The organism is Ferruginibacter sp. (genome assembly GCF_028288465.1).
Lineage (GTDB): Bacteria > Bacteroidota > Bacteroidia > Chitinophagales > Chitinophagaceae > Ferruginibacter.
This window is the reverse complement of record NZ_JAQBNR010000064.1, coordinates 1-103,033: the sequence shown is the minus strand read 5'-3', so window position 1 is coordinate 103,033 and position 103,033 is coordinate 1. Positions and strand designations below refer to the sequence as shown.

At 40.5% G+C, this 103,033-nt stretch carries 90 protein-coding genes and 1 riboswitch; of the genes, 38 read left to right on the top strand and 52 right to left on the bottom strand.

Translation table 11 applies throughout. The annotated features are described in order from the left end of the window. Nucleotides 1–458 (top strand): outer membrane lipoprotein carrier protein LolA (locus JWR61_RS24700; RefSeq protein ID WP_301930339.1); only part of this gene is annotated, 458 nt, incomplete at its 5' end. 69 nt (nt 459–527) lie between these two features. Here JWR61_RS24700 and JWR61_RS24695 read toward each other — a convergent pair. After that, complete coding sequence (locus JWR61_RS24695) at nt 528–1,100, bottom strand: UbiX family flavin prenyltransferase (RefSeq protein WP_301930338.1); 573 nt, start codon at nt 1,098–1,100, stop codon at nt 528–530. A 44-nt stretch (nt 1,101–1,144) separates the two neighbouring features. Between JWR61_RS24695 and JWR61_RS24690 the strand changes: the two genes are divergently transcribed. Then, the gene (locus JWR61_RS24690; protein ID WP_290335822.1) at nt 1,145–1,672 is read left to right on the top strand and encodes a DUF255 domain-containing protein; all 528 of its coding nucleotides are present in this window, start codon (nt 1,145–1,147) and stop codon (nt 1,670–1,672) included. Nucleotides 1,673–1,875: 203 nt separating this feature from the next. After that, nucleotides 1,876–3,231 carry an APC family permease gene (locus JWR61_RS24685; RefSeq protein ID WP_301930337.1) on the top strand — a complete coding sequence of 452 codons (1,356 nt, stop codon included), beginning with the start codon at nt 1,876–1,878 and terminating at the stop codon, nt 3,229–3,231. Between the two features lie 176 nt (nt 3,232–3,407). On the opposite strand, the gene JWR61_RS24680 is transcribed toward JWR61_RS24685, so the two are convergent. Next, a complete protein-coding gene (locus JWR61_RS24680; RefSeq protein WP_290335824.1) occupies nt 3,408–3,605 on the bottom strand; it encodes a cold-shock protein in 198 nt (65 codons plus the stop codon). 300 nt (nt 3,606–3,905) lie between these two features. Between JWR61_RS24680 and JWR61_RS24675 the strand changes: the two genes are divergently transcribed. Then, nucleotides 3,906–4,466: a 1-acyl-sn-glycerol-3-phosphate acyltransferase gene (locus tag JWR61_RS24675; RefSeq protein WP_301930336.1), complete on the top strand. Its 561-nt coding sequence runs from the start codon at nt 3,906–3,908 to the stop codon at nt 4,464–4,466. 110 nt (nt 4,467–4,576) lie between these two features. Next, entirely contained in the window at nt 4,577–4,846 is a 270-nt protein-coding gene (locus JWR61_RS24670; protein WP_290335826.1) for a short-chain dehydrogenase, read from the top strand. A 128-nt stretch (nt 4,847–4,974) separates the two neighbouring features. Here JWR61_RS24670 and gcvP read toward each other — a convergent pair whose 3' ends face one another. Then, a complete protein-coding gene (gene gcvP / locus JWR61_RS24665; protein WP_301930335.1) occupies nt 4,975–7,851 on the bottom strand; it encodes an aminomethyl-transferring glycine dehydrogenase in 2,877 nt (958 codons plus the stop codon). Between the two features lie 456 nt (nt 7,852–8,307). On the opposite strand from gcvP, the gene JWR61_RS24660 reads away from it, so the two are divergent. Continuing rightward, nucleotides 8,308–8,793, top strand: coding sequence for a YkgJ family cysteine cluster protein (locus JWR61_RS24660; protein ID WP_290335828.1), 486 nt, complete (start codon nt 8,308–8,310; stop codon nt 8,791–8,793). Between the two features lie 20 nt (nt 8,794–8,813). On the opposite strand, the gene JWR61_RS24655 is transcribed toward JWR61_RS24660, so the two are convergent. From JWR61_RS24655 to JWR61_RS24625, 7 genes are all read right to left on the bottom strand, one after another. Beyond that, nucleotides 8,814–9,713 carry an MBL fold metallo-hydrolase gene (locus JWR61_RS24655; RefSeq protein ID WP_301930334.1) on the bottom strand — a complete coding sequence of 300 codons (900 nt, stop codon included), beginning with the start codon at nt 9,711–9,713 and terminating at the stop codon, nt 8,814–8,816. Nucleotides 9,714–9,749: 36 nt separating this feature from the next. Further along, nucleotides 9,750–10,613, bottom strand: coding sequence for an NAD(P)-dependent oxidoreductase (locus JWR61_RS24650; RefSeq protein ID WP_301930333.1), 864 nt, complete (start codon nt 10,611–10,613; stop codon nt 9,750–9,752). A gap of 147 nt (nt 10,614–10,760) precedes the next feature. Continuing rightward, a complete protein-coding gene (locus JWR61_RS24645; protein ID WP_301930332.1) occupies nt 10,761–11,990 on the bottom strand; it encodes an MFS transporter in 1,230 nt (409 codons plus the stop codon). Between the two features lie 65 nt (nt 11,991–12,055). Then, nucleotides 12,056–12,688, bottom strand: a complete 633-nt coding sequence (locus JWR61_RS24640) for a deoxynucleoside kinase (protein WP_301930331.1) — start codon at nt 12,686–12,688, stop codon at nt 12,056–12,058. Between the two features lie 41 nt (nt 12,689–12,729). Then, complete coding sequence (gene folK, locus JWR61_RS24635) at nt 12,730–13,209, bottom strand: 2-amino-4-hydroxy-6-hydroxymethyldihydropteridine diphosphokinase (protein ID WP_301930330.1); 480 nt, start codon at nt 13,207–13,209, stop codon at nt 12,730–12,732. After that, entirely contained in the window at nt 13,202–13,663 is a 462-nt protein-coding gene (locus tag JWR61_RS24630) for an RES family NAD+ phosphorylase (RefSeq protein ID WP_301930329.1), read from the bottom strand. The genes folK and JWR61_RS24630 overlap by 8 nt, the downstream gene beginning before the upstream one ends. After that, the gene (locus JWR61_RS24625) at nt 13,660–14,118 is read right to left on the bottom strand and encodes an antitoxin Xre-like helix-turn-helix domain-containing protein (RefSeq protein WP_301930328.1); all 459 of its coding nucleotides are present in this window, start codon (nt 14,116–14,118) and stop codon (nt 13,660–13,662) included. Before JWR61_RS24625 ends, JWR61_RS24630 begins: the two co-directional genes overlap by 4 nt. Nucleotides 14,119–14,222: 104 nt before the next feature. On the opposite strand from JWR61_RS24625, the gene JWR61_RS24620 reads away from it, so the two are divergent. From JWR61_RS24620 to JWR61_RS24600, 5 genes are all read left to right on the top strand, one after another. Beyond that, nucleotides 14,223–15,335 (top strand): ABC transporter permease, encoded by a 1,113-nt coding sequence (locus JWR61_RS24620; RefSeq protein ID WP_301930327.1) that lies wholly within the window; start codon nt 14,223–14,225, stop codon nt 15,333–15,335. Beyond that, a complete protein-coding gene (locus tag JWR61_RS24615; protein WP_301930326.1) occupies nt 15,326–15,874 on the top strand; it encodes a hypothetical protein in 549 nt (182 codons plus the stop codon). The genes JWR61_RS24620 and JWR61_RS24615 overlap by 10 nt, the downstream gene beginning before the upstream one ends. Nucleotides 15,875–16,016: 142 nt before the next feature. Further along, on the top strand, nt 16,017–16,580 hold the full coding sequence (locus tag JWR61_RS24610; RefSeq protein ID WP_301930325.1) for an RNA polymerase sigma factor: 564 nt from the start codon (nt 16,017–16,019) through the stop codon (nt 16,578–16,580). Next, on the top strand, nt 16,567–18,195 hold the full coding sequence (locus JWR61_RS24605) for an outer membrane beta-barrel protein (protein ID WP_301930324.1): 1,629 nt from the start codon (nt 16,567–16,569) through the stop codon (nt 18,193–18,195). The genes JWR61_RS24610 and JWR61_RS24605 overlap by 14 nt, the downstream gene beginning before the upstream one ends. Before the next feature lie 164 nt (nt 18,196–18,359). After that, nucleotides 18,360–18,947, top strand: coding sequence for a hypothetical protein (locus JWR61_RS24600; RefSeq protein WP_301930323.1), 588 nt, complete (start codon nt 18,360–18,362; stop codon nt 18,945–18,947). On the opposite strand, the gene queG is transcribed toward JWR61_RS24600, so the two are convergent. Both queG and JWR61_RS24590 read right to left on the bottom strand, forming a co-directional pair. Then, a complete protein-coding gene (gene queG / locus JWR61_RS24595; protein WP_301930322.1) occupies nt 18,928–19,866 on the bottom strand; it encodes a tRNA epoxyqueuosine(34) reductase QueG in 939 nt (312 codons plus the stop codon). The genes JWR61_RS24600 and queG overlap by 20 nt on opposite strands. Nucleotides 19,867–19,884: 18 nt before the next feature. Further along, entirely contained in the window at nt 19,885–20,934 is a 1,050-nt protein-coding gene (locus tag JWR61_RS24590; protein ID WP_301930321.1) for a serine hydrolase, read from the bottom strand. A gap of 192 nt (nt 20,935–21,126) precedes the next feature. On the opposite strand from JWR61_RS24590, the gene clpB reads away from it, so the two are divergent. After that, the gene (gene clpB, locus JWR61_RS24585) at nt 21,127–23,763 is read left to right on the top strand and encodes an ATP-dependent chaperone ClpB (RefSeq protein WP_301930320.1); all 2,637 of its coding nucleotides are present in this window, start codon (nt 21,127–21,129) and stop codon (nt 23,761–23,763) included. A gap of 254 nt (nt 23,764–24,017) precedes the next feature. Next, entirely contained in the window at nt 24,018–24,587 is a 570-nt protein-coding gene (locus tag JWR61_RS24580) for a thioredoxin domain-containing protein (protein WP_290335845.1), read from the top strand. A 52-nt stretch (nt 24,588–24,639) separates the two neighbouring features. Here JWR61_RS24580 and JWR61_RS24575 read toward each other — a convergent pair whose 3' ends face one another. From JWR61_RS24575 to JWR61_RS24555, 5 genes are all read right to left on the bottom strand, one after another. Then, nucleotides 24,640–25,632, bottom strand: a complete 993-nt coding sequence (locus JWR61_RS24575; protein WP_301930319.1) for a hypothetical protein — start codon at nt 25,630–25,632, stop codon at nt 24,640–24,642. Nucleotides 25,633–25,694: 62 nt separating this feature from the next. After that, nucleotides 25,695–26,885: a hypothetical protein gene (locus tag JWR61_RS24570; protein WP_301930318.1), complete on the bottom strand. Its 1,191-nt coding sequence runs from the start codon at nt 26,883–26,885 to the stop codon at nt 25,695–25,697. Between the two features lie 75 nt (nt 26,886–26,960). Then, entirely contained in the window at nt 26,961–27,806 is an 846-nt protein-coding gene (locus JWR61_RS24565; protein ID WP_301930317.1) for a type 1 glutamine amidotransferase, read from the bottom strand. A 118-nt stretch (nt 27,807–27,924) separates the two neighbouring features. Beyond that, nucleotides 27,925–29,037 carry a carboxylate-amine ligase gene (locus JWR61_RS24560; protein ID WP_301930316.1) on the bottom strand — a complete coding sequence of 371 codons (1,113 nt, stop codon included), beginning with the start codon at nt 29,035–29,037 and terminating at the stop codon, nt 27,925–27,927. Between the two features lie 236 nt (nt 29,038–29,273). Continuing rightward, complete coding sequence (locus JWR61_RS24555) at nt 29,274–30,227, bottom strand: RimK family alpha-L-glutamate ligase (RefSeq protein WP_301930315.1); 954 nt, start codon at nt 30,225–30,227, stop codon at nt 29,274–29,276. A gap of 189 nt (nt 30,228–30,416) precedes the next feature. Here JWR61_RS24555 and JWR61_RS24550 point away from each other — a divergent pair, with 189 nt between their 5' ends. Continuing rightward, nucleotides 30,417–31,226, top strand: coding sequence for an esterase family protein (locus JWR61_RS24550; protein ID WP_301930314.1), 810 nt, complete (start codon nt 30,417–30,419; stop codon nt 31,224–31,226). A gap of 159 nt (nt 31,227–31,385) precedes the next feature. Here the strand turns inward: JWR61_RS24550 and JWR61_RS24545 are convergent, their stop codons facing one another. From JWR61_RS24545 to JWR61_RS24535, 3 genes are all read right to left on the bottom strand, one after another. Continuing rightward, the gene (locus tag JWR61_RS24545) at nt 31,386–32,759 is read right to left on the bottom strand and encodes a dipeptidase (RefSeq protein ID WP_301930313.1); all 1,374 of its coding nucleotides are present in this window, start codon (nt 32,757–32,759) and stop codon (nt 31,386–31,388) included. Between the two features lie 335 nt (nt 32,760–33,094). Then, on the bottom strand, nt 33,095–33,841 hold the full coding sequence (locus tag JWR61_RS24540) for a superoxide dismutase (RefSeq protein WP_301930312.1): 747 nt from the start codon (nt 33,839–33,841) through the stop codon (nt 33,095–33,097). A 30-nt stretch (nt 33,842–33,871) separates the two neighbouring features. Further along, nucleotides 33,872–35,317, bottom strand: a complete 1,446-nt coding sequence (locus tag JWR61_RS24535; protein ID WP_301930311.1) for an LptF/LptG family permease — start codon at nt 35,315–35,317, stop codon at nt 33,872–33,874. A gap of 52 nt (nt 35,318–35,369) precedes the next feature. On the opposite strand from JWR61_RS24535, the gene JWR61_RS24530 reads away from it, so the two are divergent. After that, on the top strand, nt 35,370–35,987 hold the full coding sequence (locus JWR61_RS24530; protein ID WP_301930310.1) for a hypothetical protein: 618 nt from the start codon (nt 35,370–35,372) through the stop codon (nt 35,985–35,987). Here JWR61_RS24530 and JWR61_RS24525 read toward each other — a convergent pair. Further along, on the bottom strand, nt 35,984–36,367 hold the full coding sequence (locus JWR61_RS24525) for an START-like domain-containing protein (RefSeq protein WP_290335858.1): 384 nt from the start codon (nt 36,365–36,367) through the stop codon (nt 35,984–35,986). The two genes, JWR61_RS24530 and JWR61_RS24525, sit on opposite strands and share 4 nt — an antisense overlap. Before the next feature lie 262 nt (nt 36,368–36,629). Here JWR61_RS24525 and JWR61_RS24520 point away from each other — a divergent pair, with 262 nt between their 5' ends. From JWR61_RS24520 to JWR61_RS24485, 8 genes are all read left to right on the top strand, one after another. Then, nucleotides 36,630–37,499 carry an RNA polymerase sigma factor RpoD/SigA gene (locus JWR61_RS24520; RefSeq protein ID WP_290335859.1) on the top strand — a complete coding sequence of 290 codons (870 nt, stop codon included), beginning with the start codon at nt 36,630–36,632 and terminating at the stop codon, nt 37,497–37,499. Nucleotides 37,500–37,584: 85 nt separating this feature from the next. Then, nucleotides 37,585–38,907, top strand: coding sequence for a signal recognition particle protein (gene ffh, locus JWR61_RS24515; RefSeq protein WP_301930309.1), 1,323 nt, complete (start codon nt 37,585–37,587; stop codon nt 38,905–38,907). A gap of 156 nt (nt 38,908–39,063) precedes the next feature. Then, nucleotides 39,064–39,675 carry an RNA polymerase sigma factor gene (locus tag JWR61_RS24510; RefSeq protein ID WP_367881820.1) on the top strand — a complete coding sequence of 204 codons (612 nt, stop codon included), beginning with the start codon at nt 39,064–39,066 and terminating at the stop codon, nt 39,673–39,675. Beyond that, complete coding sequence (locus JWR61_RS24505; protein ID WP_301930308.1) at nt 39,656–41,038, top strand: hypothetical protein; 1,383 nt, start codon at nt 39,656–39,658, stop codon at nt 41,036–41,038. Before JWR61_RS24510 ends, JWR61_RS24505 begins: the two co-directional genes overlap by 20 nt. A gap of 126 nt (nt 41,039–41,164) precedes the next feature. Continuing rightward, the gene (locus JWR61_RS24500; RefSeq protein ID WP_301930307.1) at nt 41,165–41,761 is read left to right on the top strand and encodes a hypothetical protein; all 597 of its coding nucleotides are present in this window, start codon (nt 41,165–41,167) and stop codon (nt 41,759–41,761) included. A gap of 27 nt (nt 41,762–41,788) precedes the next feature. Beyond that, nucleotides 41,789–42,211 carry a hypothetical protein gene (locus tag JWR61_RS24495; protein WP_290335863.1) on the top strand — a complete coding sequence of 141 codons (423 nt, stop codon included), beginning with the start codon at nt 41,789–41,791 and terminating at the stop codon, nt 42,209–42,211. Nucleotides 42,212–42,223: 12 nt separating this feature from the next. After that, nucleotides 42,224–42,784, top strand: coding sequence for a YceI family protein (locus JWR61_RS24490; protein ID WP_301930306.1), 561 nt, complete (start codon nt 42,224–42,226; stop codon nt 42,782–42,784). A 23-nt stretch (nt 42,785–42,807) separates the two neighbouring features. Next, a complete protein-coding gene (locus tag JWR61_RS24485) occupies nt 42,808–43,686 on the top strand; it encodes a DUF5777 family beta-barrel protein (RefSeq protein ID WP_301930305.1) in 879 nt (292 codons plus the stop codon). Between the two features lie 10 nt (nt 43,687–43,696). Here the strand turns inward: JWR61_RS24485 and JWR61_RS24480 are convergent, their stop codons facing one another. Then, entirely contained in the window at nt 43,697–44,839 is a 1,143-nt protein-coding gene (locus tag JWR61_RS24480) for a hypothetical protein (RefSeq protein WP_301930304.1), read from the bottom strand. A 220-nt stretch (nt 44,840–45,059) separates the two neighbouring features. Between JWR61_RS24480 and rpsP the strand changes: the two genes are divergently transcribed. The 4 genes from rpsP (at nt 45,060) to dinB (ending at nt 51,340) form a co-directional block, all read left to right on the top strand. Then, entirely contained in the window at nt 45,060–45,548 is a 489-nt protein-coding gene (gene rpsP, locus JWR61_RS24475; protein WP_290335867.1) for a 30S ribosomal protein S16, read from the top strand. 134 nt (nt 45,549–45,682) lie between these two features. Continuing rightward, nucleotides 45,683–46,201 (top strand): ribosome maturation factor RimM, encoded by a 519-nt coding sequence (gene rimM / locus JWR61_RS24470; protein WP_301930303.1) that lies wholly within the window; start codon nt 45,683–45,685, stop codon nt 46,199–46,201. A 202-nt stretch (nt 46,202–46,403) separates the two neighbouring features. Beyond that, nucleotides 46,404–50,135 carry a DUF3857 domain-containing protein gene (locus JWR61_RS24465; protein ID WP_301930302.1) on the top strand — a complete coding sequence of 1,244 codons (3,732 nt, stop codon included), beginning with the start codon at nt 46,404–46,406 and terminating at the stop codon, nt 50,133–50,135. Between the two features lie 56 nt (nt 50,136–50,191). After that, on the top strand, nt 50,192–51,340 hold the full coding sequence (gene dinB, locus JWR61_RS24460; RefSeq protein WP_301930301.1) for a DNA polymerase IV: 1,149 nt from the start codon (nt 50,192–50,194) through the stop codon (nt 51,338–51,340). A gap of 69 nt (nt 51,341–51,409) precedes the next feature. Here the strand turns inward: dinB and JWR61_RS24455 are convergent, their stop codons facing one another. After that, a complete protein-coding gene (locus JWR61_RS24455; protein ID WP_301930300.1) occupies nt 51,410–51,847 on the bottom strand; it encodes an Rrf2 family transcriptional regulator in 438 nt (145 codons plus the stop codon). A 99-nt stretch (nt 51,848–51,946) separates the two neighbouring features. Here JWR61_RS24455 and JWR61_RS24450 point away from each other — a divergent pair, with 99 nt between their 5' ends. Beyond that, the gene (locus JWR61_RS24450) at nt 51,947–52,585 is read left to right on the top strand and encodes a peroxiredoxin (protein WP_290335872.1); all 639 of its coding nucleotides are present in this window, start codon (nt 51,947–51,949) and stop codon (nt 52,583–52,585) included. Nucleotides 52,586–52,636: 51 nt separating this feature from the next. On the opposite strand, the gene JWR61_RS24445 is transcribed toward JWR61_RS24450, so the two are convergent. The 4 genes from JWR61_RS24445 to rlmN all read right to left on the bottom strand — a co-directional run bounded on the left by JWR61_RS24445 (nt 52,637) and on the right by rlmN (nt 56,665). Continuing rightward, nucleotides 52,637–53,428, bottom strand: a complete 792-nt coding sequence (locus JWR61_RS24445; RefSeq protein ID WP_301930299.1) for an RluA family pseudouridine synthase — start codon at nt 53,426–53,428, stop codon at nt 52,637–52,639. Further along, entirely contained in the window at nt 53,421–54,560 is a 1,140-nt protein-coding gene (locus tag JWR61_RS24440) for a pseudouridine synthase (protein ID WP_301930298.1), read from the bottom strand. Before JWR61_RS24440 ends, JWR61_RS24445 begins: the two co-directional genes overlap by 8 nt. 272 nt (nt 54,561–54,832) lie before the next feature. Next, on the bottom strand, nt 54,833–55,453 hold the full coding sequence (locus JWR61_RS24435; RefSeq protein ID WP_301930297.1) for a hypothetical protein: 621 nt from the start codon (nt 55,451–55,453) through the stop codon (nt 54,833–54,835). Nucleotides 55,454–55,621: 168 nt separating this feature from the next. Next, the gene (rlmN, locus tag JWR61_RS24430; protein WP_301930296.1) at nt 55,622–56,665 is read right to left on the bottom strand and encodes a 23S rRNA (adenine(2503)-C(2))-methyltransferase RlmN; all 1,044 of its coding nucleotides are present in this window, start codon (nt 56,663–56,665) and stop codon (nt 55,622–55,624) included. Between the two features lie 599 nt (nt 56,666–57,264). On the opposite strand from rlmN, the gene JWR61_RS24425 reads away from it, so the two are divergent. Next, nucleotides 57,265–57,795, top strand: coding sequence for a UpxY family transcription antiterminator (locus JWR61_RS24425; protein ID WP_301930295.1), 531 nt, complete (start codon nt 57,265–57,267; stop codon nt 57,793–57,795). Nucleotides 57,796–57,935: 140 nt separating this feature from the next. Here the strand turns inward: JWR61_RS24425 and JWR61_RS24420 are convergent, their stop codons facing one another. The 3 genes from JWR61_RS24420 to JWR61_RS24410 form a co-directional block, all read right to left on the bottom strand. Continuing rightward, nucleotides 57,936–59,906, bottom strand: coding sequence for a sialate O-acetylesterase (locus JWR61_RS24420; RefSeq protein WP_301930294.1), 1,971 nt, complete (start codon nt 59,904–59,906; stop codon nt 57,936–57,938). A 150-nt stretch (nt 59,907–60,056) separates the two neighbouring features. Continuing rightward, on the bottom strand, nt 60,057–61,154 hold the full coding sequence (locus JWR61_RS24415) for an MBL fold metallo-hydrolase (protein WP_301930293.1): 1,098 nt from the start codon (nt 61,152–61,154) through the stop codon (nt 60,057–60,059). 141 nt (nt 61,155–61,295) lie between these two features. Next, a complete protein-coding gene (locus tag JWR61_RS24410; protein ID WP_301930292.1) occupies nt 61,296–61,787 on the bottom strand; it encodes a thioredoxin-like domain-containing protein in 492 nt (163 codons plus the stop codon). A gap of 130 nt (nt 61,788–61,917) precedes the next feature. Then, nucleotides 61,918–61,989: riboswitch (Fluoride riboswitch) on the top strand. Between the two features lie 33 nt (nt 61,990–62,022). On the opposite strand from JWR61_RS24410, the gene JWR61_RS24405 reads away from it, so the two are divergent. Continuing rightward, on the top strand, nt 62,023–63,372 hold the full coding sequence (locus JWR61_RS24405; protein WP_301930291.1) for a voltage-gated chloride channel family protein: 1,350 nt from the start codon (nt 62,023–62,025) through the stop codon (nt 63,370–63,372). 109 nt (nt 63,373–63,481) lie between these two features. Here the strand turns inward: JWR61_RS24405 and JWR61_RS24400 are convergent, their stop codons facing one another. Next, nucleotides 63,482–63,610: a hypothetical protein gene (locus JWR61_RS24400; RefSeq protein ID WP_301930290.1), complete on the bottom strand. Its 129-nt coding sequence runs from the start codon at nt 63,608–63,610 to the stop codon at nt 63,482–63,484. 136 nt (nt 63,611–63,746) lie between these two features. Continuing rightward, the gene (locus JWR61_RS24395; RefSeq protein WP_301930289.1) at nt 63,747–65,009 is read right to left on the bottom strand and encodes an aminotransferase class I/II-fold pyridoxal phosphate-dependent enzyme; all 1,263 of its coding nucleotides are present in this window, start codon (nt 65,007–65,009) and stop codon (nt 63,747–63,749) included. Nucleotides 65,010–65,250: 241 nt separating this feature from the next. Here JWR61_RS24395 and pafA point away from each other — a divergent pair, with 241 nt between their 5' ends. Together pafA and JWR61_RS24385 are read left to right on the top strand one after the other, a co-directional pair. Beyond that, on the top strand, nt 65,251–66,921 hold the full coding sequence (gene pafA / locus JWR61_RS24390; RefSeq protein WP_301930288.1) for an alkaline phosphatase PafA: 1,671 nt from the start codon (nt 65,251–65,253) through the stop codon (nt 66,919–66,921). A gap of 124 nt (nt 66,922–67,045) precedes the next feature. Continuing rightward, nucleotides 67,046–67,639, top strand: a complete 594-nt coding sequence (locus tag JWR61_RS24385; RefSeq protein ID WP_301930287.1) for a 2OG-Fe(II) oxygenase — start codon at nt 67,046–67,048, stop codon at nt 67,637–67,639. A 2-nt stretch (nt 67,640–67,641) separates the two neighbouring features. Here JWR61_RS24385 and JWR61_RS24380 read toward each other — a convergent pair whose 3' ends face one another. The 14 genes from JWR61_RS24380 to deoC all read right to left on the bottom strand — a co-directional run bounded on the left by JWR61_RS24380 (nt 67,642) and on the right by deoC (nt 86,337). Continuing rightward, on the bottom strand, nt 67,642–68,184 hold the full coding sequence (locus JWR61_RS24380) for a DUF1415 domain-containing protein (protein WP_301930286.1): 543 nt from the start codon (nt 68,182–68,184) through the stop codon (nt 67,642–67,644). Between the two features lie 81 nt (nt 68,185–68,265). Continuing rightward, nucleotides 68,266–68,691, bottom strand: coding sequence for an RNA-binding protein (locus JWR61_RS24375; protein ID WP_301930285.1), 426 nt, complete (start codon nt 68,689–68,691; stop codon nt 68,266–68,268). 168 nt (nt 68,692–68,859) lie between these two features. Continuing rightward, nucleotides 68,860–70,476, bottom strand: a complete 1,617-nt coding sequence (locus tag JWR61_RS24370) for a murein L,D-transpeptidase (RefSeq protein ID WP_301930284.1) — start codon at nt 70,474–70,476, stop codon at nt 68,860–68,862. 236 nt (nt 70,477–70,712) lie between these two features. Next, a complete protein-coding gene (rplI, locus tag JWR61_RS24365) occupies nt 70,713–71,159 on the bottom strand; it encodes a 50S ribosomal protein L9 (RefSeq protein WP_301930283.1) in 447 nt (148 codons plus the stop codon). An 85-nt stretch (nt 71,160–71,244) separates the two neighbouring features. Continuing rightward, the gene (gene rpsR, locus JWR61_RS24360; protein WP_290335891.1) at nt 71,245–71,511 is read right to left on the bottom strand and encodes a 30S ribosomal protein S18; all 267 of its coding nucleotides are present in this window, start codon (nt 71,509–71,511) and stop codon (nt 71,245–71,247) included. Between the two features lie 2 nt (nt 71,512–71,513). Next, complete coding sequence (gene rpsF, locus JWR61_RS24355) at nt 71,514–71,870, bottom strand: 30S ribosomal protein S6 (protein ID WP_301930282.1); 357 nt, start codon at nt 71,868–71,870, stop codon at nt 71,514–71,516. A gap of 261 nt (nt 71,871–72,131) precedes the next feature. Continuing rightward, the gene (locus tag JWR61_RS24350; protein ID WP_301930281.1) at nt 72,132–78,269 is read right to left on the bottom strand and encodes an alpha-2-macroglobulin; all 6,138 of its coding nucleotides are present in this window, start codon (nt 78,267–78,269) and stop codon (nt 72,132–72,134) included. 310 nt (nt 78,270–78,579) lie between these two features. Beyond that, on the bottom strand, nt 78,580–79,455 hold the full coding sequence (gene sucD / locus JWR61_RS24345) for a succinate--CoA ligase subunit alpha (RefSeq protein WP_290335894.1): 876 nt from the start codon (nt 79,453–79,455) through the stop codon (nt 78,580–78,582). Nucleotides 79,456–79,591: 136 nt separating this feature from the next. After that, nucleotides 79,592–80,419, bottom strand: coding sequence for an ABC transporter ATP-binding protein (locus JWR61_RS24340; protein WP_301930280.1), 828 nt, complete (start codon nt 80,417–80,419; stop codon nt 79,592–79,594). A gap of 69 nt (nt 80,420–80,488) precedes the next feature. Then, entirely contained in the window at nt 80,489–81,232 is a 744-nt protein-coding gene (locus JWR61_RS24335; protein ID WP_290335896.1) for an ABC transporter permease, read from the bottom strand. 141 nt (nt 81,233–81,373) lie between these two features. Beyond that, entirely contained in the window at nt 81,374–83,722 is a 2,349-nt protein-coding gene (locus tag JWR61_RS24330) for an NADP-dependent malic enzyme (protein ID WP_301930279.1), read from the bottom strand. Between the two features lie 173 nt (nt 83,723–83,895). Next, on the bottom strand, nt 83,896–85,086 hold the full coding sequence (locus JWR61_RS24325) for a M20 family metallopeptidase (protein ID WP_301930278.1): 1,191 nt from the start codon (nt 85,084–85,086) through the stop codon (nt 83,896–83,898). Nucleotides 85,087–85,184: 98 nt separating this feature from the next. After that, nucleotides 85,185–85,646 (bottom strand): SPOR domain-containing protein, encoded by a 462-nt coding sequence (locus JWR61_RS24320; RefSeq protein WP_301930277.1) that lies wholly within the window; start codon nt 85,644–85,646, stop codon nt 85,185–85,187. 28 nt (nt 85,647–85,674) lie between these two features. Further along, nucleotides 85,675–86,337 carry a deoxyribose-phosphate aldolase gene (gene deoC / locus JWR61_RS24315; protein WP_301930276.1) on the bottom strand — a complete coding sequence of 221 codons (663 nt, stop codon included), beginning with the start codon at nt 86,335–86,337 and terminating at the stop codon, nt 85,675–85,677. 390 nt (nt 86,338–86,727) lie between these two features. On the opposite strand from deoC, the gene JWR61_RS24310 reads away from it, so the two are divergent. Then, nucleotides 86,728–89,754 carry an amidohydrolase family protein gene (locus tag JWR61_RS24310; RefSeq protein WP_301930275.1) on the top strand — a complete coding sequence of 1,009 codons (3,027 nt, stop codon included), beginning with the start codon at nt 86,728–86,730 and terminating at the stop codon, nt 89,752–89,754. Between the two features lie 66 nt (nt 89,755–89,820). Beyond that, on the top strand, nt 89,821–91,110 hold the full coding sequence (locus JWR61_RS24305; RefSeq protein ID WP_301930274.1) for an amidohydrolase family protein: 1,290 nt from the start codon (nt 89,821–89,823) through the stop codon (nt 91,108–91,110). 613 nt (nt 91,111–91,723) lie between these two features. On the opposite strand, the gene JWR61_RS24300 is transcribed toward JWR61_RS24305, so the two are convergent. Next, a complete protein-coding gene (locus JWR61_RS24300; protein WP_301930273.1) occupies nt 91,724–92,137 on the bottom strand; it encodes a DUF1801 domain-containing protein in 414 nt (137 codons plus the stop codon). Between the two features lie 257 nt (nt 92,138–92,394). Next, nucleotides 92,395–93,405: a homoserine O-acetyltransferase gene (gene metX, locus JWR61_RS24295; protein ID WP_301930272.1), complete on the bottom strand. Its 1,011-nt coding sequence runs from the start codon at nt 93,403–93,405 to the stop codon at nt 92,395–92,397. A gap of 75 nt (nt 93,406–93,480) precedes the next feature. On the opposite strand from metX, the gene JWR61_RS24290 reads away from it, so the two are divergent. Continuing rightward, nucleotides 93,481–93,903: an OsmC family protein gene (locus tag JWR61_RS24290; RefSeq protein ID WP_301930271.1), complete on the top strand. Its 423-nt coding sequence runs from the start codon at nt 93,481–93,483 to the stop codon at nt 93,901–93,903. 406 nt (nt 93,904–94,309) lie between these two features. After that, complete coding sequence (locus tag JWR61_RS24285; protein ID WP_301930270.1) at nt 94,310–95,467, top strand: O-succinylhomoserine sulfhydrylase; 1,158 nt, start codon at nt 94,310–94,312, stop codon at nt 95,465–95,467. Between the two features lie 98 nt (nt 95,468–95,565). Here the strand turns inward: JWR61_RS24285 and zwf are convergent, their stop codons facing one another. Together zwf and JWR61_RS24275 are read right to left on the bottom strand one after the other, a co-directional pair. Then, nucleotides 95,566–97,029, bottom strand: a complete 1,464-nt coding sequence (zwf, locus tag JWR61_RS24280; RefSeq protein ID WP_301930269.1) for a glucose-6-phosphate dehydrogenase — start codon at nt 97,027–97,029, stop codon at nt 95,566–95,568. Between the two features lie 139 nt (nt 97,030–97,168). Next, nucleotides 97,169–98,185, bottom strand: coding sequence for an acyl transferase (locus tag JWR61_RS24275; protein ID WP_301930268.1), 1,017 nt, complete (start codon nt 98,183–98,185; stop codon nt 97,169–97,171). A gap of 29 nt (nt 98,186–98,214) precedes the next feature. On the opposite strand from JWR61_RS24275, the gene JWR61_RS24270 reads away from it, so the two are divergent. Then, a complete protein-coding gene (locus JWR61_RS24270) occupies nt 98,215–98,655 on the top strand; it encodes a hypothetical protein (protein ID WP_301930267.1) in 441 nt (146 codons plus the stop codon). Nucleotides 98,656–98,796: 141 nt separating this feature from the next. Next, nucleotides 98,797–99,909: a M42 family metallopeptidase gene (locus tag JWR61_RS24265; RefSeq protein WP_301930266.1), complete on the top strand. Its 1,113-nt coding sequence runs from the start codon at nt 98,797–98,799 to the stop codon at nt 99,907–99,909. A gap of 106 nt (nt 99,910–100,015) precedes the next feature. On the opposite strand, the gene JWR61_RS24260 is transcribed toward JWR61_RS24265, so the two are convergent. After that, complete coding sequence (locus tag JWR61_RS24260; RefSeq protein ID WP_301930265.1) at nt 100,016–101,182, bottom strand: hypothetical protein; 1,167 nt, start codon at nt 101,180–101,182, stop codon at nt 100,016–100,018. Then, a partial coding sequence (locus tag JWR61_RS24255) for a TonB-dependent receptor (RefSeq protein WP_301930264.1) occupies nt 101,179–103,033 on the bottom strand: 1,855 nt, incomplete at its 5' end. The genes JWR61_RS24255 and JWR61_RS24260, both read right to left, overlap by 4 nt.

Sequence of the window (103,033 nt, the reverse complement as noted above, 5' to 3'; positions counted from 1 at the left end):
GTATTGTGTATATGAAAGGCAATAAATACCGGGTAAGTATTACAGGCCAGGAAATTTTTTGCGATGGCAGCAACATATCTACTTATGATAGAAGTGCCAACGAAGTGACTATTACAAAAGTTGATCCTTCGGCTAACAGCCTTACTCCGCAAAAGATATTTACCAATTTTTACGACAAAGATTTTTTGTATAAACTGAACCAGGAGAAGACAGTAGGGGGCAAAAAAGTACAGGAAATTGAATTAACACCCATTGATAAAAGCAAGCCATTTTTTAAGGTACTGGTGTATGTAGATAAGGCAAGTCAAATTATCAGCAGCACCAAGGTGTTTGAAAAAACAGGCAATAAATTTACCTATTCCGTTACAGGTATGAACACCACTGCCCCAGTGAATGACACTCAATTTGTATTTGATGCCAAGAAATATCCGGGCGCTGAAGTGGTAGACCTGAGATAATTATGTTACTGGAGTTTTTCAAAGAGCCGCATGTGAGTGCTGCTCTTTTTTGTATGCTTTCCGTATTGTTTATTCCGCGCTTTCATATTCTCCCCAGCGATAGGTGTTTATTGTAAGACCGGCTATATCAAGCACCCGGTCAACAACCGTTGCGGCTACTTCTTCAATTGTAGTCGGTTTGCTGTAAAACGATGGCGTAGCAGGGCAGATAATACCTCCTGCCAGGGTAAGGGTTTCCATATTGCGGATATGAACCAGGTTGTAGGGTGTATCCCTTACAACACAAATCAATTTTCTTCTTTCCTTTAAAATAACATCTGCCGCCCGGGAAATAAGGTCATTGCTGATCCCGCCGGCAATTCTTCCGAGCGTGCCCATACTGCAGGGAATAATAATCATAATATCATACTGACCGGAACCGGAAGCGAATGGCGCCATGAAATCCATCGACGTATGCATTTTTACCGGGTAATTGTTATACCCTTCATTGTCCATTTCAGTCTTCCAAACAGCTTTGGCATTTTCTGTTAAAATTACTGAGAGATCGCTCCACTGATCTTTTATGGTTAGTAATTTGTCTAATAAAACCTTCGAATAAACTGATCCGCTCGCCCCTGTAATGGCTACAACAATTTTATGCATTTTTCGTCGTTATGTGATGGTGTAAGCTACTAAACAATTATTGTATGCAAAAGGTTACCGGTTTTATAATTATCGTTGTTTTGTTTTTTATAAGTGTTTCTTTTATTCCTAAAAACAAAGAAAAAGTGCAGTGGCTTACCGTAGCCCAGCTACAGGAAGCATACAGCAAAAATCCCAAACCAATATTGGTTGATGTGTATACCAACTGGTGTGGCTGGTGTAAAGTAATGGACAGGCAAACCTACAGTAATGAAAAAGTAGTTTCTTATATTAATGAACATTATTATGCCGTGAAACTGGATGCAGAACAAAAAGACTCACTGGAATGGAATGGTAAAAAATATGGATACAGCAAGCTAAATAAAGTAAATGAGTTGGCCGTTTATTTATGTTACGGACAATTAAGTTTTCCTACAACAGTATTTGTTGCTGATATGAAGGCTCAGCCAGCGCCACTTGCGGGATATTTAAAAGCAAGCGAAATAGAAACACCGCTTAAATTTTTTGGTGAAAACGCTTACAAAACACAAAACTTTCAAGACTTCAACAAAGCATTCAGCAATAGCTGGTAAATGTTGCATAATATATTTAATATTTGTTTTCGATTATTAATGATTCCGTAAACAAGCAGGCTTCCAGAGGGGAGCTGTTTGTTTTTATAGCCTTACCGTTCGTTGTATTTTCCATTATCTGCTTTTATGTTTACCTGATTTACACAATACACGCAAATTATTTTGTCGCTGCTAAATTGTAATTTCCGTTCTTAATTATTTTAATGGCAGCAACTTCTTCACTACAGCGCCGGCTGAGGCTTTTTCATTCTACAGTTTTGAATATGATCGATATGGTGGGTATCGGCCCCTTTGTAACCTTACCGATTGTAATGGGATTAATGGGCGGCATGTTTTTATATGCCTGGATTGCCGGCGCTTTGCTTTCGCTGGTAGATGCTATGATATGGAGTGAGCTTGGTGCAGCCTATCCTTTAGCGGGCGGCAGTTATAATTTTTTGAAAGAAGCCTATGGAAAGAATGGAATGGGGAAACTAATGAGTTTTTTATACGTATGGCAGACTGTTATACAAGCGCCACTGGTAGCAGCCTCTGCGGCTATTGGATTTTCCCAGTACCTTGGATACCTGGTACATTTGGAAGACTGGAAGGCAAAAGCGGTATCAGGTGCGGTAATTGTTTTAATCACCTTTTTGTTATACCGTAAAATTGATAGTATTGGCAAAATTGGTGTGCTGCTGTGGACAGGTGTGTTACTGACTTTGGGTTGGATCATTATTGGTGGCATTGTGCATGGAAATATATTGCAACCGCTACAGCATATCAACAGTGATTTTAGCTGGGGGCAACTATTATCTTTTGGATTCGGCCAGGCTTGTGTTAAAACCATTTACAGTTACCTTGGTTATTACAACGTTTGCCATTTAGGTGGGGAGATAAAAAATCCCGGAAAGAATATTCCCCGCAGCATGTTTATTTCGGTGATTGGAATAGCAGTATTGTACCTGGCAATGAATATGAGTGTAAGCAGTGTAATATCCTGGCAGGAAATAAAAGCATGGCAGGACACAGGGCAAAACAATTTTGTAGTAAGTACATTTTTGGAAAGATTGTACGGGGCAACAGCGGCGAAGGCAGGTACAGTAATGATTTTATGGGTGGCACTCTCTTCACTTTTCGCAGTAATGCTGGGGTATTCCCGTGTGCCTTATGCGGCAGCTATTGACGGCGCTTTTTTTAAAGTTTTTGGTAGACTGCATCCAACAAAAAATTTCCCCTACATCTCATTGTTGGTGTTGGCTGGTTTAGCCTTTATATTCAGCTTGTCTTTTAAAATGAAACACATCATTGATGGAATATTGGCCATGCGGATCATGGTGCAGTTTATTGGCCAGGCTGCGGGTGTGGTGTTGTTAAGAAAAAGAAATGGAACAGCTAACCTGCCGTATAAAATGCCGCTCTATCCGCTGCCGGTTGTACTGGCGATTGCGATGTGGTTATTTATCTTTTATGCTACTGGCTTTACTATTATGTTTTCTTTTTTGCTGGTATTTGGCAGCGGGCTCACTGTATATCTTATAATGGCAAAATTGAAATCGCAATGGCCTTTTAATATGTAATTATGATAGCTGGTGTTTTCGTGTAAGCCTAATTTGCCAGATTACCTTAATTCTACTTCATAATTTTTAAGCATGGACAAGATTAATATGCAACCATTCTTTAAAACAACTCATAAAAAAAGGGCTGCTAAAATTAGCAGCCCGATACCTTTATTAACAAAGATCAATATGTTCTATTAGATCAATTTAACGTTAACGGCATTTAAACCTTTTTTACCTTCCTGCAGGTCGAATTCTACATGGTCTCCTTCTTTGATGTCATTGATTAATCCGCTAACATGTACGAAAGTTTCTTTGTTAGAATCATCATGCTTGATAAAACCGAATCCTTTTTCAGAATTGAAAAACTTAACGGTGCCTAGTGTTTTGTCCATTTTTTAAAAATTGTATTGTATTAAATTAGGATGCAAATATAACTTTTTATTTTAAATAATACAGAAATACTACAGATAGTATGTTGAACGCTGAAAACCAAGTCATTTCCTGTTGGAATAACTTGCCATTTTAAGATAATCGCCTGGCCCTGGCCCCGTTTAGAACAATTTTACGCTATTTAATCAGTAAAATGCGGCCAATAGCTTTAGAAACATGGTTGATATTATACCCGCTGGTTAATAACATCCATTTGCAACTAATAAATGAGCTTATCTTGCAGCAGTCCAATAAAAAAATAGATGCTGCATTATTTCTTTAAAATTTATCTCAAATTAACCGGGTGGAAAGCTACAGGACCGGTGCCGAAGGATTTAAAAAAGTTTATCATGGTTGTTGGGCCGCATACCAGCAGTTCGGATGTTTTTATGGGTTTTGCTTTTAGAAGCGTTTTAAAACTGAAGCATATTAAGTTTATAGCCAAACAGGAATTGTTTAAACCTCCATTTGGTTTTTTATTTCGCCAAGCCGGGGGCGTGCCCGTTGACCGCTTTAATAAAAATAATTTTGTAGACCAGGTGGCGGAAATGTTTATTCAAAATGAATCCTTTGCTATAGCATTGTCACCTGAGGGGACACGAAAAAAAGTTGACAGGCTGAGAACCGGGTTTTATCACATTGCCAAAAAAGCCAACGTGCCCATAGTAATGCTTGCGTTTGATTTTGAACATAAAGAATTTCGATTTGCTCCTCTCTTTTTTACAACGGATGATGAAGCGGCAGATTACAACAAAATACTTACTTTCTTTACAAGTGTAAAAGGGAAAAATCCTGAATTGGGTTTGGAACATCTTTTAAATTAACACTAACATAAATGCGACCTAGCTTGCTTATTGGCAGGCATGTTACATATTACATTTTAATACTTCACCAGGTCCGCCTGAAAAAGCCTACATTTGCAAAAATTTTAATTATGATAAACGATGTAATTGCAAAATTTATTGAAGGTGGCCACCTGGCTAAAAACCCGGTAAAAATTGAATTTAAGAAAAGAAATACTATCCTTGGTATTTTTGTTCAGTCGGCGGATTATGAAGATTTGAAATCTAAAAACTTTTGGCGCATTGTTTCTGAAACCAACATTAAGGAATGGAAAGAATCGCATGATAACAAACTGGCTAAGATATTCAGCGGTGCAGAATTTAACCGCATCACATTGCCAAAACAAGCTGTGGCTGTATAGTTTTTAAAAGCTTACTACTGGTTTTAAATTTATTAAGGGCATTTTTATTCAATACAATCTGACCTCAACTATATTTATAAAAAAAGTGCAACATTCAATGTTGCACTTTTTTTATGTCTGAAGTTTTTTTAGGCATATGCTTCAACCGGCTCACAGGTGCAAACCAAATTTCTGTCGCCATAAGTATTGTTCACCCTGGCGATTGATGGCCAGAATTTATTTTGCTTTACATAAGGCAACGGGAACGCTGCCGTAGTTCTTGAATAAGTTTTAGTCCATTCATCTGCACATATTACAAGCTGGGTATGGGGTGCATTCTTTAATACATTGTCTTTTTTATCAGCCTCGCCATTTTCTATTGCTTTTATTTCATGATAAATGCCAATCAGCGCATCGCAAAAACGATCGAGCTCACTTTTGTCTTCGCTTTCTGTCGGTTCAATCATAAGCGTGCCAGCAACCGGAAAAGAAAGGGTAGGAGCATGAAAACCATAATCCATTAGTCTTTTAGCTACGTCTTCAGCTTCAATGCCGGCGCTGGTTTTAAAGGGCCGCAGGTCTACAATAAATTCATGCGCCGCAGTTCCATTTTTTCCTGAGTATAAAATCTTGTAGTATTTTTCCAGTCTTGCTTTCATGTAATTGGCATTCAGTATGGCGTACTCAGTAGCACTGCGCAAACCTTTTGCACCCAGCATTTTTATGTATGCATAGCTGATCAATAAAATGCTTGCACTACCATAAGGAGCTGCACTAACAGCATGCGTATTGGAAGTTTCATTATCAAGGTTAACGTGGCCTGGCAAAAAAGGAACTAACTGTGGTGCTACACAAATTGGTCCAACACCGGGGCCTCCGCCACCATGTGGTATCGCAAACGTTTTATGCAGGTTTAAATGACAAACATCAGCGCCAATCATTCCCGGGCTTGTTAAACCCACTTGTGCATTCATGTTGGCTCCATCCATGTACACCTGTCCGCCATGTTCATGTATGGTGTTACAAATTTCAATGATGCTTTCTTCAAACACACCATGGGTAGAAGGATACGTTACCATCAATGCAGCCAGGTCATTTTTATGTTCTTCTGCTTTTGCTTTTAAATCTGTTACATCAATATTACCTGCTTCGTCGCATTTGGTAACAACTACCTTCATGCCCGCCATTACTGCACTGGCAGGATTGGTGCCATGTGCCGAAATAGGTATCAGAACAACATTGCGGTGACTTTCACCTCTTGACTCATGATAAGCACGTATGGTTAGCAGGCCAGCATATTCGCCCTGTGCACCACTGTTGGGTTGTAACGAAGTCGCAGCAAAGCCGGTAATCTTGCTTAAATAATTTTCCAGTTCAGTAATAATCTGCTGATACCCAAGTGTTTGATCGGCAGGAGCAAAAGGATGCAGCCTGCTGAAGGAAGGCCAGCTTACAGGAATCAACTCTGTAGCGGCATTCAGCTTCATGGTGCAACTGCCCAGGCTGATCATGGAAGTATTTAAACTAAGATCTTTGTTCTCTAAAAATTTAAGGTACCGCATCATTTCGCTTTCGCTGCGGTGAGTGTTGAATACCGGGTGTGTTAAAAAGTCAGAGTTTCTTGTAAGTGCAAAAGGAATATTTGAAAGGTAGGCATCTGCATCAAAACCAGCTACCGCCGTATCGATGTTAATGGATGCTGCCAGTATGTGCAATATGTCTACCACATCACTTTGTGAAGTGGTCTCATCTAATGAAATGCCGATGTGTTTATTATCAATCAGCCGGAAATTCATTTCCTGCGCCGCAGCAGATTTTATTACCGCCGTTGCATCTGCTACCGTTACTTTCAGCGTATCAAAATAATATTCGTTTTCATTGTCAAAGCCAAGTTCATTCAGTTCGTCGCTCAGTGTTTGCGCCAATATGCTGATGCGTTTTGCAATATTGGTTAACCCATCCGGACCATGATAAATAGCGTACATAGCGGCCATATTACTTAGCAGGGCTTGTGCCGTACAAATATTACTGGTAGCCTTTTCCCGGCGAATGTGCTGCTCTCTTGTTTGTAGTGCCATGCGCAGGCAACGGTTACCAAGTGCATCAACGCTAACGCCTATTATTCTTCCGGGGATGGTTCTTTTAAATTCATCTTTAGTTGCAAAAAAAGCGGCATGTGGTCCGCCAAATCCCATCGGCACACCGAAACGTTGTGAAGAACCGATGGCCACATCAGCGCCTAATTCACCCGGAGGTGTTAGTAATGTAAGTGCCAGTAAATCGGTGGCCATAACTACCTGCGCATTTACAGCATGGGCCGCAGTTATAAAGTTGCGGTAGTCTCTTACGGCTCCATCGCTGTCAGGGTATTGAACAATCGCTCCAAAATAATTTTCATCCAGCACCGCATGGTCAAAATTGCCAAATACCAGCTCAATGCCAATAGGCGCAGCTCTTGTTACCAGCACATCTTTTGTTTGAGCAAATATCTTGTCATCAACAAAAAATTGGGGTGCGGTAATATGGTCGTGGTCTTTGTTTTTATGATTGAACAGCATAGCCATCGCTTCAGCAGCTGCAGTACCTTCGTCCAGCAAACTTGCATTGGCAATTGGTAAAGCGGTCAGGTCGGCTACCATGGTTTGGTAGTTTAACAAACTTTCCAAACGCCCCTGCGAAATCTCTGCCTGGTAAGGCGTGTATTGTGTATACCAGCCCGGGTTTTCAAAAACATTCCTGAGTATAACCGACGGGGTGATGGTATCGTAATATCCCTGGCCGATGTAAGTTTTAAAGACTTTATTTTTTTCGGCTGTTTTTTTCAGTTCGTTTAAATAATCAAACTCGCTGATAGCAGCAGGTATGTCGAGATCTCCCTTGATCCGGATGCCGTCCGGGATGGTTTTGCTAATCAGTTCATCGATAGAACTTACGCCAATGGCGGATAACATCGCATCTTTTTCGGTTTCGTTTGGTCCTATATGCCTGCCTTGAAATTCACATTGTTGTTGCTCAAAAATATTCATATTGCTGTTTGAAGGTTGAAATTCTCTTTTTTTTGTCCGGGCATAGTACTGAAAGGATCATTGTTGCATCGCCCTCTTTTACTTTTTCAGCTACTGGGAACATTGCTCAGTGAGTAGGCAGGTTTCCTTTATATTTTTTCTCAACGGATTAAATATTGTGCAAACTGATTACCTGACTGATTTTGTAAGGTGCAAAATTACTGCATCATAACAATATTTGGTGTCAATATGTTCACACATTTAAAACTGTGGAAAACTGTGGAATAAACTGCTATTGTTATGTTTAAGCGAATGCTTAATAGTGAATTAGATAATATTATTCCCACCGTTTTTAGTTTCGCTTTTTTTGAGCGCATTATAAACCCAATTTCAGTTTGATGGCATTATGTTCGTTACTTTGCACGGGTGAACCAGGCAGATGTAAAAAAGAGCTGCACGATATTCACGGCAACCATTATGAGCGACGAACTTTTAAGAGCCTGGGAAAAAAAATCAGGTGACAGAAATAAATTATACAAGAATTACCTGCACCGTGCAGACAAAAACACCGTGCTGAAAGCCCTGCCGGAGCTGCATGAAGAGGCATTCAGCAAAGTCGATTGTCTTCAATGCGGTAATTGCTGCAAGGGATATTCGCCCCGCTTAAAAACACCCGATATTAAACGTATTGCCAAATATTTAAAAATGAAGGAAGGTGATCTGATCAACGATTATCTGCGGGTTGATGAAGATGGTGATTACGTAATGCGCACAGCACCCTGCCCGTTTTTAGGCGCCGACAATTATTGCAGTATCTACGAAGTGCGGCCATCCGATTGCGCCCGCTTCCCGTATACCAACGAAGATGTGTTGTTAAAAAGGCAACCCCTCACGCTGAAAAATTCCACCTTTTGCCCCATCGTTTACTATGTGCTGGAAAAGCTGATGGCAACTGCAAAATAAACCCGTCAATAAAATCAAATTTATTTGGCCATCAATTCTTCATAAGCTGCGGTCAAAGGCCTTTCAATGCCATCGCCCTTCCATTCAGGAGCACCGGGTATTTCTGTAGCTTTTAAAATTTCTTCTTTTGTTTTACCAGCTTTAATCTGTTCGCCCACAAACAATAACACTTTGCCCAGGTAATCCCTGAATGCCTTGATATCATCTTTGGTAACAATGATGTCGTAACCGTCAGCCGCATGGCCGCAGATAAAAGTTGTTTTGTTGCTGAAAGTTTTGTCAGCTTTTTCGAGCACCTGTATCCAGCTGGCAATATTGGCACCTGCAGAACGGTCCACAAATGGATGACGCCTGTTAAAAACCAAATCGCCTGTGTGAACAATGTTAGCTTTTTTAAATTGCACAAAGCTGTCGCCATTGGTATGCGCCGCACCAAAATAATGCATACAGATTTCTTCTTTGCCCACGGACTCACACCAGGTGGTTGAATAAGTGTGATCAGGATATAACTGCTGGTCTTCGTTCTTTTTTTCTTTGGCTACTCTTTCCTGGTTGCTTTTGCTGTTTTCATGTGCCAGCACATGAGGTACTAAACCTTTAAAAGATATATTGCCTGCGGTATGGTCGCCATGATGATGTGTATTAATCAATAACTGAAACGGCTGCTGGCTTCTCTTTTTCAATTCATCAATCAGGTGCTGCGATTGTTCAGGAAACTGCGAGTCAACAACAACTAAACCTTCCTTGCCAATCATAAATAAAATGGTGCCGCCTTTTTCTGTAAACACACCCATTGTGTCATTCAGCATTTTTATTTTCCACGCCGGGTCAGCTAAAAATTGCGCCAGTGTTTGATTGCTTAAAAAGGCCAAACCAGCCAAAGTAAGGCTGCTATTGCGGAGAAAGGTTCTGCGTTGCATAGTTAAGTTTTTATGATTTGAAGTTACGATTCATTTTTATTGATTGCTTTCAAGGTATTTTTTAATTGCCATTACATCTTCGTTACCAAATCCTGCCTGTTGGGCTTTGTTAAACGCATCATACAAGGGGGTAATCAACGGTGCATCCAGGCCGGCTTCTTTTGCCAGCCTTAAATCTTTTACCAAATGTTTCAGTGCAAAAGCAGCGGGATAATCATCGTTTAAAATAGAAGTGGATTTTAATTTTGTAATGCCGTTTGCACAAGCTCCTTCATTTATAATCGTAAGCATATCCTGTTTGCTGATACCATTTTTTTCTGCAAACAAAACGGTTTCAGCGAGCCCCTGCAGGTTTAAGGCCAGCAGATAATTAATGGCCAGCTTTGCTGTACTGCCCTTGCCGGATTCTCCCAGGAGCAAAGAAAGTTTACCCAACACATCAAAAACCGGTTTGGCTTTTTCGTAATTTTCAGCGCTGCCACCAACCAATATGATCAGTGTTCCATCCTGTGCAGGTTTAACGCTGCCCGATACCGGCGCTTCAATGAAACCTAATCCCAGCCTGGCGCAAATACCCGCCAGGTAACAGGATGTTTCGGGGGCAACTGTACTCATGTCGATGAAGAGCTTGCCGGGTTGCGGCTTTGATAGCAGTCCGTTTGTGCCTTCAAATATTTCTTTTACAGCAGCATCGTCTGACAACATGGTGATTATGATATCGCAATGTTGCACCAGCTGAGGCGGACTTTCAGCAGCACTTGCACCCGCTTCAACCAGTGCCTGTTCTTTACTTTTGGTACGATTGAAAACATTTACTTCAAAACCTGCTTTTAATAAATTGTTTACCATGGGTGTACCCATATTGCCCAATCCGACCCAGCCTATTTTTGGTTTACTCATAACTAAAATAACGGTGTGTTTAATTTTATTAATCGATAATGAATGCAAAATGGTTTACTACCACCTGAATTTTATCTGAAGATATTGGATAGCTGATTCCCTGTTAGCCCCAGGGTGCACAATTGAGATTGCAGCTGTTTTAGTAACTCAATACTCCAGTTTCTTTAATGATGGCGCCTTTATCCAGGTAGCGACGACTACCAAAATCGTCATGCAGCCACCGAATACTACAGAAGGAATAACGCCCATCAGCTTCGCGGCAACACCACTCTCAAACTGACCGATTTCATTGGATGAATTAATGAACATGGAGTTTACACTCAATACCCTGCCACGCAATTCGTCCGGTGTTTTTAGCTGCATAATATTGCCTCTCACCACAACACTCACCCCATCAAATATGCCACCTGCCACCAACGCTGCAAAGGAAAGCCAATACCATTTTGATAAACCAAAAAGAATAATGCACAATCCAAAACCAGTTACGGCCATAAACAATTTAATGCCTTGTTTCTTCTTCATGGGCTTTAGCGTAAGTGCTATTACCATACTGATAGAACCTATGTCAGACGCAGCATTGAGCCATCCAAAACCAATCGGGCCTACATGTAAAATATCTTTGGCATATACCGGTACCATGGCAACAGCCCCACCAAATAATACGGCAAACAAATCCAGCGTAATGGCACCCAATACTTCCTTGGTTTTAAAAACATATTTTAGTCCCTCAGCTACGGCTTCCAGTGTTTTCTTTTCCGAACTCATCCCCGGCGGTTTTGGCTTTAACCGGCTCAGTAATAAAAAGCCGGTGATGATGAGTGACGTTATGATAACGAATGTACCGGTAACATGCAGCCAGGCAATTAAAAAACCCGCGAGTGCATGCCCGCTGATGCTGGCGATTAGCCAGCTGGTAGAACTTAACTGTGATGCGGGAATCAACAAATGCTTTGGCACCAGCGATGCAATTATGGCGCCAAAACTGGGACCGGAAAAAGCCCTGATAGCACCGGTAATAAACACAATGCTGTAAATAAAAATAATGATCAGCTTGGTACCAAATTGCTGACTGAACCATTGCGTGGAGGTCCCGAGCAAAATAAACGTACACATGGCGTAAAGGGAAATCGTGATCAGCAGGAGTCGACGTTTTTCACTGCGGTCAATTACGTAGCCGGCATACAGGGCCAGGCCAATTGCGGGTATAGCTTCTGCAAGTCCTATCATGCCGATATAAAAAGCATCACCAGTTAATTCATACATCCACCAGCTTACCAGCGTGCCCATCATGCGTAACCCCATGATAAAAACAAAGCGCCCCATAATAAAATTCCGGAATTCTGTAATTTTTAAAACTGCGAGCGGATGATTTGCCAATGCTATTCTGGTTGATGTTATACAAATGTAAAAAACTAACAGGCAAGAACGTGGTATTGTTTAAATCAGGGAAGCGTAAGAAAATACTGGCCGTTTTCATATTCTTTATCCAATGCAGCAATAATAGTTTTCAGATGTTCGTCGTTACCCAAAAAATCAGCATTGGATGCATCTACAAAAATGGTTTTTATATGATGCTGTTTTATGTACTGTGTATAGGTTTCCTGTAATGAAAACAGGTATTCGTTGGCAATATTTTGTTCGTATACGCGATTACGTTTTTTAATGTGTTGCTGCAACACGTTTACCGGGCTGTGCAGGTAAATGAGAATATCCGGTTGTACAATTTGCGGATAAATGATATCAAATAATTTTTGAAACAACCTGAATTCTTCGCCCGGCAAATTTACTTTGGCAAAGAGCAGACACTTGGTAAAAAGATAATCTGCAATGGTAACATTTTGAAACATGTCCTTTGTTTGCAGCAAATCTTTTAATTGCTTATAGCGTTCGGCCATAAAAAACAATTCCAGCGGAAAGGCGTATTGCTGCTGGTTTTCATAAAACTTTGGCAAAAAAGGATTGTCAGCAAATTCTTCCAATATCAACCTCGCATTGTAATGTTTGCTTAACAAATGCGCCAGGGTAGTTTTGCCGGCGCCGATATTTCCTTCTATTGTAACAAAATTGTATTTCATATTTTCAAAGCCGAAAATAAGTGGATTATGCAGTTGAACAATTAAAACTTTTTAACATCCAACGGGTCAGCACAGGCCTGAAGCAACTGGTGCATTGTTTTATGGGATATGGGATGTTTAAAACCTGGTGACAATTCATTCAGTGGAATGAGGACGAAGCGCCTGTTTTCAATTTCCGGATGTGGTACAGTCAGTTTTTTTTCAGCAATAATTTCTTTGTTGAAAAATAAAATATCAATGTCAATAATACGGGGTGCATTCTTTGTTGTTCTTATCCTGCCCATGCTTTTTTCAATGAACAGCACAGCGTCTATAGTAGCAGCGGCTGCCAATTTCGTTTCTACCACAATCACCTGGTTTAAAAAATCGGGTTGATTGGTATTGCCCCAGGCTGCTGTAACATACAGGCTACTTTGACGCGTAACCTTACCTACTTTTTGGTTGATGTTTTTAATGGCTTTTTGTAATTGCAACCTGCTGTTACCCATATTGCTGCCGAGCAGTAAGTAAGTTTTATTCATCTTTTAAAAACAGTCTTTTATCGAACATAAACTTTTTAACGGCAACAATCTCCACTTTTTTAAAATCAGTATGCCTGGGATTCAGGATGAAATTATTTTCCTGGTCTACAACCGCAGAAGGAACTTTCAATAGCAAGGCTTTATTGGATTTTATAAATTCACCACCCATCCATTGTGTATAGCCAATATCATCTTTCCATATTGCTTTTAATTTAGCTGAAGCGATGATTAATGGTTGAATACTGTCGGGAATTTCAATGTTAATGAGGTGATAAGTTAAGGGAATGGTATAAGGATCAGCCCGTACCAATATTTCAAGCACGGCTAATGAAATATTTTCGGTTGTATAGATCACCGGTAAACCAACAGAATTCCACCTGCCGCCAAATAATTTGGCTCCGTTGCCGGAAAGGTCATTTTTATAAGTTTCGGTAGCCAGCCTGTATACAATCATGCCAGTATCCCGTGTTGGATTCTTCCTAATTGGGTTAACACCAGCTGAATGCCATAAGCGGTGGTTAAAGATTCAAAAGAAAGCGGGCCTTCCAGCATCAATGGTTTTCTTTTAAGCCAGTTGTAAAACAATTCAGTTTTGCCAAATGTTTTTTTTCCCTCATTGATGACCTGTGCAATTTGCATTGCCCGCTCTGCATTAATAGGGGCGAAACTGCCATTGTTTTTGGCATAGCGTTGCAGTGTGCGCTCGCTTATATGCAGTAAGGAAGCCCATTCCGCCTGGGTAAAGGGAGCTTTATCCGAAATTTTTTTAAATTCGCTGTAGGTAAAGTTTTTTACAGCCGGAATTATTTTTACTGACCTGTTGTAGCTTACTTCAGGTTCTTCCAGCTTGCTAACTTTGCTTTCGGCAGAAATCAAATTGTTTTTTTTTGGTTTATTTCGCTTTTCCATTATGCGTCATTTGTCATTAAAATTACGACAAGTGTCGCTAATTTTTCAAATTTTTTTTACAGCATTTTTACAAATAGCTTTACGCATTAAAATACAATTTTTTGATGCGTAAATACAGTCAGTTAACGGCCATGCTGGCGATCACCAGGGCGGGCCTTAAATCCATTTTCAGAAGTCCTTCTTCAGTAATTTTTGGTTTTGCTTTTCCTTTTGTATTTATCCTTGTGTTTGGTTTTATTGGCAATAACGCTGGAGCGCCGGTGTATAAAATCGCACTGGATAAAAGCTGCGATACCACCAATGCCTTATTTGATTCCATTAAGGCAAGCAACCGGATTAGGGTAGTGCGTTTTGATAATGATAAGGATTTGAGAGAAAGCCTGGTAAAAGGAAAAATTACGGGTATTTTTAACATTAGGAAAAACGAAACACCAATACCTGCTTACACGTATACCATTTCGACTACCAGCGCAAGCAACGATAAATGGCCACAGTTTATGCCCGTTGTAAATAATATTGTAAATACCATCAGCAATCAAAAATATGTTAACCGGCCAACTTTTGCAGTGCCCGATTTTGATTACAAGCGGGATGTGGAAGAAATTAGGGAATACAAAACAATCGATTTTATATTGCCGGGACAGTTGGGTTTTTCATTGCTGAGTTCGGGTGTATTTGGCGTGGCTTTTATGTTTTTTAATTTGAGAAATACATTGGTACTAAAGCGCTTTTTTGCAACGCCTATCAGCCGTACTTATATTATTTTGGGCGAGGGCCTGGCTAGAATAATATTTCAAATGCTGACTGCAATCGTAATCATTGTTGCCGGCCATTTTATTTTTGGATTTACATTAATTCACGGTTTGTTTACTTTACTGGAAATGCTGGTGTTGAGCTTTATAGGCCTGGTAGTTTTTATGGGTCTTGGGTTTATTGTAAGTGGATTGGCCACGAGCGATAGCACCATCCCTCCCTTTGCCAATTTATTGACGCTGCCCCAATTTTTATTGGGAGGCACTTTTTTTTCGGTGGAAGTTTTTCCCAAATGGCTACAGCCTATTTCTAATGCCTTGCCACTAACGCATTTAAATACGGCAATGCGGGCAGTTGCATTTGAAGGGCAGAATTTGTGGGATGTGAAAAATGAAATAGGTATTTTATTATTATGGGGCGTGATAGTATATGCTGTTGCTGTAAAAGTTTTTAAATGGGAGTAATTATGATGCGGTTTATAAAAGCTTTTCTTTTCGGAATCATCGGTTTGTTTATTGTAATTACGCTGTTATCGTTGTTGATATCTGGTAATGTAAGAGTATCCCGCGTTGTGATTATCAATACAGCTGATGCCGGTAAAGTATATAACCAGATTGCCAATTTTGATAACTGGAAAAACTGGCATCCAATTTTTACCATTGATTCAGCAAAAATTACCCGGCATATTCCTGCAATTGTAGGTAAAGATGCAGGTTGTATTATTTTGCATCGTGGTAAAGAGGTAGAAATCAAATCGATCACAGCCGATTCCAGCGCCGTGCGGTTTATGTTAAAATCGGAAGGCGAAAATGACATTGAAAATAATATTGTCTTCACTCAATTACCTAACCAACATGCTGTACAGGTGGAATGGCGAGCACTCACCCGTTTGAATTGGTACCCATGGGAAAAATTCTATGCTATATTTATGGATAAGATAACCGGCCCTGGTTATGAAACTGCCTTAAACGGGCTAAAGGACTATATTGAGAAAAATCCATGAGCAGCCATAATTGAAAAGCAATCTTCTAAGGAAAATTCTATATAAAATTTAAACTTCTTTCTCAAACAGTCCGGCTATTTAAATTATTTTACGTCCAATGCAACCCCTTGCTACAAATGCTTGTCAGGCTGGTGTAACACATATGATGGAGTATTCAGTATTGGTAAAAGATTGTCTTAAACAAAAACCAGTTGCCCAACAGCAATTGTATGACCATTTTGCGCCATCCATGCTGGGTGTTTGCTACCGGTACACCAAATCGCTCAGTGATGCAGAAGATGTGTTGCAGGAAGGATTTATAAAAGTATTTATGCATTTGGCCGACTATAAATTTAAGGGTGAGCTGGGGGGATGGATCCGCAGAATAATGGTTACCACGGCACTGAATTATTTAAAAAAAAATAAGCGTTACCGGCAGGAAATGGTATTTGCAGAAACCCCGTTGCACCCGGTATCAGATCAAAACCCGGCCATTGATTTAGATGCCCGCCAGTTGAGTGATTTGATCCGGCAGTTGCCGGCAGGTTTTCAAACCATTTTTAATCTGTATGCCATTGAAGGGTACACGCATGTGGAAATCGGACAAATGCTGGGCATCAGCGACGGTACTTCAAAATCACAATATGCAAGGGCAAGATATTTATTGATTGAGTGGATAGAAAAATATTCATCACTTCCAAAAAACGAACAGTATGCCGGAAAATGAATTTGAAAAAGAGGTGCAGCAAAAAATAGTTGGGTTAAAATTAAAACCCAATGATGAAGTGTGGCAAAATGTGGCCGGCGCAATAAACAAACGAAAAGGGAAGAGTAGAATTTTTGCGTTTATTTTATTATTGTTATTCTTTTCAACAGCGGGTCTTTATATTGTTTATAAAAACACGAAACAGAACGAAAAGTCAGCAATTGCAGTTCACGAAAATGTTTCCGGCAAGTCAGATACAATTCAATCTTCTGTAAAAAAAGAAGAAGCGCATTTGAAGCCGGTTGATGCCAGCAATGATAACGTACCAGCAGTTAAAGAGAAAATTGGTGATGATGAGTTGTTTTCGCAAAAGAAAGAAGAGGAGCAAACAACATCCTTAAATCAACCAGCATTGTCGAAGCTGCAGCCTGCCGGGGCAAGTATTGCGCAAAAGAAAGTAGGAGAGCTAACAACATCGTTAAAACAATTAATATTGTCGAATGAGCAGCCTGCTGCAAAAAAAATAATTACGCAAAACAAAAAAGAGACGATCATCAGAAATCAGTTCGGTATTGCTGATGTACCACAAAATGGCAGCGGAAAAATTCAATATAAAAAGAAACAAAAGTTAAAAACAAAAATCAGCAATGGATTTGTAGAAGTAGATCGAAGCGAAACAACGACGTTGGCAGGCAAGGAAAATAAAAATGTGGAGGATGATGTAATAACATCCCCGGCGGATTCAGGCCTTAAACATGTTACCGCTTTAACTGTAATAAGCTCACCCGATAAAAATATTTCATCCGAAAAAGACACTATCGCATCTTTAAAAACATCGCCTGAAAAAGCTAATGCAGTTGCAAAAAAATCAATACATATAAAGCAAACCAGCAAGTGGAAGTTGGGTGTCAATTTTTCTGCAGGCATTTCAGCAACAAATAACCAATACCTGGGAATTATTGGTTCATCAAACAGCGATGCCAATAAAGCTTACTATTCCGCTGATCAAATAAGTACGCCGGGTAACAACAGCCAGGCAGGCACGCCAGTTTATCGTCCTTCTAAAATAAGTTCAGGCGCTGGTATTATTGCAGGAATATTTGTTCAAAAAAATATTTCACCTGCAGCAATTTTATCTATTGGCTTAAATTATAAAATGTACAATACAACAATGACGGTTGGCAGCCAACTGGATAGTATTGTTCCGGCAAACAATTATTTGAACCTTAGTTCAGCTGCATATAGATTTTACAGAACAGGGGCATCATCCAACTATAAAAATCATTTTCATTTTATAGAATTACCAGTAGCTGTTAAAATCGCTCTAAATAAAAAACACAAAAGAGCCGCGTACCTAACTACAGGTATTGCCATTGCAAGGCTGATTAGTTCAAATGCATTGCAGTTTGATACAGCATCAGGCAAATATTACAGCAATAACAATCTGCTGAAAAAAACGCAGGCCAATGTTTCAGTCGGGGCTTTATTTAGTATGTCACGCATGACTAAAAACCCATTGCTGATTGGTCCTGAAATCAATTTTAGTTTAAATAAAATCGCCAGGGAGAATCTTTATGGCGGCCGGCACTACAGTTATTTTGGCCTTCGCCTTCAAAAAAACTTTGGTAAAAAATAAAGGTCTAAAAATATGGCGATCAATGCAACCTTGTAATTTATAATATTGTCAATTTTATAATTCGGCTGGCCAAAATCAATTGTTGTTTAGCGATTTGAGTTATTGTGTCAGCAATAAATAAAATATAAACCCGGTTTAATCACCCACTGTCACGCTCTAGATCCATGAAACTAAAAAGAATTTATCTGTCGGTAACATGCCTGGTTGTTTTGCTTTCTGCAAATGGCCAGCATGTTCCAAAATTGGCCCCTGCTAAATTCCAGAGCAGTCTGCAAACCGGACTATCTATTGGTCAAAAAGGTAGCAAACCCGCCTGGCTTGTTAATACTGTTAATGGCTTACAATACAAAAACTGGTTCGCCGGAATAGGCCTTGGTATTGACTATTACGGGTTAAAGCGAACGGTGCCTTTGTTTCTGGACGTTCAAAAAAATCTTTCTGTAAAACAAAATACTTTATTCTGGTACGTCAGCGGTGGATACAGCATTCCCTGGGTAATTGAAAGCCATAAGCCAGCCTATGCTAATAAATACGAGGCTACCGGTGGGTTGTTGTATGAAGCCGGTGCCGGTTATAAATTTTCTCTTTTTAATAAAACGAAGTTGGGTTTAAGTGCAGGCTATTCATTTAAGCAATTAAAGGAACAGTTTACTCCACCTTGTAATTGGTGCGAACTGGAAATTCCTCCACCCCAAACCAACAGTTATCAGTTCAGAAGAATTGTTATCAAGGTTAACTGGTGGTTGTTGTAAATTTAAGGTTGCGTTGAATGCCCTTAAATTTACTGCGCTTAAGCGGGGAGTTTTTAAAGATGAGTTTAAAACTTTCTTCCGTTAGTTCTTCCCATTCATTTACAGAAAAATCCAATATAGCCGGAATCGGAGTAAAGTTGATTTCGCTGTTTGGTTTACTAAACCGGTTCCATGGGCAAACGTCCTGGCAAACATCACAGCCAAACATCCAGTTATCAAACCTGCCTTTCATGGCCTCCGGTATCAACGCATCTTTTAACTCAATGGTAAAGTACGAAATGCATTTACTGCCGTCCACCACTTTATCGGGCAGTATCGCTTCGGTGGGGCATGAGTCGATGCATTTGGTGCAGGTGCCGCAATAGTCTTTGGCAAAAGGAGCATCATATTCCAGCTCCAGGTCGGTAATCAGGGTGGCGATAAAAAAAAAGCTGCCACTTTGTTTGTTAAGCAGATTCCCATTCTTTCCAATCCAGCCCAGGCCTGTTTTTTTCGCCCAGCTTCTTTCTAAAACAGGCGCACTGTCAACAAAGCCACGGCCGTTTATTTCGCCGATGTTATCTTTTATTTCCTGCAACAAAGTTTTCAACTTACAGCGGATTACTTCATGGTAGTCATTGCCAAATGCATATTTTGCAATTTTGGGAGCCATCGATTGTTGCTGTTGTGCGGGAAAATAATTAAGCAATACAGTGATTACAGATTTTGCACCTGGCACCAATTTTCTTGGATCAATTCTTAAATCGAAATGATTTTCCATGTACTGCATGGCGCCATGCATTCCTTTGTTGATCCACACTTCCAGCCGTCTGGCATCTTCTGTTAATTCAACTGCTTCGGCAATGCCGCAATGATCAAAGCCAAGCCTCTGAGCGGCTCGTTTTATAAATTGGGTATAGTCTTTTTTGTGAAGGTTCAATCTTGTTCTTTTACAACATTAGTTACATGCGGATGGTATTTCTTCATCGATGCGTTTCTTTATTTCAAGATACAGTTCTCTCTTTTGATCACTCAATAAGGATTTTACAAAAACAATACCTGCATATTTACGGCACTTGTCTACAAAAGGCCAGGTACCAAAAAGGCCAGGGCAGCTTACTACAGTACTGTTGCCCTTATCGTCCTGTTCCTGTATCCATTCGCCCAGCCCGTACTCAAATCCTTCTGCTGTTTTTGGTATATATACTTTGGGGACATTGGCAGTTTGTACAGTTTGCATTTTTTCAATAGCCGCTTCACTTAAAATTCGTTTGCCATTGAAAATACCTTTGTTCAAAATCATCGACAAAAAATTAATATAATCTTCAGGTGTGGAAGCTGCACCTCCGGAAGGATTAGGTGCATCCGAATCGCCTTCAAAAGTGGTGTGCTTCATATTCAGCGGGCCCAGAATTCTTTGCTTCATTAGCATACCAAAATTCTTTTTGCCAACCACTTCCACTACCCTTGCCGCAATATTTAAACCGATAGTGCCGTAAGCGAAAGTTGTGCCCGGGTTAGCCGCTATCTCCCTTTTTGCAAATGAATTTACTTCCTCTTCCAGCGACTCGAACTTTCTGCGTTCCAGAATTTTTGCAATCATGTGCTGGTTATCGGTGATGCCGGTTTCGTGCGCCAGGCAATTGCGGATAGTAATATACGCTTTGCCATAGGTTTCATATATGGGCAAGTAAGTGCTTACCTTATCATCCAGTGAAATTTTTCCTTCATCAACAAAGCTCATTACCAGGGCTGCTGTCAGCCATTTGCTGCAACTTGCTATGGGTGCCTGGCTTTTCAGCGTAAAATCCCCGACGGCTTTCTGATAGACAATTTTGCCATCCTTGTAAACAACTGCTACCAGGTCTTTGCCCAGCGCTTTTTGATTGGAAGTGAGAAAAGCATCTACGCCGCTAAAATTATATTGGCTTTTTGTAAGCAGACAGAGTAGCAGAAAACTCAATACCAGCATGAATTTTAGACAGTTAGAACTAATTTTTTGCGCCATATTTTCCTGTAATTTAAATTGGATAGAGATTTGACAATTTTTATAAAGTTATTCGAAATTGTCTATCCTGTAATCGGATGTTGAATTTGAATGACTTATTTAACAATCTCCAAAATCTTTATTTCAAAAAAATGGTGATTCGAGGGGATGCATTCTTTTAATTACATTAATAACTAAAATAAATTTTACAATATGAACCTTAACAATTTCACCATTAAAGCCCAGGAAGCTGTTGCACAGTCACAGCAATTGGCTTTCAATAATAAAAACCCCAATATTGAAACAGAGCACTTATTGAAAGCTTTGTTAAGCGAAGAAGATTCGCCCATAGAATTTTTGCTGAAGAAAAATAATGTAAACGTAAATTTTGTAGAAACAAAAACGGACGAAAGCATTAATAAGTTGCCGAAGGTGCAAAGTGGAGAGCCTGCCCAATCCGTAAGCAGGGACATGAACAGCGTGGTGCTGCGTGCAACCAGCGCATTGAAAACTTTTGGCGATGAGTTTGTAAGTGTTGAATATTTATTGCTTGCGATATTGCAGGGAAATGATAACAGCGCCAAGTTGCTGAAAGATGCCGGATTAACAGAAAAGGGATTGATTGCAGCAATCAAAGATTTGCGTAAAGGATCAACCATTTCTTCTCAGACAGAACAAACCCAGTTTAATGCATTGAATAAATATGCGAAGAACCTGAATGAAATGGCAAGGGCCGGAAAGTTGGATCCTGTGATAGGCCGCGATGAAGAGATACGGCGTACACTCCATATTCTATCAAGAAGAAGTAAGAACAACCCTATCTTGGTAGGTGAACCCGGTGTTGGCAAAACCGCTATAGCAGAAGGGTTGGCCATGCGCATTGTGAATGGTGATGTGCCGGAGAATTTAAAATCAAAAATTATTTATGCGCTGGATATGGGCCAGCTGATTGCGGGTGCCAAATACAAGGGAGAATTTGAAGAAAGATTAAAAGCAGTAGTGAAGGAGGTGGCCGGTAGTGACGGAGATATCATTTTGTTTATCGATGAAATACATACACTGGTAGGTGCTGGTGGCGGTGATGGCGCAATGGACGCTGCCAACATTTTGAAACCTGCTTTGGCACGTGGAGAGTTAAGGGCAGTTGGTGCCACAACATTGAATGAATACCAGAAATTTTTTGAAAAAGACAAGGCACTGGAACGCCGTTTTCAGAAGGTGTTGATTGATGAGCCAAGTGTTGAAGATGCGATTTCTATTTTAAGGGGATTGAAAGACAGGTATGAAACCTATCACCACGTATTAATAAAAGACGAAGCCATTATAGCGGCCGTTGAATTATCGCACCGCTATATTACTGACCGTTTTTTACCGGATAAGGCCATTGACCTGATTGATGAAAGTGCGGCCAAACTTAGACTGGAAATGAATTCAATGCCGGAAGAGCTGGATAAACTGGAACGGCAGATTCGTCAGCTTGAAATTGAAAGAGAAGCCATTAAAAGAGAAAATGATGCAACGAAATTAAAAGAGCTGAACACGGAAATAGGTAACCTGGCTGTTGAGCGGGATACTTTTAAAGCTAAATGGCAGCAGGAAAAGGAAGTGGTCGAAAAAGTACAGTCAGCTAAAAGCGAAATTGAAAACCTGAAATCTGCAGCTGAAAAAGCTGAACGGGAAGGAAATTATGGCCTTGTTGCAGAAATAAGATATGGTAAAGTACAACAGCAGGAAAAGATCATCCAGGAACAGACAGCTCTGCTGGATGAGATCAGTGAAAAGCGTTTGTTGAAGGAAGAAGTGGATGCGGAAGATATTGCTGTAAGTGTTGCGAAAGCTACCGGTATCCCGGTAACTAAGATGTTGCAAAGTGAGCGGGAAAAATTATTGCACCTGGAAGAGGAATTGCATAAAAGGGTGGTAGGCCAGGATGAAGCCATTGAAGCAGTAAGTGATGCGATCCGCCGCAGCAGGGCAGGCTTGCAAGATCCCAAAAAACCGATTGGTTCATTTATATTTTTAGGTACTACCGGTGTGGGTAAAACAGAGTTGGCAAAAGCATTGGCAGAGTATTTGTTTGACGATGACAGCATGATGACCCGTATTGATATGAGTGAGTACCAGGAAAAGCATTCTGTGAGCAGGCTGGTAGGTGCACCTCCGGGATATGTGGGTTACGATGAAGGCGGACAATTAACTGAAGCGGTTAGGCGCAAACCTTACAGCGTGGTTCTGCTGGATGAAATTGAAAAAGCGCATCCGGACGTTTACAATGTTTTATTACAGGTGCTGGATGATGGTCGCCTGACCGACAATAAAGGCAGGATAGTGAACTTTAAGAATACCATAGTGATCATGACCAGCAACATGGGAAGTCATATTATCCAGGAAAATTTTGAAAAGGTAAATGATGAAAATAAAGAGGAAGTTGTAGAAAGCACAAAAGCTGAAGTCCTCAGCCTGTTGCGTCAAACCATCCGGCCGGAATTTTTAAACCGCATTGACGAAGTAATTATGTTCCAGCCGTTGATGAAAAAGGAAATCAGGGGAATTATCCGGATTCAATTGGATAACCTGAAAGATCTGGTGTCAAAGTCCGGAATTCAACTGGAATTTAGTGACTATGCGCTCGATTACCTGGCCGAAAATGGGTATGACCCACAGTTTGGTGCAAGACCCTTGAAAAGGTTAATTCAAAAGGAAATCGTAAACCAGTTGAGCAAGCGGATTTTGATGGGTGATATTGATAAAACCAAGCCGGTTCTGGTGGATGTTTTTGACGGCGTGGTAGTTTTCAGAAATGAAGTGATTGCAGATAAGAATAAGGAAAATGCGGTGAAAGCTGGTTAATTTAAAGTTATTTAAGATGAAGGCTGGGTTGGTAAAAGATTGAAAATCAGCCTTGTGGATAAACTGTGAACGAATAAAGTTTGGACGGTAGTAAAAAAAAGGGCAAAAAATATTACCTTCAAGCGCTTACACAACCTTTTTGAGGACGTATATATTATAAAAAAGGTGAAAACTTTTCTTCGGAATTGGTTGTTATAACAGGTCATAATCCAGGTAAGCAATGTGGGATATGACATAAAAATAAAAGATATATTATGGCATTTAAAAAAGAGGTGGTTGAAATTATTGAACCGAGAGATGTATTTGTTGGCGATATCAATGCTCCGGTAACATTGGAAGAATTTGGTGAATATGAAAGTGAAGTATGTGCAAAAGCCAACGAAGTAGTAAAACAGTTGCTGGAAGAATATGAAGGGAAAGTACGTTTTAATTTTCGTCATTTTCCAATGACAAATATTCACCAGCGTAGCTTAAAGGCTGGCGAAGCCGCAGTAGCAACTGCACAAGACGGCAAGTTTTGGGAAATGCACAATATTCTTTTTGCTAACCGCAGAAACCTTGGCACAACCAGTTTAAAATTGCATAGCAGGGAAGCAGGTGTACAAAACAAACGTTTTTTGGATGAACTGGTAAATGCTACTTATGGATGGCAGGTACAGGGAGATATGAGAGAAGGTATTAACCGTGGAGTAAAAGACGTACCTACTTTTTTTGTAAACGGCGAACGTTTTACAGGTAAAGTAACATACGATGAATTAAGCAAAGCAGTAGAAGCAGCTCTGAAAAAAGTTAAGAAAAAAGTTCCTGCAAAAGTAAAAGCATAAAAAGAAGCCCTGATAGTTTTATCGGGGCTTTTTTTATGCTATGGAGCTTTCGCTATTTTACCGAGCCCATCCCAAATACCAGGTTTTCAAGGTTATGCTCATCAAAATAAGTCTGGCAAATTTTTTCAGCTTCAACGAGCAACTGCTCCAATTTGGGTTGTTTGATACCCAACAACTGGTAAGTCTTTTTTAATGCGTCGGCATCAGATAATTCTGTTGATTGCTGTAAGGCTTCTTTCACAGCTATCACATGTAATCCCCTGTCTTTGATTTTTCCCAATGCGTCAATCATCCAGCTAAGTGCATAAAAATAATTCTGTTCCAGCAATAAAAAATAGGTAGCATCACCGGCATCGGGCATTTTGTTGTAGGGCGAAGTAGTAATTTCTTTGGTTAGATATTTGGCAAGGTGCTTCGGCATTTTTTTATTTTTAGATAATTGAATGCTGCCACGCAAAGCCTGCGGATAAATGCTGAGCCAACGCAGTTTTCGACGTAATTCATGCACTTCTGATTCTATATCGCTAAAATGGTATTTCTTGTTTTGTATAAATTCAGTAATGGCATAAATTGAATTTCCGTAAAATTCGTTGATGGCGTTTATTTCAGGTTCCTCCTCCAGCCAATCAGCTTTGTCAAGTTTCCTTTGTATTTTTTTTATGCGGATACCGCCGACCGAAAGCCATTCTTTTTCAACCAGTATTTCGTTTAGGCTTTGTATTTTTTCCCTTGTTTGTGCTTGCAGGTAACTGGTAATACCGGCAGGTATTTTTTTATTTAGGCTGACATCTTTTGCGATGTTATCATAATAGTCAATTGCACCCAGGGCATCTTCCAGCAATTTAAAATGTACCTGTAATTTTGTAAATTTTTTTGGGTTATTTACCGATGTATACAGCTTAGCCAATCCTTCCAACATGAAAAGTGGTGTACGGGCATCATTTTTATACAGCCACAATGCCGGGTTTTTTTGTTTGGCAGCTTTATCAAGCAGAGTTTGTAAGAGACTTAGATAATATAAAAATCTGGCAGGTCCTTTTTTCATTATTAAGTTTTTAATCTGTTAGTATATAAAAAAGCACGTAGGTCAATAAAAAAATGGATGTATCATCTTTCAAAAAAAGCTACCGTTCCGCCTACCCAGGTTTTATCTGCATTGTAACGGGTGCCAATCATTTTGCCTTTACTCAGCCGGGCCAGGTTGTGAACGGCAATAGGTCTGTTCCATTCTTTTTTCCAAAAATAAAATAATCTTATTTCTGCTTTTGCAGGTACATCGGGTGTTTCAATCACATCCGCGTATTTTACTTTGCGCTGTAGTATCCAGTTTTCGGGATCCGTTATCTTATTTATATCGGCGATAGTAACATCAATGATTACGCCCATTCCCGCAAAAGAAAACAACGGCTTCAGCACATAATTTTCCAGGTCTTCTGGTATTTGGTTTAATTTGTTGAGATAGAAGGTTGGAGGAACGTAAGGGTTATCAATCAACGGCAATGTGTATTTGCTAACGCGGTAAAACCAATTCGGATGTGGTATCCACTCCACGTTCCAGGGATGGGCGATATCAATTGTATTGTCGGGATATTCCTGCTGGTACAGGTCATCAAAAATGAGCCGGTTGTAGATTTTTTTTATCAGTGTTTTCTTTCCATCCAGTTCATAAAATAACTGGTCTCCTTCACCTATTAACTTAGTCAGGCACACCGTTTTAATCCCCAGCATATCTTCCGTACAATAAAAATCAATGCGTGTTTTTTGCTGCTCCGGATAAATCTCCAGCAGGATAACATTTTCGGCGTTGCAATCCCCAACAATAATTTCCTTCAAAAGCTGCAGGTAAGTTGTTTCGTTGTAGCCGTTTAAATACGCATCATAAGTAGCCGGAAGTTCTGCATAGGTCTTTGTTATAGCCGAATGAAAAGCCTGGAAAGCAAATAGTGTAGGGAATCCCTGCATTTCAATTAGCTGCGGCTCCAATGTCCCATTGGTAGTTTCGCAGATGCCAAAATCAAAAGCAATAAATTCAGGATGGTCTTTTTCATCGGCTGCGACCACACTGTCAGGAATCGCTTTTTGAGTAAGTAACTTAAAGTTGGGGGCTGTAATAATATCAACTATGTCTTCGCAGGCATCCAGCATTTTTTGTGTAAAATCTTTGGGAATAAAAACGGGTGTTTCCGCAATTCTGAATTCCAGTGCTCCGGGGTGCAAATTTTCTAATTGCTGTAAAAAAGCTGTGTATTTTTCTTCAGAAAAATTATCATTAAACTTTCGCCTTAATTCTCTCTGCATGATCGGTATGATTGATACTATTTTATTGCTTAAAAATAATCATAATACCATAGTTTATCACCAATTATGACGGAATTATATTTCCACGGGTTGTAAACTTTGTACAGCTATTTGTAAAAAATTAGGAAGGATATGTTCGTAGGTATAAACAATTTTATCAGGGTCGTTCAATTGTTCAATCATACTGCTCCATTTATCATGACCGTAATTTTCAATCACGGTTTTCTTTTTATCTTCTGTTTGCAAATGCATGCTCATACCAACAGCATCTGCTTCCGGGTGGAACTGGGTACCAATCATGTACTCGTTAAACCTAACCGCCATAATCGCTCTTTCCAGCTGTACATGCGGCCTTTCTTTTTCTATGGCGAGAATGGTGGCGCCTAATTGGTGAAGGGTATTGTGTTTAGGTTCAATTACCTGGAAATCCCTGCTGTCCACCGCATAAAAAGGATCTTTCATTTCTTCAAAAACAATTTCTCTTTTACCATCTTTTAATAAATGAACAGGAAACACACCAAACGAAGTACTCTTTCGCTGACAAACGTTGCCAATATTATAATGCCTGCATGCTAACTGAAAGGAATGACAGATAAAGAATACATATTTTTTTTGGATGTTAGCCTCATTTGCATTCCATTTTTCAATGGTATGAAGCCAGGTAAAATATACTTTTTCCCACTCGCTGCCTTCGCTGTCCAACGGACTACCAGGTCCGCCACTGGAAATAAATATATCGTATGAAAGATCGGGAACTTCATTTTTCTGACGAACGTCAAATTCATCCCAACTTATTTCGAGGTTATTAAAATCACTAAACTGGTTGATTATTTCACGGATACAGCGCATTCCCTGATTGGGAACTCCCTCATATAAATCAAGAATAGCTATGCGAAACTGCTTTTTTTCTACTAAAGACATGGCGCAAAATTAATAAAATTTTGTCGGTTTTATCCTTCAGGCAGGTTGTAGAGTATTCTCGAAGTAATGCTGTACCTGGATAAAAGTTGCAGATAATCGATTAAACCTTGTTGAATTGCTAAATGCCGGCCAAAAAATTACCCTGGATGTAATCCACCACTTCAACAAGATTTTTATTTTGTTCATATACCTTCAGCTGCCTGTCTGCACCTGTGCCCTGTTCAAGCATATTGTGCACATAGTTGATGGCGTGGCGGCTGCCTAACTGCGGCACTACATCATCTATAAAATCGAGTAATTCGTAAATAAGTACCCTTGTATTGACTTCGGTTTCCTTACCAAAATCAATCATGCTGCCATCAATACCATAACGGCTGGCCCGCCATTTATTTTCGTTTATCAGTGCCCGCGAGTATGTCATAAAATTGAGGTTCTGGCTACGCAGCTTATACAGCTTGGCGCACAATGCCTGGAAGAGTGCCGCGATGGCAATGGTTTCCTGCACTGTCATAGGTATATCGCAGATACGGAATTCTACCGTGTTAAAAAAAGGATGTACCCTCAGATCCCACCATATTTTTTTTGCATTATCAATGCAGTTTGTCTTTACCAGTAATTTTATATAACTCTCATAAGCTTCAATGCTTTCAAAATAATCGGGTATACCTGTTCGTGGAAATTTATCAAATACTTTTGTACGGTAAGATTTATAACCTGTTTTTCTCCCTTCCCAGAAAGGAGAGTTGGTGCTTAACGCATACACATGTGGCAAAAAATAACGGGCCGAATTGGCGATATGAATAGCCATCTCCCTGTTTTCCATCCCTACGTGCACATGTAAACCAAAAATAAGGTTGCTGCGGGCAGCTTCCTGCAACTCGTTTACAATTTCGTTGTAGCGGGCATGGTCTGTAATTAGCTGGCTTTCCCAATGGCTGAAAGGATGCGTACCGGCCGCACCCAGTTTGAGGCCTAAGCTCTCGCCAATGCCACTGATTGTTTTACGCAGTGTGGCCACATCCACGAACGCCTCATCAATGTCCTGGCAAATATCTGTACCCACTTCTACAACTGCCTGGTGCATTTCTGCTTTCACCTTATCCTTGATAATTTTATGGCCTTCCTGAACAATCCGTTGTTCATGGCTTTTTAATTCCCTTGTCTCCGGGTCAAGTACCATGTACTCTTCTTCAACACCAATAGTAAATCCTTTGTATGATAAGCTCGCCATGTTGGTTGATAATTGCTTAGTTGATAATTGGTAATTGCTTAAATGATAATTGATAATTCTTTAAAATTGAAATGTATGCACTTGCACATCACACTTTCCTTTTCTGGTTTTAAAGTATGAATAATCTTCAATCAAGAATGGGGGAATAATAAAAAACTGCCAGCTTTTCAGGTCAGCCCATTATCCATTATCAATTAAAAAAATTATCCACCAAATCTATCCATTAAAACTATCTATTAAAAAAGCGGTTGCTTCGCTGCGCTTCTTTTTATGTATTCGCCCCACGTTAAATTATCTGCACCATCTATTTGTGCCTGGGCTTTTTCGATGGCAAATGTTGCAGCTGTTTCCACTACCCATTCAAAATTTTCTTCGCCCACACTGGTTCTTTCCGCGTCGGGTGCAGGGTTGCAAAAATCAATGGCATAAGGCACGCCATCCCGCAATGCCAGTTCAACCGTATTAAAATCATACCCCAGGTAGTGATTGATACGCAAAACAATATCCGTCATTAATTGCAGCTTTTCTTCCGAAGGTTTAAAATCGGCTACATAACGCAAGGCATGCACGTTGCGTGGTTCGTACGGCATAATGCGAACATACTTTCCACCAATGCAGTAACAACGGTAATATTCTTCAAAAATTATTTCTTCCTGCAGCATCATTACCAGTTCGCCTGTTTCGCCATGTTTATCAAAAAAATCATGTTGATCATTTAATTTATAAACACTTTTCCAGCCGCCACCTGCAAAGGGCTTCATGTAAGCCGGAAAACCAACATAGTTAAAAATGCCTTCCCAGTCGAGCGGATAAGCCAGGTTACTAAAGGAGTCTCCCGTGGTATCCACCGGCAATTCCCTTGAGGGCAGAATCACTGTTTTAGGGACCGGGATATTTATTTTTGTAGAAAGGCAGTTGTTGAAAAATTTTTCGTCTGCACTCCACCAAAAAGGATTGTTTATGACCGCTGTACCACAAAGCGCAGCATTTTTTAAAAAGGCCCTGTAAAAAGGCACGTCCTGAGATATACGGTCGATAATAACTGCATAACCACTACTTACACCCTGTATCACTTTATCTATTTTAACCGGCTCAGCAACAATGCCCTCAATATTTTTGCTGTTTACCCTTTCTACAAAAGCATCGGGAAAACTTCTTTCCTTTCCATGTAAAATGCCTATTTTTTTCATAACTGATTTTTAAAAATGACTGCTGATTTTAAATCATTGGTAAACAGATCCATATCTAACCCAATGTATTTTTTTCGCCTGAATTTTCCAAATAATACTTGCAGGTCGTAAGGGTTTTACCGGGAAAAGAGACAGTAATCAAAAATGGCCTCCGCGAAAAATTGATACGCTTTGCTTATTTTTGGAGTTATGCCAAACAGGAAAACCGCAGTAGTTATTACAGAGCATCATATCATTCACTCAGTTTGTTTAAAAAGAGATGTAAAAGTAGATTGCTATCTACCTGACAAAGCTGCTGCAAAAAAAGAAGTAAGCTTACTATTGATTAATGACGGGCAGGATCTTGTCACCATGCACTTTCAACATATTTTAAAAGGCTTGTATGACCGCAATGCCATTCAACCTGTTTTTTGTGTCGGGCTCCATTGCGGGCACGATAGAAAAAATGAATATGCTACAGCAAAAATACTGGACTACATGAATCGCGGTGCTAAAGCGGCATTACATGATCAGTTTGTTTTTGAAGAGTTGTTGCCATTATTGCGCAAAGCCTATCCGTTATATGATTTTATTGAAAAATCCTATGCAGGTTTTTCCTTGGGTGGCTTAAGTGCGCTGGATATTGTTTGGAATTACCCGTACGAATTTACAAAAGTGGGGGTTTTTAGCGGCTCGCTTTGGTGGAGGGATAAGGACCAGTATGCACCAGATTTTGATGAATCAAAAAACAGGATCATGCACCGGCAGGTGAAGGAAGGTAGGTACTCAGCATGGCTCAAATTTTTCTTTGAAGTGGGCACACAGGATGAAACCGCTGACCGCAACAACAATGGTATTATTGATGCCATCGACGACACCATCAGTTTGATTGAGGAGTTAAAAATTAAGGGCTATAAAGACGATGATATCGCTTATCTGGAATTACAGGATGGAAGGCACGACGTGCCCACCTGGGCGAGAGCGTTTCCAGCTTTTTTAGAATGGGGGTGGGGAAGGTGAGACAGCAAGTATCAAGTATCTGGTATTAAGTACTCAGACAAGAAACCCCGTAATCATCCAGCGATTACGGGGTTTCTTGCAAATTATTTTGTTGCAGGTTCCAGTTTTAAAGAACGCATTAAAATTGATAGCTGTGATCTAAATACTTAATACTTGACACTACTTAGTCATCATCTCTGTAAAATACTTATGAAAATACGGTATGGTTTCAATGCCCTTGTAATAATTCTGCAGGTTAAATTTTTCATTAGGACTATGCAAGTTATCACTGTCTAATCCAAAACCCATAAAGACTATTTTGATACCTAATTCTTTTTCAAACAGCGCACAGATGGGTATACTTCCGCCACCACGCACCGGTATTGGTTTTTTACCGAAAGTCGTCTCTATTGCTTTGGCCGCTGCGAGATAGGCAGTGCTATCAATAGGAGTCATGTAAGGTTCACCGCCATGGTGGTCAAAAGTCGTAACAGTTACACCGGGCGGTGCAATTTTTTTAAAATGTTCCAGCAGCATGGCCGTTATTTTTTCAGACGATTGGTTGGGTACCAAACGGGTAGATATTTTTGCAGTAGCCTTACTGGGCAGTACAGTTTTAGCACCTTCCCCCTGATAACCGCCCCATATGCCATTGAGCTCTAAAGTAGGACGTATACCGGTTCGTTCATTGGTGCTATATCCCTTTTCCCCCCATAATTCCTGAATCCCTAAATCATCTTTAAATTCCTTTTCATCAAAAGGCGCTTCGGCCATTAATTTTCTTTCTTCTGCGGTTGCTTCTACAACATCATCATAAAAACCAGGTAATGTAATATGATTGTTCTCGTCATGACAGCTCGCGATCATTTTCGCCAACATTGTAATTGGATTTGCAACAGCACCACCGTACACACCACTGTGCAGATCACGGTTTGGTCCGGTTACCGTTACCTCAATATAGCTTAATCCGCGTACACCAATATCAATGCTGGGCGTATCTAAACTGATCATGGCGGTATCGCTTATTAAAATTACATCTGCCTTTAATACTTCTTTATGTGTTGCGACAAATTTGCCGAGGTTAGGTGAGCCAACTTCCTCCTCACCTTCAATACAAAATTTGATATTGTTGCCCAGCGTATTGGTTTGTATTAATGTTTCCAGGGCCTTCACATGCATGTAAACCTGTCCCTTATCATCGCAACTGCCACGGGCAAAAATTTTACCATCAATAATTACGGGTTCAAATGGGCCACTCTTCCAAAGTTCCAGGGGCTCAGCAGGCTGTACGTCATAGTGGCCGTAAACCAACACCGTTGGTTTTGCCGGGTCAATTATTTTTTCGGCATACACGATAGGATGTCCTTCAGTAGAATATATCTCAACCTTATCAACTCCTGCTTCCAGCAAGCGTTTTTTTACAGCTTCTGCGCAGGTCACCATATCCGCTTTATTCTCGGTTGCCGCACTGATGCTGGGTATACGCAACAGGTCCAGCAACTCGTTTAAAAACCGGTCCTTATTTTTTTCCTGGTACTCTTTCCAAACTTGCATAACAAATTATTTTTGATAAAAGAATGTTTTTTATAGAAAACGAAAGTAGGTTTTAAAGCATTTAAAAATGCATTGTTTTTAAAACAAAAAGAATTGCTAAAAAAAATATTGTAACCTTCCGGCAACATTACAACAACTATATTCGTTTATACGATTGCATCCCCAATTTATCAGCCTTTGCTATAGTTGCCTCATTGAGCAGGCTTCGATTGCAAAGGCTGAGCCAATTAAGGGATAGTCTGTTTTTCTTCGACGGCTTGCATTGTCCATAAAAAAATACCCGCCTGAAAAGCGGGTACAAAAAATTACAAATCCTCACAAAATAAGGCTCTGTTTTAAATGCTGTTGAAACGTTCTGAAGCAGTTTTCCAGTTTAATAATTTCCAAAAACCGGCAATATAATCTGCCCGGCGGTTTTGATATTTCAGGTAATACGCATGTTCCCAAACGTCTAGTCCCATTATAGGAAAACCTTTTGTTTCAGCGATATCCATTAAAGGGTTGTCTTGGTTAGGGGTTGAAATAATGGCTAACTTTTTATCTGCAGTAAATATCAGCCATGCCCAGCCGCTTCCAAACCTGCTGGTAGCCGCAGTTGTAAACTGCTTCTTCATTTCATCCATTGAGCCAAAACTGGTATTGATGGCTGCCAATAATTTAGCGTCTGGTTGAGTATTAGGATCAGCTGACAAAAGCTTCCAGAACATTTCGTGATTATAATGTCCGCCGGCATTGTTGCGCATTTTTACAGTGTATTTCGAAATCTTATTCAACACATCTTCCAGCGGCTTGGTTGTATCTACACCTTCGGCCTGGGCTGCTTCCTTCACATTTTTGCTGTAGGTAGCAGCGTGTTTATTGTAATGGATGTCCATGGTCATGGTATCAATCAGCGGCTCCAGTGCATTGTACGCATAGGGCAAGGGTTGCTGATCAAAACCAGTCTTTAAAGGAGAAGAGGGAATTGCGGAAAGCTTGTTCTCAGCATCTGCCCGGGCCGCTAAAGATGGTAAGGTTACCAAGGCGCCAATACCTGCCAAAGCAGATTGGGCAATAAAGTTTCTGCGTGATGATTGTTTCATAAAAATTATTTATTGTATAAATGTAATTAACTATTGTTTACGTTTTAGTTTATTAACAAGCGGGCCTGCAGACTGGCGAAGGTCTTTAAAAACCCGGTAGTAGAATTCCTTATTAAACAGTGCAGAGTCATGCATGGCTTTATAAGTTAAAAATATACCGATAGGAGTCAATACCAAAATTGCCAGCCACATTCCAATTAATGGCGTGGTCATATTTTCTTTTACAAATTTTTCGCCGAACATATTTAGCAGGTGAAATATCAGAAAGAATAGTATAGCCATTACCAACGGCATGCCAAGTCCGCCTTTACGGATAATGGAACCAAGAGGTGCACCAATAAAAAATAATACCAGGCATGCCAGTGATAGCGAAAACTTTCTGTGCCATTCAATTAATCCCATTTTGATGCCGTTTCGTTTTGTATCTATCTCAGTACCGGAGAGCTGGTAAGTATTTTTTAAAGCGTATGCAATTGCCAGAGCACCATCGTATACTTTTATTTTTACAGAGTCGGGCAGCTTTGCCAAAGCAGCGGCTGTGTCTGAGGTTACCGCCGGTGTTTTATTCCAGATGCTGTCAGGCAAGTTTAAATAGTGCATTTGCGTGCCTATGTCAACTGTTAATTTTTTACGAAGGCTATCTCTTTGTTTTTGGGTACTGTCTATCGACTTGTCGAGTAAACGAATACTCATCATTTTAAAATCGTTTTTAAAAACAGAATCGGGGGTATTCATCATTTGAAGTGATGAAATATCAAACAGCTTTTTATATTCTTTAAATCCCATGCGGATAAACTCAGTACTGGTATCTACAGAGTTACCGCGTTCCTGGTAGCGGTGGCCGTTTTGCAGCACAAACTCAAGGTATTTTTTATCTGCAGATAACTTCATAGTTCCCCGTTCGGCAACAATACTATTGTCTTGTAACTGGCTTTGCTGCTCATAAATTACTACATCGTGTATAGTTTTTCCATCAGCATCTTTTTTGGATATTTTTATCGCATAGCCGGGTATGTGTTTGTAAAACGTACCCGGTTTTAAATCAAGTGCGGGTTTTTTAAAAGCAATATCATAGTAAATGGTTTTAAACTTTAAGGTAGCATAAGGGATAACATAATTGGCAAACAAAAAGGTGATACCACAAAGCAGTAGCGCAACCCATATAAGCGGGCGCATAAAACGTAGTAACGAAATACCGGAAGATTTAATAGCAACCAGCTCAAAACTTTCGCCAAGGTTACCAAAAGTCATAATGGAAGAAATCAGTATGGCAATGGGCATAGATAATGTGAGCAAGGTGGCGCTGGCATACCATAAAAATTTACCTATAGTAAAAAGATCCAGGTCTTTGCCTACCAGGTCGTCAATATATTTCCATAAGTTCTGCATCATCAAAACAAAAAAAGTGATGAAGAACGTAACAATAAAAGGCCCTAAAAACGACCGGATAATCAGTTTGTCTAATTTTTTTATCATCCCAATCCGCCAGCAGGCGAAGCTTTAATAAGTAATTTGTACCTTAACCGTTATGACAAAGGATGAAACAAAAATAATGCTTTCTGCCAAGGAACTTGAATTGGTTTGCAATACCGAATGGATTTTAACTAAACAGGTGATTATTCAGAAAGTGATTGAACTTTTTAGCGGGTCACTTTCGGTAATGCAGGCCAGTATGCTGCAACAAAAAAATGATTTACCCACTGTTATTTTTGTAAAAGATCCTAAAATTTCAAGAGGGGAAAATTACAGGGGACTGCCCTATGTAATGCTGGATTATCCCCGTTTTTTTGACAAGGAAAATACAGTTGCAATCCGGATTTTTTTTTGGTGGGGTAATTTTTTCAGCGTTACCCTGCAGTTGTCTGGCGAATATAAAAGCCTTATGGAGCCCAGATTACTGGCGAATTTTGTATGGCTCCAGCAGAATGAATATTGGTTGTGTGTCAATGATCAGCCGTGGGAACATGCTTTTGACGCAGCCAATTTTATACCCTTCGACCAGGTTTCGGTGGAAGAATTTACATCGGTTCTTAACAATAAATCATTTGTAAAAATCAGCAAGAAAAAAACGTTGCAGCATTGGGATACTGCAATACTTTTCATTGAGCAATCTTTTGAAGAATTATTGGCAGTGCTGAAAAATTAATTACCTAAACGATGAAACAGGTCTTTTACCTGGTATTCCCACAACTGACTTTGATCCTTTACATCTTTTTTTTCTGCAAAATCTTTAATCACCAAAATTGTTTGATTGGTAACTTCCGATTTTTCAATGCTGAATTCAAAGTATTCGCTTTTGGGCATGTGAAGCCAGTGAAAGCGGATATACCTGTTTTCTTCACCTTCCATCAATTCTGCCTGTTCGGGGGTAGCACCATTCCATGAAAAGCTAAATACGCCGTCGCGTTCATCAACCTTATCTGCAAACCATTCCTGAAGTCCTGCAGGTGTGCTTAAAAATTCATACAAAATACCGGGGGAACATCTCACCGGGTATTCTAACGTATATAGTGCTTTCTTACTCATCCAATATTTTTAATTCTGTACTTGTGTAAGTGCAATAATAACAAAATAAATGAGGTAATAAGATAATTTCTTAACTATTTTTTGTTATCCATTTCTTATAACCTGTCTGAAACGAAAAAGCCGTTCACAAAAAAATGGGGTTTTTCACAAAATTCTTTTTGGTAACGTATTGTAAATGCCATAAATTACGTTAAACAAAATGTGTTTTTTCAAACATACTGCATTTAAACTTTAACCAAATTAAACAACCTGTATTATGAGTATGCGTCAACTCAAAATCACGAAATCGATTACGAATCGTGAAAGCCAGAGTTTAGAAAAATATTTGCAGGAAATAGGAAAAGTAGAATTAATAAGTCCGGAAGAAGAAGTAAAATTAGCTATTAGAATAAAACAGGGTGACCAGGCTGCACTTGAGAAACTAACAAAAGCCAATTTGCGATTTGTGGTTTCTGTCGCCAAACAATATCAAAACCAGGGCCTCACACTGCCCGACGTAATCAATGAAGGAAATCTTGGATTAATAAAAGCTGCGCAACGGTTTGACGAAACCCGTGGCTTCAAATTTATATCGTATGCTGTATGGTGGATAAGGCAAAGTATACTACAGGCGCTTGCAGAACAGTCAAGAATTGTACGGTTGCCCTTAAACAAGGTGGGGCTTACAAACCGTATCAGCAAAGCATTTTCTCAATTAGAGCAGGAGTATGAACGTGAACCCACAGCTGAGGAGTTGGCAACACTCCTTGATTTGGAGACAGAAGAGGTTGCGGCATCACTTAATGCTTCTGTCCGGCACGTCAGTATGGATCAGCCCTTTGGCGATGGCGATGAAAGCTCTTTAATGGATGTACTCGAAAACCCCAATGCGGAAAGTACAGACATGAACCTGGTTTTCAGAGCCTCACTTGCTACAGAAATAGACAGATCGTTAAGTACGTTAACTGAGCGGCAGAAAGATGTGATCCGTTTTTTCTTTGGCATTGGGGTAGATCATGCGCTTAGCCTGGAAGATATTGGCGAACGGTTTAATCTAACCAGGGAAAGGGTAAGGCAGATAAAAGATAAAGCGATTACCAAATTGCAGGTAACTTCCCGGTGCAACCTGCTGCGCACCTATTTAGGAGCTTAAAATTTTCCATTACATTTGCAATTGTATACGGTGAACATAACGGTTCACTTTTTTTATATCTATCCGTTTAAATAAATAAAGAAAAATGTTTAATTCTCTTAGTGAAAAGTTAGAAAGCGCTTTTAAAAATGTTAAAGGCCAGGGAAGAATTACAGAACTTAATATCGCCAATACGGTAAAGGAAATCCGCAGGGCACTGGTGGATGCGGATGTGAATTATAAAATTGCCAAAGAATTTACTGATACCATTAAAGAAAAAGCACTGGGCGAAAAAGTGCTGACTGCAGTAAGTCCGGGCCAGTTGATGGTAAAGATTGTGCAGGATCAGCTGACCGAATTAATGGGAGGTAAGGAAAGTGAATTCAATGTGTCCGGTAATCCGGCCATTATTTTAATTGCCGGGCTGCAGGGTAGTGGTAAAACCACTTTTAGTGGTAAGCTGGCGAATTATTTAAAAACTAAAAAAGGTAAATCGCCTTTATTGGTAGCGGCTGATATTTACCGGCCTGCCGCGATAGATCAGCTGGAAGTATTGGGTGGGCAAATAGGCGTAGATGTATTTAGTGAAAGGGAAAATAAAGATGCCGTAAGCATTGTACAAAATGCCATAAAAGAAGCTAAATCAAAAAATAAAAATGTTATTATAATTGATACTGCGGGCCGTCTAGCAGTGGATGAAGTTATGATGACGGAAGTAGCCAACATCAAAGCCGCGGTAAATCCCCAGGAAATTTTATTTGTAGTAGATAGTATGACCGGGCAGGATGCTGTTAATACAGCGGCAGCCTTTAACGAACGTCTGGATTTTAGTGGTGTGGTATTAACCAAGCTGGATGGCGATACGAGAGGCGGTGCCGCTTTGTCAATTAAATACACGGTAAACAAGCCAATTAAGTTTGCGAGCAATGGTGAAAAGATGGATGCGCTGGATGTTTTTTACCCGGAAAGGATGGCGCAACGCATATTGGGGATGGGAGATATAGTAAGTCTGGTCGAAAAGGCACAGGAGCAGTATGATGCTGTTGAAGCTGCAAAACTTGAAAAGAAAATCCGTAAAAACCAGTTTGATTTTGAAGATTTTAAGACCCAGTTACAGCAGATAAAAAAAATGGGTAATCTTAAAGACCTGATGGGAATGATTCCGGGAGTAGGCAAGCAGATAAAAGATGTTGATATCAATGATGATGCGTTTAAAGGAATTGAAGCCATGATTAATTCGATGACTTTGGAAGAACGGCGTAACCCGGATATTATCAATCCAAACCGTAAGCTACGCATTGCCAAAGGCAGTGGCAAGGACATTGCCGAATTGAACCAGTTTTTAAAACAGTTTGAGCAAATGAAAGGCATGATGAAAATGATGAACAAAATGCCGATGGGCAAAATGCCTGGTATGGGAAAAAGGTAGACAGAACTTTTTTGTATATTTATTGCCACTATGCGGGAGCACGGTGGCTTTTTTGCATGATAATAAAAATTAAAAATCCGGTTACATTAAGTTGTATTGCCTTTACTCAAATCACAGAATAAGATATTACAAGTCAGGCAACCATTTTGCCGTTAAATACGATTATTAAACAACCTTAAAAATTTACCAACGAAGCAAGACCTCGAGCATATTATCCGTGGGTGCTTACAAGCAGACCGTGAAAGTCAGAAAGCTTTCTATCAGCATTTCTATGGCTTTTCTATGGCTATTTGTTTGCGGTATTGTAATAGCAAAGATGATGCGATTGAAGTAGTAAATGATGGGTTTATAAAAATTTACAGGGAACTGGGCAATTTTAAACCCAGGTATGACAATTATGAAGCTTCGTTAAAAGGCTGGATGAAAAGCATTTTTGTCAATACGGCCATTGATCACTTTAGAAAAAACAGTAAAAGTTACCTGATTTCTGAAATGCAGGAATCTCATTTTGAGATGGAGCATAGTGGAGAAACAGCCATTGATAAAATGTCGTACAAAGAAATTATGGATGTTGTGCAACAGTTATCCCCGGTATACAGAACCATTTTTAATTTGTTTGTAATAGATGGATTTAAACATGAAGAAATCGCCAGCCGTTTGAAAATATCTGTTGGTACTTCAAAATCAAATCTCTCTAAAGCAAAAGCAAATATTCAGAAAATGCTGATGGAAGCATCAATAAAATATTATGAGCAAAAAGCAGTTTGACCATATTGAAGACCGCATCAGGGAAGCCGCTGCCAACAGCGAGCCGGCTTTTGATGAACAGGCATGGGCTGCTATGGATATACGGTTGAACGAGGAAGAAAAGCGCCGCCGTTTTGTATTCTGGTGGTTTGCTATTCCAGTACTTTTTATTGGCGGCGCAGTTATACTTTTCTTTTCTAATAAGCCGGATGCAGAAAATCATCTTGCCGCTAAGAATGCAAAAAGTATAACCAGGGCAGATAGAAAGGAAACAGGTGTTAAGATAAATGAACAGCCATCCGCTTCAGCAAATGAAGGTGATGTAATAAAAAATAGCACACCGCCGAGGAAGGATGAGATGAAACCGACCCGGCAGAATGAAAATGGTATCAAAGAAACCAGCGTCGTTAAAAAGCCATTCTCTCCGATCGGACAGGTAAAAACATATGGCACTAAAAAGAATTTTTCTAAACCCACCATTGCTGAACAGGCGAATGAAACTTCACTTGACCTGACTAAAAAAACAAAAAAAATAACTGGGTCAAAAAAGAAGAAAATAGTATCACAAGTTTCTGGCGGGGCAATTGGTGAAGAAGATGATGTTGCCATTAAAGAACAGCCTCCTGTTGTTATTTCCACTACGGCGCCAAACGTTATCAGTAAGCAGAACACAAAACCAGTTTTCGAAAAGAATTCTGCTAAACTTAAAGACAGTTTGAAAAATAGTATTACAAAAACTGAAACTGGTAATAAGCCCATAGAAAAAGCAATCATACCTTCTGTATCGAGGTTTTATTTCCTGGCTTCCGCGGGTGGTGAAATTGGCAGCGTGAAATTACTGGCTTTTAAAAATAATCCTGTTACCGCGAAATTCGGTGCAGGTATTGGCTACCAGTTATCAAAAAAAGTAAGTGTGCAAACCGGCTTTTATGCAGGAACAAAAAAATATTTAGCCGGACCCGGTGACTATAAAGCCAAAGCCGGATCTTACTGGAACATGGTGCAGATTGTTAAAATAAACGCAGCATGTCTTGTGTACGATATTCCTGTAACGATGCGGTATAATATTTTACAAAAAATAGGTGTAACTTATTTTGCGACAGCTGGACTTTCATCTTACATTATGAAGAGAGAGGATTATGATTATTACTACATAAGAAATAATATGCCTCGTGAAGGTGCCTATAGTTATACCGGCAATAAAAGCGCCTTTTCTGTTCTGAATTTTTCAGCCGGAATTGAAAAGAAATTGTCTTCGTCTTTTTCTTTACAACTGGAGCCAACAATGAGTGTTCCTCTATCCGGTGTGGGGGATGGGCATGTCAAATTATTTAATGCCGCATTGCAGTTTGGTATAAAATATCAGCGGCTTAAAAAACACTAACATCATAAATACAATATTTTTTAAAGAGCCTTAAGAGGCTCTTTTTTTATGTAGTTTTTGAGTTTTTTTTGTTCTTATCAGGCAACCTTTAGTGGGTTGATTGCGATTACTTATTAAACAACAATCATGAATAAAAGCATCTTAAACGGCGTTGGCCTTTTCTCTTTAATTATTATCAGTATCAATTTTGCATCTTGTAGTAAAAGCAGCCCGGGAACTCCGCCTGTGACTGATGTATGCGCAGGGAAAACAATCGTTATTACTCCTACAGCCACTGCCACTACTACATGTGGTGCAGATGGAAAAATTGATGTGGCTGCTACTGGTAGTACAGGCTTTGTTTATAAACTGGGAAGCACAGGTACTTACGGATCTTCTTCCAGCTTCACCGACCTCGCCGGGGGTGATTATACAGTATTTGTAAAAGACGGTGCAGGTTGTGAAAAAACAGCCACTGTTAAGGTGCCGTCAACAGGTGCCGCCGGCGCAAAATTTAATGCAGTGAAAACATTGATGGTTGCCAAATGCCAAAGTTGCCACAACAACACAGTAGCTAACGGCGGAATGAACTGGGCAGTGGATTGTAACATCGTAAAATTTAGTGGACGCATAAATACAAGAGCGGTTGTTGATGGAACAATGCCGCCTACGGGTCCGCTGACACAAACTGAAAAAGATGTTATTACAGCATGGATTACTGCAGGTGCAGCCTATGGTAACTAATTTTTTATTTCATTCAATATTTTGCAGGTGCTGAAAAAAATAATACTTGTTGTACTGGTTATAGCCATCCCCTTGTCATTTTATTTGTACAAGGAGTACCACCGCAAACCGGCAGATTTATCCTCGGTTCAACCTGCTGCAAAACTGAATGCCGGTGCATTTCTTGATGAATATGAAAAGGATGAGGCAAATGCTAATCACCGCTACCTTGGTAAAACAATACAAGTGCGTGGCACTATCACCGAAATAGTAAAGCAGCAGGATACACTGGCCAATGTGATGATAGGTGATACGGCATCTATGCATAAAGTAAGCTGCCTGCTGGATAAACACCACATCGGATTAATCAATCAATATAAAGCTGGTCAGCAGATAACCATCAAAGGAATCTGCACCGGTTTTTTAATGGACGTTGAATTAAACAGGTGTGTAATTGTAGAAAAAGAATAAAGTTTTTAATTTATGAAATATTCATTTTTTGTCATTCTTTTTACGTTGCTGATATTCGCGGCTTTTGGGCAGCCTAAGTATTTTACCAAAACAGGCAAAATATCTTTTTACTCCAAATCATCAATGGAAAATATTGAGGCGGTGAATACAAAAGTGGTAAGCGTTTGGGATGTGGCCAGCGGGCAAATTGAGTTTGCTGTTTTGTTGAAAGGTTTTGAGTTTGAGAAAGCATTGATGCAGGAACATTTTAATGAAAATTATGTAGAGAGTGATAAATATCCGAAAGCAGTTTTTAAGGGAATAATTGAAAACAGTAAAACAATCCAATTGTCCGGTGACAATGTTTCTACTGTAAAAGTAAATGGAACATTGACGCTGCACGGTGTAACCAATCCTGTAAGTACCAATGCGGTAATAACTGTTAAAAGTGGCGTTGTTGCTGCATCCTGCAATTTCAGTATAACGCTGGCAGATTACAAGATATCAATCCCTTCCCTGGTGGCGGAAAAAATCAATAAGAAAATATCGATTGCAGTGGTGATACCAGAATACCAGTCGATGACCACAAAATAATTTTACACAATTAATTTTTAAAGATGATAAAACTTACCATTGCTCTTTTTGTATACAGTATTTTACTTTCAATGAACCTGCAGTCGCAGGATCTTTTAAAGGGGGTAGAAGACAGTGTGCCCGCAACGCAAAAAGTAACCGGCGCTTTTAAATCAACAAGAGTTATCAATGCACATTCTATTGAAATGTTGCACAAGGGTGATCTTGATTTCAGGATCATGCACCGGTTTGGTTTTATAAGCTCCGGCATAAAACAATTTTATGGACTGGACGTGGCTTCTATGCGTATCAGTTTTGATTATGGCCTTTCGGATAATACTACCATCGGCATTGGAAGAAGTACCTTCAGGAAAGAACTGGATCTTTTTATTAAACAAAGAATTTTGCAACAATCTACAGGTGCCAGATCCATTCCCTTTTCGCTGGTGCTTGCCGCAGGCGGTTTAGTATGGACAGAAGAATCTTTTGCGCCTGTTAAGCCTGGTTTTGGAGACAGATCATCTTATTACATACAACTGGTTGCCGGGAGAAAATTCAGCTCTGCATTTTCAATGCAGTTAAGCCCGATTTTTGTTCACAGTGGTTCGCCTGTTAATACCGGCGACGACCAAACCATTTTTGCAATGGGGGGTGGTGCACGTTTAAAAGTGAGCAGAAGAATGGCGCTTACATTTGATTATCACCATCCGTTCGGCAATCTAAGTGGAAGCACCGATCCATTGTCTGTTGGTGTTGACATTGAAACGGGCGGACATGTATTTCAGTTGCAATTTTCCAACGCAACCGGCATGAACGAACGGGCTTATATTACGCAAACCACGGGTGATTTTTTCAAAGGCGATATTCGCTTTGGATTTAATTTATCCCGTATTTTTAAAACCGGCAAACATAAAACCTGGTAATCATTCAAAATTAATCGGAACCAAACTGAACACCCGTTTTTATACGGTTCAATAAAGAGCTGTAACAGTTTCTGATTAACCTGTTGGCAACCTCTGCCCGGCTGGGTATTTTAAAGTTATTGCTGCTATTAATCCTGCTCCAGTCTTCCGGAAGCAGGGCATCTTGATTACCTGTATAAGTAGCTGTTTCCGTTCGCCAGTCATCGTTTCCGGGGAAACGGTCGAACAGTAAATTATGCCCGGTCACCTGGTCATATATCCTGCATTCCAGTGTAGCCCTGCTTTGCATGTATCTTGATGTTACATTAACTGTTGCGTAAACAGTGGTATAAACAGGTTTGGCGGGTATTGATTTGGTAGTGCCGGTCTGCACCTCTTTGCTACGGTTGATAGTATAGCGTTTAACAAAAACCTGGCCCACAAATAATTCTGTAAAATTCAGTTCAACCAGCCTGTCTGGTCTTATCTGGCGGCTGCTTGCATCCCAATCGCTGTAAAAGCGAACATCTCTGAAAGATTGGTTATTGAGGTCATTAATAATGTGCTGCTGCAGCCAGTCGTTTTCAAAACCCCAGTAGTTCCAGTTGCGGTTGTAATAATTGGCTGCCCTTACAATTACTTTAATCGTTGCTCTCTCTGTAGCCTCCTGCATCAGTTGTCGCACATCCTTGTAGCCTGGCACAGCCTCATTTGCCTTACTAAAAAAATCGTAGGCATTGCGGGCGGAAACCCGGTTATTATAAGTAAGATATTCCAGCCCCTGGCTATAATATTCGTTAGCTGCGGTGTTTTTTGCATCCTGAATCTGCCGTGACGGATCCCACAAGTCATCAATGATTTTTTTAGCTGCGGGCACTTCGCTTATTTGCTTGTACATCTGCAACATCACCCCGTATTCTTTTGCAAGCTGCATGTAACGGTCGCCTGGTACAAGATTGTTGTAATTCGCCTCTGTCAATGCTTTTCGTTTGATTGAAACTGTTTTATATACTTGTGGTAATTGTTCCAGTGCTTCTTTATCATTACCATTTTTCTTCAATTTTTCAACAAGGTCAAAAACAGTCTTATCTTCTGCTGTGTAATATTTTTTCAGTCGGTTTGGACCACTGCAGGCAGCTAATAACAAAAGCATAAAAAAGCCATACTTTTTCATTTGGTGGTATTTTTAGAAAGATAGTTAATTTACATTACCGATGAAAGCTGGCATTGGACTTGTAAATAAAAGAGGGCAGCGACAGAAGTTTAACATTGAAAATATTTTAAAACGGTTTTAAAAATTTGGATAATTTCTTACAGCATGTTATCTTCGCCGTTCCTTTTAAGGAGAGTTAGAAACCCTATTTATTCACAACCCAAAAAAATTTCTATTTTTTATGGCTGTAAAAATGAGACTGCAAAGACACGGTTCAAAAAAGAGACCGTTCTACTTCATCGTAGTAGCAGATGGACGAAGCCCACGCGACGGCAAATTTATTCAGAAACTTGGTACGTACAATCCCCTGACTGTTCCTGCAACTGTGCAGATTGACCGTCAGAAGGCGTTGGACTGGTTACACAAAGGTGCTCAGCCTACTGACACTGTACGTCGTATCCTGTCTTTCAAAGGCGTATTATACCTGAAGCATTTGTTAAGAGGTGTAGGTTTAGGTTTGTTTGATGAAGCTGTTGCAATGCAAAAGTTTACTGCCTGGAGTGCTGAGCATGATGCTCACATTGCAAAACGTCAGGGTGCTCATAAAAAAGCACGTACTGATAGCCGCAATCAACCTGTGGTTAGAAAAGTTGCCGAAGCACCTGCTGCTGCAACTGCCGAAGCTACTGCTCCTGCAGCGACGCCTGAAGAAACTAAAACAGCAGAATAATATCTCTGTTCCGTTAATTCTTTTAAAGCAATTCTGATTACTCGGGATTGCTTTTTTTATGCCTGGTCTTTTTATTTTCAATTGCATTAAGGCTGTCTTATTGGCTTAAATGAAATACTTAAATTGCATACCGTATGAGCGAATACTTTAAAATAGGCAAATTAGCCGCCAGCTTTGGTTTAAAAGGTGAACTGGTATTGCAGCATAGCCTTGGTAAAAAAACGGCTTTGAAAGGCCTGGAAACAATTTTCCTGGAAGAAGGAAAGGATAATTTTATGCCTTATTTTATTTCGGCAGCTTCAGTAAAAAATGATAAAGAAGTGTATATTAAGTTAGAAGGAATCGACAGTAAGGAAGCGGCACGTAAATTAACGCCCAAAGAAGTGTGGCTTGCCGCTGCAGATTTTACCAGTTTTGCAGCTACCTCTTCCCCTATTGCATTGTTGGGTTTTCATTTAATTACGGATAATGCCGAAGACCTTGGTGCAATAATAGAAGTAATTGAACAGCCACACCAGATATTATGTGCCATTTTACTGGAAGGAAAGGAGGCCCTGATCCCCATCCACCAGGAATCGCTTGATAAGATAGACCGGAAAAACCGGAAAGTGTATGTTAGTTTACCGGATGGATTGCTGGATATTTATCGGTAGGTTTTAAATTTCTACATTCATTTACAATGTAATTAATGAATGTTAAATACTAATTTCAAATTACTAACGTTTGTAATATCAAAATTGATCTATCCTACAATACTATCAAAAATCCTGTCCTTTTGCCTGTATTATCAATAGATGCTGATTTAAACTTTGTCCGAAATTTTTGATTTATCTGTGAAAATTCATACCACCTAAAATGACCAGAACCCTGATTACCACCTTATTGTTCCTTTTTATTTTTTCCGCAACCCGTGCCAATGATTACGATGATGCCTGGAACGCCATTCACAAAAAAAATTATAAAGAAGCAAAAGCCCTTTTACAAAAAGGTATCAAAAATCCGGCAACAGCGTTGGATAGTTACTGTACGCTTTTATACCTGCAAACTTATTTAGGTAAAGAAACTGAAATTGAAGGCCTGATAAAAGAGATTACCGCAAATGCGGATAAAAACGCCTATTTATATTCGTTGTGGTTTAATGGATCTGTACTTGGACAATACTCAAAAAAGCAGGCCTATCAACTTAACTTACTCAACCAGATAGAAAAAGACAATTCATTTAACGGTTCAATCAGGCAAGCAGCGAAATATGTAAAAGCAATGCATGCTGTTTTCAGTAACGATTATGCCAGCGCAGAAAAAGAATGGAAGCAAATCAATTCTGTGCAAGAGTGGCAATTTGCCGGACCATTTGAAAACCTTTCGGGCTCAGGATTCAATATGCAACCGGAACCGTTAGCTGATGCTGGGGCAGAATCCGTATTTAATGGAATGAACAATGTAGAAGTTAAGTGGTTTAAGCCCTCCGAATTTAGCTACGAAGGATGGGTTTTTTGTTATCCTTTTATTCAGCAATCCTCTGCAATAGAGTATGCACAAGCTTTTGTTTATGTTCCTGAAGATACCAAAGCTGTTTTAAACGCAGGCGTTAACGGATCTTTGAAGATATGGGTGAATGATGGCCTGCTACTTTCAGAATCGAAAGAAAGGATAACAGAGTTAGACTATTACAAAAAAAAGTGTCAGCTTAAAAAGGGGTATAACCGGGTGCTTGTGCAGTTAGGTTATACAGATAATACGTTGCCGAATTTTATTGTGCGGTTTACAGATGATGCATCAGTACCGCTGCCAAATTGTACTTCAACTGCTGTTGTACAGCCCTACATAAAAGCTGCCATCGCAGATAGCACGGGTTCATTAAAACATTTTGCCGAGTTGTTTTTCGAAACAAAAATAAAGGAGCAACCTTTCAACCTGGTAAATTACATTTTGCTTTCTCAAACCTATCTCAGAGATTCAAAAAAAACAGAAGCTAGGCTTGTTATAGAAGACGCACTTAAAATTGCGTCCGGGGATCCGTTGCTGAGATTTGAGTTGATGCAGATATCAGTAAAGAGTGAAAACAGAACACTTCTGTTGCAGGAGATAGACTGGTTGAAAGAAAATGATTCGCTTAGTTACATCAATCTTCAGATGGAAATTCAAACGCTTATCAACACTGAAAAATATACTGAAGCGGATGTTGTGATAGAAAAGATGACGTCATTATTTGGGGAAGATGAAAATATTATCCAGTTAAAAGCAGCTGTTCTGGGAAAGCTTGACAAAATAGAGGAGCTGTTAAAGCTGGTGGAAAAAGGGTATGCCAGGTACCCCGAAAATGTTTCCTTTGTCGATATGATGTTCAGGGTTAAAAAGCTGGTTCAGAAAGATAGCAAAGCGGCAGTAAAAGTGTATGAATTGTACCTCAAAAACAATTATAATTTTTCCATCATTCAAAATTTGGCGGATGAATATAAAGAGTTGGGGCAGGACGCTGACCATCTTGCTACCTTAAAAAAAATCAATACCATGGGGTTGCAGGATCCCAGAATGATCACCAGCATTAGTAATTATTACATAGAAAAAAGGGAATACGCCAATGCACTGGCCGCTGCCCAAAAAGCGATTGCTCTAGCGCCCTCAGTTGGGTTATACTGGCATAATATCGCATCCATTTACGAGCAAATGAACAATACGGAAGATGCTCTGAAAAGTTATAAAAAAGATATTTACTACAACCGCACCGATTATGATGCAAGAAAAAAAATCAGTGTCTTGTCGAAAAAACTGGAGCTCTATAAGCTGTTGCCTGAAACGGATGTTTATGCACTAATTAAAAAATCCACAATAGATGCTGGATACGATTATACTTATTTGCTGGATGAAAAAGGAGCTGTTTTGTACGATGAAGGTGCGTCTGAGGAATATATAACGTATGTGATAAAAATCAACACTCAAAAGGGCATTGATAACTGGAAGGAAGTTAACCTCGCCAGCGGCAATTCACAGTCGATACTGGTGGAGAAATGCGAAGTCGTAAAAGTAAACGGAAGCAAAGTTGCTGCGGAACGTAATGAAGGCACTGCTGTGTTTACCGGTTTGCAAACGGGTGATGCGATTTATGTAAAATATCGGTTGCAGAATTATGCAACCGGCAGGTTAGGAAGAGCTTTCTGGGATAAATTTATTTTTAATTCTTTTGCGCCTTCACAAAATGCCCGGTATATTTTAATAGCGCCCCAAGCCTTGCAGCTAAATTACAAATTCAGTAATAATACTGCATCACCTGTCATAAAAGAGGTGGAAGATTTTAAAGTATATACCTGGGAGCTGAACAATTTGCCGCCAGTTAAATCAGAGCCGCTTATGCCGCCTTTAAATGACGTTGCCAGTGTACTCCATATTTCAACTATTAAAACATGGGCTGATGTTGCAGGCTGGTACAGCGATATATCTTACCAGGATTTGAAAGATAATTTCGAGCTGGAGGCTGCCTATAACGAGATCTTCAGAAACAAAATTGCTGAAAGTAATTTTGCAAAAGCAAAGCGCATCTATGAATACATCGTAAACAATATACGGTACAGTTCTGTTGCGTTCAGGCAAAACGGCTATGTACCCCAGAATCTTTCAAAAGTGCTGAATACAAAATTGGGTGATTGCAAAGATCTTTCTTCACTCTTTGTGGCGCTTACTGCAAGAGCTGGTATCAATGCACAGTTGGTATTAATTGATACACGGAATAATGGCATGAAAGACATGGACTTGCCATCTATGGAATTTAATCATTGTATAAGTTTGCTCCATGTTGATGGTAAAGAGTATTATATAGAACTTACCGATAGCAATCTTCCGTTTGGCAGTTTACCATCTAATCTAAATGGGGCTTTATCTTTAATTATTCCACTACACGGGCAGAAATCGGAGGCCATTTTACAGCCACTGACTGCTGTTAACAGGATGCGGGATGAATCTTTAAGAAAAATTAGATTGTCCTTTTCTGGTAACGATGCAAAACTCAATGTTGAAACAAAAAGATGTGGAGCAATTGTAAGCGCATGGCGAAACGAGTATGCATCTTTGGGAGCTGAGAAACAGAAAGAATCATTTGAACAAAGTCTCAGTAATGCCAATAAAAATCCGGTCAAACTGGATACGGTTTCCTTTACAGGACTTGCGGGTAACGGCGATACTCTAACAATCAAAAGTACCTATACTATCAAGAATGAGTTAGTAGAAGCAGGGTCTATGAAAATGCTGAAAATTCCTTTCCTGGACGTTGTAGCAACGCTTGAGAGCTTATCAGCCGACAAAAGGGAATATCCGGTCGAATATTGGAATTATGAAAATACGGATGTATACGAAACAATAATTGAAGTGCAGGCGCCTTCAGGCAGAAAGCTCCTGGAGTGTCCGGCTGATAAAAATTTCAGTTTTAAAAACAGTACCTATAGTTTAAAATTTATTAGGACTCCAACTTTATTGAAGATTATCAGAAAAGTAAGTCTGAACCGGAACGATATTAAGCCGGAAGATTATAAACTATTTAAGAAATTCTTTAATGATATAGTTGAGATTGAATCTAAATATTTAGTTTTCAAATAAAGCAAAACGTATTTCCCAGGGTGTACAAATCGATATTGATTTTGTAAATTTACCTGGTGAAAACATCTCCGCAACGCATCATAGCTCATTTTGATCTCGATTCATTTTTTGTTTCGGTAGAGATATTGAATAACCCTGCGCTGAAAGGCAAGCCGGTTTTTGTTGGTGGTGCGGAAAGGGGAGTAGTTTCTTCTTGCAGTTATGAGGCCCGTAGGTTTGGTATTCATTCGGGCATGCCATCAAAAAAGGCATTGCAACTTTGTCCCCAGGCTATTGCAGTGAAAGGGAGTTATAGCGACTACAGCAAATTTAGCCGCTGGGTAACGAATATTATTGCTTCCAAAGCACCTTTATTTGAAAAAGCATCGGTAGATGAATTTTATTTAGACCTTACCGGAATGGACACTTTTTTTAATCCCCTGCAATGGACGATTGATTTAAGGCAGCAAATCATTGATGAAACACAGCTGCCCATTTCGTTTGGAATGGGCAGTAACAAAATGATTGCAAAGATGGCTACCAATGAGGCTAAGCCAAATGGTTACCTTCAGGTTCCCTTCGGAAAAGAAAAGGAATTTTTATCTTCACTGCCCGTGAATAAAATACCCGGCGTGGGCGAACAGACACATGCGGTATTGAAAGCCATGGGCATTTTTACCATCAACGACATCAGTCTTAAAACGAAAGAAGAACTGGAAGAAAGATTGGGTAAATGGGGCACGGACTTATGGAATAAAAGTTTTGGATTACACAACAGCGAAGTAAGAGCCTGCCGCGAAGCTAAATCCATCTCCAGTGAAAATACCTTTAATGAAAATAAAACCGATCTTGTTTTTTTAATGAGCGAACTGGTTAGACTTACAGAAAAAATAGCCTTCGATTTACGCCAGGATGGAAAGGTAGCTGGATGTGTGGCGGTAAAAATCCGGTACCCCGATTTTGAGACTTCTTCCCGGCAGGCGTCAATTGCCTTAACCTGTGCAGATGATGAAATTATCCCGGTGGTAAAGGAATTGTTTCATAAGTTGTATCGGAAAGGCAAGCCGGTAAGGTTATTGGGGGTTCGTTTAAGTGAACTGGCGAACGAAGTGGTGCAGGCTAGTTTGTTCAACGATATTGAACGTAAAAATGACCTGTATAAAGCCATTGATGACGTGAAAAACCGCTTTGGAAAATTGAAGTTGAAACGTGCTTCTTCGGGTTAATTGATCGCAGGAATTTAATCACGAATGAGATGAATCGTGGCTTTGCAATAACAATATCAAACGCACAAATTACCCTCCTTTAGCGGATGGGGGATCGGCTCTATCTATTAATTCAACCAATGTTTTCTTTTCCAGAATTTTCAGTGTAGCGTCCCGTGTAATTTTCATGGCTTTATTTAACCCACAGGTAGCTTCATCACAATCTTTGCATTTTTCATAAAAATTAATGCTCACGCAGGGCAACATCGCAATCGGGCCACCCACCAACCTGATAGCCTGGGCAAGGGTGGTTTTTTTGGGAGATTCAACCAGGTAGTAACCGCCGCCTTTCCCTTTTTTGCTCTCCAGTACACCTGCCTGTTTAAGCTCCAGCAATATTGTTTCCAGAAACTTAATCGGAATCTTTTTCTTCTTCGAAATATCTGAAATTAATACTGGCCCCTCGCCATATCTGCCAGCCAGGTAACCGAGCGCCTTAAGCGCATATTGGGTTTTTTTTGATAACATGGAAGAAAGGTACCTAAAATAAAAAAAATAAAAAAACAAAATTAAGTCTACTTGATTGATAGACTATTATTGTATATTTGTACCCTAAAATTATTTATTATGAGCCTACGTTTAGGGGATACAGCCCCCAATTTTACAGCAAAAACATCTCTCGGTGAAATTAATTTTTATGATTACCTGGGCGATTCCTGGGGTATTTTATTTTCTCACCCGGCCGATTATACACCGGTTTGTACCACTGAACTGGGCCGTACCGCAGCTTTAAAAAGTGAATTTGATAAACGTAATGTAAAAGTGCTCGCTTTAAGCGTTGATCCTGTGGACAAGCATTTAGGTTGGATTGGCGATATAAACGAAACGCAGCACGTATCGGTAGAGTTTCCCATTATTGCAGATGATGACCGCAAGGTTTCTGAGTTGTATGATTTTATACACCCCAATGCTTCTGCTACCGCTACAGTGAGGTCACTGGTGATTATTGCACCCGATAAAACGGTTAAATTGATTATTACTTACCCTGCATCTACGGGCAGAAACTTTGTTGAAGTCTTAAGAGTAATCGATTCCCTTCAATTAACTGCCAACTACAGTGTAGCAACACCTGCCAACTGGAAACAGGGCGAAAATGTAATTGTGGTTCCATCTATCAGCACTGCTGACGCGATCAAGAAATTTCCGAAAGGAGTTGAAGAAATTAAGCCTTACTTGCGTTATACTCCACAACCTGACTTAAACTAAGTTTTAGTTTTTATTTATATAGTAAGGGCCACTGGAAAGGGGCTCTTACTATTATCTGTTTTTTTTAAGTTGCTGTATCAATGCCCGCATATCCTTCGGCAATTCTGCAACAAGGTCAAATGCTTTGCCCTGTTCATCCGTAAATTTCAATTCGTAACTATGCAGCGCCACCCTGTTCAGCATGGGCCGTTCTTCCTGGTCGTGCTTGCTCAATTTAAATTTCTTTTTGATGTCGGAAAGCATGACTGGCTTACCATCACCATACAAAGGATCGCATACAATTGGATGGCCCATATTTTTTGAATGCACTCTTATCTGGTGGGTACGGCCGGTATGCAGTTGAAATTTTACGAGGGAATATTTCCCTAAGTTTTCCTGCACTTCATATTCCGTTAAAGAAGGCTTGCCATTTTTATTTACTACCATCTGGCCTTTAAAAACAGGATGCTCCATAATGGACGCTTCAATTTTACCTGTTTTGCCAGCAGGTAATCCATGTACCAAACCGAGGTAAAATTTTTCCATCGCCTTTTCTTCAAACAGCTTTGAAAAGTATTTATGTGTTTCGGCATCTTTGGCAAACAGAATAATGCCACTGGTTTCCCGGTCCAATCTATGTATGGTGAATATACTGCCGTATTTTTCTATCAGCCTGTCTTTTAGGGAAGCTTCAGATTGCATCCTGTCAGGAATGGAAAGTACACCAGCTGGTTTATTCAACGCAATAAAATGATCGTTTTCAAACAGCGTAATTGCGCTTAAATCTTTCAATAAACCTGCGGATGCCGGTTTTGTTGAAACGGTTGATTGCTTTTCTTTGCCAGATATATTTTCGTTAGTCATCAGCAATACTGTTGGATAAAGGTTTAGCAGGAATAATCTTTTTGTGCGATGCATTCAGGTACTTTAATAAACGCACTTCTTTCTCGCTTAAAAAACGCCATTTGCCGCGTTCAACGTTTTTCTTTGTGAGGGTGGCATACATTACCCGGTCAAGCGCTTTTACATCATAGCCAAGATGTTCGAAAATGCGGCGTACAATTCGGTTGCGGCCGCTGTGTATTTCAATACCAATAATCGATTTATCTTTGGCATCTGCATAAGCTAAAGAATCGGCCTTTATTTCGCCATCCTCTAATTTGACCCCATTTAATATCTTGTCAAAATCTGCCCTGGTAAGATTTTTATCCAACCTTGCTTCATATACTTTGGTAATATTATAGCTGGGGTGAGAGAGTTTTTGCGTCAATTCGCCATCGTTGGTGAGCAATAAAACACCAGACGTATTTCTGTCCAGTCGTCCAACCGGATAGATTCTTTCTGTTGTAGCCATTTTAGTAAGTTGCAACACCGTTTTTCTTCCCTGCGGATCGTCTGTTGTAGTGATGTAATCCTTGGGCTTATTCAGTAAAATGTACACCAGGTTTTTGCTGACAAATAACTTTTTGCCGTTGAATTTTACATCATCCCTCTCAGAAACTTTAAAAGCCGGTTCAATCACCACTGTATCGTTTACTTTTACTTTTCCATCTTTTATAAGGGTTACAGCATCTCTTCTGCTGCACACGCCGCAGTGAGCTAAAAATTTATTGAGCGGCATTAAAGCAGTGCTGACGGCAGCGGGTTTGCCACCAACGGTTTTAACAGGCGCTTTGACAACAGGAGGCGCATATTCCTTTTTTATACCTGCTATTTTTACAGCTTGCTCAAAATTATTTTCAATTGAAGCGATCTTCTCTTCTTTTCTATGCTGATTGGTTTTTGTACCGGCAGCACCCGCAGTTTTTTTTGTGGATGCCGGAGTTTCTATTGGAGCATTTCTGGCTGCGGCTTTTAGTCTTCTTTTTTCTTCAAAACGTTTGTCGATGGCGATCGCACGTTCTTTTTTTGCCTTCTTTTTAGCCTGCTTGAATTCTTCTTTAATTACACTGTTCTTTTTTTTAGCAACAAATTGCTGGAAGTGTGCCTGACTCATATTATGTAGATTTTTACTGTTATTTCAACAGGAATGAAGTACAAAGATAAGGAAAAGCCCTTGCCCCCAAGTTAAAAATCAGGATGAGTCTGTAGCCTCGTACCGCAAATGCCAGGTTCCAAATTCAGTTTAATATTTTAAAGTAATAGAAGGAGATTCTTTAAATAACCCTCTAACTTAGGTAAATGGCGCCAAAATGCTTCCTTCGCGGAAGCAGCAATAAAAAGCGCAACTTTTGGTTGCGCCGATGTTTTCAGAGGGAGTAAGGTTGATTATTTTGCCTGCCGTTTTTCTATCCGGTTTTTCTTTAGCTCTTCTAATTTACTGATTTGTTCAGGCGTCAAAATGCTTTTTAAATTGGTTTGTGTTTCCGCTTTCAATGCCATCAATTTTTCTTTTTTTTCGGTGCGGCTTAACTGGTCATCTTCCCTGATAGCTTTGGCTTTGGCATGTACGGTCTCGTTGCCGGATTTGATTTTAGCTAACTGGTCATCGGATAAATTCAGCTTTGTTTTCATTTTATCAAGCCGTTTAGCTGCCAATGCTTCACGCTTTGCCTCATGGTCTTTTTTTAGCTGCTCCAGTTTGTTTTTTTGCTCTGAGGTCAAAATGGACATCATCTTTTCCTTTTGCTCTTTGCGCAATGCGTCTTTTTTATCCCTGGATTCCTTTACAGTAATATTCTCATTTTTATTCAATTCCAGCCATTGTTTTTGGTAGTTGTCGCGACTGGCTTTCAGCTGTTGCTGCTGATCAGCCGTAAGATTTAATTCCTGCATCATCATTCCATGCTTGTGCGGATGATGAGAGCGTTTCATGTTTGGAGTTTCCTGTGCACCGGCACTGAATATAAAACTGGCCAAAGCCAGCATACCTGCTGCTATCTTTTTCATACTTATTTTTTTATTTGTACAAAAGGATAGACATGCAGCTGCTACCGAAGTTTAATCAGGAATTTTAATGGTATGTTAAAGGAAAGCATTGATGGTTTAAGATGAAGATCATAGCCTCAAAAACCGATCTTATTTGCGTGCAAAATCAGCCATCAGACATTGCAGCTGTTATCCTTTGTTGGCAAGTTGCCCGCAGGCCGCATCAATATCTTTACCGCGGCTTCTTCTCACACGGACGTTTACCCTGTGTTTAACAAGAAAATCGGTGAACCTTTGTGTAGCATCTTCATCAGGTTTAGTAAACTTAGCACCCGAGATAGGGTTGTACTCTATTACATTGATTAGATGGGTAGGTATCTGGCGATAAATTTTGATCAGCGCTTCGGCATCTTCCTGGCTGTCGTTTACACCTTTAAAGAGAATGTATTCCAGAGTGATATCGTTCTTCGTTTTATCGTAAAAATAGTTGAGCGCCTCCACCAAAGCAGCAATATTATTGGTTTCATTGATGGGCATTATTTGGTTGCGCTTTTTATCATCGGCGGCGTGTAAAGAAAGCGCCAGGTTAAAACGTACTTTGTCATCTCCAAGTTGTTTGATCATTTTGGAAACACCAGCCGTGGAAACCGTAATTCGCTTGGGGCTCATCGCCATCCCATCATTGGCAATCAACCGGTCGATGGCTTTTAAAACATTTTTATAATTCAGTAAAGGTTCCCCCATGCCCATGAACACTACATTCGATAGTTTCTTATCAAATGTCTTTTCACTTTGCTGATTCAGTAAAGCCACCTGGTTATATATTTCATCATAGTCAAGGTTTCTTTTTCGCTCCATTGTTCCAGTAGCACAAAACTTACAACTTAAACTACAGCCAATTTGTGACGAAACGCAGGCCGTATTTCGTTTTTCAGTAGGGATCAATACTCCTTCAATCATATGGCCGTCAAAAGTCATAAAACGCGACTTGACAGTACCATCACTACTGAATTGCGTAGCATTTACCGAGAGCGCCGGCATAGTAAAATTTTCGGTCATTTTTAACCGCAAATCTTTTGACAGGTCTGTCATCTCCTCGAAACTTTGCGCACCTTTTTTCCATATCCATTCATACACTTGTTTAGTACGGAACTTCTTTTCGCCGATACGTTCAAAATATTTAGCTAATTCCTCCAACCCCAGGTGACGTATGTTTTGTTTAGTTGCTGTCATTTTGCAAAGATACCGTAACTAAATTTATCGCCCAATGAAGATGAAAGGCCAATGCGCAAGCCCCTTTCAAAAAGTGACAGCAGGATGAGGTTTTTTATTCCCGGAACCGACATCCTTTTAGAATTAGAATACCCGCTGTTGCTATAATTCAATTGTTATGTCAGTAAAGGGAATAGCTGATTTTTGTTGACTGATCGCTCAGCTTTGACTCCAATAATAACCAAACTGGAAATGGTGCAATTACGAGTAGAATGAAGTAAAAAGACTGGATCAGTGACTTTATAAAATAAAGTCCTGCTCTCTTTTTAATAGTTCAAAAAGCCCTAAAAAATCACATTTGACATCTTTTTCCGGGTTTTTACGATTTTTTTTAATTTTTTTTGACGACGATTTTGGCCATTTTACCGTATAAATACGATTCTCTGTCGAATTTTTTCGATGAAATCGTAGAAAAAAAATTCTTCGGTATTTATTTTTTTCTTTACTTTGCTTCATAAACAAACAGGTTATCCTGTTGTCTGCAATTAAGTATCCATTTATAAAGCCGTACACATCCACCTATTTTAAATCTGATTTTTTTTAATTCAAAAAAACTACAGATGGACAAAAAATGGTACCTGGTATGCACTAAACCTCAGCGCGAAAAAAAATTAGCTGCAACATTATCTAAAAAGAAGATTGAAAATTTTTGCCCGCTTAACAGAATTGAAAAAACTGAGCGGAGTAAGATGAGAATTTCTTTCGAACCTTTGTTTTCCTCCTACGTATTTGTCTTTGCTACAGAGACTGAAATGAACACTATCAGGAATATTGATTGTGTAATCAATTTTGTGTACTGGTTAGGAAGCCCTGTAATGTTTAAAGAAGATGAGATTGAAACGATACGGTCTTTTACTACCCAGTTTTCCAATATTAGCCTTAGCAAAACAAGGGTTGAATTAACTGGTCGAATTGAGGCAGTAAGAGAGTATCATCGCAACAACACGATTCAGTCTGATACCGTTGCTGTTATAAAAGACTGCTATAAATTACTTCTTCCATCTATGGGATATACACTGATAGCGGAAAAAGAAAGGTCGACCAATGACGTGTTTAATTATGGCTTTGAAGGGATTAAAATGGGCTCATAGCATTACAACCTTCCTTCATTATAGTCGGTTATTACTTTGGTTGGATAATAAATAGTTTATACAAAAAAATAAAGCTCCTTGTCGGGAGCTTTATTTTTTTGTATATGCTGAAACACTGGCCGATTCCTCCTGAAATATTTTTATAAGCCAATGGCATACTTATTTTTGACCGTAATACCTTCCCAGCTGTCTGTACGGAAAGGCGCAGCTGGGAATTGTTCATTATTAAACAAGTTACCTTCTGATGCATCATCGGCCCAGTTATACCGAACTGCCAGCGGTTCTATAATTCCATCAGCAGATACGATAACTTTATCGCCTTCAATAACGGCTTTGGCATATTTAAAATGTTTGTCAGCCCCGGCAATTTCAAATCCTTTCAGATACCCGTATTTATCTTTTACCAATAAACCGCTGCCGGTATGGGTAAACGAAAGTGTCGCCTTCCCTCCATCTGTTTTCATAGACTGAAATATTGGGCCAGTGCTTTCGCCTGATTGCTGGTAAATATCATGCAGCGCAATACTCGCCAGCCGTTTGCCAACATCCTGTTTATTTTTTGGATGTATATCAGCAGGGTTGCCAATGTCAGTTGTAACTGCCATGCCGGTGTGCGGTAGACTAAGCGTCATCGACTGTGCCTCTCTTAACTCTGCCCAGTTACTGCCCTTTGTACTGTTAGCTTCAGCGGAACCGAAGGTTGACAATTGAACAAACAAAAACGGGAAATTACCCTGTTTGAAATGTTCCCGCCAATCGGTGATCATTAATGGAAATGCGGTGCGGTACTGGTAAGCACGCCCGGCGTTGGTTTCACCCTGGTACCAGATTGCTCCCGCAATACCATATTGCACAAGCGGATACAACATGGCGTTGAATAACATGCTGGGATAATCGTTCGGGCCAACTGAAGTTGCAGCCTGCGACACAGCCGCTACCTGGAATAACCAATCACCAGCGAGTGGCATGGGTTTATTGTCAATAGTTAAAGACAAATCTCCTGCGGCCCCATAAATTCCTCCTCCGCCGCCGGTATCACCTACTTTCACTGCAATGGTGTTTTTACCGGCTTTTAAAATACCGGCTGCAATTACATACTTGCGCACCGCATTGTAAGCCTGGGTACTACCAACTTTTATACCATTCACAAAGGTTTCATCATTGTCATCAATCATCGCCAGATTTAGCGTTGCCGCCTTGCCGGCATCCGCGTCTGAAATTGTAATGGTTTTTCTAAACCATACGGTACCGTCAACGTCTGGCAGTCCCTGTGTTTCCCATAAGCCCGGTAATTTCATGGATGGCCATTTGCTGTCATCAAACGCTGTATTTTTCCAGTCAGTTGTATTCGCATTGTTTTCAAAATTACCCTGTGCTTTTTGAATCGCTTTCCGCATGTTTTCACCACGTTGCTTCAGCATTGTTTCAATATCACTGCCTTTCATTGCATCGGCCACATATTTTAATTCTGCGCTTTTTGCAAATGCAGCTTCGCTTGTCCAGGCTTCTGACATGGTACCACCCCAGGAAGTATTGATCAACCCAACTGGTACTTTTAACTGAGTGTATAATTGTCTTGCGAAAAAATAGGCAGTAGCAGAAAAATCGCCTGCCGTGGCCGGGCGGCATACCTTCCAGTCGCCACCGGCCACATCGTCTTTTAATGTAGTACTTACCGTATTGGGTACTTTGAACTGCCGTATTTGTGGATAGTTTGCATCGTTGATTTCCTGCTGGTAATTATTTATTTTACCCCAACCTTCTATGGGCATTTCCATATTACTTTGCCCGCTGCATATCCATACTTCACCGACTAAAATATTTTTTATAGTCAGCTGATTTTTCCCTTTCACTGACAGTTCAAACGGGCCGCCTTCTTTTTCAGCCGCTAGTGTAACCAGCCACTTGCCATCTTTACCAGCTTTGGTGCTTTTTGTTCGTCCGTTAAATGATACAGTTACTTTTTCGCCGGTAGCAGCAAATCCCCAAACGTTGATGGGCTTGTTGCGTTGTAACACCATATTATCACCAAATATTTTGGGCAGGGTTATATTGGCAAATGCCGTCGCAATAAAAATGAGACATGCAAAAAGAGCGATCGTTTTTTTCATATAGTTGACTTGTAAAATGGTGTAATTTTTTTGCTCAGCTAAAGTAGGCAAAAACAGGATAGGGGGAAGCAATGGTTTTACAAATCAAAAGCAGGAACTTAACCGGCAAGTGGAATCTTTGTGGTAACAAACGCAGTCTGGCGCTTTCATTTAATCAATATTTTCCCACCAATCGGTTGCTGCAGGTAAAAGATTTCCGAGGTTAACAGGTTCACCTATGAAGGCAGTAACCAAAGGCACATTTCTTTTGGCAGCTTCGGCAGTTACTCTTTTTATAGGTTCATCCCACGCATGTAAAGACAATGCAAATTTGGCCCAGTGGACAGGCAGCAATGTTTTTGTTTTTAAATCAATAGCTGCCTGTACTACTTCTTCCGGCATCATATGTATATGTTTCCAATAGCGGTTATACTGACCGCATTCCAGTATAGCCAAATCAAACGGGCCAAAATTATCGCCAATGGTTTTAAAATGACTGTCGTAACCCGAATCTCCGCCAATGAATATTTTAAGCGTAGGAGTTGTTAGTACAAAGCTCATCCAGATGGCATGGTTTCTTTTCATACCCCTGCCACTAAAATGTCTGCCTGGCGTGGTGTTTATCGTAAATCCATTTTCCAGGTCAATGAATTCATTCCAATCTTTTTCTATAATAATATCGTCTTTAAATCCCCAGCGTTGCAGGTGCTCACCAGTACCCAGACCAGTAATAATTTTTTTAATTTTTGGTTTCAATTTTATTACGGTGTCGTAATCGAGATGGTCCCAGTGATCATGCGTTATAAATAAGTAATCAATCTCCGGAAAGTCAGCGGGTGCATATACATCAGATCCTTTAAAGCTGGTGGTAGTGAAACGGATAGGTGAGGCGCTGCCACTTAAAACAGGATCTACCAGGATCGTTTTTCCATCTAACTGCATAAAATAAGAGGAGTGACCAAACCATACCAATATATTTTCATCCGGTGAAAGATTTAATAAATCCATTTTCTTAGAAGGAAGGGTGGCAGCAGGTTTGCTTCTTTTGCTTCTATCAAAAAAGAATTCTTTCAATACAGTAAAAAAGTTGGCACCATCCGTAAGGTCTGGCGTGAAGCTTATGTTTTGAAATTGCCCGTCTCGGTAGTTGGGAGATTTTTTTATTTTCTCCAGGCGTTCGCCTGCAGGCCGTCTGCCAAATTTTGGTTGTTGTAAAAAAAGATATGCGGCACTGATAAACACAAATACAATAGCTGCGAATAAAAACATCAGGTAATTATTTTCAATTGATAAATAAGCGCATGTTCTATATGATTGACGAGTCAACCACATTAAAACTTTAAAATGACAAATTAAATTTTAAAATTAAACAGATGCCCGAAAGCTGAGGGCTTATGTTATGGGAATACTTTATAGAGTCGCCGCAATTTTTTGTACCGGCACATTCCTGTCAAAAGCTTTTACAAATTGCCCGTTTTTATTGTACAAAAACATCGCAGGCAAACCGGGAATCGTAAAGAAATTGCCTAACATATAGCGATAATCCATACCCATGGTAATATTGGGATACCTGGCTACATTAAACTCCTGGTAAAATCTCTTTACATAGCTATAGCCGAGGTTAGAAACCATTACAATTTGTACATTTTTGAACAATTTGATATTGGCCATAATTTCTTTAATCTTTTGCTGGCAATGCTCGCAGTCGGGGCTGAACACCATCATAATTACCGCTTTGTTTTTTTGCAGGTTGGCCTTCTCAAACCTGCTGCTGTCGGGCACTCTGGTGATACTGAATGATGGCAGGCCGGTTTGCCTTGCGGTCATTTGCATACTTGGTGCCTGAGCTTTGGCAGTGTTGCCAACAAGCAGTATAAGAAGGTAAAAAACAATCCGGTTCATCAATAAAAATTTTTGATAAAGCTATGAGAATTTGGCGATAAAAATATGTTAAGCAAAGATGTTTCGGACTGTTGGATGCCCACTCATTCAAAAAAAATAAGCCTGATTTAAAATCAAATCTTAATTTTGGATCTATTAAGGAAATGGTGTCTTCCTACTTAACCGTCTTATTTCAACAAAGACTGATGGCGCCTGCAAATGGTAATTATTTTATTTCCCGAAAACTATTTGTAGGATGAATACAACAAAATATGCAGCGACGCAATTACACATTGCCAAACAATTACTTCGCTGGACACTTATTATTCTCCCCGTTTCTATATCAATTGGTTTACTGGTAGCTTTCTTTTTATGGCTGCTGGATATTGTTACCGTTTTACGCTGGCAACACCTGTGGCTTATTTTTTTATTGCCATTTGCAGGTATTTTAATTATCTGGCTTTACAACAGGTTTGGCAAAAACAGTCATGCAGGTAACAATTTAATTATTGATGAAATACATGAGCCGGGCGGCGGTGTTCCTTTCCGCATGACGCCGCTGATTTTATTCACTACCATCATTACGCATTTATTCGGCGGCTCCGCCGGCCGCGAGGGCACCGCTGTACAAATGGGTGGCAGCATGGCTTCGCAGTTTGCTGACTGGTTTAAATTATCGGTATACGATAAACAGATTCTCCTGATGTGCGGTATGTCTGCCGGCTTTGCAGCCGTGTTTGGTACACCGGTAGCAGGTGCTGTATTTGCACTGGAAGTATTGTACATCGGCCGCATCAAATATGACGCATTGATTCCCTGTTTAATTGCAGGCATCGTCGCACATATTACCTGTGTATCCTGCGGCATTCAGCACACGCAATATACCATCGCCTTCAAAAGCACTAGTGATTCTTTTTTCCCCCATATTTCATTCGATCTTTTTTTATTAGGTAAGGTAATTATTGCGGGAGTTCTGTTTGGCTTTGCGGGATTTGGCTTTGCTTCACTATCCCATGCTATAAAAAATAAAAGCAGGCAGTTTATTACAAACCCTTTACTGGTACCGGTTGTAGGTGCCGTACTTGTTGTTGGAATAAGTTACCTGCTTGGCACTTTTGATTACCTGGGTTTAGGCGTTACCAATCCGAAACCGGATGGCATCAGTATTGTCAATGCTTTCAAAGTAGGCGGAGCAGGCTATCTGAGTTGGTTCTGGAAATTATTATTGACGGCCATAACACTGGGCATGGGCTTTAAAGGTGGCGAAGTAACACCGCTATTTTTTATTGGCGCAACGCTGGGTAACATGCTCGCAACCATCAGCGGTGCACCTGTTGATCTAATGGCCGGCCTTGGCTTTATTGCCGTATTTGCAGGTGCTACCAATACACCACTCGCCTGCACTTTAATGGGTATAGAATTGTTTGGATCTGAAAATATAATATACTACGCCGTGGCCTGTTTCACTGCCTACTATTTTAGCGGACATTCGGGTATTTATAAATCGCAAAGGGTTGCCGTTACAAAATTATCGCCGGTAAAAGAAAATAGAATCAGCTCTTTATCTTCTTCTTCAAAAGAAGATAAAGAAAGGCACAAAAAATGATTTATTAAGCAGGTGATAATTTTTTAAAAAAAAGTAAAGGCATCATTCTTTAACCAATGATGCCGTCGCATAAGTTTAATTATATCGCTCCGTAAAATTTGGTAAATAGTTAGGCTCTTATCTTCAGGTGTATCCAGTAAAAAAGCAACCAGAATGCCACTTCCAATACGGTTACTATAACGACTCCCATCCACAGGGTTTTATTGTCCTGCTGTACATTTGCTACTTTCTGATACATGATTGATTGATTAAATGACTATGATAAAAGTTAAAAACGTTGTTCGGAGCTCAGTACAAAATGGGAAGTTTCAATCAATCAAATTAAATCAAAAAGTATTGAAAATATCAAATTATAGTAAACCTGCTTTGTAATGTTAGGCTGATGCTTTCTCTGCCATATCCGGAATATCTACGGCCTTATATTTACCGGCATCCAGTTTTTTCTTGGTGGCTTCAAATGCATCCAGTGTTTTTTCAATGTCTTCATCGGTGTGAACGGCGGTAGGTATCAGGCGGTAAATAATATCACCTTTTGGTATAACCGGGTAAACAACAATTGAACAAAATATATGATAATTCTCCCGGAGGTCCATTACCATTTGCGTGGCTTCAGGCACATCACCTTTCATGTAAATCGGTGTAACGGGACTGTTGGTATCACCAATATCAAAACCTCTTTCCTTCAACCCGCTTTGTAAACGGTTTACGTTGTACCATAACTTTTCTCGCAGTTCGGGCATGGTCTTTATCATATCCATCCGCTTCAGCATACCTTCCACAACTAATAACGGAACACTCTTTGCAAATATTTGTGAGCGCACATTGTAACGCAAATATTTTATTACAGCTTTAGGGCCGCAGATAAATCCGCCGAGGCTACCTAAACTTTTCACCATGGACGAAAAATACAAATCAATGCCATCCTGGCAACCCTGTGCTTCATCTGCACCGGCCCCTGTTGGGCCCATGTAGCCAAAGCCATGTGCATCATCAATCAAAATTCTGAATTCGTATTTTTCTTTTAATGCAACAATTTCTTTTAAAATGCCCTGTTCTCCATCCATACCAAATACACCTTCTGTAATTACCAGTATACCGCCACCCTGTTTGGCAGCCAGCTCGGTAGCACGTTGCAGTTGCTTTTCGCAATCCTCAATATCGTTGTGTTTAAAAGCGTAGCGGTGTCCCATGTGCAGCCTTACCCCGTCTACAATACAGGCATGTGCCTCTGCATCATACACAATTACATCACGGCGGTTTACCAATGCATCAATGCAACTCATAATGCCCTGGTAACCGAAGTTCAGCAGCATGGTATCTTCTCTTTTTACAAACTGGCTGATCACTTTTTCCAATGCATCGTGCATATCAGTATTGCCACTCATCATACGGGCACCCATGGGGTTTCCCATACCATATTTTACAGCAGCTTCCGCATCAACCTTTCTTACTTCCGGGTGATTTACCAGGCCGAGGTAATTATTCAAACTCCACACAATCATCTCTTTTCCCCTGAACTGCATTCTTGGTCCCAGTTCGCCTTCTAATTTCGGGAAGGCAAAATAACCATGCGCCCTGTCCATATGCTGGCCGATCGGGCCGCCATCTTTTACTAATTTTTCAAAAACATCTGCCATACTATTGCGGTAGTTTTAAAGGTTTTCGTCCTGGCTTCACTTTTTTATAGCAACATCCTTGCGTCGCCCTCTTGTGCTATATACCAATGGGCATCATTGGCGTTCAATCCGAAACAGTATTATCTCAAATTGGCTAACCGGCTGCAAATTTAAGGCTTTTGCCATCAAATAAACCAGCTTAACAGAACAACGGCGCCAATCGCATTGGCCTGCTTCTACTATCTTTGAAAAAAATACTCGCATGGGCCAAAAATCGTTGATTGTTGTTTGTTTATTATTAATTATGGGTGCTGGCGGGGCAGCACAACCTGGGAAAAAAGTGCCAGCTAAACCTTTAGCGCCGCAACAGCAGTCAGCCAAACCTAAACTAATAGTTGGTATCGTGATCGACCAGATGCGGTGGGATTATTTGTATCGTTTTAATCAACTGTATTCTGCCAATGGTTTCAAACGGCTCATGGGCGAAGGCTTTAGCTGTGACAATACGCTCATACCTTATACGCCAACCTATACAGCACCGGGCCATACCTGCATTTATACCGGTAGTGTGCCTGCTGTGCACGGCATTGTTGGTAATAACTGGTATGATAAATCCCGCAATGTAAATGTTTACTGTACGGACGATTCAACTGTAACCACGGTGGGTAATGCGCCAGATGATGCCGGCAAAATGAGCCCTGAAAATTTGTGGACAACAACTATTACAGATGAACTAAGATTAAGCAACAATTTTAAAAGCAAAGTAATTGGTATAGCACTTAAAGATCGCGGCGCTATTTTGCCTGCAGGACACAGTGCCAATGCGGCCTACTGGTATGATGATAAAGGTGGTAAATGGATCAGCAGCACCTATTATATGAAACAGGTGCCGGACTGGGTAAATAATTTCAATGCGAAAGACTTTGCCGGAACATATATGGCTAAGGACTGGAATACACTGTTGCCAATTGATCAGTATGATTTAAGCACTCCGGATAATGAGCCATATGAAAATGCAATTCCAGGCGAGACAACAGTTACGTTTCCGCACAAATTATCTGCTATCACAACGGGCAAATACAACTCTTTCCGCACCACACCTTTTGCCAACACTTTTACTTTTGATTTTGCAAAACTGGCAATTGAAAATGAGAAATTAGGAAACAATGCGGTTCCGGATTTTTTGACTGTCAGTATTTCCTCAACAGATTATGTCGGGCATACATTCGGTCCAAATTCTGTTGAAGCAGAAGATACCTATTTGCGGCTGGATAAGGATATCGCCAGCTTCCTGGATTATCTTGATCAGAAGGCCGGCAAAGGAAATTACCTTGTTTTTTTAACAGCCGATCATGGCGCCGCACATATACCGGCCTTTTTAGCTGAGCATAACATCCCCGGTGGTGCAGTAAGCGATGCGGAAATCGCCAAAGAAATAAATACGGCTATTGAAACAACCCTGGGTTTAAAAAACGCAGTGTTATCTGTACAAAATTACCAGGTGTATTTAAATTTCGCAGAAATAGAAAAGCAGGGAAAAGATAAAGCTGCCATTGTAAACATGGTTATAAAAACCTTGCAACAAAAGCCTTATATCGTAAACGTATTTGAGATCAGCAAGCTGGCATTGGCTGCAATACCGGAGCCGCAAAAAGAAATGATGGCTAACGGCTATAATCCAAAAAGAAGCGGCGATATACAGTTTACTTTTAAACCCGGTTATTTTGACGGAGGCAGCAAGGGCACTACACATGGTTTATGGAACCCCTATGATGCTCATATTCCCTTATTATTTTTTGGATGGAATATTCAGCCGGGAAAAACCAATCGGGAGATCCATATGACAGATATTGCTGCAACTTTGGCGGCATTACTGCAGATACAAATGCCCAGCGGTTGTGTAGGAAAAGTGATTACAGAAATTACAAAATAATACAGTTATAGATCATTCCAAATTAATTGAATTGATTAGTAACGCAAATACCCACCGTTGTAAATCGGATACGCTTTAATATTTGTATTAAATAAAGCCTACCTTGTTCGCCTCAAACAAAAAAATGCAACAGCAATTTGAAGAACTGATCAATAGTTTTATTGATACCAATGTAGGTATTGCCGATCATTTTTTATCAACCGCACTGTCTTCCAGCCTGCAGCAAAATATCCAGCAGTTGCAGGATGATAAGCAAATGAAGTATGCCGGTATCGGCAATGAAACTGTAGCGGATGCCACGCAGCAAATGCGGGGCGATAAAATCAGCTGGCTGGATAAAAAGAACAATAATATCAACGAACAGGAATTCCTGGAAAAGGTGGAAGATTTTATTGATCACCTCAACAAAACATGTTATACAGGTATCAATGACTACGAATTTCATTACGCCATCTATGAGGAGGGCTGCGCCTATAAACGGCATAAAGACCAGTTTAAAACAGACAATAAAAGAAAGTACTCGCTGATTTGCTATTTAAATAACGACTGGAAAGTGGCTGATGGCGGGCAACTGATGATTTATCAAAATGATACTGCACAGAGTATTTTGCCCACTGCTCAAAAAGCTGTTTTCTTTAAAAGCGCTGAAATGGAACATGAAGTTTTACTCGCCCATAAATCCAGGATGAGTGTAACCGGTTGGTTGAAACAGCGGTGATTTTATAAGCAGGTATCTCTTAACATTTGCATGTATTGCACACCCTTTTCCCTTGCAAAATGAATATTGTTATCCGGAATATTTTCAGGATCGGGGTAACGCTCCAGTGCCTCTTCAATTTGGGCTTCTCTTAATAAATGCAGCATCGGATATAGTGACCGGTTGGTATAATTGGCCGCATCTTTTACAGGTGCTTCTCCAAAAATATATTGCGGGTGAAAACTAGCTACCTGGTAAACACCTTCATAGCCATTCGACTCAAGCAGGTCTTCGGCTTCGCTCACCAGGTCAAGAAAATCATCGAACTGGCTAAAGCCATTTGGAAAAATAAGCAGTGTTGTTACAATGGTATCATCTTCATCCAATCGTTTACATTCCCTTAAAAATACTTCCAGGCATTCGCTATTAATTCCGCTCGCTTCTACCTGGTAATGCACGCTGTTGTGTTTCATTTCCTTAGCAGCAAACGGGCAGAAATTGCAGGCTATCACCACACTGGTGATCCATTTTTTTGTTTGCGCAGTTATTAGTTCCGGAGATATCATTTGAAAGGATTGTAAAACATAAGTGCATAAAAAAATCCCTCACAAAAAGTGAAGGATTTTTTTTATCGGTAAATGAGTTAATCAATAATCTCTGTTGTAACCGCCACCGCCGCCGCTTCTGTTGCCGCCGCCGCCATAACCACCGCTGCCGCCACTTCTTCCGCCGCCGCCGCCATAACCGCCGCCGCCACTTTTCTTGTAGCCGCCACCGCCGCCACTACCACCACTGCCGAAGCTGCGTTTTTTGTAACCGCCTTCACCTTCCGTACGTGGTTGTGATTCGTTTACAATTAATTTACGGCCTTGTACTTCGCTTTCGTTTAAACTGGCAATAGCTGTTTTAGCAGCTTCTGCGTCGTCCATTTCAACAAAACCAAATCCTTTGCTGCGGCCGTTCATTTTGTCTTTTAAGATTTTGGCACTTGTAACTGTACCAAATTGTGAGAAGAGACTGCTTAGATCTTCATCAGTCATCGTCCAACTGAGGTTTCCTACGTAAATGTTCATTGTAAAAACTTTTTAAAATTAAATAAAAACTTTAATGCCTTAGTGGGTACAATGAACTGAAAACGGACTTCGAAAAAGACATCTATCAGCTAACGACGAAATACTAAAACCATTAATGCAATACAAATGTAACTATTTATTTAAAAAAACAATAATTTTCAAAAAAAATCATATTCCAGGGCTTTCGAGCATCATTTTAGCCAAACGGGCGTCTCTTTTATACACATCATTTCTAAAATTAAGTTTGCCCTGCCTGTCCACCCAGGCAGTAAAATAGGCGATAAATACCGGCAGGGTCTTTTTCAATGTTACATATTGTTCCACACCTTTATTCATAGCCTCGGTTATTTTTCGTTCATTCCAGGCACTATCATTTCTCAAAAGATATTCCGCCAGTTTTTTTGGTTCTGCGAGGCGTATGCATCCGTGACTAAAAGCCCTTTTATCTTCATTAAACAAAGATTTCGCGGGTGTGTCATGCAGGTAAATGCTGTGGGTATTAGGGAATAAAAATTTCACCAGACCCAGTGAATTATCCGGCCCTGGCTTCTGGCGTACATTGCCTCCGTTCCATTCCATATTGTGCTCTGCAAGGTAATTGGGGTTTTTTCTCATGGCAGGCAAGGTTTCATTTTTTAATATGCTTGCCGGAATATTCCAGTAAGGACTAAAAACAATGTATTTTAACTCCCCGTTAAAAATAACCGTTTTATGTTCATCTTTACCCACCACCACATTCATGCTGAAGGCGATACTGTCATTTTCGTATACATGCAATTTGTATTCAGGAATATTAATCACAAGGTAATTGTTGATCAATGTTACCGGAACCCAACGGCTGCGCTCCATATTGACGATGAGCTGTTCGATTCGTTTATCCAGCGGGTAATTCATTTCAGCCAGCAGCGCTGTGTTTACAAGTCCGTCTTCTTTGTAACCAAGCCTGTGTTCAAAATTTTTTACACCCTGCAGCAGAGCCGAATCAAATATGTTGGATTGATTATTTGCAGGCACGTCTCCCAACAGGTAAAGTCTTTGCCGTATGGCCCCAACAGTTGCAGAAGAGTCCATTAATTTGTAAACTTTTTTATCACCCTTAATTACCGTTAGTGGTCCCTGCGCATTTAACTGGTTGTATTTTTTTAGATAATCTTTCAGCAGATGATACTGCCGGTATACAGGGTCTTTTTGCAATATGCCGGCTCCGTTTACCAATGAATCGAGTAATTGCTGCGTAGTTAACTTTTTTCGGGGCAGTAACCATTCTGTTGAAAGTGATTGTTTTTCGCTTATACCCTGCCATACTTTTTTTGCATAGGCCAGGTATTGTGAGGTTAGCATCAGTTCTGTCACAGGGGCAATTTTTATTGCGCCTTCTTCCGTTTCCATCAGGCCAATAAATGCTGCTTTGTAGGGTACTTCCCCGGGCATTCCTTCATCCCTGATGTTGACGATGCGGTTGTATAAGTTGTGTGCCGGTTCTATCATACCGCTGTCATCATACCAGGCATAAGCGTAATTCCTGCTTTTATAAAAGGCAGTGATATCTTTCTGAAAGGACCTGAATTTGGGAAAGCTATCAACAAACTTTTTAATGATGCTGCTGTCGAAGGTAATTTTCGTTTGATTGCTGAAGCTTCCCTGGATGCCCATTCCGGTTGGAGATACTTTTGGAACGGTATCTTTACCAAGGGAGGGAGTTTTACTGGACGTATTATTACAATCAGTGAAAGCAATACTTACAAATGAAAGGCTAAATATAAAGAGCAAAAATCTGTTTATCATGACCGTGTTGGTGTTTAGATGGATGCAAATATTATCGTACCGGTAATGCTAAAAGGAAGACTGGAGATGTTCTATAAAGGTAACCTTTTACGGTAGGATTGGGAAGAGCATTCTCTAAGGTTGTAGCGCCAAAGCGTATAAAGAAAATGACAACAAAGGAATATAATTATTAAGATGCCGGACAAAAAAATCCGCCCGGTAAAACCAGGCGGATTTTTATTTCATTGACTTGTATTTTATTCAGCAGTTACTTCAAATTCAACTTCAGTTTCGTTACCGTTACCAAAATCAATTTTTGCTTTAAACGTGCCTAATTCTTTTACTTCATCAAGGATGGTGATACGACGGCGGTCAATTTCGTACCCTTTTTGTTCTTTGATTGCACGTGCAATCTGAACGGAAGTTACACTACCGAAAATTTTACCGGTTGTACCTGTTTTAGCACCAATTTTCAATGGTCCGCTGGTTAAAGCTGCAATAACGATGTTCAATTCAGCTAATAATTTAGCTTCTTTCTTCGCTTGCTGTTTAACTTTTTCTTCCCTTTGTTTCAGGTTACTTGGGCTAGCCTCGATTGCCAGTTTGGAAGGAATTAAAAAGTTACGTCCGTAACCATTTTTTACGGTAACCAGTTCGTTGGCACTGCCAAGGTTGTTTACATCCTGTATTAATATTACCTGCATGTTGTTTGCATTTTTACCCAATCCCTGCCGATCGTTGACTGGCAGATAAGACTTTCCCTATTGAAAGGTTAGGGTGGTGAAAAAATTATTTTAATAAATCTGTAACGTAAGGCAGAATAGCCATTTGACGGGCTTTCTTTACCGCATCGCTTACTTTACGCTGAAACTTCAAAGAGTTTCCGGTTAAACGGCGGGGTAACAATTTACCTTGTTCGTTCAGGAATTTTTTCAAAAAATCGGCATCTTTATAATCGATATAATGAATGCCCATCTTTTTAAAGCGGCAATATTTCTTTGGACGCTTGTCAGCTTTGATTGCTGTGAGATATTTGATCTCGTTTGGTTTTGCCATGATTATGCCTCCGCTTTTTCATTTGGTGAATATTTTCCGCCACTTCTCTTTTTGGTGTTGTAATCGACGGCGTATTTATCGAGTACAGTATACATGTGACGCATCACTGATTCGTCACGTAAAAGTTGAGTTTTCAACTTTTCATTGAAGTCGGTTGGCGCTTTATACTCCATTACCCAGTAAAGACCAGTAGTCTTTTTGGCAATGGGATAGGCCAGCGATTTTAGTCCCCATGGATTGGTGTGCAATACTTCACCACCATTGTCAGTAACAATAGCAGCAAATTTTTTCTGAGCGGCTTTGAATTCCTCTTCAGACAACACCGGGGTAAAAATCACCATCAATTCGTAGTTGTTCATTTTCCCTTGTTTATTGTTTAAAAATTGGTTAATTCCGTACACAAATGTTTACGGGGCTGCAAAGGTAGGGATTTAATGGATAATTTATCAGTGGATAATGGATAAATTTTACGATACACGGCCCATTTATCTGATTTATTGCCGTTTCCGTTACATTATTTTCTAAAATTTCCTCCATTAAAGATTTTAAACGATGCATTTTTGTAAAACAAAATCCCTTCGAACTTTTGGAGCCAGATTGCCCCTCCAGAGCCGAATGGGTTACTGAGCTTCCACTTTCACCCTAATCCCCTCACTATGGCTGGTAAATTCAGGTGCATACATACATTGGATGCTCGTAATACCATTGCTGAAATTACCGGCATGCGTTACAAACAGGGGATATTCAAAAACATAGCTGCCACGTGGTAACCAACCAAAAAAGAAATTGGTACTGGCATCTTTGGTACTTTCATAATAGCCCAGACCGCCCTGCCATTTGTACTGGCTGATGACGTTCACCGGTTCCATACAGGCAGCACGCATATCTTTCATGTGTACATATTCCATATCCCTATCCACTTTTAATTCAATACGCACAATTACTTTGACACCGATTTTCAGTTCAGCGTTATCCGAAATAGGCTCCAGCACCGGGCCCTTGTCAGAATTCTTTTCAATAAATAATTTTTTAGCCAGTTTGAGTGGCGTTTCAGCAAAAGTTATTTTATCAAGGTCTTCAAAATATTGCCAGTAAACACTTCCCCATGAGGCTTCCTTGCTGTGTAAAGAAGGGTTTTGGGTGTTTGTTGACTTGATATCTACCTTGATGTTACCCATCACTGCATTTACTTTTTCTCCTTCAATTGTTTTTTTGAAGTAACCTGTTCCGGCTTCTGTTTTATCATCGGTGCTTTTTATTACTGTATTGCCTAGGTTAATAGCTATCTCTTTTTCTGTGTTTAACCAGCTGTTGCCGTTCAGCAGCAGTGCATAGCAAGCCTCTGCGGTAGCTTTGGTAGTCTTCCAGTTTTGTGTTTGCTTTTGTTTTAGCAACCAGGTTTTAAGGTCATCAACGGTAGTGGTATTTTTATCAATGTCAGAAAAGGCTTCTATCATCAAGGCCTGGCTTTCAATCGGCGCCTGGTACCAGTAATAGCCCCCGTTGGTCCATTCTTTCCAATACATACCCAGTTCTTCTTTATTGATGGCATTTTCTTTCAATGACCGGATGATCGCTTTGGGTATTACGGCATCATTGGTACGGTTCAGTGCCAATGCAATCATGGCCTGCAGGTATTTACTGTTGCTGAGCCAGTATTTTTTTGCCTGCTCACGGTAATAGGTGTAAGCGGTTTGCGACGCAGCTGCGACAGGTGTTTCTGTAAAAAAACTCCGCATGTACAGGTACTGGATGGCTGTGTTGCTAAGGTTATTCTTTTTAAGGTCTGCTTTTAGTTTAATCAGGGCATCATAATCTGCTTTAATCTTTTTATCCAGGTAGGGGAGCGCCTTATTCACCATCATCATCATGTCATTTACCTGGCTGTTATTGTTGCCGGGCAGCGCATTTAGCTTTTTTAAATGACCGATTCCTGTGAGGATGTATTGCGTAATGTACCGGTCATCCGAGCCACCTTTAAACCATACAAAACCACCGTTGCTGCTTTGCATGTCTTTTAATTGCTGGATGACTTTGGTTGTTTCATTGCCCATCCTTACCAGGTCGAATAGCAGCGCAATATTTTTCTTTTGCTCCCTTTCATTTTTCGCATCCAGTACCCAGGGAGTTTCCTGAAGCAGGGCTGATTTTAGTTCTTCATTTTTTTGAAGATTGCTTAGCAAGGCTGCTGTATCAGTGGTGCGCCATTTGTCAAATACGGCTTTTATTTTCGGCGCACTATTACTTACAAAAGAAGCCAGTGTATTGGCGTAATAGCGGTTAAAAGTTTGTTCAGCACATTCATATGGATACTCCATTAGATAGGGTAATGCCTGCACCGCATACCAGGCCGGGTTTGCAGTGTACTCCACCGTTAGTGAGTGGTTGGTGATGGTTTGACTGCTGCCGCTGTTTAATAGTTTTTCAAATTTGAAAGTTTTGGAGGTCGTGTTTCTTAGATTGAGCGGCACTGTTTCTGTTACCAGCATGCGGTTGGTTAAAACAGGGATTGCCATTTCTTCACCGTCACTAAAGTTCCCTGCCTGTGAATCGGATTTATCAGAAGACATGGCTACTATGCGATAAGTCATTGCCGAGTTGAAGTTGAACGGTATTTCTATCGGGAATTTTACTGCTGCACTTTGCCCTGCCGCAACTGTAAAATACTGTGTTGGAAAAATGTTTTTAAACCAGCCATCCACCGATTCGTTGGTAGCAGCATCCAGCAATTCCAGTTGGGTGGTGCCGGTGATTTCTTTATCGGTTAGGTTTACAACCTTGGCGCTGAATTCAATGCCGTCGCCTTCTCTTAAAAAGCGGGGCGCATTGGGTTGTATCATCAGGGGCTTTTGTGTTACGGTTGTTTTTTCGGCATAGCCGCTAGCCAACGTTTTGGTATGTGCGAAAGTCATCAGCTTCCATTTGGTCAATGCCTCAGGGATAGTGAATGAAAAAGTTACATTGCCATCGGCATCGGTTTGCAAATCCGGGAAGAAGAAGGCAGTTTCGTTGAAGTTTTTGCGAATTTGGATGGATTGATCTTGTGTATTTGAATTGTTATTTAATGGGCGTTCGGCAGAATCCAATCTAACTGCAGCAATTATCTGATCTTCTTTTATTTCTTTTATTTGTTCATCATATTTTTTTGCACTAGCCATTGGTGCATTCAAAAGTTTTACTTCTGAAGCCGACCGTATTCTTCTTTCAACCAGACCACTACCAGCATAATCAATAGTATACTCGTTATTATATATTAGCTGATCATAAGACTTTGGATGGGTATTTAGATAAACATTATCCACCCGATTGTATTCTTCTGAACTCATTTCTTCAAATCCTTTATCTGTCCAGTTAACAGTATTGTACAATCCCGGCCAGATATTCAGTGCACTCCATGCATGTGGTTTAAACTGGTCCAGACTGGCATCGTACATGGCTGCCAGCATTTCTGCCGCCACTTTTTCGCCTTTGTTACCGCTGATTTTTACCGTCCATTTTTCTTCGCTACCGGGTAATAATTTATCCCGGAAAGTAGCATAGTCAATGGTGAGTTCTTTATTGCTCCAGGGAATATAAAAACTTTCATTGCCCTTGTATACGCGGTTGTGTTGTACAAATGCATAGCTAACATTCATGCCACCACGGTCTTTCTCCGTTACCAAAATTTCATTTTGAAATGGCTGGCCTGGTGTAATGGTGGGGTAGGCAGTCTTAGTGCCTTCTTCCATTTTAGTCAATGTATGAATCAGCCAGACGTTTTTAAAACCCGTTGCGATGTTATACTGTATTTTTTTACCAGGTTCCGATTGGTTGTTGTCTACCCTCACCTCCACCGCATTGGCAGTGATTGCTGTTTTGCTGTTGCTGAATAACTGCACGTATTTTTCAGTTTTCACTTCTTCACCATATTTATCTTTTGCAACAGCTACAATCTTGTACCACCCTGGTTTTAAAGACAGCCCTGCCAAAGCTATATTGTGGTTGGTGCTGTCGGTTTTTTCAAAAACTTTCGCAGCGGCTTCATAATTTTTTACTTCATTTTCATTCTTGTACACATCATACGGAAAGTAGCCATAGTATTCATCCCTGCTCATTACAAATTGGTCGGGTTGATCCCAATATCTTTCCCTGAAAATTTTTGCAGGTGTTTTTAATTCCTGGATGATAACCGTAGCGTTGGTGGTTTCTTCTATATCGTTCAGGTTGGTACTTTTTACGAGGATGTTTTTTAAACTGTCGGTTGACATTTTATCTGCAACGTTAATGTCCAATTGCAACATCTGGTAAGCAACGGCCACCGATGCTGAGCCGCTTCTTGTTTCACCATTCAGGTCCGTAACATCGGCGCTCACTTCATAGTAAAAAATAGGCTGTGTTTTTTTGTCGATGCTTTGATCAGGCAAAGCTTTGAATGTAACGTGGAATGCACCTGCTACGTCTGTAGTTGTTTCGCCATTGGTAATTTCCATTTCATCACTCCGGCCATACGGTACACCGGGCCTTCCTTTGCGGATATAGTTTCCCCAACCCCACCAAATGGGATAACGAACTTTACGCACCACCCGATATTTCACTTTTGCCCCATCAATATTGTTGCCCGCATAAGCTTTGGCGGTGCCGGTAACGGTAATGCTATCCATTAGCCGGTAAGTACCTTTTGGCTTTTCCACTTCAGTAAAAAACTTCGGGCGCTCGTATTCTTCCACACTAAAATATTGCTGCGATAGGGTGGCAGTGTCAAACAAATTAAACTGCCCGTTCAAAGTACCTTCGGGTAATTTAAAAGAACCATGATAGGATCCGTATTCATTCGTCACCAGGTGTACATCGGTTACCTTTTGCTGGTTGGCATCCCTCAATTGCAGGCTGGAGCTGAATTTGGGAAGAATGCTTGTTTCTGTAGCCTTTATGCCTTTTTGTAAAACGATGCCTTTAAAATAAACCGTTTGCCCCGGGCGGTAGATGGACCGGTCTGTAAATAAAAAAGTTACCGGCTTTACAACAGGGGTTTGTTCATACCCGTTGTAATACGTGTTGTAGGTTTCATCCTGCAAAAACAGTTCATCACCTGCTGTTTTTATCTGCAGTTTAATATTTCTGTAATCCTTGCTTTTCTTTAATTGAAAGAAACCATTTTTATCAGTCGTGTAACCCTCTGCTTTTGTATCATCATTGCCGCCACTCGAGTAATTGTATTTTGTTTCCCAAACCTGCACGATTGCACTGTTGTAGGGCTGGCCATTGTCGCGGTTCAGCACATAGTATTCATCTTTGTTATTGTTGATGTAACTGATATTGCTTACGTAAGTTAATTGTTTGGCGATGATATTTTTTTGGAGGGAAAAATCATTATTGAGGCTGGCAAGGATCAGGTAAACTCCGCCAGGCAACCCATCCACTTTAATTTCGGCAGCATGGGTTTGATAGTCCTTCAGATCGGGTAACGAAACACTCCATGTTTTAACAGCTTTCAGCGCCACAACATCTTTCCATAATTTGTCATAGTCACGCCGGTCCATTTTTTTTACTGCATCGACAGTAGTTTTTATCACGCGGAAGTAAACAGTGGCGGTATTTTTATAATTCACCAACGTTCTGAAAGGTGCATCCGGAATATTTACTTTTTCAGTTGCCAGTGTTAATGCAGGTTGGAGTATTTCTGTCAATAGATTTTGTGCATTGATGCCACCTTCACTTTTCGGGTATTTTGCAATGGCCTGCTCACACAATTCTTTTGCCCTTTTTATTTCGTACTGGTTGATTGTTGCGATAAATGGATCATACTGCTGACCTTTCTCACGGTAAATCTGCGCCCTTAAATACATGGCCTGTGCCGTGGCTTCATTACCGGCGTAGGTTGTTTCTATATTTTTTAATGCAGCTTCATACAAACTGTTTTTATTTTCATTGATAGCGTACTGGTGCATAAAGTTCAGGCGTATCAAATCAGCGTCCAGCAAGGCATCGGGGTTTTTATCTTTTAAATGAAAGCGGATAACTTCCTGCAATAGCTCAATGGCTTTAAAGTGCAGGGCACCAGTATCTTTTGTTGTAAAAGTTATGGTAACAAATTCAGCAGCGGGAACAAATGCAGCTGGGTTATTGATGGTGAATTTGTAGGCAGGTTTGATCAAATCCTGTTCATCATTTTTAAAATAATCCAACGCCCGGAATGCCAAAAAATCAAAAAGGGTAGGGCGGAGTTGCCTTGTGTTTTCACCTTTGATAATGACAGGATCAAAAACCTCTATTGTGCTTGTTTGCAACAGGCTTTTATCAGCCAGCGATGCCTTATATAATTTGCTGATGGTAGTATGCAATTTCTCCAGACTCCAGGTGCTGATGTCGGTTGCTTTTTCATCACTCAATGGTTTGCGGTTGTAGAATTTATATCGGTTATTTTGCAGGTACTGCCAGTACATTTCGGCCTGCATGCTTTGTAAAATATTTTTTGCGGGTGCTTTTGCCTGAGTGATTAATGTATCTACAAAAAATATATTGTTTTCCCTGCTGTCTTCCTGTACCATGTTGTGGTACTTAACCTGGTAGATAGCAGCTTTTATTTGTTGTGCATCATTGTTGCCTTTTACGGCCAATTTGTAAATAACAAGCACTTCTTTCAGGGCAGAACGGGTGAGGCCCTTTGTTTCAAAGGCCGCCACCTTTGACCAGTTTGTTGAATAATCTTTAGATTTTTGCGCCATAGTCTTAAATACTAACCCGGTAAAAATTACCAGTAAAAGGTTCTTTAAATACATGCCTGAATTTATTTTAATTACAAGATACAGCTTGTTGCCGGACTGTTATAATGGCGTACAATAGAGGCTGCAGTTAACAGATGTATGGGTCTGTCTCTTTACATAAAAGAACAGGTAATTTTTTTCTTTAACATTTTTTAAAGCGGCAGCAGACGGGCGGCACAGCTTTTGCGAACCACTGTTATAAAAGAAGAGAAGTTACAAAAGGGATACAACTGAAAGACAGTTTAATATCATTGCCCCTTGTGATTACTTTAAACATAAAGCCCCGGATTTCCGGGGCTTTATGTTTAATTCGAAAAGGAATAAATTATTTTTTTAGCACGTCTGCCATTGTCTTTCCAATATCAGCCGGACTTGCTACTACGTGAATACCACACGAGGTCATGATTTTCATTTTGGCTGCAGCCGTATCATCGGCTCCACCCACAATAGCGCCGGCATGGCCCATGCGGCGTCCTGGAGGCGCTGTCTGACCAGCGATAAATCCTACAACTGGTTTTTTATTACCTGTTGATTGAACATAATGTGCAGCTTCAGCTTCCATACCGCCACCGATTTCACCAATCATTACGATGGCGTCCGTTTCAGGATCATTCATAAACAATTCCACCGCTTCTTTGGTGGTTGTACCAATGATAGGATCGCCGCCAATACCAATTGCAGTTGAAATACCAAGGCCGGCTTTTGCAACCTGGTCCGCTGCTTCGTAAGTAAGCGTACCGCTTTTGGATACTATACCAATTCTGCCTTTCTTAAATATAAAGCCTGGCATAATGCCCACTTTACACTCTTCCGCAGTAATAATACCGGGACAGTTAGGTCCAATCAGCCTTGCGGTAGTGCTTTTTAAAAAGTTTTTCACTTTCACCATGTCCTGTACAGGTATTCCTTCTGTAATACAAACCACCAGCGCAATACCGGCATCAGCTGCTTCCATAATCGCATCAGCCGCAAATGCTGGAGGTACAAAAATGATACTCACATCTGCACCCGTTGCTTTAACCGCATCCGCTACAGTATTAAATACAGGCTTGTCCAAATGCGTTGTACCGCCTTTTCCCGGCGTAACACCACCCACCAGGTCAGTGCCGTATTCTATCATCTGTGTAGCATGAAATGTACCTTCTGTACCGGTAAAACCCTGTACAATAATTTTGGAGTTTTTATTAACGAGAACTGACATGGTATCGATTAAGAATTAGAAATGAAATATTGAAAATTTTCGCAAAGATAGGGGAGTAAATGTCAAAATTCGAAAATTAGCAAATTAGAAAACAGGCAAATGGTTTGCCCTGTTTTTATCTCTTTAAAGCGGTGATTTATTTTATCTCCTCCCCGTTATTCAGCATATCTTCCATGTTCCTGTCATCTGCAATGATGCCTTTGGCTTCCAGCATGCGCATGTCCTTGGCATCCTGTAAAAATTTAGAAGCGAAAATAAACTGGTTGAGTTTTTCATTTTTTGAAAAAATAATTTCTTCGTTGTTGCCGGTCCACTCTTTATGGCCTTCAAACATGTATAAAATATTTTCACCGATTTCCATAACGCTGTTCATGTCGTGGGTGTTGATCACGGTGGTCATGTTGAACTCTTTGGTGATCTCAAGGATGAGCTTGTCAATCACCATGGAAGTTTGAGGATCGAGCCCTGAGTTAGGCTCATCGCAAAATAAATATTTTGGATTCAATACAATAGCTCTTGCAATGCCGACCCTTTTTTTCATACCACCACTGATCTCTGCCGGAAATTTTTTATTCGCCCCTTCCAGGTTAACCCTGTCCAGTACTTCGTTTACCCGTTTTAATTTTTCACTGCTGCTCATTTTAGCAAACATATCCAGCGGGAACATCACGTTTTGTTCCACGGTCATACTATCGAATAAAGCTGAGCCCTGAAACAGCATACCAATCTGCTGGCGCAATGCCTTTCTGCCATCATCATCCATTTCGGTAAAGCTGATTCCGTCGTACAAAATTTCACCACTATCGGGTTCAAACAAACCCACCAGGCATTTTTGTAAAACAGTTTTTCCACTGCCGCTGGTTCCGATGATCAGGTTACATTTCCCAGTTTCCATCACGTGGCTTACGTCGTCCAGGACTACCTTTTCGTCAAAGCTTTTTTTGATATTTTTAAATTCAATCATACCGGGAGGCAGTTATAAGTTATAAGTTTTAGGTATAAGTGTTACACAGTAGCACAACCTCGTCGGTGATTAGTGTGTTAACAACATCTGTGTCAAAACATAATCAGCAAACAGTAGCATGATACAACTGACCACCACACTTTTTGTACTGCTGCGGCCAATTTCCAGCGCCCCGCCTTTTACATAATAGCCATAATAAGCCGGTATGCTGCTGATGATAAAAGCGAATGTATAAGATTTGATGAGTGCAAATGTCACATTATATGGAATAAATTTTAATAATAAACCCCTGTCAAACGTATCGGCAGACAATATGCCGGATGCAGCTCCTGCCAGCCTGCCACCCCATATCCCCAATACCATTGATATAATTACCAGTAGCGGAATGGTTAGCAATGCTGCAGTAATTTTGGGTAAAATAAGATAAGCTTTAGTGTTAATGCCCATGATTTCCAATGCATCTATTTGTTCACTAACCCGCATGTTACCCAACTCGCTCGCAATTTTACTACCAATTACACCAGCCAACACAATACATACTAATGTGGGAGCAAACTCCAGAATTACAGTATCCCTTACAATCTGTGCAATGGTTTCGGGTGCTATTAAAGGACTAACCAATTGATAAGATGTTTGAACGGCACTAACCGCACCAATAAATACTGAAATAATAGATACTATGCCCAGTGAGCCAATACCAATATCGTTGCACTGGTGCATGAATTCTTTCCAGTACATTTTTAAATTTTCGGGCCTGGTAAACATGCCTTTAAGCATTAAAAGATAGCGGCCGAAATGCGTGAAAAAAGTCATTATTGATTTGCAGTTTTATGTACAGGTTACTGTTTTGTTATAACTGTTGTTAAACGAAGATAAATTTTGATTCTGATATTTTGATAACAGCCGGCATTTGCCGGCTGTTATCAGTAACTGTAATTGTAAACCAAAGCAGTTTTATAAATCGTGCGCCCGTTTTTTTAAACGGTTGCCCCACTTACTTCTATCGATCTCTTCTCCTGGTTTTGATTCCCCTTTCAATTGAGCATCTACTACTGCTATCAACACCATATTAAAAATTGACCTGATAGAACTGCCCAATTGCAGCACATGCACCGGTTTTTTTAAGCCCAGTAAAACAGGTCCGATAGAATCCGCACCGCCTACTTCCTGCAATAAATTATAGGCAATATTACCGGCGGCAAGGTTGGGGAAGATGAGTGTGTTTACATCACCATCCAGTAGTTCAGTAAATGGATAATTGTCTTTTAAAATTTCTTTGTTAAACGCCAGGATACCCTGTACTTCGCCATCACAGACCAATTCAGGATCTTTCGCTTTTACTATTTCCCTTGCTTTACGCACCAGGTTAGCCTCGTCTGAATTACTGCTGCCAAAGTTGGAATAGGATAGCATTGCAATACGCGGAACAATATTAAACTGCTTTACTTCTTTTGCTGTTAACAAAGTAATCTCTGCCAGTTCTTCTGCGGTGGGATTGAAATTGATGGTTGTATCCGCTAAAAATAAGGGGCCACGTTTGGTGAGCAAAATGTACATGCCCGCTATTTTTTTAACGCCTTCCTCAGTGCCGATCGCCTGGATAGCCGGACGGATAGTTTCCGGATAGCTACGGGTTAATCCGCTGATCATACAATCCGCTTCGCCGGTTTCAACCAGCATACAACCAAAATAATTCCTGTCACGCATTATCTTATGAGCCTCATGCTTATTAACTCCCTTCCGCTGCCTTTTTGCATAAAACAATTCACCAAACCGTTTCCGCATCTCATGGTATTCTTCGGCCTTTGGATCAATGATCGGGATGTCTTCTAAATCAATACTGTTGTCCATTGCCAGTTTGGTAATTCTTTTTGCATCGCCTAACAAAATCGGGTAACCCACACCTTCTTCAATTACCAGTTGAGCAACTTTCAAAATCTTGATATTTTCGGCATCTGCAAAAACAACCCGTTTAGGATCTTTGCGTGCTTTGTTACCAATTACGCGGCTCAGCTGGTTATCAAGTCCAAGCCGTTTATTTAACTGCAGTTTATATTCTTCCCAATCTGTGATGGGATATTTTGCTACACCGCTTTCCATAGCAGCTTTAGCAACAGCCGGCGCAACAGTCGACAACAGGCGTGGATCAAGTGCTTTGGGGATGATGTAATCCGGGCCGAAAGAAATTGTTTTCGCATTGTAGGCAAGATTCACAATATCCGGTACAGGTTCTCTTGTTAATGCAGCCAATGCCTTTACAGCAGCCATTTTCATGGCTTCGTTAATGGTGGTTGCCCTGACATCAAGTGCCCCACGAAATATATAAGGAAAGCCAAGTACATTGTTTACCTGGTTAGGATAATCGCTTCGTCCTGTAGCCATGATAAGGTCTGGCCGGGCAGACGTAGCGGTATCGTACGCAATCTCCGGATCAGGATTTGCCAATGCAAATACGATTGGTTTTTTAGCCATGGATTTCACCATTTCCGGACTCACGATATTACCCTGGCTCAAACCAATAAATACGTCTGCGCCAACGAGTGCTTTTGCAAGATCGTAGTCTTTATACTTTGCATCCGTACAGAAATCTTTTTTCATCTCATCCACACCTTCCCGTCCGGTATAGATAATTCCTCTTCTGTCGAACACCATAAAGTTGTTACGGTTTGCTCCGAGCGCTTCATACAATTTCATGCAGGCTACTGCCGCAGCACCTGCCCCGCTTACCACGATACGTACGTCTCCAATTTTCTTTTTTTGTAATTCCAGGGCATTCAACAACCCAGCAGCGGATATAATCGCTGTACCATGCTGGTCATCGTGCATAATCGGAATTTTCAATTGCTTTTTCAATTCCTGTTCAATATAAAAACATTCGGGTGCCTTTATGTCTTCCAGGTTAATACCGCCAAAAGTGGGTTCCAGTGCTTTTACAATCTGAACAAATTTTTCCGGATCGGTTTCGTTGATCTCAATATCGAACACGTCAATGTCTGCAAAAATTTTGAACAGAACACCCTTACCTTCCATCACCGGTTTGCCAGCCTCGGGACCGATATTTCCGAGACCAAGCACTGCGGTGCCATTGCTGATAACCCCTACCAGGTTACCTTTTGCTGTATATTTATAAACATCCTCAGGGTTGGCGGCAATTTCAAGACAGGGTACTGCCACGCCGGGCGAGTAAGCTAAAGAAAGATCTCTTTGTGTCTTTGATTCCTTGGTGGGAACGACTTCAATTTTGCCTGGTCTGCCATTGGCATGATACTCCAGCGCCTGTTGTTTACTTAATTCGTTTGACATACTTTTTATTTAGCAATTTCGTTTTGCCGGCACATATAAAAACAACAACAATTGCCGGCTTTGAATGATAATTTTTTAATGCAATCAACTAGGCATAGCCAATTTAAAAATTGATGTAAGGTACATAAATGATTCTCAAAGAAATTGTAGTGCCGGATGGCAAAAGTGAAACGCTATTCAGCTCCGGTTGCACCCAGCAGGGCCATCATACCCATACCGATTTCGATGGCGTCTTCATCTATATTAAAAGTAGGAGTATGCACGCCAATTGAAATACCTTTTGCTTTATTGCCAACACCGAGCCTGAAAAAACAGCCGGGTAACTGGTGAGAATAATAGGCAAAATCTTCAGCCCCCATTCTTAATTCGGTTTCTTCTACATTGTTAATTCCGAGATAGTCTTCCCCTTTTTTACGGGCAGCTGCGCTGAGCGCTATGTTGTTTAAAACAAATGGATAACCCACATCAATCTTAATATCAATTTCGGCACCCATACTGTGTACCAGTTCTGTCGCCATTTTAATAATCAGTTCATGCGCTTTAAACCGCCACACTTCGTTCATTGCCCTGAAAGTACCCATCAGCTTAACTTCCGATGGAATTACATTGGTAGTAAAACCACCCTGGAAAGAGGTAATGGATAACACCGAAGGATTAAACGGATCATTGTTTCGGCTGATAATTTGCTGCAGGCTCACGATTAAATGCGATGCAATTAAAATGGTATCGGCTGTATTTTGCGGCGCTGCGGCATGACCGCCTTTTGCCCGCACGGTAATATAAATTTCGTCGGCGCTGGCCATTACCATACCGCCCCTGAAACTCAGTTTGCCTACTTCCAAACCGGGGTGAACATGCAACGCAAAAATGCTTTGTGGTGCCGGATTTTGTAACACTCCTTCTGTAATTAATAAACTAGCTCCACCTGGGTTTTTTTCTTCTCCCGGTTGAAAAATTAATTTTACACTTCCTTCCCATTCACCTTTTAAAGCAGCCAGTATTTTTGCCGCACCCAGCAGGCAGGTAGTGTGAACATCATGACCACAGGCATGCATAATACCTGGCACAGTTGACTTATAAGGAACATCGTTTTCTTCTGTGATGGGAAGCGCATCCATATCGCCACGTAAAGCAACAATTCTTTTATCCGGATTTTTGCCTTTAATTAAACCGATTACTCCGGTAGTCGCTTTTACTTCAAATGGAATATTCAGCGCTGCTAATTGCTGCTGAATATAGGCGGAGGTTTTAAACTCTTTGTAACTTAACTCAGGATTCGCATGCAGGTGGTGACGGACTTCAATCATTTCAGGGGCATATTGCCGGGCTAAATTTTTTATTTGCTGTTGAAGGGGGTCACTCACGGTAGGTATTTTATTATTAATGGATTTTGTTTGTTCAAACAGTCAGGCAAACATGAACTTAATGGTATTCAGATCAGTCCTCGGCCTGATCCTTCCGGTTAATTGCTCTCTTTGTCTTTATCCGGCTTTACTTCAATTGTTTCCGGCAATAAATAAATATTATTTGTCACCAGCTTCGAACGGATAATTTCTTTCTTATATTTTTCAGCATCTGCTTTTTCTAAAAAATTACCAAACCGTAACTTAATATAAGGCGGCTGAAAACTCATATATACTTTTTGTTCCGGAAAACGCTCCAGTAACTGTGACCTTACCCGCATTGCCGCCGGGCGGTCACTTGTACTTAGCAGCATCAGCCGGTATCCTTTTGCAGACCTTGGTCCTAATGAAAACCCGTTAGCCTCATTAAAAGCAGCTTCCTTTTTTGCCAGTATATCCAGGCGCGGGTCTTTAAATACAGTTATTTTTCCCTGGTTTGCTGTGTCGGTAACGGTGGTTACCTGGGCTCCTGCGCTAACAACAAAAAAGGCAAGTAATAAAAGGACAATTATTTTTTTCATGATTGACAATTGACAAAAACTGTTCCGTTTAGTTTTGCCCGGCGGCTTCGTTTACTATTTGTATACTGCTGCTGCAACCTATTCTTGTAGCACCGGCATCAATTAATTGTTTGGCAAAAGTATAGGTTTTTATTCCGCCGCTGGCTTTGATCTGGATTTTTTCGGACAGGTGTTTACGGAGAAGCTTCACTGCTTCTACCGTAGCTCCTTTTTCTGCATAGCCCGTGGATGTTTTCATGAAATCCACGCCGGCAGCACCATACAGGTCACAACACTTGATTATTTCTTCATCGGTAAGCACGCCGCTTTCAATAATAATTTTTATCACCTTGCCTGCTTTTCTTACAATCGGTAAAATAGCATTGATCTCGCCGGCAAGAAACTGCCAGTCGTTATTTTTGAGTGCACTGATATTAATTACGAGATCCAGTTCATCAGCTCCGTCAACAATTGCTAAAACGGTTTCAGCAACCTTTGCCTCAATGGCAGAATAACCAAATGGGAAACCGATTACCGTGGCTACTTTAACGGATGAACCTGCCAATAACCCCGCCGCTTTTTTTACAAACAATGGCGGAACGCAAACCGCTGCGAATTGGTGTTGAATGGCTTCGGCACAAAGCTTTTCTACATCCGCTACCAGGGTGGTTGGCTTTAATACGGTATGATCGATGTAAGAGGCTATATTCATATAATAAATAATTGCCGCAAAATTACAGATAACAGGGAATGTTTTTGATAATGAATATTTAAGGAAGCGTTTACAAATGCATCACTTTAACTGTTTAAAGAAGAGACTACAGATGACAGTTTGCAAGCAAAATCAATTTTGGATATGGAATTTCTTCATCATGATGATTTTTAATTGCGGCAAATTAAACCGTGAAGGTGTGATAAAACTATGGTAACCAGTCAGGCGTGCTGGTTTTAGCAGATTAGTCCAATTTTATTTCAGCAATTTATAAAATATGAATTTGAATCTATGTGATAAGCGGTAGTAAAAACGCTCGTTTATCAATTACCGAATCCAATCATTCGCTATATTTATTGCCTGATAATGTGTCTGTCAAAACTGATATTTATGAAAAAAAAGAGGTTACTTTTTGTAGTGGCTTTGCTTATTCTCCAGGGCTTGAGAATAAATGCGCAATCCACTTTTCCGGTAAATGATATAGCCGATCCCAAAGAAAGGTGTTATGCTTTTATCAATGCAACCATTGTTACCAATGCGCAAACTACTTTGCAAAATGCAACGTTGGTTATACGCAAAGGAAAAATTGAGGCTGTTGGTGCAAAAGCAGCTGTTCCTAAAGATGCAGTTGTGGTAGATTGTAAAGGCAAGTATATTTATCCGTCGTTTATCGATATGTATTCCGACTATGGGACCGATGCTCCTCAACGAGCCGCTGGTGGCGGATTCCGGGGCTCATCCCAAATGCTTTCCAATACCAAAGGTGCTTATGGATGGAACCAGGCAATACGTTCTGAAACAGATGCAGCAAAAATATTTGCAGTGAATGATGCAAAAGCAAAAGAACTGCGGGCCATTGGTTTTGGTACGGTTCTCACACACCAGATGGACGGCATCTCCAGGGGAACTGGCGCGGTTGTTACGCTGGCAACAGAAAAAGAAAATATGGCGATGCTGAAAGAAAAAGCATCTGCCAATTACTCATTTAATAAAGGCAGTTCCACCCAGGATTATCCTACTTCGTTAATGGGTTGTATTGCTTTATTAAGACAAAATTTTTTAGATGCTCAGTGGTATAAAACAAAGCCTGTAACTGAAGGCACCAACTTATCACTGCAGGCCTTTTTAGATAACCAAAGTCTGCCGCAGATTTTTGACGCCAATGATAAATGGAATGATTTGCGTGCAGATAAGGTGGGCGATGAATTTGGTGTACAATATATTATAAAGGCGGGCGGTAATGAATACCAGCGTATAGGCGAAGTAAAAGCAACCAATGCATCCTTTATCGTACCCCTGAATTTTCCGCAGGCGATGGATGTTGAAGATCCTGCCGATGCAAGATTTGTATCACTTTCAGATATGAAACATTGGGAAATGGCACCCACCAACCCTGCAGCATTTGAAAAAGCCAGTATCAATTTTGCCTTAACAACAAATGGTTTAAAAGAAACGAATATCTTTTTAGCTAATCTGCGTAAGGCTATACAGCAGGGCCTTAGCGAGCAAAAGGCATTAAAAGCGCTTACGGAAACACCTGCTACATTATTGGGCATGTATGATAAAGTCGGCAGCCTGGAAGCAGGTAAGCTGGCTAATTTTTTAATCGTATCAGCACCTGTTTTCAGCGATAAAGCAGTAATATATCAAAACTGGATCCAGGGCAATAAATATCTTTTAAAGGAAGACGGCTGGCAGGATATCCGTGGCAACTATACACTGGTAATTAATAACACAACGAATACCTTATCCATTAAAGGAGAAGCCGGCAAACCCTCCGCGGAAATCATTGGCGTAGACACCACCAAAGTTGATCTTACAATTAAAGATAAACTGGTGATGATGGTGATTGATTTTAAAAAAGACAGCATTCATTCAGCAAGATTAAATGGTGTAATAAGCGAAGAAAACTGGGGTGGTACCGGCCAGACGGTTGCGGGGAGTCCAATAAGCTGGACAGCCACCAAAACCTCCGGACAGTCGGCTGTAGCTGATACTGCCAAAGGTAAAAAAACTGAGTCGCCTGTGCTTGTAACGAGCCCTGTAACTTACCCTTTTAATGGCTATGGTTTTACCGAAATGCCTAAGCAGCAAAATATTTTAATAAAGAATGCAACCGTCTGGACAAACGAGAAAGAAGGCATTTTGGCCAATTCAGATGTGCTGATAAAAAATGGAAAGATTGCTGCCATTGGCAAAAATTTATCAGATGCTGCAGCAAAAATAATTGATGGGACAGGCAAGCATCTTTCTGCCGGAATTATTGATGAACACTCTCATATAGCGGGTACGGGTGGTATCAACGAATGTTCACAATCTGTTACATCAGAAGTGAGAATCGCGGATATCATCGATCCCGAAGATGTTGATATATACAGGCAGTTAAGCGGTGGTGTTACCAGCAGTCATATTCTGCATGGCAGTTGTAATACCATTGGCGGACAAACACAATTAATCAAACTTCGCTGGGGTGCCAATGCAGAGCAGTTAAGATTTGCAGGCTCCGATCCGTTTATAAAATTTGCGCTGGGCGAAAATGTAAAACGCTCTTACTCCAACAGCAGCAACCGTTTTCCCGATACAAGAATGGGAGTGGAGCAGGTGCTGACAGATGCGTTTACAAGGGCAAGAGATTATGAAGCCATGGGGCCAGGCAAAAGGAGAGACCTTGAACTGGATGCGCTGGTAGAAATTATGAATAAAAAACGTTTCATAACCTGCCACTCTTACGTACAAAGTGAAATTACTTCCGCTATGCGTGTTGCTGAAAAATTTGGGTTTAAGGTAAATACGTTCACGCATATCCTCGAAGGCTATAAGGTAGCAGATAAAATGAAAGCCCACGGAGCCAATGCCTCTACCTTTAGTGATTGGTGGAGTTATAAGATGGAAGTGGTAGACGCCATTCCGCAAAATGCTTACCTGATGCAAAAGGAAGGTATTAATGTGGCCATCAATTCCGACGATGGAGAAATGGCAAGACGCCTGAACCAGGAAGCGGCTAAGAGTGTGAAGTATACTGATATGAGTGAAGAAGATGCTTTAAAAATGGTAACGCTAAACCCCGCTACCATGCTGCATGTAGCAGATAAAACCGGTAGTATAAAAGCAGGCAAAGATGCGGACCTGGTTTTGTGGAGCGACAACCCTTTAAGCATTTATGCAAAGGCAGAAAAAACAATCGTGGATGGTGTGGTTTATTATGATATAGAAAAAGATAAATTACTGAGGGAGGGTATAGCCAAAGAAAGGGCCAGGTTGATACAGAAAATGATTGGCGCCAAAAAAGGTGGTGAAAAAACTTCACCTGCAACGCCATCTTTCAGGGAAAGAAATTATTGTGAAGAAGATCATCATGAAGGAAAAACTTTCTGGGGAAGAATCGATAATAACAAGCTGTCAACCGACAATCAATAATTTATTTTCTACAGCAAAGGTTACAAAAATATTTCAGCGTTCAGTACGCAAAGTAAAAACAACAGCATGAAAAAAATATTATTATTTATAGCATTGCTTATTTCGGGTGTTGCAATGGCACAGGAAAATATGCATCCGTCACCGGCACAAACAGGCACCATCGCACTTACGAATGGTATTATACATATTGGTAACGGGCAGGTGATTGAAAATGGTATGATCGTTTTCAGTAACGGTAAAATCAGGGATGTAAGGGCAACGGCATCCATTGCTGATGTTAAGGTAATAGACCTGAAAGGCAAGCATGTTTATCCGGGTGTTATTGCAGCTAGCACTAACCTTGGCCTCGTAGAAGTAAGTGCGGTAAGATCAACGGCGGATTATGATGAAGTAGGAGATATCAATCCCAGCATACGCAGCCTGGTGGCTTATAATACAGATAGCAAGGTGATCAATACCCTGCGCAGCAATGGCGTATTGCTGGCTCATGTTGTGCCGCAGGGCGGTACTATCAGCGGCACATCATCTGTTGTACAGCTGGACGCATGGAACTGGGAAGATGCAGCGTATAAAGCCGATAATGGTATTCATTTTAATATGCCATCGCTTGTTGCGGTACCTGCACAGTTTCGCCGCCCGGGCGATGAAGATCGTGTAAAACAAAGCCTTGAAAAAATAGAACGCATCCGTACTTTTTTCCGCGAGGCAAAAGCTTATCACAACCAGGCACCTCATCCACAGGTGAATTTAAAACTGGAAGCCGTGCAGGGTTTGTTTGATAAATCAAAAATATTTTTTGTGCATTGCAACCTGGTAAAGGAAATGATGATGGCGATCAGCATGGCCAAAGAATTTGATTTTAAACTGGTGTTGGTAGGCGCAGACGACAGCTGGCTGATGACAGATATGCTGAAGCAAAATAATGTTGCTGTTATTTTATCTCAGCCGCACAGTGTGCCTGAAACCGACGACGATGATGTAGACCAACCTTACAAAACGGGTGCGGCTTTACAAAAGGCAGGGATATTGTTTACTATTTGCCAGGACGGTGGCGATGGTTTTTGGCGCCAGCGCAACTTGCCTTTCCAGGCAGGTACTATGGCTGCTTATGGCTTAACCAAAGAGCAGGCATTAACAGCTATCACTTTAAGTGCCGCCAAAATTTTAGGCATTGACAATATTACAGGCTCCCTGGAAACAGGAAAGGATGCCAACATCGTTATCAGTGAAGGCGATTTGCTGGATATGAAAAGCAGTAAGGTTACACAGGCGTTTATACAGGGGAGGGAAATTAATTTGGATAATAAGCAGAAGCAGTTGTTTGAAAGGTATAAGTATAAGTACTCTATAAAGTAGCCTTTACCTTTTATAGAACTATTATTTGCAATTGCAATTTTCGTCAAATGAGCTTTTTAAAACCATAAAATCAGGAATAGTTAATTTCTTGTATGAATAGGTCGAGGTATATAGTTTCCGCAATTTATCAGGGGATTAATAAACGGGTACAAAATGATACTCCTTACTTTAATACCTTGATGATACTATATTTTATTATTTTCTTGCATGTAGTGCATGCAGTAATATTATTAAAAATTAATGATCATGACATTTTAAAAGACCAAAGTAAAAATCAAATACTGTTGGCATGTATTTTCCTTTGGGCAATCATAACTTTTTTATTGTGGCTAATTTTTCCAAAAGCAAAGATCATTAATATTAAGATTGACGAGAAGGATATAAAAAAATATTATTAGGGAGCTATATTTTACTTTTTGTTTTGTGCCGCACTAATGACATACCTACTTGTTGTACTTAAACATCATCTTGGGATTAAAACTTGACAATGATAATTCTTTCAAATTTATAATGTGTTATACTAGAATAAGACATGTAAAATGAAGACAGAAATGTTTTAAAATTGAATTTATTTTTTGCATAGGTAAGTGTAAAGTCGCATGTATTATTCTAATTATTTCTCCACCAGCTCCAGCCACTTTTTTATAACCTGCTGTAATATTTTCTTCTTTGCTTTAACATCCTCCATGTCTTTAAAAATGATAAGCCTCCTTCCATCTTTGTAACCGCCTTCCAGCAAACCGCTGCTATCGTTTATTTTGGCGCCGCTGGGGAATACCAGCATGATCCTGCCTTTGAACAAATTGAATACTATGATTTCTCTTTTGTATTCTTTGGGATCAAACGGCTTCATTCCGCCAGTGTAATAAAAGCTTGGGTTGTTCCATTTTATTCTTTCGCCAATTTCTTTATCGGTGCTTAAGATGATTGTCCGCAAGGTTTCGACAATTTTTTGCAGGCCTGGTTCCAGTTGTTGAATGTGGGCTGTTACCTGTTCTTCATCTGAAAGTTTCGTTGCTTTTGCCATAAAATTTTACAAAAATATTTCACACAAAGTACGCAAAGTATGCAACGAACACAATGGATTACGGTTTCACACAACGTGCGTAAAGAAAGCAAAGAATACAACGATTTATTTCGTGACGCTCTTTGTATTTGTTGCTGTCTTTGGTGTAAAATAAGCATACCATTACTGCAGCGAATTCAGGAGGCAGCAAAAGGCTGTAAAAGTACAAGGGAGTGACACAACGATGTGCCACAAAGCTTCTTAGCCCGGATAAAAAATTAAGCCAGCCAGTCTGCCAGGTGTTGTGAAATAGCAGCCGACTCCACCATAAAACCATCGTGGCCATAATTGCTGTCGATGGCAATCAGTGTAGCGTGAGGCAGATGTGCGGCTAAAAATTGTTGCTCGGTAAGCGGACAAAGAATATCGCTGCTGATGCCAACAATCAGTGTGCGCTGATGCATCGTTTGTAATACGGCATGTATGTTTCCGCCACGGCCGCGGGCAATGTGGTGACTGTCCATGCTTTTGGTAAGCAGCCAGTAACTATAAGCGTTAAAACGTTGTACCAGTTTATCGCCCTGGTATTGTATATAAGCCGAAGCCTTATAGTGATCTAATTTTTCCGTATCTCCATCAGTTTGCTGCTGCACCATAATACCGTAATTGCGGTAAGTGAGCATGCCAATGGCGCGGGCCGCTTTTAACCCTTTGGCACCTGCTGCAGGCGATGGATTTTGCCAGGTACCATCGGCTTCAATGGCTAAGCGTTGTGCGGTATGTGTAGCAATACCCCAGGCGCTCTCGGTAGGGGAGGTGGCGAGTAAAAATAAATTACTGATGCGGTCTTTTTCCATCACACACCATTCCATAGCCTGGTAGCCGCCCATGCTGCCGCCCATGAGTAAAAATATATTGTCAATGCCCAGGTGTTGCCGCAGCAAAATGTGCGCCTTCACCATGTCGCGAATGGTAACTAAGGGAAAGCTGTGGTAATAAGGCTCGCCGGTTGCAGGGTTAATGCTTAACGGGCCGCTGCTACCATAGCAGCTGCCGATGATGTTGGCACAAACAATGAAATATTTTTCGGGATCAATTACATGCTGCGGTCCAACCACGCCTTTCCACCAGTCTGCCGCATCTGAGTTAGCCGTTAAAGCATGGCAAACCCATACTACATTGCTTTTTTTTTCGTTTAATTGTCCGTAGGTAGTGTATGCAATTGTTAATCCGGGCAGGGTGCCACCGCTTTCAAGTGCTATTGGATGTTGAAAATGAAAAAATTGCATTAAATTAAATAAGTATTCGTCAGTTGAAATGCAAAGTAAAGGCTTGCGGAATTATATTTGTAAAAATTTTTCGAAATGATAGAAATAAATGTAAACCGGGTTCAGGGAGATTGCGGTTTTGAGGCAACAGATGCCAATGGTCATGTTATTAAAATGGACACCAGTCCTGAAACCGGCGGCGTAAATTTTGGCGTTCGTCCTATGCAGGTATTGCTGATGGGCCTTGGTGGTTGCAGCGGTATCGACATTGTTATGATCTTAAAAAAACAACGTCAGACGGTGGAACATTTTTCTATGAAAATTGAAGGCGAAAGACAAACGGGAAAAGAACCTTCGTTATGGGAGAACGTTAAAATCGTATTTCATTTAAAAGGAATCATCGACGAAGAAAAGGCCTACCGTGCCTGCGAATTGTCTATGAATAAATATTGCTCTGTTGCAGAAACACTGCGTTTGGGCGGTACCAAATTAACCTGGGATGTGAAGGTGAATCAATAGTTTCCTTTAACTCCCCGCCGGGTCGGGGAGGAAATGTAGAAGATTACTGCAAAGCATTGATAAAAATTTAATCTGTTACTTTATCCCTCAAAAAAAGTGCAGATATGAAGTGATTTTTTTGTCCCGGCAAAGTAACAGCTTTGTGGTACTTCATTGGCGTCGCACACTTGTACACTTGTTTTTCAATTTTACTTTTATTATGTTGTGTGTTTAGTGACCAACTTATTGTTGGCTTCGGATTCTATTGAAAGAAATGCTGTTTATTCCAGGCTTTATTTTTTCTTTCATGTCCCGCTGGTTTAACCATTATTTTACAGCTCATCTTTACTTTTTAAATTATTAATGGCCTCGTATTAATTAGCTTTGCCGGTAATTTAAAAAAACAGTCACCATAAAAAGTTCAACCATGAACCCGATAACAAAAGCCATCCGGATACAGACAGAACGCACCAGTGAAATGGAACATTCAACCCCTCTATTTTTAACCAGCAGCTTTTGTTACAATGATGCGGAAGAAATGCGGGCCGCTTTTGCAGATGAAACCGATGCCAATATTTATAGCCGTTTCAGCAACCCTAACAGTACTGAATTTATCGATAAAATGGTAGCGCTGGAAGGTGCCGAAGCTGGCTTTGCTACTGCTTCCGGAATGGCGGCGGTCTTTGCTTCTTTCATGACTTTTTTAAAAGCTGGAGATCATATCCTTGCCTGTAGTTCGGTTTTTGGCAGTACCATTACAGTACTCAATAAGTACCTGCCTAAATTTGGGATTGAAGTGAGTTATGTAGCTGCAAATGATACGGCCTCCTGGGAAGCAGCTATCCGGCCCAACACCAAAATGATTTACATGGAAACGCCGACCAACCCCGGCCTGGACATTATAGATCTGGAACTGGTGGGTAAGCTGGCTAAAAAACACAACCTGCTTCTTAATGTAGATAATTGTTTTGCAACACCGGTTTGCCAAACACCCATTGCTTTTGGTGCAGACCTTGTAATACATTCCGCTACCAAATGGCTGGATGGCCAGGGACGTGTTTTGGGTGGTGTTGTTGTTGGGAAAAAAGAACTGATACATGAGTTGTATTTGTTTTGCAGAAGTACCGGTCCCGCCTTGTCGCCGTTTAATGCCTGGATACTCAGCAAAAGCCTTGAAACGCTGGATGTGCGCATGGAGCGCCACGCTGGCAATGCATTAAAAATTGCGCAGGCTCTGGAAGGACATGAAAAAATCAGCTGGATTAAATACCCGTACCTGCCCAGTCATCCGCAACATGCCATAGCCATTAAACAAATGAAAAATGGCGGCGGTTTAATTTCCTTTAATTTAAAAGGCGGACTGGAAAGCGGCCGCAGTTTTCTGAATAATTTAAAAATGCTAAGCCTTACTGCCAACCTTGGTGATACAAGAAGCATCGCCTCTCACCCGGCAAGCACCACGCATGCCAAGTTAAGCGAGGCCGAGCGGCAGGCTGTAAACATTACACCCGGCCTTATCCGCATTTCAGTTGGCCTTGAACATGTGGATGATATTTTAGCGGATATTGTGCAGGCGCTTGCCTGAGTTATGAATTATAAGTTCTTTCGGCTATTGAAGTGTATTAAATCCGGATAGTTTGTACTTGCGTATAATAAAGCGATTCGTCAACCAGTATCCACTATCTAAAACAATTCCGATCCTTCCGGCCCTGGCATGCCTGCAGCATAATTGGGAAAATACACCGGCGCATCTTCGGTCCACGCTTTTAATACCGGCATAATAATATCCCAGGCGGCCTCTACCTGGTCAGCACGCATAAACAAGGTACTGTCTCCCTGCATTACATCCAGCAATAAAGTTTCGTATGCTTCGGGCGTACCTGTCTTGTAACTTTCAGCGTAATCAAACAACATATTTACCGGGTTCAGCACCATTTGCAGTCCGGGTTTTTTGGCCTGAAAATTCATAGAGATAAACATTCTCGGCTGAATGTTCATAGTAATGCTGTTAGGCTGCCAGTTGCCGGTAGCTTCTGTTGGAAAAGATTTATGCGGCACCGGTTTGAAATGTATCGTAATATAACTCCTGGCTTCATTCATGCGTTTACCGCTGCGTACATAAAACGGAACATCCTGCCAGCGCCAGTTATCTACAAATAATTTAAGGGCTGCAAATGTTTCGGTGTGGGAGTTTTTATTAACGCCTGGTTCATCGCAATACGCTTTTACTTTTTTCCCTTCAATCCACCCGGCGCCATATTGCCCGCGGATGGCATATTTGTGTACATCCAGTTGTTCAATATCCCTTATGGCATGTAACACATCTGTTTTGCGGTTGCGTATTTCATCGGCGTCAAAACTAACAGGCGGTTCCATAGAAATTAAACAAAGCAATTGCAACAGGTGGTTTTGGATCATATCCCGCAACGCACCTGCATGGTCAAAATAGCCGCCTCTTGTTTCCACCCCCAGTTGCTCCGCCACTGTTATTTGCACATGACTAATGTAATTGCGGTTCCAGATCGGTTCAAATAGTGCATTGGCAAAACGAAAGGCCAAAATATTTTGTACTGTTTCTTTGCCTAAAAAATGGTCAATGCGGTATACCTGCGATTCGTCAAATGTATTGCAGATAATTTTATTCAGGCGGCGGGCGCTGTCCAGGTCCTGCCCGAAAGGTTTTTCAGCAACGATACGGCTGAAAGCCTTGTCTGCTGCCAATCCTGCCGCACCAATACTGGTGACAATAGTTTCAATAAAAGCAGGCGACACGGCCATATAAAATATGCGGTTGCTTTTACCACCCCATTCCTTTTCGGTTTGCTTTATTAGTTTGGCAACATAGTTATAAGTAGCGGCGGTATTAAAATCTCCTTTTTTATACTGGAGGCATTTTTCAAAAGCCAGCCAGTCTTTTTTCTTCGTCTTTCCACTACGGCTGAATTTATTAATGCCTTCACGAACGTGCAACTGGTATTCCGGCAAAGTCATATTTTTTATATCCAGTCCCAGCACCAAAAAATTTTCCGGCAGCCAGTTGTCCAGGTATAAATTGTAAATAGCAGGCAATAATTTGCGCCAGGCAAGGTCACCGCCGGCTCCAAAAATAACAATGATTGTTTGCGACGGTTTGGCTGTTGTATCCATATTTGTACAATTAAAAATGTTCGCTAAGTTAAAGGTTAAGCATGAAACCATGAGGCGCAAAGCTGAAAGCAAAATGCAGAAATCAATAAATAACAAATGCGTAACGTAAACCGGCTTTAAGCGTTTATCTTACGCTTATCTACAAAGAAAGTAAACTGCATCCCCTGATATCCGAATTATCCAACCGGCCCAGTATTTCAAAACTTTCATCGGGGTATAATTTCGCAGCATCATCCGTGGCGATAAAACTGCAACTGTAAATATTGGCCAGGTCTATTACATTAACTGCACCGCTCACAATATTTTCTTTATTGGCTGATAACACAGTTAAAGGATCATCTTCTTCCCTTACCAGTACTTTCATCCATGGCGGACAACTGAAAATACCGTGCCCGGTTGAATAAGCCTGGCTTAATAATTCCGTCATGCCATATTCTGAATGAATAACGTTTACTTTAAAACTGGTGCATAAAATATCGTGTACTTCCTGCCGGGTCATTTCCCTGCGTCTTCCCTTCATCCCGCCGGTTTCCATAATGGTAGTGTATTGCAAATGCATCGGGTATTGTTCTGCAAAATCGAGCAAGGCAAAAGTTACACCAAGCAGTAATGTTTTTTGTTGCTGGTTTTCAAGTGAGGTAATGGTGTAATGTAACTTTTCCAGGTCATGCAAATAAAAGCCGCTTTGCGCATGTGCACTTTGTTCAATCAGTTTATCCGCCATCATTATCAATGATGAATTACTTCTTTCCAGGTAAGATGGCAGCAAGGCAATAATACACCAGTCTTTTGGATCGCCATAAAAAAGCCGGAATGCCGTATTGAAACTCTCTTCATACAAAGCAATGTCTTTAACAAAATGTTTGCTGTTGATGGTTTGTGTGGTGCCACTGCTTTCGAAAACAGCAGCAGGTTCAAAAGTAGTGGTGGCGATAGTATGGGTTTTAAAAAAAGCAACCGGTAAAAAAGGAATTTGATTTATTGCGGTGACCGATGACGGGTTAATATGCAGCGCATTGCAAAATTGATGATACAAGGGATTATGCCGGTGCTGAAACTGAAAAATATTCAACGCAACCCGGGTAAAATCTTCCTTTGTTATAGCGGTTAAATTATTTAACGCGGTTATATTTTTAACGGAACTATTCAATTTCAATCATTAAATTTGGGCTATAATTTACAAAGATGCGTAACACTATTTTAATTGCCCTTGTTTGTTTTGTTTTTTTTGGTTGTAAAAAGGAAACGTATTCTTCCACGCCATCTTTAACATATAAATCAGTTAATACCAGCGTGCTGGTTCCCGGCAATGTAATCAAATTTAAAATTGCCTTTACCGACCTGGAGGGAGACCTGGATTCTATCTTTATTCAAAAAATAAATCCATCCTGCCCACAAAGTGGCACCAGCGAAAAATTTTTCCTCGGGAATGATATAGTGAAACTTAAAAGCACCAACGACGATTTACTCGTATCATATGGTTATAGGGTAGATGGCTATCCGTTAATCGGGGAACCCAAATGCGATTTTAATGATACCTGCTATTTCCGCTTTAGCGTGGTAGACAAAGCCAGGCATTACAGCGATACTGTTCAATCCGGAAAAATTGTAATTATAAAACAGTAATCTCAACTTCATATAAAAAATACCTGCGTGTTTTGGCGGTACGCTTACTACCGGCGTAAATTTTATTTTCTCCAGCCATTTTTGATTCCTCTTTCCGCAGTATGGACAGGATTTAGTTAATTTGTAAAAATTAATCCAATAATGGCTAAAGCAAAAGTAAAAGCACCGAAAAGTATTTTAACTGAAAAGTCGTACGAATTCTTAAAAAACTATATCAACAATCCTTCGCCGACAGGCTTTGAGAGCAGCGGCCAAAAGATGTGGCTGGAATATGTTAAGCCTTATACCGATACTTTTTTTACCGATCCTTACGGTACTGCCGTTGGCGTTATCAATCCAACCGCTCCCTTTAAAGTAGTGATAGAAGCACATGCAGATGAAATCAGCTGGTTTGTAAATTACATTTCGCCCGAAGGACTTATCTACCTGAAACGCAACGGCGGCGTGGATCACCAGATAGCACCTTCGATGCGGGTGTTGATACATGGAAAAAAAGGCGCCGTAAAAGCAGTCTTCGGCTGGCCCGCTATACATACCAGGATGGCGAGTGCCGACAGTAAAGAACCGCAACCAAAAGTAGATAACTTGTTTTTAGATTGCGGGGCCCGCACTAAAAAAGAAGTGGAAGACCTCGGCGTTCACATCGGTGCTGTAGCCACCTACGAAGCCGGGTACGAAGAACTGGCCTACGATTACCTGATTGGACGTGCATTTGATAACCGCGTTGGTGGCTTCATGATAGCAGAAGTGGCCCGCCTGCTGCAACAAAACAAAAAGAAATTACCTTTTGGTTTATACATTGTAAATGCAGTGCAGGAAGAAATAGGTCTTCGCGGTGCTGAAATGATCGCCCGCAGAATTAAGCCCAATATAGCCATCATCACCGACGTTACGCACGATACATCCACCCCGATGATCAGTAAAATTATCCAGGGAGATACGGTGTGTGGCAAAGGCCCTTCTCTAACGTTTGGACCTGCTGTACACAATAAATTACTGGACGTGGTACAGGATGTGGCCGCTAAAAATAAAATCCCGGTGCAGTTGCATACAGTAAGCAGAAGCACAGGTACAGATACGGATGCATTTGCTTATGCCAACGACGGGTGCCCAAGCGTTTTAATATCCATGCCATTACGGTACATGCATACTACAGTTGAAATGATTCACAAAAGTGATGTTGAAAATACCATCAAACTGATTTACGAAACATTGCTTACGTTAAATGCGAAAACTAATTTGAGTTATTTTTAGTGGCCGCTGCCAAATGGTAGTAATATTGGTCCGGGCTAAGACGCAATGGTCATCATCGTTGCGTCGCCCTCTTTTACTTTTGCAACTTAGAGGAACTTATTCAGTGCTATTGATTGATTGAGCTGGCGGAATCCTTTTTAAAAGGAGAATAATAAATTACAAAATCAGCATGAGCCAACGGATAAGTTTTATTCCATTGTACTTCCATTCTTTTGTACACCCGTTCTTCGGGGTAGGGCGGTACAGCCATTTCTCTCATGGACCAATCCTGTACATTCAGCAAGACCTTACCGTTGCATATTTTCGAAGTGTGATTACCTGAGTAATAACTTCTCAGAGGAGTTGTTGCTGCGGTATCTTTAATACAGATAATCATCCTGGGGATCCTGGATGAATACAAGTTCCACGACAGGTAGTTATCCCAAAAGCCAATAAAATTGAGTGCGGGTAAAACAGCCCATGCAACCAGTATTATTTTATTTCGTATCTCCAATCCACGCCGTTCAACAATGGATATCATTTGGTTTCGGATAAAAAGAAAATACAGCAATAAGATCATAACAGTATTCCATGGCCATACAATTTTGTTATAGTGCAAACCAATAGGCCCTATCAGTAACAAAATAAAAATATGCATCGCTGTCAGCAGAACCGCCGCAGTTTTTTTTGTTTTTGAAAACAACAAACCCAGCCCGCCAGCGGTTTCAATAAAAGGCAACAGGTAGCCCAAATAGTGCATCCAGCCTGCTTTATATAAAACAGGCGGCACTTTAAAAAAACGTTTCAAAATGGTCGTTTGCCACATGTTGATTATAAAACTTTCATTGAACTTATGCAGACCGCTATATATGTAAACAGTTGCAAGCGTAATGACAAGGCATGCTGCAACGTGTGATAGCTTGGTACGATTAAGGATAAAAATCCCCAGGATAAAAAGGTATAGATATTCCCATGGCTGCCAGCGGTTTTCATCCAGCAGGCAGGAGGCAATTTCTGAAAAAAATAATGTGCATTGTGCATATTTATTGCCTGGCTTTATTATAAGCAACACTAACAAAATAATGGATAAGCCCAGCAAAACCCAATGCCCAGCTGAAGGAACCTGGTATAATAAATCGAACGGAGCTATAACAGGAAATGTTCTTTCTGCAACCCATACTTTCCAGCCAATTAATTTCGCAGATAACCAGCAGAAAGCGATTAATGATAAAAGTAAGTGTACAGAAACAGGCCTGTTGGCTAACCATCTTTTATAGGTTGCCAGCGTTGTCAAAACCTGCCTACAATTTTAAAGTTTACCAGTCTTGGTGTAAGCCTGTTGGGTATGCTGTAAACAGTATTGCTGAAGTCTTTAATTAATTGATAACTGATGGTGTTGGGCCGGTCTATCAAATTAAATACTTCAAAGCTGGCCCAGATATTATCAAAGTCTTTAAAAATGCTATGGCTTCTGCGCTTGTTTTTTTCGCTTAACAACAGCGCACTGAAACCAATGTCAATTCTTAAATAGGGATCAATAATAAGGGCGTTTCTGTACCTGGTGCTGTTGGGAATATTGTACGGCATATTGCTTCCGTAGATAGTATTCAGATGCACCTTAAAATTTTTGTTGGTAGATAAATAATCCTGCAAAAATAATCCCACTGTAATCAGCCTGTCCGTCGGACGCCTTACCCAGCCTACATCCTGGCGCATGCTATCCACTGGCACCTGGTCCTGCGTTTTGGAAGTAATGGTTTCTCCGGCAGCATTTACATAGTTGTAATAATGATCGCCTGCGATGTTTTCTTTACTGCGCATCAGACCGATGCTGATCCAGCTTTCTGCATCTTTTACAAGCTCCCCATACAGCCTTGTTTCTACGCCATAGGCATATGCCCTGGCATTGTTTTCGCCCGAGTAACGGATGCGCACATTGTCAATATCATACGGAATTACATCCTGCAGATTTTTATAGTATGCTTCGGCTGTAATGCGAAAAGGCCTGTCTGCTGAAACAAAATTATAATCCATTCCTGCAACCACCTGGTAACTTTTTTGCGATTTTACAGCCGTATTTAAACTGCCATCATACTTTCTTAATTCCCTGTATAATGGCGGCTGATCATACACGCCTGCAGCCAGCTTAAACACCATATCTTTTTCCCAGTTGGGCTTTATGCTAACCTGTGCCCGAGGACTGATTAAAAATTCTTTGTTCAACGAATTATAATTGTAACGGATACCACCCTGGATGGTAATATCTCTTTTATTGTTTACAAAATTGAGATTGTCCTGCAGGTAGCCACTGTATTTTTGTATGGTTAGGTTGGCAGACGTATTTAAAAATGTGCTGAGATTATTGGTATTAACAGGCAAAGAATAACCCGCGCTATCCTGGTATTCCCACTCAAACAATTTATCGGTAATTACCGTTTGTTCAATGCTGTTGCCGAATTGAATAAAGTGTTTCCCTTTTTCTATACTGCCTTTTACACCCGCATTATACACCGTAATATCTAATTTATTGCGGCCATAATTCTGGTAAAAACCAGCGCCCAATGGATTTACAATCTGACCGTACGTGCTGCTGGTATTATCAAAATCCCGGTCGCCAAACAAGTAGGCGCTACCAATATCAAAATTTTCATTTTCTTTATTTTCAAAGCGGCTCAGCATCCATTTTATCTGTACTTTTTTATTGGGTTGATGTATGGCTGTTAATCCTATCAGGCTTGTGTTATAGCCGTCTTTTTCCTGGCCGTCAAAAAATATATCCAGCCCAAGATTGGCGGTAAACAAAGGTGAAAAAACGGAAGTTGTTTTTTGTGCTGACTGTGGTATAAGGGTAAACTTGGTAGCCGAAAAATTAGCCAGCATTTCCAATTGCCATTTTTCATTGAGCTTATAAGTAAGGTAACCCTGCACATCGGTTGAAGAAGGTATATAAGAGCCTTGTGTTTGCTGGCTGCTTAATAAATTGCGGTTGCTTTTATTGCGTACACCAATGAGGTAGGTTACCCGTTCTTTTTTTGCGGCACCTTCCAAATGCATGCCTTGTTCCAGTAAACTAACATACGCAGAACCGCCAAAAGACTTTGGTTTTTTGTATTGGATATCTAGTACGCTGCTCATTTTATCGCCA

Bases quoted from the DNA above. Each gene is read 5' to 3' on its own strand.
- JWR61_RS24415 (WP_301930293.1), bottom strand. From the start codon at position 61,154: ATGTTTTTATTCGCAGCTATTGTATTTGTGTTTATCAGTGCCGCATAT.
- rpsR (WP_290335891.1), bottom strand. From the start codon at position 71,511: ATGGCAAAACCAAACGAGATCAAATATCTCACAGCAATCAAAGCTGAC.
- JWR61_RS24625 (WP_301930328.1), bottom strand. From the start codon at position 14,118: ATGGAAAAGCGAAATAAACCAAAAAAAAACAATTTGATTTCTGCCGAA.
- JWR61_RS24410 (WP_301930292.1), bottom strand. From the start codon at position 61,787: ATGAACCGGATTGTTTTTTACCTTCTTATACTGCTTGTTGGCAACACT.
- JWR61_RS24590 (WP_301930321.1), bottom strand. From the start codon at position 20,934: ATGGCGCAAAAAATTAGTTCTAACTGTCTAAAATTCATGCTGGTATTG.
- JWR61_RS24605 (WP_301930324.1), top strand. From the start codon at position 16,567: ATGCCGGAAAATGAATTTGAAAAAGAGGTGCAGCAAAAAATAGTTGGG.
- JWR61_RS24425 (WP_301930295.1), top strand. From the start codon at position 57,265: ATGGACAAAAAATGGTACCTGGTATGCACTAAACCTCAGCGCGAAAAA.
- JWR61_RS24375 (WP_301930285.1), bottom strand. From the start codon at position 68,691: ATGAACATTTACGTAGGAAACCTCAGTTGGACGATGACTGATGAAGAT.
- rpsF (WP_301930282.1), bottom strand. From the start codon at position 71,870: ATGAACAACTACGAATTGATGGTGATTTTTACCCCGGTGTTGTCTGAA.
- JWR61_RS24680 (WP_290335824.1), bottom strand. From the start codon at position 3,605: ATGGACAAAACACTAGGCACCGTTAAGTTTTTCAATTCTGAAAAAGGA.
- JWR61_RS24385 (WP_301930287.1), top strand. From the start codon at position 67,046: ATGCAACAGCAATTTGAAGAACTGATCAATAGTTTTATTGATACCAAT.
- JWR61_RS24525 (WP_290335858.1), bottom strand. From the start codon at position 36,367: ATGAGTAAGAAAGCACTATATACGTTAGAATACCCGGTGAGATGTTCC.
- JWR61_RS24520 (WP_290335859.1), top strand. From the start codon at position 36,630: ATGCGTCAACTCAAAATCACGAAATCGATTACGAATCGTGAAAGCCAG.
- rpsP (WP_290335867.1), top strand. From the start codon at position 45,060: ATGGCTGTAAAAATGAGACTGCAAAGACACGGTTCAAAAAAGAGACCG.
- JWR61_RS24660 (WP_290335828.1), top strand. From the start codon at position 8,308: ATGAGCGACGAACTTTTAAGAGCCTGGGAAAAAAAATCAGGTGACAGA.
- JWR61_RS24420 (WP_301930294.1), bottom strand. From the start codon at position 59,906: ATGAAAAAAACGATCGCTCTTTTTGCATGTCTCATTTTTATTGCGACG.
- JWR61_RS24580 (WP_290335845.1), top strand. From the start codon at position 24,018: ATGGCATTTAAAAAAGAGGTGGTTGAAATTATTGAACCGAGAGATGTA.
- JWR61_RS24405 (WP_301930291.1), top strand. From the start codon at position 62,023: ATGAATACAACAAAATATGCAGCGACGCAATTACACATTGCCAAACAA.
- JWR61_RS24330 (WP_301930279.1), bottom strand. From the start codon at position 83,722: ATGTCAAACGAATTAAGTAAACAACAGGCGCTGGAGTATCATGCCAAT.
- JWR61_RS24550 (WP_301930314.1), top strand. From the start codon at position 30,417: ATGCCAAACAGGAAAACCGCAGTAGTTATTACAGAGCATCATATCATT.
- JWR61_RS24440 (WP_301930298.1), bottom strand. From the start codon at position 54,560: ATGAGTCAGGCACACTTCCAGCAATTTGTTGCTAAAAAAAAGAACAGT.
- JWR61_RS24310 (WP_301930275.1), top strand. From the start codon at position 86,728: ATGAAAAAAAAGAGGTTACTTTTTGTAGTGGCTTTGCTTATTCTCCAG.
- JWR61_RS24530 (WP_301930310.1), top strand. From the start codon at position 35,370: ATGACAAAGGATGAAACAAAAATAATGCTTTCTGCCAAGGAACTTGAA.
- JWR61_RS24395 (WP_301930289.1), bottom strand. From the start codon at position 65,009: ATGGCAGATGTTTTTGAAAAATTAGTAAAAGATGGCGGCCCGATCGGC.
- JWR61_RS24285 (WP_301930270.1), top strand. From the start codon at position 94,310: ATGAACCCGATAACAAAAGCCATCCGGATACAGACAGAACGCACCAGT.
- JWR61_RS24630 (WP_301930329.1), bottom strand. From the start codon at position 13,663: ATGATTGTATACAGGCTGGCTACCGAAACTTATAAAAATGACCTTTCC.
- JWR61_RS24565 (WP_301930317.1), bottom strand. From the start codon at position 27,806: ATGTCTTTAGTAGAAAAAAAGCAGTTTCGCATAGCTATTCTTGATTTA.
- JWR61_RS24370 (WP_301930284.1), bottom strand. From the start codon at position 70,476: ATGATAAACAGATTTTTGCTCTTTATATTTAGCCTTTCATTTGTAAGT.
- folK (WP_301930330.1), bottom strand. From the start codon at position 13,209: ATGAATAAAACTTACTTACTGCTCGGCAGCAATATGGGTAACAGCAGG.
- JWR61_RS24695 (WP_301930338.1), bottom strand. From the start codon at position 1,100: ATGCATAAAATTGTTGTAGCCATTACAGGGGCGAGCGGATCAGTTTAT.
- JWR61_RS24555 (WP_301930315.1), bottom strand. From the start codon at position 30,227: ATGAAAAAAATAGGCATTTTACATGGAAAGGAAAGAAGTTTTCCCGAT.
- JWR61_RS24685 (WP_301930337.1), top strand. From the start codon at position 1,876: ATGGCAGCAACTTCTTCACTACAGCGCCGGCTGAGGCTTTTTCATTCT.
- JWR61_RS24290 (WP_301930271.1), top strand. From the start codon at position 93,481: ATGATAGAAATAAATGTAAACCGGGTTCAGGGAGATTGCGGTTTTGAG.
- zwf (WP_301930269.1), bottom strand. From the start codon at position 97,029: ATGGATACAACAGCCAAACCGTCGCAAACAATCATTGTTATTTTTGGA.
- JWR61_RS24545 (WP_301930313.1), bottom strand. From the start codon at position 32,759: ATGCAAGTTTGGAAAGAGTACCAGGAAAAAAATAAGGACCGGTTTTTA.
- ffh (WP_301930309.1), top strand. From the start codon at position 37,585: ATGTTTAATTCTCTTAGTGAAAAGTTAGAAAGCGCTTTTAAAAATGTT.
- rlmN (WP_301930296.1), bottom strand. From the start codon at position 56,665: ATGACAGCAACTAAACAAAACATACGTCACCTGGGGTTGGAGGAATTA.
- rplI (WP_301930283.1), bottom strand. From the start codon at position 71,159: ATGCAGGTAATATTAATACAGGATGTAAACAACCTTGGCAGTGCCAAC.
- JWR61_RS24655 (WP_301930334.1), bottom strand. From the start codon at position 9,713: ATGCAACGCAGAACCTTTCTCCGCAATAGCAGCCTTACTTTGGCTGGT.
- JWR61_RS24600 (WP_301930323.1), top strand. From the start codon at position 18,360: ATGAAACTAAAAAGAATTTATCTGTCGGTAACATGCCTGGTTGTTTTG.
- JWR61_RS24400 (WP_301930290.1), bottom strand. From the start codon at position 63,610: ATGTATCAGAAAGTAGCAAATGTACAGCAGGACAATAAAACCCTGTGG.
- JWR61_RS24620 (WP_301930327.1), top strand. From the start codon at position 14,223: ATGCGTAAATACAGTCAGTTAACGGCCATGCTGGCGATCACCAGGGCG.
- deoC (WP_301930276.1), bottom strand. From the start codon at position 86,337: ATGAATATAGCCTCTTACATCGATCATACCGTATTAAAGCCAACCACC.
- JWR61_RS24335 (WP_290335896.1), bottom strand. From the start codon at position 81,232: ATGACTTTTTTCACGCATTTCGGCCGCTATCTTTTAATGCTTAAAGGC.
- JWR61_RS24670 (WP_290335826.1), top strand. From the start codon at position 4,577: ATGATAAACGATGTAATTGCAAAATTTATTGAAGGTGGCCACCTGGCT.
- rimM (WP_301930303.1), top strand. From the start codon at position 45,683: ATGAGCGAATACTTTAAAATAGGCAAATTAGCCGCCAGCTTTGGTTTA.
- clpB (WP_301930320.1), top strand. From the start codon at position 21,127: ATGAACCTTAACAATTTCACCATTAAAGCCCAGGAAGCTGTTGCACAG.
- JWR61_RS24305 (WP_301930274.1), top strand. From the start codon at position 89,821: ATGAAAAAAATATTATTATTTATAGCATTGCTTATTTCGGGTGTTGCA.
- JWR61_RS24435 (WP_301930297.1), bottom strand. From the start codon at position 55,453: ATGAAAAAGATAGCAGCAGGTATGCTGGCTTTGGCCAGTTTTATATTC.
- JWR61_RS24540 (WP_301930312.1), bottom strand. From the start codon at position 33,841: ATGAAACAATCATCACGCAGAAACTTTATTGCCCAATCTGCTTTGGCA.
- JWR61_RS24270 (WP_301930267.1), top strand. From the start codon at position 98,215: ATGCGTAACACTATTTTAATTGCCCTTGTTTGTTTTGTTTTTTTTGGT.
- sucD (WP_290335894.1), bottom strand. From the start codon at position 79,455: ATGTCAGTTCTCGTTAATAAAAACTCCAAAATTATTGTACAGGGTTTT.
- JWR61_RS24615 (WP_301930326.1), top strand. From the start codon at position 15,326: ATGGGAGTAATTATGATGCGGTTTATAAAAGCTTTTCTTTTCGGAATC.
- JWR61_RS24560 (WP_301930316.1), bottom strand. From the start codon at position 29,037: ATGGCGAGCTTATCATACAAAGGATTTACTATTGGTGTTGAAGAAGAG.
- JWR61_RS24690 (WP_290335822.1), top strand. From the start codon at position 1,145: ATGCAAAAGGTTACCGGTTTTATAATTATCGTTGTTTTGTTTTTTATA.
- JWR61_RS24445 (WP_301930299.1), bottom strand. From the start codon at position 53,428: ATGACTAACGAAAATATATCTGGCAAAGAAAAGCAATCAACCGTTTCA.
- JWR61_RS24500 (WP_301930307.1), top strand. From the start codon at position 41,165: ATGAATAAAAGCATCTTAAACGGCGTTGGCCTTTTCTCTTTAATTATT.
- pafA (WP_301930288.1), top strand. From the start codon at position 65,251: ATGGGCCAAAAATCGTTGATTGTTGTTTGTTTATTATTAATTATGGGT.
- JWR61_RS24300 (WP_301930273.1), bottom strand. From the start codon at position 92,137: ATGGCAAAAGCAACGAAACTTTCAGATGAAGAACAGGTAACAGCCCAC.
- JWR61_RS24610 (WP_301930325.1), top strand. From the start codon at position 16,017: ATGATGGAGTATTCAGTATTGGTAAAAGATTGTCTTAAACAAAAACCA.
- JWR61_RS24480 (WP_301930304.1), bottom strand. From the start codon at position 44,839: ATGAAAAAGTATGGCTTTTTTATGCTTTTGTTATTAGCTGCCTGCAGT.
- JWR61_RS24465 (WP_301930302.1), top strand. From the start codon at position 46,404: ATGACCAGAACCCTGATTACCACCTTATTGTTCCTTTTTATTTTTTCC.
- JWR61_RS24350 (WP_301930281.1), bottom strand. From the start codon at position 78,269: ATGTATTTAAAGAACCTTTTACTGGTAATTTTTACCGGGTTAGTATTT.
- metX (WP_301930272.1), bottom strand. From the start codon at position 93,405: ATGCAATTTTTTCATTTTCAACATCCAATAGCACTTGAAAGCGGTGGC.
- JWR61_RS24380 (WP_301930286.1), bottom strand. From the start codon at position 68,184: ATGATATCTCCGGAACTAATAACTGCGCAAACAAAAAAATGGATCACC.
- JWR61_RS24570 (WP_301930318.1), bottom strand. From the start codon at position 26,885: ATGCAGAGAGAATTAAGGCGAAAGTTTAATGATAATTTTTCTGAAGAA.
- JWR61_RS24455 (WP_301930300.1), bottom strand. From the start codon at position 51,847: ATGTTATCAAAAAAAACCCAATATGCGCTTAAGGCGCTCGGTTACCTG.
- JWR61_RS24640 (WP_301930331.1), bottom strand. From the start codon at position 12,688: ATGAAATACAATTTTGTTACAATAGAAGGAAATATCGGCGCCGGCAAA.
- JWR61_RS24650 (WP_301930333.1), bottom strand. From the start codon at position 10,613: ATGAGTAAACCAAAAATAGGCTGGGTCGGATTGGGCAATATGGGTACA.
- JWR61_RS24675 (WP_301930336.1), top strand. From the start codon at position 3,906: ATGCTGCATTATTTCTTTAAAATTTATCTCAAATTAACCGGGTGGAAA.
- JWR61_RS24485 (WP_301930305.1), top strand. From the start codon at position 42,808: ATGATAAAACTTACCATTGCTCTTTTTGTATACAGTATTTTACTTTCA.
- JWR61_RS24505 (WP_301930308.1), top strand. From the start codon at position 39,656: ATGAGCAAAAAGCAGTTTGACCATATTGAAGACCGCATCAGGGAAGCC.
- JWR61_RS24490 (WP_301930306.1), top strand. From the start codon at position 42,224: ATGAAATATTCATTTTTTGTCATTCTTTTTACGTTGCTGATATTCGCG.
- JWR61_RS24535 (WP_301930311.1), bottom strand. From the start codon at position 35,317: ATGATAAAAAAATTAGACAAACTGATTATCCGGTCGTTTTTAGGGCCT.
- JWR61_RS24450 (WP_290335872.1), top strand. From the start codon at position 51,947: ATGAGCCTACGTTTAGGGGATACAGCCCCCAATTTTACAGCAAAAACA.
- JWR61_RS24575 (WP_301930319.1), bottom strand. From the start codon at position 25,632: ATGAAAAAAGGACCTGCCAGATTTTTATATTATCTAAGTCTCTTACAA.
- JWR61_RS24320 (WP_301930277.1), bottom strand. From the start codon at position 85,646: ATGAAAAAAATAATTGTCCTTTTATTACTTGCCTTTTTTGTTGTTAGC.
- gcvP (WP_301930335.1), bottom strand. From the start codon at position 7,851: ATGAATATTTTTGAGCAACAACAATGTGAATTTCAAGGCAGGCATATA.
- JWR61_RS24340 (WP_301930280.1), bottom strand. From the start codon at position 80,419: ATGATTGAATTTAAAAATATCAAAAAAAGCTTTGACGAAAAGGTAGTC.
- JWR61_RS24265 (WP_301930266.1), top strand. From the start codon at position 98,797: ATGGCTAAAGCAAAAGTAAAAGCACCGAAAAGTATTTTAACTGAAAAG.